Annotated in this window: 96 protein-coding genes (2 of these 96 cut by a window edge); 40 read left to right on the forward strand and 56 right to left on the reverse strand. The window is 71.8% G+C overall.

Translation table 11 applies throughout. The annotated features are described in order from the left end of the window. From JOD46_RS16565 to recQ, 3 genes are all read right to left on the reverse strand, one after another. Positions 1-1,192, reverse strand: partial view of an acyl-CoA dehydrogenase family protein gene (locus tag JOD46_RS16565; RefSeq protein ID WP_204395564.1) — the 5' portion only. Its footprint begins 935 nt before the window's first position; 1,192 of the gene's 2,127 nt are visible here — the first part of the coding sequence; its start codon is at positions 1,190-1,192; the stop codon falls past the left edge of the window. Positions 1,193-1,372: 180 nt separating this feature from the next. Then, on the reverse strand, positions 1,373-1,801 hold the full coding sequence (locus tag JOD46_RS16570) for a hypothetical protein (protein WP_204395565.1): 429 nt from the start codon (positions 1,799-1,801) through the stop codon (positions 1,373-1,375). A 111-nt stretch (positions 1,802-1,912) separates the two neighbouring features. Beyond that, entirely contained in the window at positions 1,913-3,925 is a 2,013-nt protein-coding gene (recQ, locus tag JOD46_RS16575; RefSeq protein ID WP_204395566.1) for a DNA helicase RecQ, read from the reverse strand. A 153-nt stretch (positions 3,926-4,078) separates the two neighbouring features. On the opposite strand from recQ, the gene JOD46_RS16580 reads away from it, so the two are divergent. Then, complete coding sequence (locus JOD46_RS16580) at positions 4,079-4,789, forward strand: SDR family NAD(P)-dependent oxidoreductase (protein ID WP_204395567.1); 711 nt, start codon at positions 4,079-4,081, stop codon at positions 4,787-4,789. 30 nt (positions 4,790-4,819) lie between these two features. On the opposite strand, the gene JOD46_RS16585 is transcribed toward JOD46_RS16580, so the two are convergent. From JOD46_RS16585 to JOD46_RS16600, 4 genes are all read right to left on the reverse strand, one after another. Further along, positions 4,820-5,569: a copper resistance CopC family protein gene (locus JOD46_RS16585; RefSeq protein WP_204395568.1), complete on the reverse strand. Its 750-nt coding sequence runs from the start codon at positions 5,567-5,569 to the stop codon at positions 4,820-4,822. Between the two features lies 1 nt (position 5,570). Beyond that, positions 5,571-6,317 (reverse strand): YcnI family copper-binding membrane protein, encoded by a 747-nt coding sequence (locus JOD46_RS16590; RefSeq protein WP_204395569.1) that lies wholly within the window; start codon positions 6,315-6,317, stop codon positions 5,571-5,573. 108 nt (positions 6,318-6,425) lie between these two features. After that, positions 6,426-7,052 carry a hypothetical protein gene (locus tag JOD46_RS16595; protein ID WP_204395570.1) on the reverse strand — a complete coding sequence of 209 codons (627 nt, stop codon included), beginning with the start codon at positions 7,050-7,052 and terminating at the stop codon, positions 6,426-6,428. Positions 7,053-7,141: 89 nt separating this feature from the next. Next, positions 7,142-10,867 (reverse strand): ExeM/NucH family extracellular endonuclease, encoded by a 3,726-nt coding sequence (locus JOD46_RS16600; RefSeq protein WP_239562845.1) that lies wholly within the window; start codon positions 10,865-10,867, stop codon positions 7,142-7,144. A gap of 239 nt (positions 10,868-11,106) precedes the next feature. On the opposite strand from JOD46_RS16600, the gene JOD46_RS16605 reads away from it, so the two are divergent. Beyond that, positions 11,107-12,105, forward strand: coding sequence for an EamA family transporter (locus JOD46_RS16605; protein ID WP_204395572.1), 999 nt, complete (start codon positions 11,107-11,109; stop codon positions 12,103-12,105). Positions 12,106-12,168: 63 nt separating this feature from the next. On the opposite strand, the gene JOD46_RS16610 is transcribed toward JOD46_RS16605, so the two are convergent. The 3 genes from JOD46_RS16610 to JOD46_RS16620 all read right to left on the reverse strand — a co-directional run bounded on the left by JOD46_RS16610 (position 12,169) and on the right by JOD46_RS16620 (position 16,588). Next, the gene (locus JOD46_RS16610) at positions 12,169-14,799 is read right to left on the reverse strand and encodes a DEAD/DEAH box helicase (protein WP_204395573.1); all 2,631 of its coding nucleotides are present in this window, start codon (positions 14,797-14,799) and stop codon (positions 12,169-12,171) included. After that, positions 14,796-15,461 carry a TetR/AcrR family transcriptional regulator gene (locus JOD46_RS16615; RefSeq protein ID WP_204395574.1) on the reverse strand — a complete coding sequence of 222 codons (666 nt, stop codon included), beginning with the start codon at positions 15,459-15,461 and terminating at the stop codon, positions 14,796-14,798. Before JOD46_RS16615 ends, JOD46_RS16610 begins: the two co-directional genes overlap by 4 nt. A gap of 95 nt (positions 15,462-15,556) precedes the next feature. Beyond that, positions 15,557-16,588 carry a zinc metalloprotease gene (locus tag JOD46_RS16620; protein WP_204395575.1) on the reverse strand — a complete coding sequence of 344 codons (1,032 nt, stop codon included), beginning with the start codon at positions 16,586-16,588 and terminating at the stop codon, positions 15,557-15,559. 193 nt (positions 16,589-16,781) lie between these two features. Here JOD46_RS16620 and JOD46_RS16625 point away from each other — a divergent pair, with 193 nt between their 5' ends. Further along, positions 16,782-17,108 (forward strand): putative antibiotic biosynthesis monooxygenase, encoded by a 327-nt coding sequence (locus tag JOD46_RS16625; RefSeq protein ID WP_239562846.1) that lies wholly within the window; start codon positions 16,782-16,784, stop codon positions 17,106-17,108. Between the two features lie 179 nt (positions 17,109-17,287). Here JOD46_RS16625 and JOD46_RS16630 read toward each other — a convergent pair whose 3' ends face one another. The 8 genes from JOD46_RS16630 to JOD46_RS16665 form a co-directional block, all read right to left on the reverse strand. Then, a complete protein-coding gene (locus tag JOD46_RS16630; RefSeq protein WP_204395576.1) occupies positions 17,288-18,067 on the reverse strand; it encodes a DUF1353 domain-containing protein in 780 nt (259 codons plus the stop codon). 457 nt (positions 18,068-18,524) lie between these two features. Then, positions 18,525-19,445, reverse strand: coding sequence for an AEC family transporter (locus tag JOD46_RS16635; protein WP_204395577.1), 921 nt, complete (start codon positions 19,443-19,445; stop codon positions 18,525-18,527). A 100-nt stretch (positions 19,446-19,545) separates the two neighbouring features. Next, complete coding sequence (locus tag JOD46_RS16640; protein ID WP_204395578.1) at positions 19,546-20,535, reverse strand: aldo/keto reductase; 990 nt, start codon at positions 20,533-20,535, stop codon at positions 19,546-19,548. Between the two features lie 129 nt (positions 20,536-20,664). Then, positions 20,665-21,525 (reverse strand): PhzF family phenazine biosynthesis protein, encoded by an 861-nt coding sequence (locus JOD46_RS16645; RefSeq protein WP_307835077.1) that lies wholly within the window; start codon positions 21,523-21,525, stop codon positions 20,665-20,667. An 80-nt stretch (positions 21,526-21,605) separates the two neighbouring features. Then, on the reverse strand, positions 21,606-22,127 hold the full coding sequence (locus JOD46_RS16650) for a metallophosphoesterase family protein (RefSeq protein WP_204395580.1): 522 nt from the start codon (positions 22,125-22,127) through the stop codon (positions 21,606-21,608). A gap of 126 nt (positions 22,128-22,253) precedes the next feature. Further along, complete coding sequence (locus JOD46_RS16655; RefSeq protein WP_204395581.1) at positions 22,254-22,688, reverse strand: VOC family protein; 435 nt, start codon at positions 22,686-22,688, stop codon at positions 22,254-22,256. A gap of 98 nt (positions 22,689-22,786) precedes the next feature. Continuing rightward, entirely contained in the window at positions 22,787-23,272 is a 486-nt protein-coding gene (locus JOD46_RS16660) for an SRPBCC family protein (RefSeq protein ID WP_204395582.1), read from the reverse strand. After that, positions 23,269-23,670 carry an ArsR/SmtB family transcription factor gene (locus tag JOD46_RS16665; protein ID WP_204395583.1) on the reverse strand — a complete coding sequence of 134 codons (402 nt, stop codon included), beginning with the start codon at positions 23,668-23,670 and terminating at the stop codon, positions 23,269-23,271. The genes JOD46_RS16660 and JOD46_RS16665 overlap by 4 nt, the downstream gene beginning before the upstream one ends. 210 nt (positions 23,671-23,880) lie before the next feature. On the opposite strand from JOD46_RS16665, the gene JOD46_RS16670 reads away from it, so the two are divergent. Then, complete coding sequence (locus JOD46_RS16670) at positions 23,881-24,336, forward strand: VOC family protein (protein WP_204395584.1); 456 nt, start codon at positions 23,881-23,883, stop codon at positions 24,334-24,336. Between the two features lie 133 nt (positions 24,337-24,469). Continuing rightward, the gene (locus JOD46_RS16675) at positions 24,470-24,790 is read left to right on the forward strand and encodes a DUF7882 family protein (protein WP_204395585.1); all 321 of its coding nucleotides are present in this window, start codon (positions 24,470-24,472) and stop codon (positions 24,788-24,790) included. 94 nt (positions 24,791-24,884) lie between these two features. On the opposite strand, the gene JOD46_RS16680 is transcribed toward JOD46_RS16675, so the two are convergent. The 3 genes from JOD46_RS16680 to JOD46_RS16690 form a co-directional block, all read right to left on the reverse strand. Further along, positions 24,885-25,253 (reverse strand): TFIIB-type zinc ribbon-containing protein, encoded by a 369-nt coding sequence (locus JOD46_RS16680; protein WP_204395586.1) that lies wholly within the window; start codon positions 25,251-25,253, stop codon positions 24,885-24,887. A gap of 49 nt (positions 25,254-25,302) precedes the next feature. Then, positions 25,303-25,986 carry a UdgX family uracil-DNA binding protein gene (locus JOD46_RS16685; RefSeq protein WP_204395587.1) on the reverse strand — a complete coding sequence of 228 codons (684 nt, stop codon included), beginning with the start codon at positions 25,984-25,986 and terminating at the stop codon, positions 25,303-25,305. Positions 25,987-26,151: 165 nt separating this feature from the next. Further along, on the reverse strand, positions 26,152-26,355 hold the full coding sequence (locus JOD46_RS16690) for a cold-shock protein (RefSeq protein ID WP_092668238.1): 204 nt from the start codon (positions 26,353-26,355) through the stop codon (positions 26,152-26,154). A 374-nt stretch (positions 26,356-26,729) separates the two neighbouring features. Between JOD46_RS16690 and JOD46_RS16695 the strand changes: the two genes are divergently transcribed. Both JOD46_RS16695 and JOD46_RS16700 read left to right on the forward strand, forming a co-directional pair. Next, entirely contained in the window at positions 26,730-27,554 is an 825-nt protein-coding gene (locus tag JOD46_RS16695) for a sulfite exporter TauE/SafE family protein (RefSeq protein ID WP_307835078.1), read from the forward strand. Further along, complete coding sequence (locus JOD46_RS16700; RefSeq protein ID WP_204395589.1) at positions 27,551-27,943, forward strand: DUF2510 domain-containing protein; 393 nt, start codon at positions 27,551-27,553, stop codon at positions 27,941-27,943. The genes JOD46_RS16695 and JOD46_RS16700 overlap by 4 nt, the downstream gene beginning before the upstream one ends. 43 nt (positions 27,944-27,986) lie before the next feature. On the opposite strand, the gene JOD46_RS16705 is transcribed toward JOD46_RS16700, so the two are convergent. The 7 genes from JOD46_RS16705 to JOD46_RS16735 are packed head-to-tail and all read right to left on the reverse strand — an operon-like array spanning position 27,987 to position 35,815. Continuing rightward, entirely contained in the window at positions 27,987-28,889 is a 903-nt protein-coding gene (locus tag JOD46_RS16705; RefSeq protein WP_204395590.1) for a MurR/RpiR family transcriptional regulator, read from the reverse strand. 8 nt (positions 28,890-28,897) lie between these two features. Further along, the gene (gene murQ, locus JOD46_RS16710; RefSeq protein ID WP_204395591.1) at positions 28,898-29,851 is read right to left on the reverse strand and encodes an N-acetylmuramic acid 6-phosphate etherase; all 954 of its coding nucleotides are present in this window, start codon (positions 29,849-29,851) and stop codon (positions 28,898-28,900) included. After that, positions 29,848-31,074, reverse strand: coding sequence for an anhydro-N-acetylmuramic acid kinase (locus tag JOD46_RS16715; protein ID WP_204395592.1), 1,227 nt, complete (start codon positions 31,072-31,074; stop codon positions 29,848-29,850). Before JOD46_RS16715 ends, murQ begins: the two co-directional genes overlap by 4 nt. An 11-nt stretch (positions 31,075-31,085) precedes the next feature. Continuing rightward, entirely contained in the window at positions 31,086-32,720 is a 1,635-nt protein-coding gene (locus tag JOD46_RS16720; RefSeq protein ID WP_204395593.1) for a glycoside hydrolase family 3 protein, read from the reverse strand. Then, complete coding sequence (locus JOD46_RS16725; protein WP_307835079.1) at positions 32,717-33,544, reverse strand: carbohydrate ABC transporter permease; 828 nt, start codon at positions 33,542-33,544, stop codon at positions 32,717-32,719. The genes JOD46_RS16720 and JOD46_RS16725 overlap by 4 nt, the downstream gene beginning before the upstream one ends. Beyond that, entirely contained in the window at positions 33,541-34,515 is a 975-nt protein-coding gene (locus JOD46_RS16730; protein ID WP_239564235.1) for a carbohydrate ABC transporter permease, read from the reverse strand. The genes JOD46_RS16725 and JOD46_RS16730 overlap by 4 nt, the downstream gene beginning before the upstream one ends. 13 nt (positions 34,516-34,528) lie before the next feature. Beyond that, a complete protein-coding gene (locus JOD46_RS16735; protein ID WP_204395595.1) occupies positions 34,529-35,815 on the reverse strand; it encodes a sugar ABC transporter substrate-binding protein in 1,287 nt (428 codons plus the stop codon). A gap of 142 nt (positions 35,816-35,957) precedes the next feature. Here JOD46_RS16735 and JOD46_RS16740 point away from each other — a divergent pair, with 142 nt between their 5' ends. The 8 genes from JOD46_RS16740 (at position 35,958) to JOD46_RS16775 (ending at position 46,295) form a co-directional block, all read left to right on the forward strand. Further along, complete coding sequence (locus JOD46_RS16740) at positions 35,958-36,923, forward strand: BadF/BadG/BcrA/BcrD ATPase family protein (protein WP_204395596.1); 966 nt, start codon at positions 35,958-35,960, stop codon at positions 36,921-36,923. Between the two features lie 40 nt (positions 36,924-36,963). After that, positions 36,964-37,491, forward strand: a complete 528-nt coding sequence (locus JOD46_RS16745) for a GNAT family N-acetyltransferase (RefSeq protein ID WP_204395597.1) — start codon at positions 36,964-36,966, stop codon at positions 37,489-37,491. A gap of 256 nt (positions 37,492-37,747) precedes the next feature. Continuing rightward, on the forward strand, positions 37,748-38,770 hold the full coding sequence (locus tag JOD46_RS16750) for a TerC family protein (protein ID WP_204395598.1): 1,023 nt from the start codon (positions 37,748-37,750) through the stop codon (positions 38,768-38,770). Between the two features lie 246 nt (positions 38,771-39,016). Then, complete coding sequence (locus tag JOD46_RS16755) at positions 39,017-39,190, forward strand: CsbD family protein (RefSeq protein ID WP_204395599.1); 174 nt, start codon at positions 39,017-39,019, stop codon at positions 39,188-39,190. Between the two features lie 257 nt (positions 39,191-39,447). Next, on the forward strand, positions 39,448-41,181 hold the full coding sequence (locus tag JOD46_RS16760; RefSeq protein ID WP_204395600.1) for an ABC transporter ATP-binding protein: 1,734 nt from the start codon (positions 39,448-39,450) through the stop codon (positions 41,179-41,181). Between the two features lie 41 nt (positions 41,182-41,222). Continuing rightward, a complete protein-coding gene (locus JOD46_RS16765; RefSeq protein ID WP_204396798.1) occupies positions 41,223-43,319 on the forward strand; it encodes an ABC transporter ATP-binding protein in 2,097 nt (698 codons plus the stop codon). Between the two features lie 136 nt (positions 43,320-43,455). After that, entirely contained in the window at positions 43,456-44,808 is a 1,353-nt protein-coding gene (locus JOD46_RS16770) for an MFS transporter (RefSeq protein ID WP_307835080.1), read from the forward strand. A gap of 92 nt (positions 44,809-44,900) precedes the next feature. Further along, positions 44,901-46,295 carry a maltokinase N-terminal cap-like domain-containing protein gene (locus tag JOD46_RS16775; protein WP_204395601.1) on the forward strand — a complete coding sequence of 465 codons (1,395 nt, stop codon included), beginning with the start codon at positions 44,901-44,903 and terminating at the stop codon, positions 46,293-46,295. A 66-nt stretch (positions 46,296-46,361) separates the two neighbouring features. Here JOD46_RS16775 and JOD46_RS16780 read toward each other — a convergent pair whose 3' ends face one another. From JOD46_RS16780 to JOD46_RS16810, 7 genes are all read right to left on the reverse strand, one after another. Further along, complete coding sequence (locus JOD46_RS16780) at positions 46,362-46,829, reverse strand: methyltransferase family protein (RefSeq protein WP_204395602.1); 468 nt, start codon at positions 46,827-46,829, stop codon at positions 46,362-46,364. 21 nt (positions 46,830-46,850) lie between these two features. Beyond that, entirely contained in the window at positions 46,851-48,515 is a 1,665-nt protein-coding gene (locus JOD46_RS16785; RefSeq protein WP_204395603.1) for an acyl-CoA dehydrogenase family protein, read from the reverse strand. A 61-nt stretch (positions 48,516-48,576) separates the two neighbouring features. Next, positions 48,577-49,119: a GNAT family N-acetyltransferase gene (locus tag JOD46_RS16790; RefSeq protein ID WP_204395604.1), complete on the reverse strand. Its 543-nt coding sequence runs from the start codon at positions 49,117-49,119 to the stop codon at positions 48,577-48,579. A gap of 80 nt (positions 49,120-49,199) precedes the next feature. Continuing rightward, positions 49,200-52,301, reverse strand: a complete 3,102-nt coding sequence (locus JOD46_RS16795) for a DEAD/DEAH box helicase (RefSeq protein WP_204395605.1) — start codon at positions 52,299-52,301, stop codon at positions 49,200-49,202. A gap of 132 nt (positions 52,302-52,433) precedes the next feature. Beyond that, positions 52,434-52,907 carry a GyrI-like domain-containing protein gene (locus JOD46_RS16800; RefSeq protein ID WP_204395606.1) on the reverse strand — a complete coding sequence of 158 codons (474 nt, stop codon included), beginning with the start codon at positions 52,905-52,907 and terminating at the stop codon, positions 52,434-52,436. Between the two features lie 34 nt (positions 52,908-52,941). Continuing rightward, a complete protein-coding gene (locus JOD46_RS16805) occupies positions 52,942-53,676 on the reverse strand; it encodes a hemerythrin domain-containing protein (RefSeq protein WP_204395607.1) in 735 nt (244 codons plus the stop codon). 304 nt (positions 53,677-53,980) lie between these two features. Next, positions 53,981-54,688: a nucleoside/nucleotide kinase family protein gene (locus JOD46_RS16810; RefSeq protein WP_204395608.1), complete on the reverse strand. Its 708-nt coding sequence runs from the start codon at positions 54,686-54,688 to the stop codon at positions 53,981-53,983. A gap of 156 nt (positions 54,689-54,844) precedes the next feature. Here JOD46_RS16810 and JOD46_RS16815 point away from each other — a divergent pair, with 156 nt between their 5' ends. Together JOD46_RS16815 and JOD46_RS16820 are read left to right on the forward strand one after the other, a co-directional pair. Continuing rightward, complete coding sequence (locus tag JOD46_RS16815) at positions 54,845-55,279, forward strand: iron chaperone (protein WP_204395609.1); 435 nt, start codon at positions 54,845-54,847, stop codon at positions 55,277-55,279. Positions 55,280-55,324: 45 nt separating this feature from the next. After that, on the forward strand, positions 55,325-55,933 hold the full coding sequence (locus tag JOD46_RS16820) for a DUF4232 domain-containing protein (RefSeq protein WP_204395610.1): 609 nt from the start codon (positions 55,325-55,327) through the stop codon (positions 55,931-55,933). Here the strand turns inward: JOD46_RS16820 and JOD46_RS16825 are convergent. Both JOD46_RS16825 and JOD46_RS16830 read right to left on the reverse strand, forming a co-directional pair. Continuing rightward, entirely contained in the window at positions 55,905-56,405 is a 501-nt protein-coding gene (locus JOD46_RS16825) for a nitroreductase/quinone reductase family protein (RefSeq protein WP_204395611.1), read from the reverse strand. The two genes, JOD46_RS16820 and JOD46_RS16825, sit on opposite strands and share 29 nt — an antisense overlap. Before the next feature lie 45 nt (positions 56,406-56,450). Continuing rightward, on the reverse strand, positions 56,451-56,816 hold the full coding sequence (locus tag JOD46_RS16830; protein WP_204395612.1) for a winged helix-turn-helix transcriptional regulator: 366 nt from the start codon (positions 56,814-56,816) through the stop codon (positions 56,451-56,453). A gap of 95 nt (positions 56,817-56,911) precedes the next feature. On the opposite strand from JOD46_RS16830, the gene JOD46_RS16835 reads away from it, so the two are divergent. The 3 genes from JOD46_RS16835 (at position 56,912) to JOD46_RS16845 (ending at position 61,578) form a co-directional block, all read left to right on the forward strand. Then, a complete protein-coding gene (locus JOD46_RS16835; RefSeq protein ID WP_204395613.1) occupies positions 56,912-57,787 on the forward strand; it encodes an SDR family oxidoreductase in 876 nt (291 codons plus the stop codon). 163 nt (positions 57,788-57,950) lie between these two features. Further along, on the forward strand, positions 57,951-60,257 hold the full coding sequence (locus JOD46_RS16840; RefSeq protein ID WP_307835081.1) for an immune inhibitor A domain-containing protein: 2,307 nt from the start codon (positions 57,951-57,953) through the stop codon (positions 60,255-60,257). Between the two features lie 250 nt (positions 60,258-60,507). After that, a complete protein-coding gene (locus tag JOD46_RS16845; protein ID WP_204395614.1) occupies positions 60,508-61,578 on the forward strand; it encodes a DUF389 domain-containing protein in 1,071 nt (356 codons plus the stop codon). 39 nt (positions 61,579-61,617) lie between these two features. On the opposite strand, the gene JOD46_RS16850 is transcribed toward JOD46_RS16845, so the two are convergent. The 3 genes from JOD46_RS16850 to JOD46_RS16860 all read right to left on the reverse strand — a co-directional run bounded on the left by JOD46_RS16850 (position 61,618) and on the right by JOD46_RS16860 (position 65,485). Beyond that, complete coding sequence (locus JOD46_RS16850; protein ID WP_204395615.1) at positions 61,618-62,808, reverse strand: hypothetical protein; 1,191 nt, start codon at positions 62,806-62,808, stop codon at positions 61,618-61,620. Positions 62,809-63,214: 406 nt separating this feature from the next. Continuing rightward, on the reverse strand, positions 63,215-64,822 hold the full coding sequence (locus JOD46_RS16855) for an MFS transporter (protein ID WP_239562848.1): 1,608 nt from the start codon (positions 64,820-64,822) through the stop codon (positions 63,215-63,217). Positions 64,823-64,906: 84 nt separating this feature from the next. Continuing rightward, positions 64,907-65,485, reverse strand: coding sequence for a TetR/AcrR family transcriptional regulator (locus tag JOD46_RS16860; protein WP_204395616.1), 579 nt, complete (start codon positions 65,483-65,485; stop codon positions 64,907-64,909). Between the two features lie 175 nt (positions 65,486-65,660). Between JOD46_RS16860 and JOD46_RS16865 the strand changes: the two genes are divergently transcribed. Both JOD46_RS16865 and JOD46_RS16870 read left to right on the forward strand, forming a co-directional pair. Next, positions 65,661-66,077: a CBS domain-containing protein gene (locus JOD46_RS16865; protein WP_204395617.1), complete on the forward strand. Its 417-nt coding sequence runs from the start codon at positions 65,661-65,663 to the stop codon at positions 66,075-66,077. 3 nt (positions 66,078-66,080) lie between these two features. Continuing rightward, positions 66,081-66,287: a hypothetical protein gene (locus JOD46_RS16870; RefSeq protein ID WP_204395618.1), complete on the forward strand. Its 207-nt coding sequence runs from the start codon at positions 66,081-66,083 to the stop codon at positions 66,285-66,287. A gap of 93 nt (positions 66,288-66,380) precedes the next feature. Here the strand turns inward: JOD46_RS16870 and JOD46_RS16875 are convergent, their stop codons facing one another. Beyond that, a complete protein-coding gene (locus JOD46_RS16875; RefSeq protein WP_307835082.1) occupies positions 66,381-70,187 on the reverse strand; it encodes a rhamnogalacturonan lyase family protein in 3,807 nt (1,268 codons plus the stop codon). Positions 70,188-70,433: 246 nt separating this feature from the next. On the opposite strand from JOD46_RS16875, the gene qcrB reads away from it, so the two are divergent. After that, complete coding sequence (gene qcrB / locus JOD46_RS16880; RefSeq protein ID WP_204395619.1) at positions 70,434-72,134, forward strand: cytochrome bc1 complex cytochrome b subunit; 1,701 nt, start codon at positions 70,434-70,436, stop codon at positions 72,132-72,134. Next, the gene (locus JOD46_RS16885) at positions 72,131-72,553 is read left to right on the forward strand and encodes a PNPOx family protein (RefSeq protein ID WP_204395620.1); all 423 of its coding nucleotides are present in this window, start codon (positions 72,131-72,133) and stop codon (positions 72,551-72,553) included. The genes qcrB and JOD46_RS16885 overlap by 4 nt, the downstream gene beginning before the upstream one ends. A gap of 279 nt (positions 72,554-72,832) precedes the next feature. Here the strand turns inward: JOD46_RS16885 and JOD46_RS16890 are convergent, their stop codons facing one another. The 9 genes from JOD46_RS16890 to JOD46_RS16930 form a co-directional block, all read right to left on the reverse strand. Further along, entirely contained in the window at positions 72,833-73,039 is a 207-nt protein-coding gene (locus tag JOD46_RS16890) for a hypothetical protein (RefSeq protein ID WP_204395621.1), read from the reverse strand. Positions 73,040-73,295: 256 nt separating this feature from the next. Next, positions 73,296-73,496, reverse strand: coding sequence for a hypothetical protein (locus tag JOD46_RS16895; protein WP_204396875.1), 201 nt, complete (start codon positions 73,494-73,496; stop codon positions 73,296-73,298). A gap of 92 nt (positions 73,497-73,588) precedes the next feature. Further along, a complete protein-coding gene (locus JOD46_RS18975) occupies positions 73,589-76,207 on the reverse strand; it encodes a choice-of-anchor Q domain-containing protein (RefSeq protein WP_204395622.1) in 2,619 nt (872 codons plus the stop codon). Between the two features lie 140 nt (positions 76,208-76,347). Next, positions 76,348-77,385 carry a glycoside hydrolase family protein gene (locus tag JOD46_RS16905; RefSeq protein WP_204395623.1) on the reverse strand — a complete coding sequence of 346 codons (1,038 nt, stop codon included), beginning with the start codon at positions 77,383-77,385 and terminating at the stop codon, positions 76,348-76,350. Next, a complete protein-coding gene (locus tag JOD46_RS16910) occupies positions 77,379-79,622 on the reverse strand; it encodes a GH32 C-terminal domain-containing protein (RefSeq protein WP_204395624.1) in 2,244 nt (747 codons plus the stop codon). Before JOD46_RS16910 ends, JOD46_RS16905 begins: the two co-directional genes overlap by 7 nt. Positions 79,623-79,687: 65 nt before the next feature. After that, positions 79,688-81,316, reverse strand: coding sequence for an ABC transporter substrate-binding protein (locus JOD46_RS16915; protein ID WP_204395625.1), 1,629 nt, complete (start codon positions 81,314-81,316; stop codon positions 79,688-79,690). Positions 81,317-81,557: 241 nt separating this feature from the next. After that, entirely contained in the window at positions 81,558-82,493 is a 936-nt protein-coding gene (locus JOD46_RS16920) for a carbohydrate ABC transporter permease (protein WP_204395626.1), read from the reverse strand. Positions 82,494-82,499: 6 nt separating this feature from the next. Then, complete coding sequence (locus tag JOD46_RS16925; RefSeq protein WP_239562856.1) at positions 82,500-83,552, reverse strand: ABC transporter permease; 1,053 nt, start codon at positions 83,550-83,552, stop codon at positions 82,500-82,502. Next, the gene (locus JOD46_RS16930; protein ID WP_239562858.1) at positions 83,545-84,591 is read right to left on the reverse strand and encodes a LacI family DNA-binding transcriptional regulator; all 1,047 of its coding nucleotides are present in this window, start codon (positions 84,589-84,591) and stop codon (positions 83,545-83,547) included. The genes JOD46_RS16925 and JOD46_RS16930 overlap by 8 nt, the downstream gene beginning before the upstream one ends. 287 nt (positions 84,592-84,878) lie before the next feature. Between JOD46_RS16930 and JOD46_RS16935 the strand changes: the two genes are divergently transcribed. The 4 genes from JOD46_RS16935 to JOD46_RS16950 all read left to right on the forward strand — a co-directional run bounded on the left by JOD46_RS16935 (position 84,879) and on the right by JOD46_RS16950 (position 88,220). Further along, positions 84,879-85,823, forward strand: a complete 945-nt coding sequence (locus JOD46_RS16935; protein WP_204395627.1) for a hypothetical protein — start codon at positions 84,879-84,881, stop codon at positions 85,821-85,823. Between the two features lies 1 nt (position 85,824). After that, a complete protein-coding gene (locus tag JOD46_RS16940; protein ID WP_204395628.1) occupies positions 85,825-86,373 on the forward strand; it encodes a hypothetical protein in 549 nt (182 codons plus the stop codon). Between the two features lie 99 nt (positions 86,374-86,472). After that, positions 86,473-87,990 carry a glycosyltransferase family 39 protein gene (locus tag JOD46_RS16945; RefSeq protein ID WP_204395629.1) on the forward strand — a complete coding sequence of 506 codons (1,518 nt, stop codon included), beginning with the start codon at positions 86,473-86,475 and terminating at the stop codon, positions 87,988-87,990. A gap of 20 nt (positions 87,991-88,010) precedes the next feature. Next, entirely contained in the window at positions 88,011-88,220 is a 210-nt protein-coding gene (locus JOD46_RS16950) for a hypothetical protein (RefSeq protein ID WP_204395630.1), read from the forward strand. A gap of 90 nt (positions 88,221-88,310) precedes the next feature. Here the strand turns inward: JOD46_RS16950 and JOD46_RS16955 are convergent, their stop codons facing one another. Then, on the reverse strand, positions 88,311-89,165 hold the full coding sequence (locus JOD46_RS16955) for a hypothetical protein (RefSeq protein ID WP_204395631.1): 855 nt from the start codon (positions 89,163-89,165) through the stop codon (positions 88,311-88,313). A gap of 138 nt (positions 89,166-89,303) precedes the next feature. Between JOD46_RS16955 and JOD46_RS16960 the strand changes: the two genes are divergently transcribed. Next, positions 89,304-93,524, forward strand: a complete 4,221-nt coding sequence (locus tag JOD46_RS16960; protein ID WP_204395632.1) for an nSTAND1 domain-containing NTPase — start codon at positions 89,304-89,306, stop codon at positions 93,522-93,524. Positions 93,525-93,554: 30 nt separating this feature from the next. Here JOD46_RS16960 and JOD46_RS16965 read toward each other — a convergent pair whose 3' ends face one another. Continuing rightward, positions 93,555-94,496, reverse strand: a complete 942-nt coding sequence (locus JOD46_RS16965; protein ID WP_204395633.1) for a hypothetical protein — start codon at positions 94,494-94,496, stop codon at positions 93,555-93,557. Between the two features lie 259 nt (positions 94,497-94,755). Between JOD46_RS16965 and JOD46_RS16970 the strand changes: the two genes are divergently transcribed. Continuing rightward, complete coding sequence (locus JOD46_RS16970) at positions 94,756-95,214, forward strand: LecA/PA-IL family lectin (RefSeq protein WP_204395634.1); 459 nt, start codon at positions 94,756-94,758, stop codon at positions 95,212-95,214. A gap of 46 nt (positions 95,215-95,260) precedes the next feature. On the opposite strand, the gene JOD46_RS16975 is transcribed toward JOD46_RS16970, so the two are convergent. Next, positions 95,261-95,773, reverse strand: coding sequence for a methylated-DNA--[protein]-cysteine S-methyltransferase (locus JOD46_RS16975; RefSeq protein ID WP_204395635.1), 513 nt, complete (start codon positions 95,771-95,773; stop codon positions 95,261-95,263). A 148-nt stretch (positions 95,774-95,921) separates the two neighbouring features. Here JOD46_RS16975 and JOD46_RS16980 point away from each other — a divergent pair, with 148 nt between their 5' ends. From JOD46_RS16980 to JOD46_RS16990, 3 genes are all read left to right on the forward strand, one after another. Beyond that, positions 95,922-96,419: a nucleotidyltransferase domain-containing protein gene (locus tag JOD46_RS16980; RefSeq protein WP_204395636.1), complete on the forward strand. Its 498-nt coding sequence runs from the start codon at positions 95,922-95,924 to the stop codon at positions 96,417-96,419. After that, positions 96,416-96,751: a HepT-like ribonuclease domain-containing protein gene (locus JOD46_RS16985; protein WP_204395637.1), complete on the forward strand. Its 336-nt coding sequence runs from the start codon at positions 96,416-96,418 to the stop codon at positions 96,749-96,751. The genes JOD46_RS16980 and JOD46_RS16985 overlap by 4 nt, the downstream gene beginning before the upstream one ends. Positions 96,752-97,001: 250 nt before the next feature. After that, a complete protein-coding gene (locus JOD46_RS16990) occupies positions 97,002-97,967 on the forward strand; it encodes an alcohol dehydrogenase catalytic domain-containing protein (RefSeq protein ID WP_204395638.1) in 966 nt (321 codons plus the stop codon). On the opposite strand, the gene JOD46_RS16995 is transcribed toward JOD46_RS16990, so the two are convergent. Both JOD46_RS16995 and JOD46_RS17000 read right to left on the reverse strand, forming a co-directional pair. Next, entirely contained in the window at positions 97,895-99,835 is a 1,941-nt protein-coding gene (locus JOD46_RS16995; protein ID WP_204395639.1) for a cell wall-binding repeat-containing protein, read from the reverse strand. The two genes, JOD46_RS16990 and JOD46_RS16995, sit on opposite strands and share 73 nt — an antisense overlap. Before the next feature lie 123 nt (positions 99,836-99,958). After that, a complete protein-coding gene (locus JOD46_RS17000; protein ID WP_204395640.1) occupies positions 99,959-101,605 on the reverse strand; it encodes a S8 family peptidase in 1,647 nt (548 codons plus the stop codon). Positions 101,606-101,881: 276 nt separating this feature from the next. Here JOD46_RS17000 and JOD46_RS17005 point away from each other — a divergent pair, with 276 nt between their 5' ends. Continuing rightward, entirely contained in the window at positions 101,882-102,241 is a 360-nt protein-coding gene (locus JOD46_RS17005) for a hypothetical protein (RefSeq protein ID WP_204395641.1), read from the forward strand. 160 nt (positions 102,242-102,401) lie between these two features. After that, positions 102,402-102,857, forward strand: coding sequence for a hypothetical protein (locus tag JOD46_RS17010; protein WP_204395642.1), 456 nt, complete (start codon positions 102,402-102,404; stop codon positions 102,855-102,857). Positions 102,858-103,438: 581 nt separating this feature from the next. On the opposite strand, the gene JOD46_RS17015 is transcribed toward JOD46_RS17010, so the two are convergent. Continuing rightward, complete coding sequence (locus tag JOD46_RS17015) at positions 103,439-104,596, reverse strand: DNA cytosine methyltransferase (protein WP_204395643.1); 1,158 nt, start codon at positions 104,594-104,596, stop codon at positions 103,439-103,441. A 283-nt stretch (positions 104,597-104,879) separates the two neighbouring features. Between JOD46_RS17015 and JOD46_RS17020 the strand changes: the two genes are divergently transcribed. From JOD46_RS17020 to JOD46_RS17040, 5 genes are all read left to right on the forward strand, one after another. Beyond that, positions 104,880-106,637 carry a hypothetical protein gene (locus JOD46_RS17020; protein WP_204395644.1) on the forward strand — a complete coding sequence of 586 codons (1,758 nt, stop codon included), beginning with the start codon at positions 104,880-104,882 and terminating at the stop codon, positions 106,635-106,637. A gap of 26 nt (positions 106,638-106,663) precedes the next feature. Further along, positions 106,664-108,007, forward strand: a complete 1,344-nt coding sequence (locus JOD46_RS17025) for a hypothetical protein (protein ID WP_204395645.1) — start codon at positions 106,664-106,666, stop codon at positions 108,005-108,007. After that, entirely contained in the window at positions 108,004-112,986 is a 4,983-nt protein-coding gene (locus tag JOD46_RS17030) for an FtsK/SpoIIIE domain-containing protein (RefSeq protein WP_204395646.1), read from the forward strand. The genes JOD46_RS17025 and JOD46_RS17030 overlap by 4 nt, the downstream gene beginning before the upstream one ends. Positions 112,987-113,076: 90 nt before the next feature. Continuing rightward, a complete protein-coding gene (locus JOD46_RS17035) occupies positions 113,077-113,508 on the forward strand; it encodes a very short patch repair endonuclease (protein WP_204395647.1) in 432 nt (143 codons plus the stop codon). A 771-nt stretch (positions 113,509-114,279) separates the two neighbouring features. After that, on the forward strand, positions 114,280-114,472 hold the beginning of the coding sequence (locus JOD46_RS17040; protein ID WP_204395648.1) for a nucleotidyltransferase family protein. Its footprint extends 308 nt past the window's final position; 193 of the gene's 501 nt are visible here — the first part of the coding sequence; its start codon is at positions 114,280-114,282; its stop codon lies beyond the right edge, outside the window.

Consider the following 114,472-nt stretch of genomic DNA (forward strand, 5'->3'; position numbering starts at 1 on the left):
CTCCCGAGAAGACCGCGTCGAACTTCCGCAGGAACTCGTCGTGCGCGAAGACCTGCGCGTAGGTCGTCGCGAGCCTGGGCAGCAGCCGGCGCTGGTGCCGCTGGTAGTCGAGCAGCACCTCCTCGTCGGTGTCGCTGCCGGCGTTGAACTGGCGGCGCTGCGTGCCGTAGGTGATCGCGATGGCCAGGCCCATGGCGCTCGCGGTCGTCGCGGCGCCGTCGAGCGAGACGCGACCCTGCACGAGGGTGCCGAGCATCGTGAAGAACCGTCGGCCCGGGCTCGGGATCGGGCTGGAGTAGGTGCCGTCGGGCGCGACGTCGCCGTAGCGGTTCAGCAGGTTCTCGCGCGGCACGCGGACGTTCGTGAAGTGCAGCCGGCCGTTGTCGATGCCGTTGAGGCCGCCCTTCAGGCCGTCGTCCTCGCCGCCGATGCCCGGCAGGAAGGCGCCCGTCTGGTCGCGCAGGGGCACGTAGAACGCGTGCACGCCGTGGTTCACGCCCTTGGTCACGAGCTGGGCGAACACGACCGCGGCGATGCCATGCAGCGCCGCGTTGCCGAGGTAGTCCTTCCACGCGCCGCGGAACGGGGTGTGGAGCACGAACTCCTCGGTCTCGGGGTCGTACGTGGCGGTGGTGCCGATGGACGCGACGTCGGATCCGTGACCCGTCTCGGTCATCGCGAACGCACCGGGCACCTCGAGGCTCATGATGCCCGGCAGGTACTTCTCGTGGTGGGGCGTCGTGCCGAGGTGCAGCACCGCGGCCCCGAAGAGGCCCCACTGCACGCCCGACTTGATCTGCAGGCTCGGGTCGGCCAGGACGAGCTCCTCGAACGCGGCGATGTTGCCGCCGTGGTCGTCCTCGCCGCCGAGCTCCTTCGGGAACGCCTTGTGCACCGCACCCGACTCGACCAGCAGCTTGAGCTGGCCGAGCACGCGTTCGCGGTGCTCCGGCATGGCCTGGCCCTCGATGCGCTGGAACGCGGGATCGGCGGCGCGGGCTCGAGCGGCCAGACGCGCCTCGGGCCAGGTGCCGAGCAGCTGGCGGCCGAGGGCCGCGACGTCGACCACCGGGGCGGCGTTCGCGTCGATCGGGGTGTTCGCCGGCGTCGCGGCGGCGGCACCCTGCGGGGTGCCAAGGCGCTCGACCTTCGGCGCGGGAGTGGCGTCGGTTCGGGATGCCGTGTCGACCATCGTCGGTTCGTCCTTCGTACGCGGATGAGGGCTTCGCTCCACGGTATGGCGGTGCTCCCGAGCACCGAAACGGTCCGTCAGCGGCCTACAAATCGCGGTTCGCGGCATCCGACCGACCTTGTGGCATCCCACAAAGGAGGCCACTCAGGCCGTTGGAGGATCGACAAGACCACGCTCGGATCAGTCGACGCTCGTGCCTCCGGAGACGAAGAACCGGCTCGCCTTGGGGGTCCAGAGCAGGATCACGAGCACGACGGAGACCGCGAGGCCGAGCCATTCGCCCACCACCGACGGGTCGCCGATGTAGGCCACGGCCATGAACAGCGAGCCGATGATCGAGAGCACCTGGAGCACCGTCACGATGAGCCTGGCCGGGTTGCTCCCGCGCAGCAGGCCGCCGCCGAGGACCGCCGTGATGAGGCCGACGACGATCGAGGCGATGGCGGCGGCGATGAGTCCGCCCGATCCGCCGAAGTTCGCGACCACCTCCTCGTTCGGCAGCAGCAGGAACAGCAGCACGCCCGAGATCATGTCGATGGCGCCCGCGATGAACGCGAGCGCCCCGATGATGGTGATGGTCACCGGTCGCTTCGCCTGGGTCGTGGACATGTCGGCTCCCCCTTCGCGCCCCGTGGCGGGCTCTGCGGCGAGACTAGTGAGCAACGGGACGGGGGCGAGGACCGAAGGTCCCGCGCCGAGCCCCTCGAGACTGCCGGCCGCTCAGGCCGCGTGGTCGGCGACCACGCGCACGAGCGCCTCGCCGTACGCCTTGAGCTTCTTCGCGCCGATGCCCGAGATGCCGTCGAGCTCGGCGAGGCTCGCCGGACGACGTGCGGCCACGGCCCGCAGCGTCGCGTCGCCGAACACGATGTAGGCGGGCACGCCCTGCTCCCGCGCCTCGCTCGCGCGCCAGGCGCGCAACGCCTCGAACAGCTCGGCATCGGCCGGCTCGAGATCGGCCGCCGCCGGCGCGGCGGGCCGCGCGGTGCGCGAGCCCCGGACCGGGCGCTCGGGCTCGGTGCGGAACGCGACCGTGCGATCGCCCGCGAGCACAGCCGCCGAGGCATCCGTGAGGGTGAGCACGCCGTACTCGCCGACCGACTGCAGCAGGCCCTGCGCGAGCAGCTGGCGCACGACGCCGCGCCACTGCGCCTCGGAGAGGTCGTCGCCGATGCCCCAGGTCGCGAGCCGCTCGTGGCCGTACTGCTCGACGCGCGCGGTGCGCTTGCCGCGCAGGATGTCGACGAGGTGGCCGGCGCCGAAGCGCTGGTTGCGCTCGCGCTGAAGCCGCACGATGGTCGACATGACCTTCTGCGCGGGCACCGTGCCATCCCACGATGCCGACGGTTCGAGGCACGTGTCGCAGTTGCCGCACGGCGCGCTCTGCTCGCCGAAGTAGGCGAGCAGATTCTGCCGGCGGCACTGCACGGTCTCGCAGAGCGCGAGCATCGCATCGAGGTGCGCGGCCAGCCGGCGCCGGTGCGCGAGGTCGCCGGGGCTCTCGTCGATCATGCGGCGCTGCTGCACGACGTCCTGCAGGCCGTAGGCGAGCCAGGCCGTCGCCGGCCGGCCGTCGCGGCCGGCGCGACCGGTCTCCTGGTAGTACCCCTCGACCGACTTCGGCAGGTCGACATGCGCGACGAACCGCACATCGGGCTTGTCGATGCCCATGCCGAACGCGATCGTCGCGACGACCACCACGCCCTCCTCGCGGAGGAACCGCTCCTGGGTGCGACGGCGCGTCTCGGCGTCGAGCCCGGCGTGGTACGGCATCGCGTCGACGCCGTTGCCCGCGAGGAACGATGCGAACTTCTCGGTGCTCGCACGCGAGAGCGCGTAGACGATGCCGGCGACCGGGTGACCGTCGGCGTCGCGTCCCTCGGTGCGCACGAAGTCGAGCAGCTGGCGCCGCACGTCGAGCTTGGGCGCGATGCGGTACTGGATGTTCGGGCGGTCGAAGCTCGAGACGAAGTGGCGGGCCTCGCCGAGCGAGAGCCGGTCGGTGATCTCGCGGTGCGTCGCCTCGGTCGCGGTCGCCGTCAGCGCGATCCGCGGCACGTCGGGCCAGCGCTCGGCGAGCTCGGCCAGCGCGAGGTAGTCGGGGCGGAAGTCGTGGCCCCACTGCGCGACGCAGTGCGCCTCGTCGATCGCGAACAGCGCGATCGTGCCGCGCTCGAGGAAGCGCTTGGTCTGCTCGGAGCCGAGGCGCTCGGGGGCGACGTAGAGCAGGTCGAGCTCACCGGCGAGGTAGGCGCGCTCGACCTGCGCGCGCTCGGCCGGAGTCTGCGACGAGTTGAGGTAGCCGGCGCGCACGCCGTTGCGCACGAGCGCGTCGACCTGGTCGTGCATGAGGGCGATGAGCGGCGACACCACGACGCCCGTGCCCTCGCGCAGCAACGACGGGACCTGGTAGCAGAGGCTCTTGCCGCCGCCCGTGGGCATGAGCACGACGGCGTCGCCGCCGGCCGCGACGTGCTCGATGATCGCGGCCTGCTCGCCGCGGAAGGCGTCGTACCCGTAGACCGTGCGAAGCGCCTCGAGCGGCGAGCCGAAGCGCGCGGGCGCCGCGGCGGGGGCGAGCGCGAGTGGCGCCGCCCCGACGGCCGATGCGGGCGCGGCGTCGAACGGAGGCGGGGGCGCGAACTCGTCGTCGGGCGGCACGAGCTCGTCGGGATCCCACGGCACCTCGTCGGGCCAGGCTCCGGCCGGCTCGGGGTTCTGGCTCCACGTCACCCGACGACCCTACCTGCCGGTGCCGACAGCCGTGGCGGCAGCCGTGCCCCGTCGCGCCAGGCGGCGCCGGTCGCGTCCTGGGGAGGACGAGTCGTGGTGCGAGAACGCTGTGAACCCGGATGCCCCGGCATCCGCTCGACGTAGGCTCGCGCCATGACGCAGATCGAGGGATCGCGCGCCCTCGTGGTCGGCGCGACGGGCGTGCTCGGCACGCAGCTGGCCGAGCGGCTCGCGAGCGGCGGGGCCCGCCTCGCCCTGCACGGGCGCGACGAGGCACGGCTCGCCGAGCGGGCCGCCGGCGGCACCGCGGCTGCGACGATCGCGGTGGACCTCACCGACGAGACCGCACCCGAGGCGATCGTGGAGCGCTCGGTCGCCGCGCTCGGCGGACTCGACGTGATCGTGCTCGCGGCCGGCGCGGTCGGGTTCGACGGCGTCGCCGACACGGCCGCGCAGGACCTCGAGACCCTGTTCACGGTCAACGCGCTCGCACCGATGCGGATCATCTCGGCCGCCCTGCCCGCATTGCGCGAATCCGCGCAGCAGGGCCGCGAGCCGACGGTGCTCGCGCTCACCGGGATCGTCGCCGAGCTGCCGACCGCCGGGCTCGCGAGCTACTCGGCATCCAAGGCGGCGCTCGCGGCGTACCTCGTGGCCGCGGGCCGCGAACTCCGGCGGAGCGGCATCCGCCTGCTCGACGCGCACCCGGGCCACACCGAGACCGGCCTCGCCGAGCGCCCGCTGTTCGGCACGGCCCCGAAGTTCCCACGCGGACACCAGCCGGGGGCCGTGGCCGACCGGCTCGTGCGGGCGATCGTCGACGGCGAGACGACGCTGCCGCCCGGGGCGTTCACCGGGGCCTGAGCCCCGCCGAGCGCCCCGGGCGGCGGAGGCTCACTCCTCGCGGCGCTCCGGTTCGGACGCGTCGTCCGCGTCGCCCGGCTCGCCTGATTCGTGCGGTTCGTCCGGTTCGCCACGGACGGCCGGCTCGGCCGAACCGTGCGTGACCGGAGCCGCGGGCCGACGGCGGGCCAGGAGGAACGCCGCGAGCCCGGCGACCACCACGACCGCGGCGCCGCCGACGACCCAGAGGAGATCTCCGAGGCCACCGGATGCCGCGGCATCCGCCTCGCCCCCCGCGCCGCCGCCGGCGTCCGTCGCCGCGCCGCCCGTCTCCGACCCGGCCGAGGCGCACGCCGGCGCGTCGGCACCGTCGGCGATCGGCTCGCCGTCAGCGGGCGCCCACGTGAAGCCGAACTCGCCCGTGATCGGGTGCCCGTCGGCGGAGACGACGCGCCATTCGACGGTGTACTCGCCCTCGGCGCCGAGCTCGACCGGGACGCTCGCGACCGGACCGTCGACGCTCGGGCACGCCGTCGCGTAGTGCCGGCCGTCGGGGCCGAGCACGTCCATGGCGGTCGCGCCCTCGACGTCGAGCAGGGCGTCGCTCGTCTCGATGGCGACCGACCCCGGCTGCGAGGTGACGGTCGACTCGGCCTTCGGCGACTCGCCGATCACGCGGTTGTGCGCGATCGCCGGCGCGGCGGGCCCGGCGAGGACGCCGGCTCCCACCGCGCCGGCGAGGAGCGCGAGCGCGGCGAGCGCGCGCGGCAGCGCACGCGGCGCGGTCTCGACGGAGCGCACGTCAGGCCTTCGATCCGCGGCGGGCGACGATCGCGACGACGAGTCCGGCCACGCCCACGGCGAGTCCGCCGATGCCGACGACGCGCGCGAGCGTGTCGACCGCCGCATCCGTCGCGTCGCCGCCCTGCGCGGTGGTCTCGGCGTCGGCCGCCTCCGGCGTGTCGGCGTGGTCGTCGCCGTGGCCGTGGGCGTCGCCGGCTGCGGCGGTCACCTCGATGGCCGGCGCCGGGTGCTCGGGCTCGGCTCCGTCGGCGCCGGGCGACTCGTTCCAGGCCGTCTCGCCCTCGACGCAGGTCTGGAGGACGGGGAACTCGAGACGCTCGCCCTCGCCCTCCTCGGGGAGGAGCACCTGGATCTCGAAGGTGCCGCGGTAGCCCTCGGGGATCGGCGTGTCGGCGGTGTAGACGACCTGGCCGACGCGCTCGGAGACGAGGTCGCCGTGCGCGCCCTCGACGGGTTCGTCGAGGGCGACCATGATCTTCTCGACGCTCCATCCCGCCTCGAGCGTGGGCGTGACGGACAGGATCTGCTCGGGGATGTCGACGGTGAACGCAGTCGTGGGCGAGCCGTCGCAGCCGTGGCCCGAGGCGAACTGGAGCACGGCGTACGAACCGGCGGCCGTCGAGTCGGGGGTCACGTTGACGTGCGCCTGCGCCGCGGCGGGAGCGGCGAGCGCAAGGAGGGCCCCGCCGCCGACGGCGGTCGCGGCGAGGGTCAGGGAGCGGGTGCGGGGGGTACGGGGTCGCATCAGGATGGTCTCTTCTCGTTTGGTGCACGGGCGCGCCGGCCGAGGGCTCGGCTCAGGTGGTTCGGCGCGCCGAAGCGTGCGGATGCTCGGTATGGGGATCGTGGCCGCTCAGGCGGCGGACGATGCCCACGGCGGACCGCGATGACGCAGCGAGGAGAGGAGCAGGATGCCGAGGCTCGGCGGGCCGAAGCGGAGCGCCGCGGTCACGCGCGGCGCAGCCGGCGGGGCGACCACCCCGTGGAGCACGGCGGCGACGAGCCGGAATCCGCGGACGACGGTCCCGAACGCCACCGAGACCGCGGAGGCGGCGCGCTCCACGAGCACGAGCGCCACGACCGTCGCGGCGGCCGCGACGAGGTGCGCGAGGGGCATCGTCACGGCGTGGCCGTGGTCGACGACGAGGGCGCCGCCGGCGAGATGCACGACCGGGGCGTCGTGGCCCCCGTGCGCCCCGAGGCCCGAGGAGGACGTCGAGAGGCGCGGACCGGGCGTGCCGACGGCATAGAGCAGGTGCAGCGCGGCCTGCGCGACGAGGGCGGCCGCCGAGGCGCGCACGAGCGGCATCCGCCGACCCGTCAGCACCATCGCGAGGGGCGCCGAGAACGCCAGCGACAGCGTCAGCGCGAGGGGTCCGGGCGGGGTGCCGCCGCCGATCGTGTGCGCGAGCGAGGCGACGAGGGTCGCGAAGGCGGCGATCGCCGCCCCGCGCACCGCGCGTGCACCCCGGGTCGTCACCCCTCCAGCCTAACCGGCCGCCATCGCGGCCCCACGACGCCGAACGGCCCCGGGCGCGAGCCCGGGGCCGTTCGTCCGCTGGGGGCGGGTCAGCCGATGTTCAGCGTGAACGAGCTCGTCGTTCCGGTGCTGGGCACCGAGACGTCGAACCGCTGCACGCCGCTGAGGCCGGCGGGCACCGTGAAGGTCACGGTGCCCTTGCCGATCTCGTCGACCGTGGGGGTGTAGGTGCGATCGACCGTCGCCGTGGCGAGCTGCTGCCCGCCGAAGGAGACGACGACCGTGCCGGCGGCCGGCTCGTTCCGGCTGAAGTCGAGCGACGACAGGTTCACCGTCACCGACTCACCCGGGGCGTACGTGCCGTCGCCCTGGACCACCACGCCGACCGCACGCTGCTTGGTGTCGGGCGTCGCGGTGCCGAACTCGTCGAAGTAGTCGACCATCGACTCGAGGTCGATCTTGCCGCTGTCGGCCTTGTTCGTGCCCTTGCCGAGGGTGAAGAAGTTGTCTCCACCGGAGGCGAGGAACGAGTTCGCGCCCACAGAGTACGTCGCCGCGAGGTCGAGCGGCTCACCATCGAGGAAGATCTCGGTGATGTGCGCGCCGGCTGCCGCGGTGGGGTCGTACGTGTAGGTCAGCCCCGCATTGACGCCGAGCTTGAGGAACGGACGCGACGCCCCCGAGGGCTGCCACTGCTCCTCGAGCACGGCCTTCACCTGGGCACCCGTGAGGTTCATCGTCACGAGCGTGTTGGCGAAGGGCTGGACGTCGGCGGCCTCCTTGTAGGTCACCTCTCCGGCGGCCAGGTCGGCGCGCAGGCCGCCCGGGTTCATGAACGCGATGTCCACGTCGCGCGTGCCGTCCTCGTTCAGCGACCACAGCTGCACGTCGGCCACGAGGTTCCCGAGCGTCGACTCGCCGCCCCGGTTCTCGGGGAACGAGCTCGCACCGGCCGGGTTCGACGCCACGGCGCGACCGAAGTCTGCGCTCGCCTCGCCGAGCACGACGCTGCCGAGCTGGGACGCGACTGCCACGGCCTCGTCCACGATGGGCTTCACCGCGGGGTCGTCGGGGTAGAGCGGCGTGGAGCCGTCCATCAGGTTGAAGATCTCGTTCTTCATCGTGAAGGACTTGGTCGCCCGGTCGTACTGGATGTCCATCCGGGAGAACCGCTCGCCGTACTGGCCGCTCGAGATCACCGGCATCGGGGCGCCCGAGGTCCGCTCCACCACGTGGTTGTACGCCAGGTGGGTGTGACCCGACACGATGGCGTCGACGTTCGCGTTGACGCCGGTGACGATCTTGCCGAAGCGGGTCGCGGGATCGACCGCCGACGCCTTGGAGGTGTCGACCGCGCCCTCGTGCACGAGGAGCACCACGATGTCGGCCTCGCCGTTCTCCTTCTTGCCATCGCTGAGCTGGTCGGCGACGCGGTTCGCGGCATCGGTGGGGTCACCCACCGTGATGTCCGCGATTCCGGCCGGGCTCACCAGCGAAGGCAGCTCATCGGTGACCGCACCGACGAAGCCGATGGTCACGCCGTCGAAGGTCTGCGTCCAGTACTCCGGGAGCGCGGGCTCCGCGGTGCCCTTCTTGTAGACGTTCGCGCCGAGGTACTCCCAGAGCGCCATCGGCATGACCCGGTCGGTCAGGTCGGCGAAGCCCTGGTCGAACTCGTGGTTGCCCACGGAGCTCACGTCGAGACCGGCCGCGTTCAGCGCCTCGATCGTCGGCACGTCCTGCTGGATGAAGGACGTGAACGTCGAGGCACCGATCATGTCGCCCGCGGCGGCGAAGATCGTGTTCGGGTTCTCCGCACGGATCTGCTTGACCGCCGACGACAGCGCAGCGATGCCGCCCGACGGGGTCGACTGCTCGATCCGGCCGTGGAAGTCGTTCACCGTCACGAGGTCGATGTCGACGGTGCCGGGCACCTTCTCGGAGGCCACGCCGACGAGGATCGGGTCGTGGTCGCTCGAGCGGAAGGGCGTGCCCGCCTCGGCGGCGGTGCCCCAGTACTCGCGCTGCGACCACTCGGGCGAGTTGATCGACCACACGGCGGCCTTCGTCACGCGGTCGCTCGCGGCCGGCGACGCCAGCACGTGGTCGAGCGAGCCGAGCTCGCCGTCGAACGTGTACGTGTACTGGCCGCGCGCCTTGGTGAAGAGCAGGTCGTTCCAGCCGGCGTCGGTGAAGACCTTGATCGGGTCCTCCTTGGCGTACGAGTTGAAGTCGCCCACGAGGTAGATCGCGTTCTTGCGACCCTCGGAGAGGGTGTTCGCGAACGCGAGCAGCGACTGGGCCTGCTCGGTGCGCTCGTCATTGAAGGCGTCCTGACCGGCCTGCGGGGTCGGGTCGGTGCCGCCCTTCGACTTGAAGTGGTTCGCGATGACGGTCACGAACTGCTTGCCGTACTTGAAGGTCTGCGCGATCGGCTCGCGCGCGATGTCCCACACGGACTCGTCGATCACGGTCTGCGCCTCGCCCGAGAGCTTCACGACCGCGGGCTTGTAGATGATCGCGTTCGTGATGTAGTCGGTGATCGCGGCGTCGTGCAGCGCGTCGGGCGTGCGGACGTAGTCCCACACCTTCGACCCCGCAGCCTTGTTCAGCGCCTTCACGAGCGTGGCGAGCGCCTCGTCGGGCGCCTCGCCGAGCTTGACCGAGTTCTCGATCTCCTGGAGGGCGACCACGTCGGCGTCGAGCTTGTTGATCGCGGTGACGATCTTCGACTCCTGGATCGCGAATTCCTCGGCGGTCTCGGCGCCGCGCGCGTCGGGGTTGTCCTCGGCGAGGGTGGTGAAGTAGTTCAGCACGTTGAACGACGCGACCGTGATGTCGCCGCCGACGGCCGGAGCGTCGGGCTGGCGGAGGTTCGCCGCGGTGAACGTCGGCTTGAGGTTCGCCGGGCTCGTGTCGTTGATCGGCGTCGGCGGCTGCAGGCGCCAGTTGCCGAAGTCGTAGCTGAGCAGCGATCCGCCGGCGGGGAAGGTCACGTTGTCGCCGTTGCGCACGACGACGCCCTTCGTGAAGTAGGGCTGGTCGCCGGGGTGCGCGTCGTTGTCGACGCGGATGCTGTAGCCGTCGTCGAGGAGGAGCCGGGCGTTGTTGTTCGCGGTGGTGATCGAGGCCGCGGCCGACGTGCCAGGCGCCTGGGTCTCGAACGCCTCGACGGGCATGGCGCTTCCGGCGCTGGTCCAGAGCTCGCCGAAGTTCTGCAGGTTGTGGCTCGAGACGAGCTTGTACGTGCCCGAGGGCCGGACGAGCATGCCCTCGAACTGCTCGCGCGAGCTGCCGAGCACCGTGTTGGCGAGCGGCGTCACCGCGGGGAGGGCGACGCCCGACGACACGACCTCGACCGAGGATCCCGCGCCGGACGCGTTGATCTGGGTGACGGTGTTGAACTCGCCGGCCCGGCCCGTCACGCGGACGAGATCGCCGATGGCGACCGAGACGGAGGAGGCCGAATTGCCGAGGAACACGAAGATGCCGTCGGATGCGCCGGGCGTGGCATCCGTCGTCCCGCCGGAGCCGGCGGTCTGGATGTAGATGCCGCGGTAGCCGCCGGTGCGGTGGTCGCCCGTCACGACACCCTCGACCGTGACGACCTGGTTGATCAGCGGCGTGGTCGCGGTGGTGCCCTGCACCTGCGCGATCGTGTGGGTCACCTCGGCGGCCTGGGCGGGCGCGATGCCGAAGAGCGACAGGCCGACGGCGGACGCCGTGGCGAGGGCGGCGGCCGTCGCGAGGCGCCTCGGCGCCCTGCGACCGGCCGTGGCGCGCCGGGGGGCCGCGCCGGGGGAACGTTGCTGCATTGCGTGATCTCCTCTGCAAGACGGATGCCGGAGCTCGCGGTGGCGCTCCCCGGGCGTCGCGTGCATCGCCCGGCTCGCGGACGACGCTGATCCGCAGCCTATGTTCCGCCTGTGGGCGTGGGAAGACCCGTGGCCGACTCGTCACCTCCGGTTCAACGATTCGGCCGAATTTGCTCATATGAGCAGCTGCCGTCGCTCATCTGAGCGCGTGTCGACGGTCGCCGGTAGGCTCGCCGACGATGCTCACCGCGGCCCTCTCCCTCACCGGCGCACTCGTCTACGGCGCCGCCGACTTCCTCGGCGGACTCGCGTCGAAGCGCATGAGCGCGATCCTCGCGACCGCGATCGCGGCGGTCGCCGGGCTGGTCGTCATGCTCATCGCGCTGCCGCTGCTCGGCGGCGAGTGGACGACGGCCGACCTCGCGTGGGGCGCGGTGTCGGCGGTGGTCGGCGCGCTCGCGATCGTCCTGCTCTACGCGAGCCTCGCGATCGGCCCGATGAGCATCCTGTCGCCGCTCACGGCGCTCATGTCGGCGATCACGCCGATGCTGTGGGGCACGCTCGTGGGCGCGGAGCGGTTCGGACCGCTCGGCGTCTGGGGAATCGGCCTCGCGCTCCTCGCGGTCGTGCTCGTCGGCTTCGTGCCCGAGCGCGGCGCAGTGCGCCCGAGCACCCGCGGCCTGCTGCTGGCCGTCGGGTCCGGGCTCGCCATCGGCGGGTACTACATCGTCATCTCCCACACGTCCGACGAGTCGGGCGTCGTGCCGCTCGTGGCCAATCGGGTGGTCGCCGCCTCGCTCCTGTTCGGCGCCGTCGCCGTGATCGCGATCACCCGGCGCGCGCGCACGCGGGTCGCGATCCCCGCCGGCGTCGCCGCCGGCGCGAGGAAGCGACCGGCGGAGGTCCCGGTCCACGCGACCCGCACTGCGCCGGCTTCGGATGTCGCTGACGCGCGCACGGGCGCGGCGGCGGCTCCCGACGGCGCCGCGCACCGCGCGTTCCTCCCCCGGGCGGTGATCCTCGCGCTCGCGTGCGGCGTGCTCGACGCGGTCGCGAACGTGCTGCTCCTGCTCGGCATCCGGGCCGGCGACCTCGCGGTCGCGGCCGTGCTCGGTGCGATGTACCCGGCGGGTACCGTCATCCTCGCCGCGGTGGTCCTGCGCGAGCGGATCGCGCCCGTGCAGTGGGCGGGGCTCGCGCTCGCGTTCGTCGCGGCGGGCATGCTCGCGCTGGCGTAGTCCACGCGCGTCGCGGAGGCCCGGAAGCTGGCCGCCTGTCGGCCCGGAAGTCGGGCTCGGGGCCTACAGCCGCACGACCTCCGTGATCCGCACGACCGCGGTCCCCTCCTCGGCCGACGCCTCGAGGTCGACGTCGCCGCGGATGCGCCAGTCGTGGTCGCCCGCCGGGTCGTCGATCACCTGTTCGACGCGCCAGCGGCCGCTCGCGGCATCCGTCTCGTCGATCGTGACGAGCCGCGGCGAACGTGCCGGCCCGCCGACGCCGATCGCGTCGTGGTCGGCGTAGTACGCGTCGAGCGCCGCGGGCCAGTCGACGTCGGGGTCGAGTTCGGCGAGCTCCTCGTCGCGCTCGAGCGCCGCGAGCTGCACGCGCCGGAACAGCTCATTGCGCACGAGCACCGTGAACGCGCGACGGTTGGTCACGACCGACGGCGGCGCGGGCGGCACGACGGGCTGCTCGTCCTCTGGCAGGTGCGAGGACGGGTCGACGAGCTCGGACCACTCGTCCACGAGGCTCGAGTCGACCTGGCGCACGAGCTCGCCGAGCCACTCGATGAGGTCGAGCAGCTCCTCGTCCTTCGCCTCGTCGGGCACGGTCTGCCGTATCGCCCGGAAGGCGTCGGAGAGGTAGCGCAGCACGAGCCCCTCGCTGCGCTGCAGCTGGTAGAACGACACGTACTCGCCGAACGACATCGACCGCTCGAACATGTCGCGCACGACCGACTTGGGGCTGAGCTCGAAGTCGCGCACCCACGGCTGGCTCGACGCGAACGTCTCGAACGCGTGGGCGAGCAGCTCGTCGAGCGGCTTGGGCCAAGTGACCTCCTCGAGCAGCGCCATCCGCTCGTCGTACTCGATGCCGTCGCGCTTCATCGCCGCGACCGCCTCGCCGCGCGCGCGGAACTGCTGCTGCGACAGGATCGGCCGCGGGTCGTCGAGCGTCGACTCGATGATCGACACGACGTCGAGCGAGTAGTGGCCCGTGCCCTGCTCGCTCGTCTCGGGGTCGAGCAGCTCGATCGCGGCGAGCGCGAACGGCGACAGCGGCTGGTTGAGCGCGAAGTTCGGCTGCAGGTCGACCGTGAGCCGCAGCTCGACCCCGAGCCCGCCTCCGGCGCCGGCGCCGGCGCCGGCGCCGCGATCCGACCCCCTGGGCTCGTCAGCGGCGGGCGAGGGCGAGCCGGCGGGCACGATCTCGACGACGCCCGCGTCGCGCAGGGTGCGGAGGATCCCGAGCGCACGCCGCGCGAGCTCGTACTGCCGCGCGCGCGGCTCGTGGTTGTCGAAGACGAGCGAGCGGATGGCGCGGGGCACGTCGCCGCCGCGGCCGATCACGTTGATCAGCATCGCGGCCGTGAGCTTGAGCTGCGGCACGAGCGGCTCGGGCTCGGCCGCGACGAGCCGCTCGAACGACCCCTCGCCCCACGTGACGAACCCGGCCGGAGCCTTCTTGCGCACGACCTTCTTGAGCTTCTTCGGGTCGTCGCCGGCCTTGCGGATCGCGGTCTCGTTCTCGATCTCGTGATCGGGCGCGAGCACGACGACGTTGCCCGCGGTGTCGTAGCCGGCCCGGCCCGCGCGCCCCGCGACCTGGTGGAACTCGCGGGCGCTCAGCTGCCGCATCCGCTGGCCGTCGTACTTCGAGAGCGCGGTGATGAGCACCGTGCGGATCGGCACGTTGATGCCGACGCCGAGCGTGTCGGTGCCGCAGATGACGCGGAGCAGCCCGCGCTGCGCGAGCGTCTCGACGAGGCGCCGATAGCGCGGCAGCATGCCCGCATGGTGCACGCCGATGCCCGCGCGCACGAGCCGCGAGAGGGTCTTGCCGAAGCCGGTCGTGAAGCGGAACCCGCCGATCGCCTCGGCGATCTCATCGCGGCCCTCGCGGCTCACGACGCGGATCGACGACAGCGCCTGCGCGCGCTCCATCGCGGCGGCCTGCGAGAAGTGCACGATGTACACGGGCGCCTCGCGGGTCTCGAGGAGCTCCTCGACGGTCTCCTGCACGGGCGTCTTCGCATACGAGAAGTGCAGCGGCACCGGGCGGTCGACGCCCGTGACGCGCGCGGTGTCGCGGCCCGTGCGACGCGTCAGGTCATCGGCGATGGCCGTGACATCCCCGAGCGTCGCCGACATGAGCACGAACTGGGCGTGCGGGAGCGTGATGAGCGGCACCTGCCACGCCCAGCCGCGGTCGGGGTCGCCGTAGTAGTGGAACTCGTCCATCACGACCTGGTCGACGGGCGCGTCGGCGCCCTGTCGAAGCGCGAGGTTCGCGAGGATCTCGGCCGTGCAGCAGATGATCGGCGCGTCGGCGTTGACCGAGCTGTCACCCGTGACCATGCCGACGTTCTGCGCGCCGAAGATGTCGACGAGCTGGAAGAACTTCTCGCTCACGAGCGCCTTGATCGGCGCCGTGTAGTAGGTGCGACCGACGGGACGGCCCGCCTCGCGGTCGGCGGCCGTGCGGGCGACGGATGCCGCGTGCGCCGCGACCGCGACGAGCGACTTGCCCGTGCCGGTCGGGGTCGAGAGGATCACGTTCGCGCCCGAGACGATCTCGATGACCGCCTCATCCTGCGCCGGGTAGAGCGTGAAGCCGCGCGCGGACGCCCACTCGACGAACGCGTCGTACATCGCGTCGGCGTCGTACGGGCGCGGGGCTGCGTCGAGCAGGGTGAGGGTGGCGGTCATCCGTTCGAGTCTGCCGCATGCGCGGCGAGCGCGGCGCCGGCTGCCTCGGCGAGCGCGGCGCCGGCGAGCGCGGTCGCCGCGCGCTCCAGGTAGGCGCGCCGGACCGCGATGCGCGCCGCCGGGTCGGCGGCGACGGCCGCGCCATCCGCGCCATCCGTCGCGCCCGTCACCAGCTGCCGGTCGAGCTGCGCGATCACCGGCCACGCGTTCACGAGCGTGACGATCGCGAGCAGCAGCTCGCCCGCCGCCTCGCGCCCGAGGCCCGGGAGCATCGCCTGGAACCGCGCGACCTTCTCCGCGTGGTACTCGCGACGCGCGTCGGCGACCGCGTCGGCGCCGAGCTCGAGGCCCTCCCAGAACACCAGGCGCGGGATCGTCTCGTCGCGCAGGTGGTGCTCGAACAGCCGCCCCGCGTAGTCCCCCACGGCGTCGGGGCCCGTGCCGAGCATCGGCACCTCCTCGACGAGGTCGCGCAGGCGCGTGCCGAGCACGGTCGCGAACAGCTCGTCCTTCTTGCCGAAGTACTGGTAGATGCGCTCCTTGTTGACGCCGGCGGATGCCGCGATGCGATCGACGCGGGCCCCCGCCAGCCCGTACCGGCTGAACTCCTCGGTCGCGGCGTCGAGCAGCAGGCGCTTGGTCCGCTCGGTGTCCCAGGCCATGCGCCCATCCTACGAACGCCGACTGGGTGGCGGCCGGGCGGCCGGGCGCGCGTCCGCGGTGCGGGCGCGGGCCCGGCGGCGGGCGGCGCCGGCGGTCAGGCGGGCGCGCCGGCCTGCGCCCCGACCAGCTCGACGACGCGCCGGCGGTACGCCGCCGCGAGGCCGTCCTCGCCCGGCGCGCCGGGCAGCTCCTCACCGCCGCCGATCGAGCCGAGCGCCGATCCGGCGCGCGAGCGCAGGTCGGCGAGCTCGTCCGCGGTGTGCGGGTAGAGCACGTTCAGCCCGCGCCTGTCGCCATCCGAGAGGTTCTGGCCGTCGGTCGTCGGCGCGCAGCTGCTCGGGTTCGAGCGGTAGAAGAAGTCGGGGAACCGGTAGAGCATGACGGATGCCGCGTCGAACGGTCCGGCGATGACGTCCGGGTCCTCCTCGGTGCGCAGGTTGTGGTCGACCTTGGCCCGCGACCACCGGTTCGGCGGCCCCGCGAGGAACGTGTAGATCCCGGGGCGCTTGCCCGCGGCATCCGGCACGAAAACGCCCCGCGCGTCGGTCGTCGGCACATACCCGTCGTCGTCCTCCCACCGGAACTCGCTCTCGCACGTGCCCCGCATGTTCTGGTGCGAGTGATGGAAGCCGAGCGCGTGCAGGAACTCGTGGCGCACGGTGCCCTCCCACTTGGCGGGCCGGTCGGTGTCGTACTCCCCGAGGTTCAGGCTGCGCGAGCCGGGGTGGCCGCCCACGGGGTCGCCGGGCCGTCCGATCGTGGGATCGGTGCTGTCGGTGCCGACGAGCGAGAAGTAGCCGTCGGCGTCGAAGCTGACCCGGATCTCGGCGGCGTACTCGGTGTCGGCGGTCGTCCATCGCCGGTACGCGCCGGTGCCGGGGTCGCGGCCGAAGTCGAGCCGCAGGTTGCAGCTGTCGGTGATCTGCTGCGTCGCCGAGACGATGTCGTCGTGCAGCGCGGTGTCGCCGCCGAGGAAGGCGACGCGGACGGTCGACCCCACCGGCCAGCGGCCGAGGTCGGTGACGATGAACTCCAGCCCGGCCGCGCCCGAGGAGGCACGCCGACGCCAGCGGTCGCGGACCTCGATGGCCGCGACGGTCTCATCCGGAAGCGATTCGAGAAGCATGGCGCATCCTTTCGCGGATCCGCGAACGGCCCCCACCGTTCTGGCGACGGGTCCGGTGACGTCACGCACGGTACTCCTCGCGGTGGGCAGCGGCATCAGTGGTCGCACCGATCCGGATGCATCCGGCGGGAATATCGACGGGCCGTCCTGAATTACAACTCTTCAGTTGGAATTTCTCGCGGAAGGCACTCGCATGACCTCGAACCCCATCACCCCGGCCGGCCTCGATGCCGCACCCGCTGCGATCGCGTTGCCGGCCGCCTCCGCCGCACCCGCGCCCGCGGCCCCGGCCGCATCCGCGGCGCCGTCCGTGCACGTGCGCGCCGTCATCACCTGGCTGGCCATCTTCCCGCTGGTCTCGATCGGCATGCTCGCCATGGCCCCCTTCACCGAGTCGTGGCATCCGGTGCTGCGGGCGCTCGTGCTGACGCTCATCGTGGTCCCGCTCGCGGTCTACGTGGTCGTACCACGGCTCCTCGGCGTCCACGCGCGGCTCGGGGCACGCCGGGGCGTGCGCTGAGCGATCCACGCTCGAAAAGGGGGGAGCCGGCCTGCGCGGCCCATTCGGGTGGGTTCTCGCGCGGCCGGCTCTCCGGTCGTCCGCCGCGGTGACAGTTCCCCCTGCATGTCCGCGGCCGTCCGACCGGTACCTACGCTACGGATGCCGCGGCGCGGGCGGATCAGGGGAAACCCTGAACCTCAGCCGCGCGGGTCCTCCTCGCCCGGGCGTGGCACCGCGCCCGGGCGTGGCACCGCGATCGTCGGCCGCACCACCGACGCGGGGTCGCCGCCGCTGACGAGCTCGACGACCGCCTCGACCGCGCGGAACGCGACGAGCGCCGCGAGCTGGAGCAGCAGCAGCGGCCCGAACCCGGCGAGCGAGAAGGTCAGCACGAGCACGAGCGGCGCCAGCCGGCCCCAGGCGAGCGCGGCCGCGAGCGGAACGAGTGCGAGCAGCAGCCACCACGGGCCGGCGACGACGGCGAGCACCACGGCGGCCACCGCGAGCAGCACGCCCGCACCGACCTGGCCGAGCAGCACCCACCCGAGCACGCCGCCGAACTCGCGCTCCCGATCGGCCGACACCCACGCCCACATGAGCCGCGCGCGCAGTCGCGGCACGCCCTGCTCGCGCAGGCCGGTGTGGAACACGCGGTCGTCTTCCCGACGTTGCGCGAGCGCGGCGCGGCGGTCGCCGAGCTCGGCCGCGACCCGCGACCGCTCGTCGTGCAGGATCGCCGGCGCGGACTGGCGCCCGTAGCTCGCGATCAGCCCCCACAGCGGGCTCGGCACCGACGCGAGGTCGGTGACGCCGTGCGGCAGCGGCGCCTCGCCCGCCGCGGGCGCACGGTACCGGCGGCCCGTGAGCGGGTCGACGTAGACGATCGCCTCGCGCAGCTCGAAGCGATCGGCCGCGGCCGGACGCTGCGCGAGCGCGATCGCCTCGAGCGGGGTTCCGTCGTCGCGTTCGAACGGCACGTGCGCCTCCTCGGGTCGGGTCCATCCTGCCGCCTGCGGCTGACGCCCGGGCGGCACGCCTCGCCGAGCCGCCGACCCGCCGGCGCGGTCTGCAGGACGAGACGCGCCATACTCCCGAATGCGGCTCCATGGAGCGGCTCATCCTGCGAACTCCACCAAGCCGTCAGCCGGGTTTGCAGGACGACACGCGCCGCACTCCCGAGTGCGACGCCGTGCCGCGGCTCATCCTGCGAACTCGGGCGGGCCGCCATCCGCAAGCGCATGAGGTTGCGCCGGATGGGCGTCGCCGACGCTCCGTCGAGCGGATTCCCACGCGCTCCCGAACACGCGGAGCCACGGATGCCGCGGCAGCGCACTGCGCGCAGGACGAGCCGAGACGGGAGATGCGGCAGGCGGAACGGTGACGGCACGCGGATGGCGCGCCGCGCCACGCGCCGACGGCGCTTCCCTCCCCCGCTCAGCCGAGCAGCAGCGAGATGCCGAGCAGCACGGGCACCGAGCCCACGGTCGTGAGGAACACCGTGTCGCGCGCGACGATCTCGGCCGTCTCGTAGCGCTGCGCGAAGTTGAACACGTTCTGCGCGGTCGGCAGCGCCGCGAGCACCGTCACGGCGTACAGCGAGCGCCCCTCGAGCCCGAAGGCGAACCCGCCGACCGCCCACGCGATCGCGGGCATCGCGAACAGCTTGAGGATCGCCGCGAAGACGACGTCGCGCAGCCCTGTGCCGGGCTCGAACATGCGCTTCCCGTGCAGTGACAACCCGTAGGCGATGAGCATGAGCGGCACGGCGGCCTGGCCGATGAGCTGCACCGGGTCGAGCACGATCGGCGGCAGCTCGAGCCCCGACACCGAGACGAGCACGCCGAGCAGCGACCCGATGATGATCGGGTTCGTGAACGTCGAGCGCAGGATGCCCCCGGCCGAGGTGCGGCCCTCGACCGTCGCGCCGAGGATCGCGAGCGCGACCGGGGCGAAGAGCAGCAGCTGCAGCAGCACGATCGGCGCCGAGTACGCGGCATCCCCCAGCAGGTAGAGCGCGATCGGGATGCCGATGTTGTTGCCGTTGACATAGCCGGAGGCGAGCGCGCCGATCGTCGTGCGCGCGACCCCGCGGCGCAGCAGCACCAGGGAGACGACCGAGAACACGAGCATGACCGCGACAGCCGCGATCGCCGAGACGGGCAGCAGGGCCGAGAACAACGCGTGCACGTCGGCGGTCGCGAGCACCGAGAACAGCAGGAACGGCGAGAGCACGCTGAAGTTCAGCCGCGCGAGCACCGGGCGCGCGTTCGGGCCGAGCACGCCGGTGCGCGCGGCGAGCCAGCCGACGAACACCGCGAGGCCGATGACCGCGAAGCCGGTGAGGATGTCGATCACGCCTCACCGCCCGAGCGCCGGGCCGACCGCAGCCGGCCGGGGACGGGCGTCGGGGTTCCCGCGGGGATCGCCGTCGATCCGGCGCGGGGCGCCCGGCAGGTCACCAGCGGTGGTGCACCGACGCGCGGATCTCGCGGTCGTAGAGCTCGCGGACGGCGGCGTCGAACGTGTCGGGCAGCTCGAGCGACCCAGCGGCCGCGTTGGCGCGGGCCTGCTCGGGGTTGCGCGCGCCCGGGATCACGGTCGAGACGCCGCGCTGCCGGGCGACCCAGGCGAGCGCGACCTGCGCGGGCGTGGCATCCGGCGCCGCCTGCCTCGCGAGCGCGGAGAACTCGGATGCCGCGCGCACGCCGGCCGCGTAGTCGACGCCCGAGAACGTCTCGCCGACGTCGAACGACTCGCCGTGCCGGTTGTAGGTGCGGTGGTCGTTCTCGGCGAACTGCGTGTCGAGCGTGTACTTGCCCGACAGCAGCCCGCTCGCGAGCGGCACGCGCGCGATGATGCCCACGCCGTACTGCTCGGCGATCGGCAGCACCTCGTCGACCGGCTTGAGCCGGAACGCGTTGAGGATGATCTGCACGGTCGCGACGTTCGGCCGCGCGATGGCGGCGAGCGCCTCCTCGACCTTCTCGACGCTCACGCCGTACGCGGCGATCGCACCCTCGGCGACGAGCGTGTCGAGCGCGTCGTAGACCGCGTCGTCGGAGTACACCGAGGTCGGCGGGCAGTGCAGCTGCACGAGGTCGAGGGTCTCGACGCCGAGGTTGCGGCGCGAGCGGTCGGTCCAGGCGCGGAAGTTTTCGAGCACGTAGTTGCCGTGCTCCTGCGGCATCCGCCGGCCCATCTTCGTCGCGACGGTCACTCCCGAACCGGGGTTCGCCGCGAGCCAGCGCCCGATGAGCGACTCCGAACGGCCGTCGCCGTACACGTCGGCGGTGTCGAAGACCGTGACGCCGGCCTCGTGCGACGCGTCGAGCACGGCGAGCGCGTCGGCCTCGTCGACCTCGCCCCAGTCGGCGCCGAGCTGCCAGGTGCCGAGTCCGATGACCGAGACGGTGCGGCCGGTCCGGCCGAGGGTGCGGGTCTGCATGGGCTCCTCCGTCGTGTCGCGCCGGCGCGGGCGGGCGGATGCCGCGGCGCGCCGCTCGATCGAGCCTAGCCGTCGCGGGTCGCCCGGTCCGATCGGGCCGGCGGGGGTTGCGCCGCCCGCCCGGGTCGGTCAGGCGATCGCGACCGCCGTGCCGCTCACGACGATGCCGCCCTGCTCGGGGATGTCGACCACGAGCTCGCTCGGCCGGCCGACGTGCCGGCCCTGGGCGATGAGCACGCGTGCGGGCGGCTCGACCGCGCCGAGCGCGCGCAGGTACCCGCCGACGGCCGCGGCCGCCGCGCCGGTGGCCGGGTCCTCGGTGATGGCGCCGACCGGGAAGATGTTGCGCGCCTCGAAGCGCAGGCCGTCGTCGGGCGCATCGGTCAGGCGGCGCAGCACGGTGATGGTGGCCTTCCATCCGTGCTCGTCCATGAGCGCGCGGGCCGCCTGCGGGTCGAAGGCGAACCCGTCGAACGCGGCGGCGTCGGCGACGACGAGCACGGGGTGGCGGTTGCCCGCGAACGCGATGCGCGGCGGATGGCGCTCGTCGAGGTCGTCGGCCGACAGCCCCGTGAGCGCGAAGAGGGCCGCGAGCACGTCATGGGGGACCTCCTCGACGTCGGGCTCGACGCTCGTGAACGACGCGCGCAGCGCGCCGTCGACCTGTGCCGTCTCGATGCCGACCTCGCCGACGGGCGTCGCGAAGCGCACGCGCCCCGCGCCCTCGCGCTCGGCGATGGCGATCGCGGTCGCCACGGTCGCGTGCCCGCAGAAGGGCACCTCGGCGACGGGCGAGAAGTAGCGGATGTCGCGGGCTCCCCCGCGTTCACCGGTGAGGAAGGCGGTCTCGGCGTAGCCGACCTCGCCCGCGATGCGGAGCATGTCGGCGTCGTCGAGCCCGGCGGCGTCGAGCACGACGCCGGCGGGATTGCCGCCGTCGGGGTCGGAGGTGAAGGCGGCGTAGCGGAGGACGTGCGGTGCGGGGGTCACCGAGACATCCTCACGCCTCGGTGGGGGCGCTGTCTCGGTCCACTTCGAGGTCGGTGGCCTGCTCGCGGTCCAGGCGAAGCTCATGCCTCCGCCGCGCGCCAGGCCGGGTCGACGGGCACGAGCTGCACGTCTGCGAGCCACCCGTGGCGCGTGGTCGCCGTCATGAACGTGGCGACGGGCTGCCGCCGCCGGTCGGTCGGCGAGCCGGGGTTCAGCAGGCGCAGCCCGCTCGGGGCGGTCGTGTCCCACGGGATGTGGCTGTGCCCGAAGACGAGCACGTCGGCATCGGGGAACGCCGCCTGCATGCGCACCTCGCGACCGGGAGCCGCGCCCGTCTCGTGCACGACCGCGATGCGCACGCCGTCGACCTCGAGGCGGGCGACCTCGGGCAGCCGGGCCCGGAGGGCCGCGCCGTCGTTGTTGCCGTGCACGCCGACGAGCCGGCGCGCGCGTCGCTCGAGCGCGTCGAGGGTCGCGATATCCACCCAGTCGCCCGCATGGATCACGACGTCGGCGGCGTCGACCGCCGCCCACAGCGCGGGTGGCAGGTCGCGCGCCCGCTTCGGCACGTGCGTGTCGGCGAGGAGGACGAGCGAGCTCACCCGTCCATCCTCGCCGAGCCCGAGGCATCCGTCATGGCGCCGACCCAGGCGGGCGGTCCGCAGTCCACCGCGCTCGCCCAGGCGATGGGCGTGGTGGACTGCGGAGTGGATGCGCTGGGCGGTGGATCACAGCTCAGCGCCGAAGCGGCCGCGGGTCTCCAGCGGGATCAGCGGGCGCTCGCCGCGAGCGCGGATCTGCTGCACGGCCCACGTGTTGCCGTCGGGGTCGGCGAACCCGAAGAAGGTGCCGCCGTCGCGAGGGTCGATCACCTGGATGGGGCTCGCGTCGACGCCGCGCCCGACGAGCTCGGCGCGCGCGGCCTCCGCGTCGGCGACCACGAGCTGCAGTCCCTTGAGCGAGCCGGGCGGCATCTCGTTCTGCGCGGGGAGCGTGCCGATCACGATCGAGCAGCCCGAGCCGCGCGGCGTGAACTGCACGAAGCGGTGCTCGCCGGCGTGCGTGTCGTGGTCGAGCTCGAAGCCGACGCGGTCGCGGTAGAACTCGATCGCGCGGTCGATGTCGCTCACGGGCAGGATGACGACCTCGAGGGTCCAGTCCATGGTCTTCTCCGTTTCGGTTCATGCGAGATGACGCGAACAGCTCTTCGTCGACCGACGTCGAGCGGATCGCGTCACCTCGCGGGGTCGTGCGCGGACGGTCAGCGGGCGAGCAGCGCGTCGAGCCGCGCGTAGCCCTCGGTCACGCCGGTCGCCATGCCGTGCTCGACCATGGCGTCGCGCGCCTCGACGCTCGGGTAGACCGAGTGTCCGCGCAGGCGCGTGCGGCCGCCGCCGAGGTCCTCGAACGTCATCGACTCGAGGCTGACGACATCGGGCGCGCCCTCGAACTCGAAGGTCTGCACGGCGAACTCGTTCTCGCGGATCGAGTGGAACGTGCCGTGGAAGCCGTACTCGTTGCCGTCGGGGTCGCGGTGCACGTAGCGGTAGCCGCCCTGCGGCTCGAAGTCCCAGCGCTCGATCGCCATCTCGTACCCGTTCGGGCCGAGCCACTGCTTCACGAGCTCGGGATCGCGGTGGGCGGCGAACACGGCGGCGACGGGTGCGTCGAACTCGCGCTCGATGTCGACGAAGGGCAGGCCCGCGGGCGCGGTGATGGTGACGGGGTTGGCCGTCTCGGTGGTCATGATGACTCCTTCGGGTCGAGGCCGACGCGATGATCGGCGACGGATGCCGCGGCGCTCGCGTCGCGGCCGGCGGCGAGCAGCGAATCCAGCCGTCGGTACTGCTGCTCGTGGATCAGTCGGTAGCGGTCGATCCACTCGGTGAGGGTCTCGAGTGCGGCCGCGTCGAGGTGCACGGGGCGGCGCTGGGCGTCGCGGCTCCGGGTGACGAGCCCTGCGGACTCGAGCACCTGGATGTGCTTCGACACCGCCTGCTTGGTGATGTCGAACGGTTCGGCGAGTTCGTTGACCGTGGCGGATCCGCGGCTGAGCCTGGCGACGATACTGCGACGCACCGGATCGGCCAGCGCCATGAAGGCGCGGTCGAGCCGCTCGTCGGCCTGTGCCTGTGCGTCGCCCATTGTTCAACCTACCGCTTGATCAACTTATTGGTTGTCAACCTACGCCACGCGCGTGACCACGTCAAGGGGCCCGGTCGGGATGGCGCGACATCCGCCCGCCTGAGGCCTTCGGCCTGCATGCCGCACCCCCTCGCGCGAGAGCCGCGGGAAGGAGCAGAATCACCCTGCGGGCACCCGACCCGCGAATCGCGTGCGACCCGAGGAGACGCCATGCCCGTGCAGCTCACCCCGTACCTCAGCTTCCGCGACGAGGCGCGGGAGGCGATGGAGTTCTACCACTCGGTGTTCGGCGGAGAACTCACGCTCAGCACGTTCGGCGACTTCCACGCGAGCGAGAACCCCGTCGAGGCCGACAAGATCATGCACGGCCACCTGGTGTCGGGTGCGCTCAACCTCATGGGCGCCGACACGCCCAACGAGATGCCGTTCGAAGCGGGCACGAACTTCGCGGTGTCGCTGAGCGGCGGCCCCGAGGACGAGGCGACGCTGCGCGGCTACTGGGAGGCGCTCGCGGAAGACGGCGAGGTCGACGCCCCGCTCGAGGCCTCCCCGTGGGGCGACGTGTTCGGCATGCTGACCGACCGCTTCGGGGTGCAGTGGATGGTCGACATCGGGCAGCCGACGCCGGTCGAGAACGCCGCTCCGGCCCGGCCGGACGCGGACTGAGCGCTCGGGATATCCGCTATCGGCACGGGTTCCGGCCGTAATCGCTAGACGCTCTAGTATCGCGATAGGTTGCCATTATCGAACTTCACATCGGCAGCCGCCACGAGCGGCCCGGAACCACGGAGGGGACACGGTGGGACAACTCGCCTACGGCATCGACGGCCACCAGTACGAGATCGACGACACCACGTTGCGCCACCTGCGCGTGGCGGTGATCGCGAAGCTGCGGCGCCAGGAGCCGTTCGCACTCACGCTGCGCAGCCCCGGAACCGGAGCAGCCGCGGAGACGCTGTGGGTGCAGCCGTCGATCCCGCTGCGCTTCGTGTTCGACGACGCCGAGTCGGGCCCGATGGACCGCGAATGGCTCGAGAAGCTCGTCGCCGCCGCGAACTCGGCCGGCGGCATGCAGGTCGAGCTCGAGCGCGTGCAGCCCGCGCTCGCGCTCGTGGGCTGAGGAGAGACGTCCGACCGACGCACGACGACACGAGGGGCGCCGGCCGCATGGCCGGCGCCCCTCCGTCGTGTATCGGGCCGTGGTGTCGTCGCGATCAGTCGAACAGCTCGGACAGCCAGTTGTCCTTCTTCTTCTTGCGGCCGTACCCCTGGTCGTCGCCGCGGTCGTACCTCTGGTCGTAGCGGCGGTCGTCGTATCCGCCGGACGCCTGGCGCAGCACGTCCATGGGGTTGGCCGGGTAGCCCTGCTGCGGCGGCGCCGGCTGGGGCGGCGCGACCTGCGGCGCGGGCGCCGACGGAACAGCGGCCGCACCCGGCGCGGCGAACTCGCGCGACGCGCGCTCGATGATCTTGTCGAGCTCGCCGCGGTCGAGCCACACGCCGCGACACGTGGGGCAGTAGTCGATCTCGATGCCGCTGCGCTCGCTCATCACGAGCACGGCGCCGTCGGTGGGGCACTGCATGCAGACTCCTTCATCCGGGATGTCCGGTCCAACCGGGTGTCCGGCGAGCCTATCGACGCGGGCTGCGTGCCACCTCTGCGGCCGCTGCGAGATCGTCGACGAGGCGATCGAACGAGGCCCGGCGCGCCGGCTCCTCGCGAACCCGGAGCACGGCGGACGGATGCTCGGTCACCAGCGTCGGCGCCCGCAGCGCCGACCCGCCGCGCTCGTCGAGCACGCGACCCCGCACCTCGCCGATCCGCACGTCATGGCCGAGCACCGACCGCGCGGCCGTCGCGCCGAGGCAGACGACGACCTCCGGGCGCACGACCGCGAACTCGGCTTCCAGCCACGGACGGCACGCCACGACGTGCCCGACGGCCGGCTTGGCGTGGATGCGCCGCTTCCCGCGCTGCTCGAAGCGGAAGTGCTTGACCGCGTTCGTGAGGTAGGCCTCCTCGCGGCGGATGCCCGCGGCCTCGAGCGCCCGGTCGAGCAGGAGCCCGGCGGGCCCGACGAACGGCTCGCCCTCCCGGTCCTCGCGGTCGCCGGGCTGCTCGCCCACGAGCATGATGCGGGCACGGACGGAACCGCTCGAGAACACCACCTGCGTCGCCGCGCGGGAGAGCTCGCAGCCGCGGCATCCGGGGGCCGCCGCGCGCAGGTCATCCAGTCCCGCATCGGACGGGACCCATGCGCCGGCGCCGGGTCGCTCGTCGGCGTTCCCGGCGTCGGCCGGCCGATCGGGTGCCACGGCACCGACGGTAGGCCGACCGGGCGGCCGCGCCCAGCCGGTTGCCGGATGCCGCGGCCGGTGCTACGTCGCGTGGCCGGAGGCGAGGTCCCGGAGACGGCGAACGCCGGGCCGGACACGAGGTCCGACCCGGCGTACCGGTGCGGGCACGAGGCCCGCGTGCGCTCAGATCGCGCGGATGTTCTCGGCCTGCAGGCCCTTCTGACCCTGGACGACCTCGAACTCGACGTTCTGGCCCTCCTCGAGCGAGCGGTAGCCGCTGCCCGTGATGGCGCTGAAGTGCGCGAAGACGTCGGGGCTCCCGTCGGAGGGAGCGATGAAGCCGAAGCCCTTTTCGGCGTTGAACCACTTGACGGTTCCGGTTGCCATGCTGATGTTTCCTTCGTTCGTACTGGGCCGAACCATTCGGCCCGTCACGTTCGGCCGGGCGGCCGTCCGCAGTGCCCGGCGGCGGATACCGCTCGGGCGGGTGGTTCCGAGGGTCGTCGCACCTCGTGCGTCGTCGCCCTCGGTCTCGGGTCATGCCATGCGGATCGTGCCGCCTCCGGGCAATCAGTCGTGAAGCGGGCGGTCGCCCGCGAGTGGAGGAAGATCGATCGTATCGCACTTCCGGGCGTGTCGGCGGGAGTTGTCCACAGGTTTCGCGCGCGATCGATCCGCAGGTCCCGTCCGGACCGTACCTCCGGCGACCATGGGGAGCGCTCCCGATGGGCCGTCGGCTCGCCCGCGGATATGGTGATGCGGTGACCACGCCGCCGCCCGACCCCGCACCGCCCGACGCCGGCACGCCGCCCGCACCGGCGTGGCGGTTCCTCGTGGTCGGGGCGGTCGGCGGCCTGCTCTCCGGCATGTTCGGGGTCGGCGGCGGCATCGTGATGGTGCCGCTGCTCATCCTGCTCGCCGGGATGGACCAGCGGCGGGCCTCCGCGACCTCGCTCGCGGCGATCGTGCCGACCGCGGTGGCCGGTTCGGTCGCCTACCTCGTCAACGGGCAGGTCGACCTCGTCGCCGCGCTCCTCGTCGCGGTCGGCGGCATCGCCGGCGGATGGCTCGGCGCGAAGCTGCTCGCCCGGCTCCCGCTCGGCTGGCTGCGGTGGCTCTTCATCGCGCTCATCGTCGTCGTCGCGGTGCGCCTGGTCGTCGCGGCGCCGGAGCGCGTCGCCGACCCGGTGCCGCTCGAGCTCGGCCCGGCGCTGGGGCTCGTGGCGCTCGGACTCGTGGTCGGCATCGCGTCGGGCCTGTTCGGCATCGGCGGGGGCCTCATCATGGTGCCCGCGTTCATGACCCTCTTCGGCCTCGGCGACCTCATCGCGCGCGGCACCTCGCTCGTGGCGATGATCCCGACCGCGGTCAGCGGCACGCTCACGAACGTGCGCAGCGGCATCGTCGACCTGCGCGCCGCGCTCATCGCCGGCCTCGCGGCCACGGTCGCCGCCCTCCCCGGCGTCGCGCTGGCGTTCCTCGTGCCTCCGGCGGTCGGCGCGTGGCTGTTCGCGGCGCTGCTCCTCGTGGCGGCCGTGCAACTGGCGGTGCGGGCCGTCCGGGCGCAGCGGGTCGGGCGCGCATGAGCGGATCCGAGCGCCGCCGTCCCGGCTGGTACGGCGATCCGACCGACGGCGGCCTCCTGCGGTACTGGGATGGATCGGGGTGGACCCCGCACACGACCGCTCGCAGCAACGGCGGCGCGGACTCGCATCCGCCCGCCACTCGGACCCCGACCCTCGCCCCCGGGCTCGACCTCACGGCGCGGCTGCCCGAGCCCGAGCGCGCGGGCCCGCCCGATCACACGACGGTGCCCATCGCTCCGACCGCCGCGTCGGCCACCCCTCCCGGCCGCGACGCGATCGCGCTCGGGGGCTCTGCGCGCGGGTCGATCCTCCCGGTCGCGGGCGCCGTCACCGCCGCGGCCTCGCTCGTCGTGGCGCTCGCGGCGCTCGGCGTCGCGCTCGGCCGCTGAGCTGGGCCGCCCGGACGGCACCGCCCTCGCGAGCGTCTCGCCCCTAGCGCGACTCGGAGCCGAGCCCGGCGGCGCGACGACCCGACGCGCGACGGTGCGAGGCCGTCACCTCCCACGTGCGCCGCAGCGGCGCCGCGACCTCGTCGTGCAGTCGCTGCGCGAGGCGGACGAACAGGAAGTCGACCATCGCGAGCTGGGCGATCCGGCTCGACATGGCGCCCATGCGGTAGGCGCTCTCGCGCGCCTGCGTGGCGAGGACGAACTGCGCCGCGGCGCCGACGGGCGAGTCGGGCGAGTTCGTGATCGCGACCGTCGTGGCGCCGGCTTCGCCGGCCACCTCGAGCGCCTGCAGCGTCTCGCTGGTCAGGCCGGTGTGCGAGATCGCGACCGCGACATCCCCGGGCCGACGCAGCGCCGCCGAGACGAGCGCGACGTGCACGTCGACCGAGCACGCGGCGGAGACGCCGATGCGGGCGAGCTTCTGCTGGAGGTCCTGCGCGGTGAGGCCCGATGCGCCGAAGCCGTAGACGTCGACGTGGCGTGCGGCCGCGATCGCGTCGACCACCCGGTCGAGCACGTCGGTGTCGAGCGCGTGCGCGGTCTGCTCGATCGCGAGCACCTCCTGGAACGCGATCTTCGACACGACGTCGGCCGCGGGGTCGTCCGGGCTGATGTCGGAGTCGGCGAGCCCGAACCGGTCGCGCTCGGCCTGCTCGCGGCTGAGCGCGCTCGCGACCTCCATCCGGAACTCGCGGTAGCCGGAGAAGCCGAGCGTCTGGCAGAAGCGCGCCACGGTCGACAGCGACGTGCCGCACACGTTCGCGAGCTCGGTGATGGTCAGGTCGACCACGAGCGTGGGGTCGTCGATGATCGCCTCGGCGACCTTCGCCTCGGCCGAGCTGAGCCGGGGCAGCGCCTGGCGCACGTCGGTCAGCACGTTGCTCATCGGGCTCCTCACCGGGTCGCGTCCTCGAGGCCGTGCAGCGCGGCCCGCAGCACTCCATCCTCGCGCTCGAGTCGGGCGATCGCGACCTCCGGGTCCACCCCCGTGAGGGTGACGAGGATCGCGGCCTTCACGCTGCCGTGGCACGAGGCCAGGGCGGATGCCGCGGCATCCGCGTCGACGCCCGTCGCGAGCCGCACGATGCGCTCGGCGCGGGCGCGCAGCTTCGCGTTCGTCGCGCGCACGTCGACCATGAGGTTGCCGTGGACCTTGCCGAGCTTGACCATGGCGAGGGTCGACACCGCGTTGAGCACGAGCTTCTGGGCGGTGCCGCCCTTCAGCCGCGTCGACCCGGTCACGACCTCGGGCCCGACGACGGTCTCGATCGCGAGGTCGGCGACCCGCGCGATCTCGGAGTCGGGGTTGCACGCGAAGGCCACGGCGAGCGCGCCGGCCTCGCGGGCGTGCGCGAGCGCGCCGACCACGTACGGCGTGCGGCCCGAGGCCGAGATCCCGACGACGGCGTCGCCTGCGCCGACGCCGATCGCTTCGAGGTCCGCCGCACCGCGGCCGGGGTCGTCCTCGGCGTCCTCGACCGAGTGCCGGAGGGCCCGGTCGCCTCCCGCGATGAGGCCGACCACGAGGGCGGGGTCGGTGCCGAAGGTCGGCGGGATCTCGCTCGCGTCGAGCACGCCCATGCGACCCGCGGTGCCCGCGCCGACGTAGACGAGTCGGCCGCCCTTGCGCAGGCGGGCGACGATGGCGTCGACCGCCGCGGCGATCTGCGGAGCCGCCGCGCGGACCGCGGCGAGGGCCTCGTCGTTGGCGGCGTTCAGCGCCTCGAGCTGGGCTCCGGTGTCGAGCAGGTCGAGCTCGGCGGTCTCGTCGCGCACCGCCTCGGTCGCGAGCCGGTCGAGCAGGTCGCGCAGGTCGGCGGGCGGCGTCGGGCTGGTCAGGGCGGTCATGCGTCGTCTTCCATGGTGCTGGTGCAGCCGGGCTGCACGGTGATCGCGGCGATCCGGTGGCGGGCCGCGTCGGAACGGTGACGGCCTCCGCGCCCGTCGGGTCGGCGGGCGGCGGTCATCGTGCCGAGCACGCGCGGCGCGCCGCGGGCGGCGCGAGCGAGCTCGGCGGCGACGCCGTGGAGCCGCATCCAGCCGAGCAGGCCGAACAGCAGCGTCTCCTTGGCGTCGGGGTCGACGCCGCGCTCGGCGCTCGTGACGACGCGGATGCCGCGGGGCTCGGCCTGCGCGCGGATGCGGCGCACGAGCTCGGCGTTGTGCACGCCGCCTCCGGAGAGCACGAGTTCCGCCACGCCATCCGGGACCGCACCGACCACGGTGACGGCGGTGAGCTCGGCGAGCGTGGCCAGCCGGTCGGCGAGCGGTGCGGATGCGGCATCCGCTCGCTCGATCGCCGCGTCGACCGTGGCGTGGGTGAAGGTCTCGCGGCCCGTGGACTTCGGCGGCTCGGCGGTGAAGTAGGGGTGTGCGAGCAGCTCGGCGAGGAGCCCGGCGTTCACGGTGCCGGCGGCGGCGAGCCCGCCGTCGCGGTCGTACGTGCTGCGCCCCTCGGTCGCCCGCTCCACGACGACGTCGAGCAGCCCGTTGCCCGGGCCGGAGTCGTGCGCGTCGACGCTGCCGTCGGGGTGCACGACCTGCACGTTGGCGATGCCGCCGAGGTTGGCGGTCGCGATCGGGCGGCCCGCGGCGCGGGCGTCGGCACCGAGCCAGGCGCGGTCGAAGACGGCCATGAGCGGGGCCCCCTCGCCACCCGCCGCGATGTCGGCGGTGCGCAGGTCGGCGACGACCGGCGCGTCCAGGCGCTCGGCGATCCACGCGGGGGCACCGAGCTGCAGCGTGCCGCGCGCACGCCCGCCCTCGACCCAGTGGTGCACGGTCTGTCCGTGGGAGACCACGAGGTCGACGCCGTCGGGCGGGGCGGCCGAGGCGGCGGCGTCGGCGAAGGCGGCCCCGAGCTCGGTGTCGAGCCGGCACCACTCCGCCGCAGTGAGCGCGCCGCCGTGAACCACGTCGAGCACGCGGTCGCGCAGCCCGTCGGGCCACCGCTCGGTTCGGCTGTGCCGCGGCGAGACGCGGAGGTGGAGCTCGTCGGGCCCAGCGCCGTCGATCGGCTCGACGTCCATCACGGCCACGTCGATGCCGTCGGCCGAGGTCCCCGACTGCATGGCGAGGATCCTCATGTCCGCGCTCCGGTCGCGATGGCGCGCGAGGACGCCGGCAGGGAGGCGGACGGGGCCGCCCGCGGCGCGGGCCCGGCGGCACCGCACTCGAGCCGCTCGCGGGCCGCGATGGCGGCGAGCCGGCTCGCGCCCCGGGCGTGGAGCACCGGCAGGTCTGGGATGTCGGTGCCCGCGGCGAGGTCGGGCGCGCGGTCGGCGCTGCCCGCGTTGACCACGACCGCATCGGGGCGCACGCGGGCGACGGCGAGGACCAGCGCCGACTGGGCGGGGTCCGCGAGCCGGTCGACGAGCACCACGACCCCTCGGCCGTCGGCGGACGGGTGGTCGGCGGCCTCGACCGCGGCCACGAGTGCGCCTCCCCGGTCGCCCGCCGGGTCGATGCGGTGCACCGGTCCGCCGGCCGCGAGCGCGGAGGCCATGGCGTCGAGCGACGCGTCCACGGCGAAGCCGGCGCGGCGGCGAACGTCGAGCACCGCTGCCGGGCCCTCGACGGCGGGCACCGGACGCGTGACGTCGAGCGACGCGCGCGCCAGCTCGAGCGCGGCGCCCGGGCTGAGCCGCGGCGCACGCCCGACGACGGCGGCGTGATGGGCCGCGCGCGCCGCGGCGTGTGCGGCGTCGGCCAAGGCGCGGACGCGCTCCCTCGCCTCCTCCAGCCGGGCGAGCGGGAGCGTGCCGTCGTCGATGGCCGACCCGATCGCCGCCCGCACCTCGGCGAGCACGACGCGGTCGGCGTCGGGCGCGGGCGGACCGGCCCACGGGTTGGCGGGGTTGCCGAGGCAGAGCAGGTCGGCACCGGCGAGCAGGGCGCGCACGGCGCCCGGGCCCGTGCCGACGGTCTCGCGGATCGCCGCCATGTCGAGCGCGTCGGTGACGATGGCGCCGTCGAAGCCGAGGCCGCGGAGCCGCGCGAGCGCGACCGGGTTCATCGTGGCGGGCTCGGCGCCCCAGGCCGGCACGACGAGGTGCGCCGTCATCACGGCCGGGACGCCCGCGTCGATCGCCGCGCGGAACGGGGCGAGGTGCACCCGCTCGAGCTCGCGTTCGGTCATGCCGAGCACCGGCAGCCCCTGGTGCGAGTCCACGTGGGTGTCGCCGTGGCCCGGCCAGTGCTTCACGCAGGCGGCGGCGCCGCCGGCACGGATGCCGCGGGCGAGCGCCGCGGCGTGCCGTGACACGACCGCGGGGTCGTCGCCGAAGGCGCGCACGCCGATGACCGGGTTGCGCGGGTCGACGTTGACGTCGGCGTCGGGCGCGAGCACGACGTTCGCGCCGACCGATGCGACGCGGCGGGCCAGCTCGGCGCCGACCGACTCGGTCGCCGCCTCGTCGTCGACCCGGCCGAGCTGCGCCGCGCCGGGCAGCGTCGAGCCCGTCGCCGCTTCGAGGCGTGTGACGTTGCCTCCCTCCTCGTCGATGCCGACGAGCAGGTCGTTCCGGGACTCGCGCACGCCGGCCGCGAGCGCCGCGCGCGCGTCGCCGTCGCCGAGGTTGTGCGCGAACAGGACGACGCCCGCGAGTCCGCCGTCGAGGTCGCGTCGGAGCCACGCCGGGAGCGTCGATCCCAGGAAGCCGGGCCACAGCACGCCGTCGACGAGCGCGCGCACGGCGGGGTCGGCGGACCGCGTCATCCCTTCACCGCCCCGGCGACGAGGCCCGACGCGAGCTTGCGCTGCACGAGCACGAAGAACACCATGACCGGGATCGTGATGATCGTCGAGGCCGCCATGATCGAGCCCCAGTCGTTGGAGTGCTCGCCGAAGAACTGCTTCAGGCCGATCGCGACCGTGTAGTTCTCGGTCGCGCCGCCGAGCAGCGTCATCGCGAAGATGAACTCGTTCCAGGCGGTGATGAACGAGAACACGGAGGTCGCGACGAGGCCCGGCATCACCAGGGGCAGCAGCACCGAGCGGAACATCCGCCCCCAGCTCGCGCCGTCGAGGTAGGCGGCCTCCTCGAGCTCCTTCGGGACCGCGGCGACGAAGCCGCGCAGCATCCAGATGCCGAAGGGCAGCGAGAGCGCGACGTACACGATCACGAGGCCGAGCAGGGTGTTGAGCAGCTGCAGGTCGCGCACCTGCACGAACAGCGGGATCACGAGCGCCTCGAGCGGCACCATCTGCACGATGAGGATCATGAGCAGCATCGCCGTGCGGAACCGGAACCGGAAGCGCGCGACGGCGACCGAGGCCAGCAGCGCGAGCACCGCCGAGGCGAGCACGGTCACGAGGGCGACGATCGCCGAGTTGCGGAGGAACACGTCGAAGCCGCCCTCGGTGAGCACGTACTCGAAGTTCGCGAGGGTGAACTCCTGCGGCAGCAGCCCCTGGCCCGCGGCGCCGGCGCGCGCGTCGAACGCGCTCGAGAGCATCCAGAAGGCGGGGAAGAGGGTGAAGGCGAGCAGCGCGGCGACGAGGACCGCCTTGAGCGCGGCGAGGCGGGTGCGACGGGTCACAGCTCCTCCTCCTTCAACAGGGTGCGGACGTAGACGACGGTGATCGCGAGCAGGACGAGCGTGAGCAGCACCGCGATCGCGGAGCCGAAGCCGTACCGGTTCTGGCCGAACGACTCGACGTACGACCAGACCCCGAGGTTCAGCGCCTCGCGGTTGGTGCCGGAGCCGCCTGGCATGAGATAGACCTGCGCGAACACCTTGAAGTCCCAGATGGTCGAGAGGATGATCACGACCGCGAACACCTGCCGGAGGCTCGGGACGATGATCGAGAAGAAGCGTCGCCACGGCCCGGCCCCGTCGACCTCGGCGGCCTCGAGCATCTCCTTCGGCACGCCGAGCAGGCCCGCGAGGATCGTGATGGCCACGAACGGGAAGCCGTGGTGGATGACGTTGAGCAGCACGATCGCGTAGAAGGTCCAGCGGTTGGTGAACCAGTTGACCGGCTCGTCCTGGAGGCCGAGCGCCTGCAGCGTGCTGTTGACGATGCCGCGGTCGGCGTCGAAGATCCAGATCCAGACGTAGGTGCCCGTGACCGCGGGCATCGCCCAGGCGATCATGATGGCGCTGCCCACGACGGTGCGCCAGAACGCACCGAGCGAGGCCATGAGCACGGCGACGCCCGTGCCGAGGGCGACGGTGCCGGCGACGGCGAGCACCGCGAAGCCGACGGTGTTCGGCAGCACCACGGTGTAGAGCGTCGGGTCCGCGAACACCTCGCCGTAGTTGGCGAGGCCGATCCAGTTCGCCTCGCCCGAGACGATCTCGCGCAGGCCGTAGTCCTGCAGCGAGAAGAGCACGACGCGCACGAGCGGCCAGAGCAGCAGCACCGCGAGCACCGCGAGTGCGGGGGCGAGCAGCAGCCACGGGCGTGCGATGACGAGCGGATGGCGCCGACGCCCGCCGGGGCCCGGCGGGCCGCCGGCCGCGCGGGGGGCCGGAGCCCCCTGCGCGGCCGGCGGACGCTGGATCAGGTCGACCACCTGCCTAGTCGCCGTTCATGATCGAGTCCATCTCGGCAGCGGCGTCGGCCGTGGCCTGCTCGACCGTCTTCTGCCCGGAGAGGATCGCCTGGATGGCGGTGTTGGTGGTCTTCTTCGCCTGCACCGCGCCGTACTTCGGGGTCACCGGCACCGACGCGCCGCCCTCGACGAGCTGCGTGGCGAACGGGGCGACGAGCGGGTCGTCGCTCGACATGGTGTCCTCGAGGAGCGAGGCCTGGCCGGGGAAGTAGCCCGACTGCTCGCCCCACTGCTCGGCGAACTCGCCGGTGGTCATGAGCTTGACGAACTCCCACGCGAGGTCGGTGTTCTCGGCGGTGTTGAAGACCGAGAGGTGCGAGCCGCCGAGCACCGACGGGGCGATGCCGCCGTCCTTGCCGGGGATCGGCGTGGCGGCGAACTTGCCCTCCATGTCGGGGTTCTTCTCGATGACCGCGGCGGGTGTCCACGACCCCATGAGCGCCATCGCGACGTCGCCCTGGGCGAAGTTGTCGAGGACCTCGGTCTCCTTCCACGTGGTGGCCCCGGCCGACGAGAAGCCGTGCTCGGTGGCCAGGCCGGTGTAGAAGCCGATGCCCTCCTGCGCCTCGGGGCTGTCGAGGCCGGACACCCACTCGTCGCCGTCCTGCTCCGCGACCTCTCCGCCGGCGCCCCAGACCCACGGGTAGACGGGGAACTCGGCGTCGCCGGGCACGGCGAACGCGATCATCTCGGGCTTGGCGGCCTTGATCGCCTCGCCCGCGGCGACGATGTCGTCCCAGCTCTCGGGCGCGTCGAGGCCGAGCTCCTCGAAGACGTCGGCGCGGTAGACCAGCGAGCGCACGCCGGCGTACCACGGCATGCCGTAGAGCTCGCCGTCGTAGGTGCCCGACTCCACGAGCCCCTCGACGAGGTCGCCGCGGAGGTCCTCGCCGTCGACGTACTCGTCGATCGGCGCGAGCGCGCCGGCGTCGGCGAACTCGGCGGTCCAGGTCGTGCCCGTCTCGGCGACGTCCGGCGTGGTGCCGCCGGCGATCGACGTGACGAACCGGTCGTGCGCGTCGGCCCACTGCACGAACTCGACGTTCAGCTCCGCGCCGGTCTCCTCGGTGAAGGCCTCGGAGACCGCGTCGAAGAACTCCTCCGAGCTCGGGTTGGTACCCTGCATGATCCACACGTCGAGGGTCTGCCCCTCGGCATCGGTGCCGCCGCCGGCCTCGCCGGGGGCGCACGCGCTCAGTGCCAGCGCGGCGGTCAGGCCGAGCGCGGCGATGGGTAGGGCTCGCTGCTTCATGTGATGTCGACTCCTCGTTGAATGCATCGTCGGTGGGCTTCCACCGCGCGGACTGGAAGTAGTATTCAGGAATGGTCGTCGCTCTGCAAGTTTTTTCCACAGTAGCCCGGGCCGGCCCTCGAAACGCCGAGGCGGCCGGCCGGTGACCCGGCTGCTCGGCATCGACCTGGGCGGCACGGGCGCGCGCGTCGCCATCCTCCGCGCCGACGGATCGGCGCCAGCCGAGGTGCTCCAGGCAGACGGCGTCCGCGTCGGCCCCGGCGGGTCGAACGCGGCATCCGTCGCCCTCGATCTCGTGCGGCGCGCGCTCACGGACTCCGCCGACGACGCGACACCGCCCGCCGGCATCGGCATCGGCGCCTCGGGGCTCGCGTCGCTCGTCACCGACCACGACGGGCTCCTCGCCCGGGTCGCGCACGCCACGGGGTGCCCCCGCGTGGCCGTCGCCGCCGACGCCGTGACCGCGCACCTCGGCGCGCTCGGCGGGGCGCCCGGCGCCGTGCTCGCCGTCGGCACCGGCGCGATCGCCCTCGGCACGGACTTCGTCGACCGGTGGGTGCGCGTCGGCGGCTGGGGACACCTCTACGACGACCGCGGATCGGGCGCGTGGATCGGGATCCGCGGCCTCGAGGCCGGTATCCGGGCCTTCGACCGCATCGATCCGGCGGGCGAGGCGCTCCGCGCGGCGGCCGTCGGGCGATTCGGCCCAGAGCCGACCTGGACGGCCCTCCTCACGCGCGAGGACCGCGCGGGCGCGCTCGCCGGCTTCGCCCGCGACGTCGCCGGGCTCGCCGACGCCGGCGACGCCGAGGCGGGCCGGATCGTGCGCGAGGCGGGGCGGCTCGCGGGCGAGACGCTCGCCGCCGCGCTGCAGCCGGGCGTGCCCCGGGTCGCGGCCGCGACCGGCGGGCTGCTCGCCGCACCCGGCGGGTACCGCGCCGCGCTCGAGGACGAGTTCGCGCGGCTCGCCCCGGATGCCGACCTGCGCGCGCCGGCCGGCGCCCCGCTCGACGGCGCGATCCGCCTCGCCGCGCTCGCGGCCGCGGGCGCCGCGCCGACGACGCGCGCGCCCTTCCTGTGGACCACCCCGGCCGCCGCGGGGGCCTGACCGCGGTGCGGATGCCGTCGCCGTGCGCCATCATCGACGCATGACCGAGTCCGTCGCACCGAGCCTCGAACCCGACCCCGCGCACGCGGGCCTGCGGTTCCGGCGTCCCGCGGTCCACGACCACGCTCGGGTGCTCGCGGTGATCCCGGGCTGGTGGAACCTGCCCGGGACGGCCGACCTCGGCCGGCTGCTGCCGCGGCTGTTCTTCCAGCACTTCGCCGACACCTCGACGATCGTCGAGGACGAAGACGGGCTCGCGGGCTTCCTCATCGGGTTCCGCTCGGCGTCGCAGCCCGGCGTGGCCTACATCCACTTCGTCGGCGTGCGACCCGACCTGCGCACGTCGGGCCTCGCGCGCACGCTCTACGAGCGGTTCTTCGACGCGATGCGGGCGAGCGGATGCCGCCGCGTCGACGCGATCACCGGCCCCCGCAACGTCGGCTCGCAGCGGTTCCACCGCGCGATGGGGTTCGAGGCGACCGGCGACACCGAGATCGAGGGCGTGCCGTCGTGGCGCGACTACGACGGGCCCGGTGAGCACCGCGTGGCCTTCACGCGCCGGCTGTAGCGGCACCCCGCGACATCCGCCCGGCCCGCTCCTTCGAGGATCCTGTGAGGATGCACGCGTTCCCGGTCTCGGGATGCAGGAAACCTGCTTCATGTGTTTCCATGGACGTGGAGGGGAGTAGTCCCCGCAGGATGCGTCGTCATTCCGGGTCCGCCATCGGGCCCCGGCGCATCCGGGCCGCACGACCCGGCGTTCGCCGGCCGCGCGACGCTCGGACGAGACCTCCGGTTGCCACACCTGACAACTGGAGGAGACCGTGGACGTCCCCCTGTACGCCTGGTTCGCCGTGCTCGCGGCCATCGTCGCGATGCTCGCGATCGACCTGTTCGCCCACCGTCGCGCCCACGTGATCGGCGTGCGCGAGGCGCTCGGCTGGTCGATCGTCTGGGTGCTCACGGGCATCACGTTCGGCATCGTCGTCTGGAACGCCTGGGGCGCCGAGTTCGGCCAGCAGTACTTCGCCGGCTACCTGATCGAGAAGTCGCTGGCGGTCGACAACGTGTTCGTGTGGGCGATCGTCTTCGCCTCGTTCGCGGTGCCGCGCGAGTACCAGCACCGCGTGCTGTTCCTCGGCGTGCTCGGCGCGCTCGTGCTGCGCGGGATCTTCATCGCCGCGGGCGCCGCGCTCATCGAGAACTTCTCGTGGATCCTGTACGTGTTCGCGGCGTTCCTCATCATCACCGGCATCCGGATGCTGCTGACGCGCGACGAGCACGTACACCCCGAGCGGTCGCGCACGCTGCGGCTCTTCCGCCGCTTCGTGCCGATGACCGACGCGTACCACGGGCAGAAGTTCCTGATCCGCCGCGCGGGCGTCGTGGTCGCGACGCCGCTGCTCGCGGTGCTCGTGCTCGTCGAGGTGACCGACGTCATCTTCGCCGTCGACTCGATCCCCGCGATCTTCGCCGTCACGAGCGAGCCGTTCCTCGTGTTCACGGCGAACGCGTTCGCGATCCTCGGACTGCGGGCGATGTACTTCCTGCTCGCCGACCTCGTGCACCGGTTCCGCTACCTCAAGCTCGGGCTCTCGCTCGTGCTCGTGTGGGTGGGCGTCAAGATGGCGCTGCTCGACGTGTTCTACATCCCGACCCCGGTCTCGCTGGCGGTCGTCGCCGCGATCATCACGGTGTCGATCGTGGCGTCGCTCATCGCGACGCGCGGCCAGGGGCGCCACGAGGTCGAGGCGACGCCCGCCGGCGCGTTCCGCATCGCGACCGACGAGGAGCTCGCCGAGGCGGAACCGCTCTTCCGTCGCTCGCGGCAGCTGACGCGCACCTGAGGCGGCGCCATCCGCTCGCGCTGACGATCGAGACGTCGCGGATGGCGCGTCGCATGCGCCATCCGCGACCGCTCGACCCGACGTCGCGGCGCGGTCACGGAGCGCGCGCGGAGGCGCCCGTGCGCCGCATCTACCAGAGCGGTTCTCGGGTGGCAAGGCCTCGCGCGGCATCCGGCGCCCCGCCTACCGTGGACCTCGACGGCGTATCCACGAGGTGCGACGAATCGGATCGGAAGGGGGCCCCGCATGGGCAACGACGACAAGATCCAGCACAAGGCCGAGGAGCTCGGCGGCAAGGCCAAGGAGGCACTCGGGGACGCGACGGACAACGAGCGTCTCGAGGCCGAGGGCCGCGGCGAGCAGACCGAGGCCAACCTCAAGCAGGCCGGCGACAAGCTGAAGGACGCCTTCAACTCGTAAGCCGGTTCGAAGCGGATGGGGCGCGTACCGCGGGGGTGCGCGCCCCATCGTCATACCGGGGGGAATCAGGCGGAGGGCGGCGGAGGCCGCCCTCCGCTTTCTTTTCCGCTCTGAGCGATATCAGCCGACCGGCGGATGTCGGTGGCCGCTGCTTGGATGCAGACTTGACGGACGCGACCGCCGGGCATCCTGGGCGACCGCGTCGGCGCGGGCCTCCCGCGCTCCATCCACCCAACCCCGTACGCCGTGGAGATCCCATGCTCGGCCGATTGCTCATCCGTTACCTCACGCCCTACCGGTGGCTCATCGCCGGCGTCCTCGCCTTCCAGTTCATCTCGGTGCTGGCGACGCTGTACCTGCCGAGCCTGAACGCCGACATCATCGACGACGGCGTCGCCAAGGGCGACACCGCCTACATCTGGTCCACGGGCACGTTCATGCTCGCGATCTCGCTCGGCCAGATCGTGGCCGCGATCATCGCGACCTACTTCGCGGCGAAGGCCGCGATGCGCGTGGGCCGCGACATCCGCAACGACGTGTTCGACAAGGTCAGCGCGTTCTCGGAGCGCGAGGTCTCGCACTTCGGCCCGGGCTCGCTGATCACCCGCAACACCAACGACGTGCAGCAGGTGCAGATGCTCGCGATGGCCGGCGCGACCATGCTCGTGAGCGCGCCGCTCATGGCGGTCGGCGGCATCATCATGGCGCTGCAGCAGGATGTCGGCCTGAGCTGGCTGATCTGGGCCGCCGTGCTGACGATCCTCGTCGTCGCGGGCATCGTGATCAGCCGCATGGTGCCGCTGTTCCGCAGCTACCAGGCGCGGCTCGACGCCGTGAACCGGGTGCTGCGCGAGCAGCTCACGGGCATCCGCGTGGTGCGCGCGTTCGTGCGCGAGCCCATCGAGGAGCGGCGCTTCGAGAGCGCCAACCACGACATCATGGATGTCGGACGTCGGGTGGGCACGCTCTTCATCACCCTGTTCCCGCTCTTCATGCTGGTGCTCAACGTCACCATCGTCGGCGTCATCTGGTTCGGAGCGATCGAGGTCGATGCGGGCGACGTGCAGGTCGGCACCCTCTTCGCCTTCATCCAGTACGTCGGCATCATCCTCGGCGGCGTGCTCATGGCCGCCTTCACGACGATCATGATCCCCCGCGCGGCGGTGTCGGCCGAGCGCATCGGCGACGTGCTCGACACCGAGACGACGCTCCCGCGCCCCGAGCAGCCGATCACCGCCTTCCCCGCGCCGGGCACGGTCGAGTTCCGGGATGTCGCGTTCGCATACCCCGGGGCCGAGCACGCGGTGCTCGAGGGCGTCTCGTTCCGCGCCGACCCCGGCGAGACCGTCGCGATCGTCGGCTCGACCGGTTCGGGCAAGACGACGCTCGTCTCGCTGCTCCCGCGCCTCTTCGACGTGACCGGCGGCGCTGTGCTCGTCAACGGCGTCGACGTGCGCGAGGCCGACCTCGAGCGGTTGTGGACGACCATCGGGCTGGTGCCGCAGCGTCCCTTCCTCTTCGCCGGCACGGTCGCGTCCAACCTGCGGTTCGGGCGCGAGGAGGCGACCGACGCCGAGCTCTGGCACGCACTCGAGATCGCGCAGGGCCGCGACTTCGTCGCCGAGATGGAGGGCGGCCTCGACGCGCGCATCGCGCAGGGCGGCACCAACGTGTCGGGCGGCCAGCGGCAGCGGCTCGCGATCGCCCGCGCGATCGTGCACCGGCCCGACATCCTCGTCTTCGACGACTCGTTCTCGGCGCTCGACCTGACCACCGACGCGCGGCTCAGGCAGGCGCTGTGGCGCGAACTGCCCGAGGTGACCAAGGTCGTCGTCGCCCAGCGCGTGTCGACCATCACCGACGCCGACCGCATCGTCGTGCTCGACGACGGCCGCGTCGTGGGCATCGGCCGGCACGACGAGCTCGTCGAGACGTGCCAGACCTACCGCGAGATCGTCGAATCCCAGCTCGGAGTGGAGGCCCAGGCATGAGCGCCGAGTCCAAGACCCCTCGCGGCCGTCGCGCCGCACGCATGCCCGAGGCCGCACCCGGCGTGACGCCCGCGGCCGAGCTCACGCTCGAGGAGATCGAGGAGCAGCAGCTCGCCGAACAGGCCCGGGTCACCTCGGGCGACTGGAACGCGGTCGCGCCCGGCAAGGCGCAGGACTTCGGGCGGAGCTTCCGCCGCATGCTCGGGCTCCTCGCCCCGTGGAAGTGGTCGTTCGCGTTCGTCTCGCTGCTCGGCGCGATCGGCGTCGTGCTCACGGTCATCGCGCCGAAGGTGCTCGGCGAGGCGACGAATGTCATCTTCGAGGGCTTCATCTCGCTCCAGCTGCCCGCGGGCGTCACGCAGGAGCAGGTCGTGGAGCAGCTCCGCGCCGCCGGCCAGGACGACCTGGCGAACATCGTGGGTGCCGCCACCCTGACCCCGGGCGAGGGCATCGACTTCGTCCGGCTCAGCCAGCTCGTGATCATCGTGCTGCTGCTGTACGTGGTCGCGTCGGTGCTGTCGTGGATCCAGGGCTACGTGATCAACGTCATCATGGTGCGCGCGATGTACGGCCTGCGCGAGCAGGTCGAGGCGAAGATCCACCGGCTGCCGCTCAGCTACTTCGACCGCACCCAGCGCGGCGAGCTGATCTCGCGGGTCACGAACGACATCGACAACATCACGCAGACGATGCAGCAGTCGCTCTCGAGCGCGCTGACGAGCATCCTCACCGTGATCGGCGTGCTCGTGATGATGTTCTCGATCTCGTGGCAGCTCTCGCTCGTGGCGCTCGTCGCGCTGCCCATCATGGGCGTGATCTTCGGCGTCATCGGCCCGAAGTCGCAGGCCGCGTTCGGCGTGCAGTGGAAGAAGGTCGGCCGGCTCAACGCGCGGGTCGAGGAGTCGTTCTCGGGCCACGCGCTCGTGAAGGTCTTCGGCCGTGAGCAGGACTCGAGCGCGAAGTTCCGCGCCGAGAACGAGGAGCTGTACGAAGCGGCGTTCAAGGCCCAGTTCCTGTCGGGCATGATCATGCCCGGCATGATGTTCGTGGGGAACCTCACCTACGTCGGCATCGCGGTGCTCGGCGGCCTCATGGTGGCCGGCGGCCAGCTCCGGCTCGGCGACGTGCAGGCGTTCATCCAGTACTCGCAGCAGTTCACGCAGCCGCTCTCGCAGCTCGGCGGCATGGCGGCGGTCGTGCAGTCGGGCACCGCGTCGGCCGAGCGGGTCTTCGAGCTGCTCGACTCCGACGAGCAGGAGGCCGACGCGGCCGACGCGCCCGCGTCGGTCGAGGGCCGCGGGGTCATCGAGTTCGACCACGTGTCGTTCTCGTACACGCCCGACCGTCCGCTCATCCGCGACCTGTCCTTCCGCGTCGAACCAGGGCAGACCGTGGCGATCGTCGGACCGACCGGCGCCGGCAAGACGACGCTCGTGAACCTCATCATGCGGTTCTACGAGCTCGACGGCGGACGCATCCTCATCGACGGCCAGGACATCGCCGAGCTCACGCGGCACGACGTGCGCGCGCGCACGGGCATGGTGCTCCAGGACCCGTGGCTGTTCGGCGGCACCATCCGCGAGAACATCCGCTACGGGCGCGAGTCGGCGACCGACGACGAGATCACGGCCGCCGCGAGGGCGACGTACGTCGACCGGTTCGTGCACTCGCTCCCCGAGGGCTACGAGACCGTGCTCGACGAGGACGCGTCGAACGTCTCCGCCGGCGAGAAGCAGCTCATCACGATCGCGCGCGCGTTCGTGGCCCAGCCGAGCGTGCTGATCCTCGACGAGGCGACCTCGTCGGTCGACACGCGCACCGAGCTGCTGCTGCAGCACGCCATGAACGCGCTGCGCCAGGGCCGCACGTCGTTCGTGATCGCGCACCGGCTCTCGACGATCCGCGACGCCGACCTCATCCTCGTCATGGAGCACGGCGACATCGTCGAGCAGGGCACGCACGACGAGCTCATCGCCGCGAAGGGCGCGTACTGGCGCCTGTACAACTCGCAGTTCGAGCAGGCCGCCTACGACTTCGACACCGAGTTCCCCGGCGCCGACGCCGGGGTCGGCGGTCCGGTCACCGGCAGCGTCGCGGCGGCGGCGGCGAGCGAGGCGACGGACCCGCTCGTGAACTGAGCCCGACCTCCGAACGACGACGAGCGGACGCCGCGCGGCATCCGCTCGTCGTCGTTCAGCGGCGTTGCGACCGCGGGTTCGCCCGGGTCGCGGGCGGGTCGGCCGGCCGTCGGCCGCAGGGTAGCCTCGAAGGGACGTGACGACCCCGGCCCCCCTCCCCCTCGCCCCGACCTGGCGGCTGTGGCTGCTGTGGAGCGTGGGGGTCGCGGCGTACGTGCTCTCGGTCACGAACCGGTCGTCGCTGTCGGCGGTGGGGGTCGACGCGGCCGTGCGGTTCGACGCGGATGCGTCGACGCTCTCGATGTTCGCGGTGATCCAGCTCGCGGTGTACGGCGCGATGCAGATCCCCGTGGGCCTGCTCCTCGACCGGTTCGGGGCGCGGCCGATCATCGCCGCGGGCATGGCGCTCATGGCGGTGGGTCAGCTCGCGCTGGCGTTCGCCCCGGATGTCGCGTGGGCGATCGGCGCGCGCATGCTGCTCGGCGCGGGCGACGCCGCCGTGTTCCCGAGCGTGCTGCGCGTGATCGCGGTGTGGTTCCCCGAGCGGCAGGCGCCCTTCATGGTGCAGCTGACGGGACTCGTCGGCCAGTCGGGCCAGATCATCGCGGTGCTGCCGCTCGCGGCGCTGCTGCACGCGACGAGCTGGACGGTCGCGTTCGGATCGCTCGCGGGCCTCGGGGCGCTGTTCACCGTGCTCACGTTCGCCGTGATCCGCAACCGCCCGCCGGGGCGCACAGCCGACGTGTCGGTCGACACGAGGACCGGCGCGATGCACGTCGTACGGTCGTCGGCCGACCTGCGGCAGGGGTTCCGCGAGTCGTGGGCGCACCCGGGCACGCGGCTGGCGTTCTGGTCGCACTTCACGACGCCGTTCTCGGGCACCGCGTTCGTGCTGCTCTGGGGCTTCCCGTTCCTCACCGTCGGCGAGGGGCTCACGCCCGCGATGGCGTCGCTGCTCTTCACGGTGTACGTGGTGTTCGGCCTCCTCGTGGGGCCGGTCATCGGCGCGCTCTCGAGCCGCCATCCGCAGCGCCGTTCGCGGCTGCTCGTGCTGCCGGTCATCGGCATCCAGGCGGCGGCGTGGCTCGCGGTCATCTTGTGGCCGGGCCCGGCACCGCTCTGGCTGCTGTTCGTGCTCGCGTTCGCGATGAGCACCGGCGGGCCGGGCTCGATGATCGGGTTCGACCACGCGCGCACGTTCAACCCGAGCCACCGCCTGAGCACGGCGACGGGCATCACGAACGTCGGCGGGTTCCTCGCGGCGCTCCTCGCGATCCTCCTGATCGGCATCGCGATGGACGCGCAGGGCGCCGGCACGCCCGACACCTACACGCTCGAGGCGTTCCGACTGGCGTTCCTCACGCAGGTGCCGCTGTGGCTGATCGGCAGCCTCTTCATCGTGATCGAGCGCAAGCGCACGCGCGTGCACATCGGCCTCGACGAGCCGCGCACGCGCCGCCGCGACCGCGGGATCGACGGGCTCGCCTGAGCCGGCGCCCCGGCGCGAGCACAAGGGTCGCGGAGCGTCACGAGCCGCGTCGTTCCTCGACTTCGGGGGTCGCCGCCTCTACCGTTTCAACCATGGACCCCGCCGTCGCCGCCATCGCCGAGTGGATGCCGGCGCAGCGGTGGTACGGCGGCAAGGGTCACGCCCCGCTCGTGCGCCGCATCGGCGCGTGGGAACTCCCGTCGAGCGAGTCCGGCGTGCGCGTGCGGTCGCTGCTGGTGATGGATGACGCGACCCGGCCGCCCGTGCTGTACCAGGTGCCCGTGGTCGAGCGGCCGGCGGCCGTGCCGGAGGCATCCGCCCACCTCATCGGCATCCTCGAGGACGGCACGCACCTCTACGACGGGCCGCACGACGCCGCGTTCACCGACGCACTGCTCGACCTCATCGTGCACGAGGGTCGCGCCGTGGCTGCCGGCGCCACGGCGGCCGGCCACTACTCCGGGGCGCCGGATGCCGCGCGGCCGACGCCGCACGCGCCCGCGACGGTGCTGGGCGGCGAGCAGTCGAACACGTCGATCATCTTCCGGCCCGAGGGGGCCGCGCCCGTGATCTGCAAGGTGTTCCGCCAGCTGCATCACGGTGAGAACCCGGATGTGACGCTCGCGACGGCGCTCGCGGCATCCGGTTCGCCGCACGTGCCACCGAGCGTCGGCGACGTGATCGGCGAGTGGGACGACATCGGGCGCGCCGACGGCCGGGCGCGCGGGCACCTCGCGTTCGCGCAGGAGTTCCTGCCCGGCGTCGAGGACGCGTGGCGCGTCGCGCTGCTGGCGGCGGCGGGCGGGCAGGACTTCACCGCCGAGGCGCACGCGCTCGGCGCCGCGGTCGCCGAGGTGCACCGCTCGCTCGGCGCGGCCTTCCCGCGCGAGACGGCGTCCGACGCGCTCATCGCGGCGATCGACGCGGCGTGGCAGCGGCGCCTGACGATCGCGGTCGCCGAGGTGCCGCAGCTCGAGGCGCACCGCGCCGAGATCGAGGCGTACTACGCGCGCGCCCGGGCCGGCGCGTGGCCGCAGCTGCAGCGCATCCACGGCGACCTCCATCTCGGGCAGGTGATCCTCTCGCCCGGGCGCGGCTGGCTGCTGCTCGACTTCGAGGGCGAGCCGATGCGGCCGATGTCCGAGCGCCGACGGCCCGACCTGCCGGTGCGGGATGTCGCGGGCATGCTCCGCTCGTTCGACTACGTCGCGGGCGCGACCGAACTCGTCCACCCCGAACGCGCGACCGAGGCGCGTGCGTGGGCCGCCTCGGCGCGGCAGGCGTTCATCGACGGATATGTCGAGGCCTCGGGCACCGATCTCGGGAAGTACCGCGATCTGCTCGCCGCGTTCGAGCTCGACAAGGCCGTGTACGAGGCGATCTACGAGACCCGCAACCGCCCCGACTGGGCGCCCATCCCGCTGCGCGCCATCGAGCAGCTGCTCGCGGCCGGGCCGCTGCAGGCGTCGGCACCGAGCGGCGGCTGATTCGAGCGGCCGGCGGGCGAAGCGAGGCGCGGCTCGGCGCAGGCAGGGCACCGTGCCCGAGTGCAGCTAGCGGATGCCGCGGCGCCAGAGCAGCAACGGCGTGCGCTCGGCGTACTCGCGGTACTCGTCGCCGTAGCGGGCGACCAGGCGGTGCTCCTCGACCCGGGCCTTCGCGACGAGCACGATCGCGAGCAGCACCCACACGACGATGACGTCGACCCGGGCGTGCCAGACCACCCAGCCGGCCGCCGCGACGAGCAGCCCGACGTAGATCGGGTTCCGCGTGAGGCGGTAGGCGCCGCTCGTGCGCAGCGGCGCGCCCTCGCGCGGCGTGACCTGCACCACGAGGTCGCGCCCGAGCGCGATCGCGCCGGCCCCGGCCAGCACGAACCCGAGGATGATCAGCAGCACCGCGAGCACCGTCGCCTGCTGACCGGCCCACAGCGTGTCCAGCGGCCAGGCGAACGGCAGCACGACGAGGAGCGCGAGCAGCACGAACTGCGCGACGACGAGCCAGTTCCCACGATCCTTCACGCCCCCATTCTCCCGCCCCGCTCAGGCGCGCGCGAGGATGGCGGCGAGGTCGACGCCCACCGGGAGCGCGCCGTACATCGAACCGCCGCCGCCCTCGAGGCGCGTGCGCGCGAAGGCGTCGGCGACCGACGGCGGGGCGTGCTGCACGAGGAGTGAGGCCTGCAGCACGAGCGCGAGGCGCTCGGCGAGCTCGCGGGCGCGCAGGGCCGCGGTCGCAGCATCCGCTCGGGCGAGCTCGACGACGACCGCCTGCGCCTCGGCCAGCTCGAGGTCGAAGGCCGCATCGGCGCCCGACGCCTCACTGACCACGGCGAAGAACGCATCGAACGCGTCGGGCTCTCGGCCGAGCACGCGCAGCACGTCGAGCGCGATGACGTTGCCCGAACCTTCCCAGATCGCGAGCAGCGGCTGCTCGCGGTAGCGCCGCGCGAGCGGGAAGCCCTCGGTGTAGCCGTTGCCGCCGAGGCACTCGAGCGCCTCGGCGGCGTGCCCGGGGCCGCGCTTGCAGACCCAGTACTTCGCGACAGCGGTCGCGAGCCGGCGGAACGCGACCTCGGCATCGGAGGCGTCGTCGTCGTACGCCCGCGCGAGCCGCATCGCCGTGACCGTCGCCGCCTCCGACTCGAGCGCGAGGTCGGCGATGACCGCCGCCATCGCCGGCTGGTCGACGAGCAGCGCACCGAACGCGCGACGGTGCCGCACGTGCCACGCGGCCTCCGCGACCGCCTGCCGCATGCCGGCCGCGGTGCCGAGCACGCAGTCGAGGCGCGTGCGCGTGACCATCTGCACGATCGTCACGACGCCGCGACCCTCCTCCCCCACGAGCCATCCGTCGGTGCCGTCGAACTCGACCTCGCTCGACGCGTTCGAGCGGTTGCCGAGCTTGTCCTTCAGGCGCTGGATGCGGAACACGTTGCGCGAGCCGTCCGGCAGCACGCGCGGCACGAAGAAGCACGACAGCCCGCCGGGCGCCTGCGCGAGCACGAGGAACGCATCGCTCATGGGGGCGCTGCAGAACCACTTGTGGCCGGTCAGCCGGTACCGGCGGCCCCACGCGCCGTCCTCCCCCGTCGGCTCGGCGCGCGTCGTGTTGGCGCGCACGTCGGATCCGCCCTGCTTCTCGGTCATGGCCATGCCGACGAGCGCCGAGGCTTTCGCCGGCCCGCCCACGAGACGCGGGTCGTACTCGGTGCTGAGCAGCCGCGGCATCCAGTCGTCACACAGTCCTGATGCAGCCTGCTCGATCACGGGCACGGCCGCGTGCGTCATCGACACCGGGCACGCATGGCCCGGCTCGACCTGCGCGAACAGCAGGAACGTCGCGGCGCGGTCGACGTTCGCCCCCGGTCGGCGCGACGCCCAGGCCGACGTGTGCGCGCCGCGCGCGACGGCCGAGCGGATGACGCGGTGGTACGCGTCGTCGTACTCGACCTCGTCGATGCGGTGGCCCCACCGGTCGTGCGTGCGCAACTCCGGCGTCCGGATGTTCGCGAGCTCGGCATCCCGCTGGAACGACGCCGACCCCACGAGCCGGCCGACCTCGTGCAGCACGGGCGCCGCGCCATCCGTGCCGTCGCCGACCCCGCTCCCCCACCGGGCGACCGCCTCGACGAGCGACGCGTTCGCGGCGAACTCGTCGACGCCCACTCGCGCCGCTGCCTGGTTCTCGACCTCGTGCGTGATCATCGTCGACCTCCGCCCTCCATTCCACACCCGGCGGGGCGCCGACGGCACCACCAGCCCGGGTTCAGTCGTCGGAGAGCCGCTGGAACAGCACGTGGTCCTGCCAGCGTCCGGCGATGCGAAGGTACCTCGGCGCGAAGCCGATCCGCTCGAAGCCGTTCTTCGCGAGCACCCGCTGCGATGCGGCGTTGTGCGGCAGCGTCGCCGCCTGCACGCGGTGCAGCCCGAGCTCGCCGAACGCGAGCGCGAGCGTCGCACCGACCGCGGAGCTCGCGAACCCGCGACCGTTCACCGTCGATGCGACCCAGTAGCCGAGGTTGCCGGACTGGAACGGGCCGCGCACGATGCCGCTGAGGTTCATCTGGCCGACCACGACGCCCTCGTCGTCGAGCACCACGAGCGGCAGCATGTCGCCCGCATCGTGGAGCCGCCGCCCCGCTTCGATCAGGTCGAGCTGGCCGGCGGTCGTGAAGAAGGCGTCGGGTCGCACCGGATCCCACGGTGCGAGGAACTCACGGTCGCGCACCCGCAGGTCTGCGAGGCGTTCGGCGTCGCCCGGCTCGACGAGCCGGACGCGGGCGCGAGCGGGGGCGGGAAGGGCGGCCACCGTCCGAGGCTACCGATCACGCCCGCGCATCGCGACGGCGATGTCCGCGTCGCGACGCGGCCGCTCTCGCGGCGACCCGCTCACCCCTCGAGCAGCCCGCGCAGGTCGGCGGCGGTGATCGACGCCTCGGCGAGCCCGTCACCGGCGACGAACCCGACGTCGCCGACGGCACGCGCGCCCGGCCCGTCGCCGACGTCGGCGGTGCTCCCGAGCACCGACGCCGCGAGCTCGCCCTTGCGCGCCTTCAGCGCCATGACCTTCTCCTCGATCGTGCCCGTCGCGACGAGCCGGTACACCATGACCTGCTTGTCCTGCCCGATGCGGTGCGCGCGGTCGATCGCCTGCGCCTCGCTCGCGGGGTTCCACCACGGGTCGAGCAGGAACACGTAGTCGGCCTCGGTGAGGTTCAGGCCGAACCCGCCCGCCTTGAGGCTGATGCAGAAGACGGATGCCTCGCCCGCGCGGAAGCGCGCGACCTCCTCGTCGCGGCGGCCCCGGGGCGTCGACCCATCGAGGTACGCGTGCGGCACGCCCGCGGCACCCAGCCGGCTCGCGACGCGGGCGAGGAACGACGTGAACTGGCTGAACACCAGCGCCCGGTGGCCCTCGGCGAGCACGTCGTCGAGCTGCTCGAACAGCGCGTCGAGCTTGGCCGACGGGATGCCGGCGTGGCGCTCGGCGTCGATCAGCGTCGCGTCGAGCGCGAGCATGCGCAACAGCGTCAGCGAGCGGTAGACGATGAACCGCTGCCGGTCGAGGTCGTCGACGAGCCCGAGGAGCTTCTGCCGCTCGCGCTGCAGCACGAGGTCGTACAGGTGCCGGTGCTCGGGCGCGAGCTCGACCTCGAGCACCTGCTCCTGCTTGGGCGGCAGTTCTGGCGCGACCGCCTCCTTCGTGCGCCGCAGCACGAGCGGGCGGATGCGTCGGCGCAGCCGCTCGAGCCGCTCGGCGTTGCGATCCTCCTCGATGGGTCGCCGGTACCGTTCGTCGAACGCGCGCCGCGACGGGAACAGCCCCGGCGCGACGATCCGCAGGATCGCCCACAGCTCGCCGACGTGATTCTCGAGCGGCGTGCCGGTGACCGCGAGGCGGAACGGGGCGCGGATGGCGCGGGCCGCATCGTGCACGCGGGTCGCCGCGTTCTTCACGAACTGCGCCTCGTCGAGGATGAGACCGGCCCACTCGAGCTCGGCGAACGCGTCGGCGTCGAGGCGCAGCACGGCGTAGGTCGTGACGACGACGTCGGCTTCGCCGGCGACGTCGGCGAGACGGCGTCGCTGCGTCGCCTCGGTGCCCGTGACGGCGGCCACGTGCAGTCCGGGCGTGAATCGCGCCGCCTCGCGCACCCAGTTCGACGCGACCGAGGTGGGCGCGACGACGAGGAACGGCGTGCCGCGACCACCCGAGGCGACCGCGTGCGCGATGAGCGCGAGGCACTGCACCGTCTTGCCGAGTCCCATGTCGTCGGCGAGCACGCCGCCGAGCCGATTCGCCCAGAGGTAGGCGAGCCAGCGGAACCCGGCGAGCTGGTACGGCCGCAGGGGCAGCGCGAGCCCGTCGGGCGGGGGCAGCTCGTCGACCTGTCCGTCCTCGAGGGCCGCGACGGTCGCGCGCCAGGCGACGGCGGGCTCAGCGACATCCGCGAGGTCCTCGAAGTCGGACCACAGGCTCGTTCGGCTGCGATGGACCGGCAGCCGCCCGGTCTCCCACTCCGCGAGGTCGCCCGCCTCCTCGATGAGCGCGCGCAGCTCGGCGAACACGGGCTGCGTCAGCGAGAGGTAGGACTTGTCGACGAGCAGCATCCGCTTCTGGCCCTTCGCGAGCGCGCGGAACAGCCGCATGAACGGCACGGTCCTGCCGCCGACGGTGATGACGACGCCGAGGTCGAACCAGTCGGGCCGGTCGGTCTCGACCGTGGTGACGCGCACCTCGGGGCGGGCCGTCGCCTCGCGGTAGTCGGGTCGATCGCCGCGCACCTCGATGCGGAACGACCCGGGCGCGGCGAGCGCCTCGAGCCGCGGCATCCGCTCGGCTGCGAACTCGGCCGCGTCGACGCCGCGCAGCACGATCGCCTCGATGGGCACCCAGCCGAGCTCGTCGGCCACGCGTGCGAGCAGGTCGTCGTCGAGTTCGGGGTCGTCGGCGGCGTCGGCGGTCGAGACCTCGCTCGTGCGCCCGTCGGCGTGCTCCCACCGCCAGGCGAGGCGCAGCACGTCGCCGGGCTCGAAGCGCGCGTCGAGCACGAGCGTCGCGGCCGGCATCGGCGGCGGAGCGAAGCTGCCGTCGCGGCTCGTCACCGCGACCGACCGGCCGAGCGCGTGCACGTGCGACGCGAGGAACTCGGGCACCTCGCGCGGAGGCACGCGCACCGGCTCGGGGGCCGCGAGCAGGGCCAGCTCGGCGGGCGTCAGCCGTCGGCCGGCGACCGGCGCGAGCTCGACGAGTCCGGCGTCGAAGTCGAAGCGGTACACGCCGTGGTCGGCGACCGGGCGCACGTGCGCGAGCGGGTGCACGTCGTCGTCGCCGCGGGCGTCGGCGACGAGCGCGAGCGTCGGCGTGAGCACGAGCCCGCCGTCACCGCCGTAACCGCCGTCGAGCCGGGCGGCGTCGAGCGCGATCGCCGCGCCACCTCGCAGCCGCACGTCTGGCGTCGCATCCGACCCCACGAGCGTGACCCCGAGCCGGCCCGCCTCGTCGAGCAGCGCCCACAGCAGCGGGCTCTCGAAGTCGTCGATCGTGATCCACTCCGACCCGTACAGGTGCACAGACGGCCCGCTGCCCTTGAGCATCGCGAACTGCGCGAACCAGCGCGCCTGCGCCGGGGCGACGCCAGCGGCCGACGCCTGGTAGGCGATGTTCTGCCACGTGAGCCCGCCCTTGATCCACGCGCCGCGCGCACCCTGCGTGACCGGTCGCACCGCGAGCCGGTCGACCGCGACCGCTCGCCGCGCCGGCTCGTCGCGCGGGCCCTGCCACTCGCCGGCGCGACGCGGCACGCGGCGTCGCAGCTCGAACTGCAGCCCGAGCGGGCGCGGGGGTGCGTCGTCGGCGCGCGCCGCGCCATCCGCTCGGCCCTCGAGCGCAGCCCCGGATGTTGCACCCGCCCCGCTCGCGGCTCCCAGCGCGGCGAGCGCACTCCGCCAATCACCCGCGCCTGACGGCGGCAGCGGTTCGGCGGGCATGCCGTCCATGCTCGCACGCACCCCCGACGCCGCCGTCCCATCCGATCTCCCGTCCGGACGGTCGTCGCGGGTGCATCGCCCTCCGCACCCGCAACGACGGTCGTCACCGGGCGGGCGCCGCGGAACGGGTGATCAGGCTGCGGGCTTCAGCGGGCAGAACACGACGGTCTTCGTCTGCTCGTCGGGCGTGCCGGGCGGGCTCCAGTACTCCTCCCACATCGTGGACTCGTCGAGCTCGCGGCCGTGGAGCGCCATCGACGCGGCGATCGCGTCGTAGGCTTCGGAGACCTTCGCGTACGGGCCGACGTGCACGGTCGTCGCGACCTCGCCGCCCGGCAGCGCATCGGGCACGACGTCGCCGGCCGCCTCGATCGCGGTCGGCACGACGAAGCCCGCGGCGACGGTCAACCGCCCGCCGGCCGGGTCCATCTCGGTGTACCAGCCCACCGCAGGGCCGTCGCCGAGCAGCCCCCGCGGCCCGAGCACCTCGGCCACGCGGCCGAACGCCGAGCCCATGAACGCGGGGATCTCCGCGAACGTGGTGCGCGTGCGCACCACCGCGACCTCCCGCCGCGGCACCTGCCTGATCTGCACGTCGTAGTCCATCGCGGACCTCCTCTCCGCCGTGCTCGCCTCGTGCTCACTCCGTGCCGGTCAGCGCCGCACGATTCGCGAGATATCTGCGCCGACCGACGAGCCGCCACACGCCGCGCACGGGCGCGGGCAGATGGAACCGCAGCCACTCGTCGCCGCCGTCGGGCTGCGCCGCGAGGATCGCGCCGAGCTGGTCCCAGGTCTTGCCCTTGGGGGTCGCCCGGCGACCGTGCACGGATGCCGCGTCGGCCTCCTTCTGCGTGATCACGGCCTCGATGACCGGCACGATGTTGGCCTCCTCGTCGGGCAGGTGCACGGCGAGCGCCGCGTTGACGCCGTCGAGTGCGGCGAGCACCGCCGTGGCATCCGTCGCCCGACCGCTCGCCCGCCACGCGGGCAGCGCCGCGTCGAGCGCCCGCAGGTGCACGAGCATCACGGCGTGCTGCTCCTTCATGCGGTCGACGTGACCGGCGCACGCGGGTGCGCGCTCCTCGAGCGTGTCCCACAGGTGCTCGTCCTCGAACTCGTGGTGCGCGTGCAGGCTCACCGCGAGCATCGAGAGGTGGTCGCCCACGAGGTCGGCGTGCGCGGCATCCCCCTCGGCGACGCCGCGCACGAGTGCGGGACCCTCACCGAACGACGCCCGGTACATGCGGTGGATCTCGATCATGCCGCGTGCGTCGCACGTCTTCCCGGCGGCGGCCGCGCCGGCGCCAGGGCTCGCGCCGGCTCCCGGCGCGCCGTGCGGGTCGCCGCTCGGCGGCAGTGCGGTCGCGGCCATCTGGGCTCCGATCCTCGGCGACGGATGCTGCTGCGCGCGACGTTACGACTCCGCTCGCGCCGGGGCAAGGCTCGGAGTCCCCCGCGTCCGGGGGGCGGGCCTCGCGGCACCCGCCCCGATGCCCATTCCTGCGGATATACGATCCGGCGCGCTGTGATTCAGGCGCGCCGACCGGGGTGTCGGATCGTATATCCGCAGAACTGAACGTGGGACGGAGGCGCGGGAGGAGGAGCGAGAGGGCGGGGGCGCGGATGGGCAGCACGGCGGGGCAGGGGGCGGGGCGGGGCGGGGGCGCGGATGGCGCTCAGGCGCCGACCTCGACGCGCCACGTCGCGCCCGAGACGACGAGGTCGGCACGGGCGACGGTCGGCTCGATGATGCGCGCGTTCGCGCCGTCGACCTCGAGCGCCCACGCGAGCGCCGCCTCGGGCGTGCGCCCGAACGCGGCGTGCCGCTCGACGAGCCGGCGCACGCGCTCGTCCTCGCTCGCCTGGACGAACCACGCCTCGTCGAGCAGGTCGCCCACGCGGCTCCACGGCGGGGCGTCGACGAGCAGGTAGTTCCCCTCCACGACCACGATGGCCGCCGCGGGGTCGATCGCGATCTCGGCCGCGACGGGCTCGTCGACCGAGCGCTCGAAGCCCGGCGCGTACACGGCGTGGTCGGTCTCGGCGACGACGCGGTCGAGCAGCGCCGCGAACCCCCATCCGTCGAACGTCTCGATCGCACCCTTGCGGTCGCGCAGGCCGAGCCGGTCGAGCGTCGCGTTGGCGAGGTGGAATCCGTCCATCGGCAGGTGCACGGCGATCGGGCCGGCCTCGGCCGCGCCATCCGCTCGGTTCAGCTCGGCGACCAGCGCCTGGGCGAGCGTGGACTTGCCGGCGCCCGGGCTGCCCGTGATGCCGATCAGCACGCGAGGGGCGGATGCCGCGGCGAGCGCGTCGCGGGCGAGCTCCGCGAGCGCGGCGAGCGCGTCCGTCGGGTGCTCGGGTGGCTGGTCGGGCGAACCCATGGCTCCAGCATGGCGCACGCACGAGCGGATCCGCCGCGCCGTTCGATCAGGAATCGAGAAGCGAGCGTCGGGCGACGCGCGTAGCGTGACGAGCAGCATCGATCGACCGGGCGGACGGCCGCCCGATCGCACGACCCGACCACGAGGAGACCGAAGATGGCCGAGAAGACCGACGGGCTGACCAAGGAAGAGCGCGACGCCGTCAAGCAGCGCGCGAAGGAACTGCGGGAGCAGGCGAAGGCCGGCAAAAACCGGGCCGCGGGCGAGCAGGCGGTGCGCGAGGCGATCGACCCGCTGCCGGCCGACGACAAGGAGTTGGCCGAGGGGTTCGTGCGCGTCGTGTCAGCGGTCGCGCCCGAGCTCATGCCGCGGACCTACTACGGCATGCCGGCGTTCGCGAACGGCGACGGGAAGGTCGTCGTGTTCATGCAGCCCGCCTCGAAGTTCAAGGCCCGCTACGCGACGATCGGGTTCGAGGATCGCGCGAACCTCGACGACGGCGACATGTGGCCGACGGCGTTCGCGGTGCGCTCCTGGACGTCGACGGTCGAGGAGCGACTCACCGAGCTGGTGCAGCGCGCCGTCGGCTGAACCGGACCCTTGCCGCCGCATCGCCGACGGCGTATCGTGCGGCGCATGGGGGGCCGTCACGTCGGTGGCGCGTCGACGACGATCGCACTCGCGCTCGTCCTCACCGGCTGCGCCGGTGGGGGCAACGCCCCTGTCAGCCCGAGCCCGACGCCCTCGCCCACGCAGAGCGCGAGCACCTCGCCCACGCCGACGGCGTCGGGCCAGGTCGACCCCAACGCTCCCGCCGGCCAGTGCGCGGATGACGCCCTGCGGGTCACGTTCGTGGATGCCGACGGCGGTGCGGCGGGGTCGACCTACTCCGACCTCGTCTTCACCAACACCGGCAGCGACGCCTGCGAGCTCCGCGGCGCGCCGGGGGTGTCGGTGGTCGACGATTCGGGCGTGCAGCTCGGCGAGGCCGCCGAGCGGCAGGGCGACGAGGACCCGCCGACGCTCACGCTCCAGCCGGGCGGCGAGGTCGTCGCGCAGTTGAAGGCGGTCAACATCGATCCCGGTGGCGGCCCGCTCGTCGACTGCCCGGTCGTCTACGGCTCCGCCTACCTGGTGTACCCGCCGCACAGCTTCACCGCGGTCGAGGTGACCACGGGCGACCGGGTGCCCGCGTGCGACAGCACGACGCCGTTCCTCACGATCGGGCCGGTGGCGGAGGACTGATTCCCGGGCCCGTCGCCGGGTCGACGCGGAACACCGGGTAGTCGCCCGCGACCCGCTCGAACTCCTGCCGCGGCGAACTCCAGCGCACCGCCATGTGCGGTCGCGCCCCGAACGCCACGAGCAGGTACCGCCGCAGGATGGGCGGCCGTTCGGCGACCGGGACCTCGCTCAGCACGACCTCCTCGCGGTGCCGTCGGATGAGCGCGGCGCGGCCTCCGGCGGCGCGCACGTTGCGCACCCACCCGACGTCCTGGCCCAGCATCGAGACGAGGTACCGGATGCCGCGGCGCCGGACGATCGCGAGCGGCACGCGCCGGGGCCGGCCCGTCGTGCGCCCGCGCGTCTCGAGCACGACCGCGAACGGGGCCAGCCCCCGCTCGATGCGGCGCATGAAGCGGCGCTGGATCTCGCGCGTCTCCGCGTCGGGGCGGCCTCCGGCGTATCGGGCGCGGGCCCGTTCGGTGTAGCCCACGCGGCGATTCTCGCACGCCCCGCCGACGCGGGCGGGTCGGGTCGTTCAGCGCGGGGCGACGATCGCGCCGGCGTGCGCGGCGACCCACTCGACGAGCGGCAGCATGCGGTCCATGAGCTCGCGGCCGAGGTCGGTGAGCGCGTACTCGACGCGCGGCGGGACCTCGGGGTACGAGGTGCGCACGACGAGCCCGTCGGTTTCGAGGGTGCGGAGCGTGGAGGCGAGCATCTTCTCGCTGATGCCCTCGACCTCGCGGCGCAGCTCGCCCCAGCGGAGCGTGCCGTCGGTGAGCGCGAGGAGCACCAGCACCCCCCACTTGCTCATGATGTGGTCGAGCACCACGCGCGTCGGACACCCGTCGAGGAAGACATCGCCGGAGCGTTCCCGGATCTGCGCAAGACTTACCGTCACGTGGGTAACTTACCGAAAAGTGGGTACCCACGAAAGGGAAGGTGAGCGCCATCCCCTCGGTTGGCCTCGGTGAACCGATCGAAGGGACTTCCCCCATGACCATCCTCGTCACCGCCGCCTCGGGCCGACTCGGCCGCCTCGTGATCGACGCCCTGCTCACCCGGGGCGCGAGCCCCGCCGACCTCGTGGCGGGCGCGCGCGACACGACGAAGCTCGCGGATGTCGCGCGCCGAGGCATCCGCGTCGTCGAACTCGACTACACGCGCCCCGAGACCATCGCGCCCGCGGTCGCGGGCGTCGACTCGATGCTGCTCGTCTCGGGCACCGACTTCGGGAACCGCGTGCCGCAGCACCGCGCGGTGATCGAGGCCGCGAAGGCCGCCGGCGTCGCGAAGCTCGCCTACACGAGCGGGCCGAAGGCCGACACGAGCGAGCACGTCCTCATGCCGGAGCACCGCGGCACCGAGCAGGCGATCGCCGAGGTCGGCGTTCCCGCGGTACTCCTGCGCAACAACTGGTACACCGAGAACTACGAGCAGGATGTCGCGATCGCGGCGAGCACGGGCGTTATCGCCGCGGCGACCGGCACGGGCCGCGTCGCGTCCGCGCCGCGGCGCGACTACGCCGAGGCGGCCGCGGTCGTGCTGCTCGAGGACGGCCACGTCGGGAACGTGTACGAGCTCGGCGGCGACGAGCCGTGGACCTTCGCGGAACTCGCCGCCGCGGCATCCGAGGTGCTCGAACGCGACGTGGAGTTCGTGGCGCAGTCGCCGTCGGAGCGAGTCGCGTCGCTCATCGCCGCGGGCCTCGACGAGGGCACGGCCGGATTCGTCGCGGCGATCGACGAGGGCATCGCGCGAGGTGACCTGGCCGGATCGGATGGCACGCTCTCGCGCCTCATCGGCCGGCCGACCACGCCGCTCGTCGACGCGCTGCGGGAGATCGTCGACGCGCAGCGCGCGGCCGCCTGAGCGGGCGCCCGCGGGCGGCGGGCGCCGCCTGACCGCGCCGCCTCGTGCCGCAATCCTGAGGTTAAGTCAAGACCCTTGAAACGCTTCCCCCCGATCGGGGGTGCGTGTTAGCGTCCCTTCACCTTGCCCGGTGATCCCGGGCGATTCCCTTGAAGGAGAGCACGTGAACCGACGCACGCGCGGAGTGCTCGCTGTGGCTGCAGCGAGCGCGACCATGATCGCGGGGGCCGCCTTCGGCCAGACCGCGATCGCGGCACCCGCGAACGACCTGAACACCGGCTCGGCAGGAGCCGCAGCAGCCCGCCCCGACAACCGCCCCGGCCCTCTCACGGAGCGGCAGAACGAGCGCCGCAAGGCGGCGCAGGAGCTCATCCTGTCCGGCCAGGCCGCGCCGAACGAGGACGGCGTGGTCCATCTCGCCGAGGACAAGTACTACGAGGCCGCGGTCACCGGCACCGGGCGCCTGTTCACGATCCTCTCCGAGTTCGGCGACCAGGGCAGCGGCAAGCTCGGCACCGACCCGGGCCCGCTGCACAACCAGATCCCCGAGCCCGGTTCCGACAACAACAGCACGCACTGGCGGCCCAACTTCGACTCGGCCTACTACGACGACCTGTTCTTCGGCCCGGCTCCCTCGTTCGCCGACTTCTACACGAAGCAGTCGTCGGGCAACTACACCGTCGCCGGCGAGGTCAGCGACTGGGTGCAGGTGCCGAACAACGAGTCGACGTACGGCGACAACAGCGTCGAGGACTACGGCGGCGCATGGCAGTTCATCGAGGACTCGGGCAACGCCTGGTACGACGAGCAGAAGGCCAACGGCATGACCGATGCCGACATCAAGGCCGAGCTCGCGCAGTTCGACGTCTGGGACCGCTACGACTACGACGCCGACGGCAACTTCGACGAGCCCGACGGCTACCTCGACCACTTCCAGGCCGTGCACGCCGGCGAAGGCGAGGACGCCGGCGGCGGTGCCCAGGGCGAGGACGCCATCTGGTCGCACCGCTGGTACGTGAACGCGACGGACTACGGCCAGACCGGCCCGACCGTCGGCGGCACGCAGGTGAAGTTCGGCGGCGCCCAGATCGGCGACACCGGCTACTGGATCGGCGACTACACCGTCGAGGCGGAGAACGGCGGCCTAGGCGTGTTCGCGCACGAGTACGCGCACGACCTCGGCCTGCCCGACTTCTACGACACCGCGGGCGGCGAGAACTCGACCGCCTTCTGGACGCTCATGTCCAGCGGCTCGTGGCTCGGCGACGGCACCGTCGACATCGGCACGAAGCCCAACTACATGGGCCCGTGGGAGAAGCTCCAGCTCGGCTGGCTCGACTACGCCGTCGTGAACCCCGGCCAGTCCGGCGACTACACGCTGAGCCCGGCGGCCCGCCAGGTCGACGGCCAGGAGCAGGCGCTCGTCGTCGACGTGCCCGACCAGGGCATCACGTCGGAGTACACGACGCCCGCCTCCGGAACCCATGCGTGGTGGACCGGCAGCGCCGACGACCTCAACTCGACGCTCACCCGCACGGTCGACCTCAGCGGCATCCGCTCGGCGACGGTCACGGCCAAGGCGTGGTACGACATCGAGGCCGGCTACGACTACCTCTACGCCGAGTACCGCCCGGTCGGCACGACCGACTGGAAGCAGATCGGCTCGCCGATCGACGGCTCGACGAACGGCAAGTGGTCGACGGTCCGCTTCAGCATCCCGGGCGGCGCGAACACCGAGTTCCGCTTCCGCTACCAGACCGACGGCGGCGTGCACTACGCCGGCGCGTTCCTCGACGACATCACGATCAAGAACGGCGGCACCACGCTGTTCAGCGACGACGTCGAGCAGGGCGACAACGGCTGGACCGCGGCCGGCGGCTTCAAGGTCAGCACCGGCACCGAGACGAGCGAGGGCGACCGCTACTACCTCGTCGAGAACCGCACCTACGTCGACTACGACGCGACCCTCGAGACGGGTCCGTACCAGTTCGACAAGGCGTACACGGCGCCCGACCACGTCGAGCACTTCAAGTTCCAGGACGGCATGCTGGTCTGGGCGGTCGACGAGGCGTACGGCGACAACAACACCATCGAGCACCAGGGCCACGGCCTCGCGCTCCCGGTGGACGCCGACCCGGTGAAGTTCACCTACGACGACGGCACCGGCCCGAGCAACCGCCGTCAGCCGTTCGACGCGACCTTCGGGCTGCAGACGATCGACCGGACCGTGCTGCACAAGGAGGTCCTGAGCGGCAAGGGCAAGAACCAGACGGTCGTGACCAAGGAGGCCGTCGGCTCCGACGGTTCCGAGACGCAGACCGCGACGTTCTCGGACAAGGTCGAGGACGCGTACTTCAGCTCGACCAACCCGCTCGGCGGCGTCATGGTCGCCGGCCACGGCGTGACGGTCACGGTGAAGACGCAGACGACCGGCGGCACGATGACGGTCAGCGTCGTCAACCCGCAGTAACGGCGATCGGCTCCGGCTGACGCGCTGAGCACGAGGCGGGCCCGTCCCTTCGGGGGGGCGGGCCCGCTCCGTCATTCCGGATCGCGCCGGTCGACGGGAATCGGGCACGGCCCATCTCCGCCGATCACACGGCGGGTTCGCACGACACGATGGCGGCGCGATCGGGCGTGTTGCGGCATCCGCTCGTGGCCGCCGTACGCTCGGCACTGGGACCGGGAGCGTCCGGGCAGACCGGCCCCGGAGGAGAGCCATGTCGCAGTCACCGTCGCCGTCCGAGCCCCCGTCGGAGCCGCTGCCGCCGTCGTATCCGCCGCCCCCGTCCGACGCGCTGAACACCATCGAGCACATGCGCGAGTCGGTGTTCTTCGAGCAGCCGCACCGCCGGCGCAAGCTGCAGCGCTTCTGGATGCTGCTCCCGTTGTCGGCCGTCATCGCGGCCGCCGGCGTAGTGGCCGACTCGACCGCCACGGTGATCGGCGCGATGATCGTGGCGCCGATGATGCTGCCCATCCAGGGCACGATGCTCGCGACCGTGCTCGGCGACCGCCGCAACCTCACCCGCTCGGTGCTCATGATGCTCGCCGGCGCCGGCGCGGCGATCCTCATCGGCTGGCTCGTCGGCGCGATCGTCGCGAGCCCCGTCACCGAGGAGTCGAACACCCAGGTCGCGGCGCGCGCGACCCCGGGGCTGATCGACCTGCTCGCCGCGCTCGCCACCGGCGCCGTCGGCTCGATCGCCCTCGTGCGCAAGGACATCTCCGATACCCTGCCCGGCGTGGCGATCGCGATCTCGCTGGTGCCGCCCCTCGTCGTCGTGGGCATCGCCGCGGAATCGGGCGACTGGGGCAGCTCGCTCGGCTCGCTGCTGCTGTTCGCCGCGAACGTGGCGGCGATCCTCGGGACGGGCGTCGTGATCATGACGATCTACCGGGTGGCGCGCTGGGGCGGCGTGCTCGCGGCCGCCGGGTCGACCCCGGTGCCCGGGGTGAAGACCGTGAACCGGCGGCGGTCGAACATCGCCATCGCCGGCATGCTCGTGCTCGTCGCCATCCCACTCGGACTCTCGACGTTGGTGACCCGGACCCTGAACTCGGAACAGGCGGCGATCACGCGCGCAGCCGACGACTGGGCCGGCGATCGCGACCTCGACGTCGTCTCGGTCGAGTACGTCTCGGCGCTCACCTACCTCGTGCGCGTGACCGGCGGCGATGCGGCCCCGGATGTCGCGCCCCTCGCCGACCGGCTCGAATCCGCCGGGGTCGACCCCTCGAACGTCGAGGTGCAGTGGATCCCGTCGGTGCGCGTGAACGCGGGCGACTGAGCGTCGCGCCGCGATGATCGGCCGTGCGGGACATCGCCGTTAGTTGCCGCCGCCGTCGGCGCCACCGCCGTCGAACCCGCCTCCGTCGAAGCCACCGCCGTCGAAGCCACCGCCGTCGTAGCCGCCCCCGTCGAAGCCGCCCCCGCCGATCCCCCAGCCGGTGTCGCCGCCTGGCCCGAAGAAGTACCCTCCGCCGAAGCCCTTGTTGTCGTCCATGAGCGGCACGCCGAAGCGGTTGTCGTCGCGCGCCAGCGGCGCGCCGCCCACCCGGATCGGCTGGGAGAGTTCGGCCGTGAGGACGGCGAGGCACGAGACGAGACGGTCGGCGTTGAACGGGGCGGCGCTGCGGTACCACGGGGGTCGCGCATCGGAGCGCTCCGCGTCGTCGGCGAACCGTCTCACGAGGTCGGCGTCGTCGAACAGCACGGCCCACGGCAGGACGCGCCCGCGCGCGAGCGCCACCGGTCTCTCGGGCACCGCCTTCGAGAGCGATTCGCGCAGATCACCCGCCCGCTCGCGCAGCCGGAGGCCGGCGGCGTTGAGTGGGATGAAGCGCGGCAGCACCGCCCGCAGTGCGAGCACGAGTGCACCGATGATGACGGCGATCCAGGCGATCGAGTCGTCGCCGCCGAAGACCGCGAGCAGACCGAGTCCGACTGCGACGATCCCGCCGATGGCGGCCGTGCGAAGACGACCGTCGGGCCGTGGCTCGCGGTACCGCTCCGCCGCGTCGTGGAAACGATCGCGTGTGACCGTGAGGAGCTCGCGGTTCCGCTTCACGACGTTGTCGATCTCGACGGTCGCACCACGGGGCACGATCGTCGACTCCCCGGTCAGCCCCGGCGAGAACACGGAGGCCACCACGCCCGTCGCTGCGTCGCCGGCCTCCGCCGCCGACCGGGTGAGCAGCGGGTCGGCATCGAAGACGAGACGGATGTCGCGGTGGCGCCCCTCCGTCCCGTCGGGCGTGACGCGCCGGTCCTCGATGGCCACGAGCCCGTCCTGCGCGAACTCGAGCACGGTGGCGGGCAGCCATCGACCGGCGGCCGTCCCCGAGACGAAGCCGACCGCCAGCAGCCCCGCGGCCGCGGGATCGGTCACCGCTCCGGTGACGTCGGGCGCGGGCGACTGCAGCCACGCGACGACGAGCGACCCGGCCGCCGCCGCCGCGACCACCGCCGCGATGACGGCGATCAACGGCAGCAGCGCAAGACCGAGACTGCTATCCATGTGCGGAGGCTACTCCTGCGCGCCGGCCGCGGCTGTCGCGCGTTCGGGTGCCATCCGCCGCGGGTCGATCGGAACGCAGGATGAGCCGCGTCAGAGCATCCGCTCGGGAGGCATGACGCGGCTCATCCTGCGTTCTCGCACGACTCGTCTCGGTGACTCGACGTTCACCGCCGTCGCCGCGAGCCGCCCCGTGGCCTTCGGCACCGTGCGTGCCGGGTCGTCGGGGAGTCGCACCGCATCGCGGCTCACGCGAACGCCATCGCGGCGCCGGCACGCACTCGAGTCCACGCGTGGACCGGAGTCCCGGCCGGGCGGCGCGGAGCCCATTCGCCGCCGTCCCGGCCGGGCTGGGCGTGGCGGGCGGATGGCTCGTGCCATCCGCCCGCCACGGGTGCAGGAGTGCACACTATGCGCCGGCGACCGCCCCGCTTCTACGACGTCGCACGATCACGACCACCACGGCGGCGGCCACTGCGAGCACGGCCGTGCCGAGGAACGCGACCGACAGGCCGCCGGCGGTCGCGGCATCCGCCGGCAGGCCGGCCTCGGCGAGGGCGTCGGTGCGGAGCGTGGCGAGGGTGCCGAGCGCCGCGAGACCGAGCGCGCCGCCGATCTGCTGCGCCGTGTTGACGAGGCCGCCCGCGACGCCCGCCTCTCCCCCGTCGACGCCGTGCACGGCGAGCTCGGTCGTGGTGACGAAGGCGGCACCGAGACCCACGCCGATGAGCACCGTCGGGCCGAGGATGTCGCGGACGAAGTCGGCCCCCGCCGGCGCGAGGCCCAGCCACACCGTGCCGGCCGCGAGCACCATGAGCGCCGCGACGAGCACCGGTCGGGCGCCGAAGCGGGCGACGAGCGCGGGCACGAGGCCGGCGACGACCACGAGCGTGCCCGCGAGCGGCAGTTGGGTGAGTCCCGCGGCGAGCGCGTCGAGGCCCATCGCCGCCTGGAGGAAGACCGACAGCGCGAAGAAGAGCGCGACCATGGCACCGCCGAGCAGGAGCATGACGACGTTGCCGACGAGGACCGAGCGGTTGCGGAACACCGAGGCGGGCACGAGCGGCTCGGGGGCGCGGCGCTCGATCACGACGAAGAGGGCGCCGAGCGCGACGGCCGCCGCCGCGAGTCCGGCCACGAGCGGGTGCGCGAACCCGAGCTGCTCGACGGCGGTCAGCGCGCCGACGAGGGCGACGAGAGCGCCCGTGGCGGCGGCCGCACCGGGGAGGTCGAGCCGGCCGACGGCGCCGCGTCGGTCGCGCGCCACGAGGAACGGCACGGCGACGAGCACGATCGCACCCACCGGCAGGTTCACGAGGAACACGGCGGGCCAGCCGAAGCTCGCGGTGAGCACGCCACCGAGGAGCACGCCTACCGCGCTGCCGATGCCGGCGACGGCGCCCCAGATGCCGAGCGCCCTGGCACGGTCGGCCGCCGTCGTGAAGATGCGGGCCACGAGCGCGAGCGCCGCCGGGGCGAGCAGCGCGGCGGCGGCGCCCTGTGCCGCGCGGGCTCCGAGAAGCACCGCGCCGTCGGGCGCGAACGCGGCCGCCGCGGAAGCGAGCACGAAGCCCGCGACACCGGCGAGGAAGAGGCGGCGGTGTCCGAACCGATCGGCGAGGCGTCCGCCGATGAGCAGCAGGCTGCCGAAGGGCAGCACGTACGCGGTGATCACCCAGGCCAGGGCACCGGGGCCGAGGGCGAGGTCGGCCCCGATGGCGGGGATGGCGATGTTGACGATCGACGCGTCGAGCACGACCAGGAATTGGGCGAGCGCGAGCACGGCGAGGGCGGCCCAGCGCCGGCGGTCGGATGGGCCGGGGCCGCTGGTCGGGGCGGTGCGGGCCGAGGTGGAGGGGCGCGAAGACGGCCCCGCCGCCGCGATCGGTGCCGGGTTCGGCGCGAGGTTCGGCGCCGCGGCCGGCTGCAGGATCGGTGCCGCGGTCTGCTGCGCAGCGGCGCCCGGGGTCGGCGCCGGCATCGGGCGCGATGCGCCTCGGGTGACGGTCTGGCTCATGTCGATTTCCCTTCGTGATTCTCGGTAGAGAGTGACTGCTCACTCACTTGTTGTGGCACGCAATGCCGGCGTCCGGCGCCGCGCTCAGTGCGCGGCGTCCCCGAACGCCGGGTGCCGCAGGCCCGCGCCGAGGAGCACGGCCCAGGGTTCCGTGGAGTCCTCGATGCCGAGGGTGACCACGAGGTGGCACAGCTGCCCGAATGCGATGAAGCGCTGCACCGCGGCATCCGTCGCCCCGCTTCGGGATGACGCGAACTCGACCACGCGCGCGTACCCCCGGCGGAGGGCTGCGCCGATCTCGGGCACCTCGGCCGCGGACTGGGCATGCACCTGCAGCAGCAGCAGGTCGCGGTCGGCAATGAGCTCGGCGTACGCGCCGCCCATCGCGTCGAGCACGCCGTCGGGCGTGCGGTCGGCAGCCTGCTCGACGCCGGCCGCGAGCGCCTCGAGGATGCGCTCGTAGCAGTCCTCGAGCGCGGCGACGAAGAGCGCCTCCTTACCGGGGAACAGCTTGAACACGTAGGCCGACGAGATCTTCGCCTCGGCGGCGACATCCGCGACGGTCGTGGCCTTGTAGCCGGCGCGCGCGAACGTGCTGGTCGCCGCGCGGATCACGAGCGGGCGTCGTGCCTCGGCGGTGGAGAGCTTGGTCGATCCTGGCATGTGAGTGACTATACACTCACTCTACGCCAGGGCGCAAGGGGCTCTGAACGCATGGGGGGCCGGAGCGCATTCGGGGCGGCTGGAGCGGACACGCCCTCGCACTGCGTCAACCCCCGTGCTGCGCCGCGCGAACCGACCTAGCATGCCGGAACGAGACCCGAGGAAGGACACCCCTATGACCGTGGCACGTGACCTCATGACCCCCGATCCGACCTGCGTGAAGGAATACCAGACGCTCGTCGACGCCGCCCGCATGATGCGCGACCTCGACGTCGGCGCGCTGCCCATCTGCGGCAACGACGACCGGCTCAAGGGCATGCTCACCGACCGCGACATCGTCGTGAAGTGCCTCGCCGAGGGCGGCGACCCGTCGACCGCGACCGCCGGCAGCCTCGCCGAGGGCAAGCCGGTCACGATCGGCGCCGACGACGACATCCGCGAGGCGCTCGAAGTGATGCAGCAGTACCAGGTGCGCCGCCTGCCCGTGATCGACGGGCACGACCTCGTCGGCATCATCAGCCAGGCGGATGTCGCACGCGAGCTCTCTGCCGCCGCGACCGGCGAGACGGTCGCCGAGATCTCGGAGGCCTGAGCCGTGACCGATTCGAGCGCGACGGGCGGCACGCCGTCCCCCGATGAGGCCGCCATATCCACCGAGGCGGACGCCGGCGGCGAGCGCGCCGGCGAGTCCGGGCAGGCGGGGCGAACCGAGCAGACCCCCGGCGCACCCGGGAACGACGAGCCGATGACCGACTCGGTCGCGGGCGGACTCGAGGGCGGCGACCCAGGCGTCGAAGAGTAGCCGCCCTCGGCGCGCCTTTCCCCCAGGGCGCGCACGACGGGGCCGGAGGATTCACTCCTCCGGCCCCGTCGCAGGTGCGCCGGCCGCCCGCTCCTACTTCACGGTCACCTTCAGCGGCTTCGACGCGGTCTCGCCGTTCGCGTTCGCGAACACCGCGACGAGCGTGTGGTCGCCGGGCGCGACATCCGCCAACTGCACCGACGCGGACTGCGCCTCGGGCGTCGCCGCGACCAGTAAGCCCGACCCGACGACCCGGCCGTCGAGTTCGAACCGGTACGACGTCGCGTTGGTGCCCCACCAGAGGTTCGCGGTCGCGGTGAACGAGCTCGCGCCCTTGTGCTGGTCGGTGCTGACGACGGGCGTGCCGGGCGCGGCATCCGTCACCTTCACGGTCGTCGACGTCGTCGCCGTCGTGCCCAGCGCGTTGATGAGCTCGCCGGTGTAGACGTAGGTGCCGTTCGGCTTGCCCTCGAACGTGACGCCGGTCGTCTGTGAGAGCCCTCCGGTGTCGCCGAGCACCTTGGTGGTCACGAGTTCGCCGTTCTCGTACAGGCGGAAGATGCTGCCCGGCGTGCCCCACCACAGGTTCATGACCACGTCGTAGTTCCCGTCGTGCAGGCCGTACTCCCAGCCGCTCGTGTTCGAGAGCACGCCGCGGCCGGGTGCGGAGGTCGCGCCGGTGTCGGGCACGACGAGGATCGTGCTCGACGCCTCCGAGACCAGTCCGGCGTGGTTGGTCGCCGTCGCGACCACCTCGACCTCGCCCGCGAGCCCGAGCCCGGCGAGGTCGACCGCCGCGTCGGGCGCGACCCGCTCGCCGCCGACGGTGACCACGAGCGAGCGGATGCCGCTCTCGGGGTCGTCGGCGGTGACGGCGAGCTGCAGCGGGCTCGAGTCCGCGAACGTGCCCTCGGGCATTCCGCCGATCACCGGCGCCGACTCGTCGGGCGCGGGCGCGCCGACGTACGCGATCGAGGGCACCGGCGGCTCCGCCATCCCGGCCCCGATGAAGTACGACGGGTTCGGCGGCTGGTTGTAGGCCGAGTTCTGCCCGGCGACGCCCACGCGGTACTGCGAGTCGTGCATGAGCGTCGGGATGCGCGCGTCCGTGAGGTCGGTGGTCGTGTAGATGCGGATGCCGCTGCCGTCCTCGAGGCGCACCGCGAGCTCCTCGCGCCAGTCGCCGAACAGGTCGGCCTGCACCACCGGGTTGCCCTTGGTGGTGTTGTTGGTGCGCGTGCCCTCGAGGCGCAGCAGCTCGACCTCCTGCTTCGACGCCGGGTCCCACTTCGAGATCGTCGGCACGCCCGACGAGGTCTCCGTCGAGTAGTCGTGGTCGGTGATCTCGCGGGTGAGGTCGCCGTCCCACCAGGTGACGAAGTTCGCCGCCGGGATGTCGGTCGAGAGCAGGTCGCCGGATGCCGCGTTCAGCGACCCGACGGCCGAGTTCCAGGCGTAGTCGCCGCCGATGTTCCACGCCTCCGCGCCGGGATGGTCGGGGTCGATGTCGGCGGCGGCGCCGCGCCCGGTGTCCTTGTCGCCGGAGTTCGACCAGATCACCTCGCCCGTCTCGGCGTCGCGCATCGACGCGATGACGCCGCCGTTGCCGGCCGGGTGCTCGTGGACGCCGTAGACCTCGAGGCCCGCCCGGTCGAGCACGAAGTCGCCGACGTGCAGCGCGTCGCCGTGCTCGAGGCGCGTGTTGTAGAGCGGCGTGCCGTCGTCGTCGATCGTCATCGCGCCGAACACGATCTCGTCGAGTCCGTCGCGGTCGACGTCGGCGGGGATGAACTGGTGGTTGCCCTGGCCCTCGTAGGTCTCGCCCGCGATATCCGAGTCGAACGTCCAGCGCTCGACGAGCTCGCCGTCGATGAGGTCCCACGCGACGATCACGGTGCGCGTGTAGTAGCCGCGGCTCGTGACGAGCGACGGGTGCTCGCCGTCGAGGTACGCGACGCCCGCGAGGAACCGGTCGACCCGATTGCCGTAGGCATCGCCCCACCCGCCGACGTTGCCGCGGCCCGGCTTGTAGTCGACCGTGTCGATCGCCGCGCCCGTCTCGCCGTCGAAGACGGTGAGGTACTCGGGCCCGCTGAGGATGTAGCCGCTGGAGTTGCGGTAGTCCTTCGACGGGTCGCCGATGACGGTGCCGACGCCGTCGACCGTGCCGTCGGCGGTCTTGAAGGCGACCTCCGAGCGCCCGTCGCCGTCGAAGTCGAACACCTCGAGCTGCGTGTAGTGCGCGCCGGCGCGGATGTTCACGCCGAGGTCGATGCGCCACAGGCTCGTGCCGTCGAACTCCACGGCCTCGGCGTAGACCTTGCCGGTGTAGCCCGACTGCGAGTTGTCCTTCGAGATCGACGGGTTCCAGAGGAACACGAGCTCGTACTCGCCGTCTCCGTCGAGGTCGCCGACCGTGCCGTCGCCGGGCCAGTACGTGACCGTCTTGCCGTCGGGCAGCACGTCGTCGCCGGGCTTGTCGAGCGGGATGTCGAGGAACTGGTCGGCCCACACGCCGAACTCGTCGGTGACCGACACCTCGCGGTCGCCCTGCTGCGCGGTCACGAGGTAGGTGGAGTCGGCGGTGCCGTCGGGGTCGACGAGGTTCGTCGCGCCCGTGATCGGCTCGTCGTTCACGCGCTCGCCGTCGCGGTAGACCGTGTAGGCGAGGTCGCGCGGGTCGAGGCCGAGCTGTCGCCACCCGACGTACACGCCGCCGCCCCGGCCGTCGTCGAGCTGCACGGCGACCGGCGCGCGGTCGAGGTACTCGACCTGGCGCACGAGGGTCGTCGCGACCTCGGTCGCGTGGGTCTCGGATGCCGCGGACTCGCCGCCCGCGTTGAGCGCCACGAGCCGGTAGAGGTACGGGCGCGTGGTGAGCACGTCGGCGTCGGTGAAGGTCGGCTCGGCGGTGGTGCCGACCTGCTCGAACGGGATGTCCTCGCGCGTCGTGCGGAACACCTTCCACAGCACGGCGTCGCCCGGGTCGTCCCACGCGAGCGTGATGCGGTCGCGCTCAATGGCCGCGGTCTCGATACCGGTCGGGGTCGCGGGCTTCGCGACATCCGGGTCGACGACGGATGCCTCGATCCGCTCGCTCGGCTTCGAGACGCGGTCGCCCTTCACGGTCGCGACGGCGTACTCGTACGTCTCGCCGAGCGCCACGGCGGTGTCGGTGAATGCGGTCGTCGCGGCATCCGCGGTGCGGGCGACCACGGCGAGCTCGCCGCCGGGTGCCGACCGGTAGACGGCGTAGCCCGTGGCATCCGCGACCGGCTGCCAGCCGAGCGTGACCGACACGTCGCCGTCGGCGTCGACGGCGGTCGCCGCGAGGCCGGACGGCGCGGCGAGCGGGGTCTGCACGCGGATGCCGTTGATGCGGCCGTCGCCGCCGGTGACGCGCACGTTCAGCTGCCCGTCGGCGACCGCGATCGCCGGGAAGTACTGCTCGTGGATGACGCCCGTCGACGTGCGCGGACCCGCGAGCGCGGTGCCCTCGACGTCGAAGCTGGTCGTGTTGCCGGCGATGAGGTCGCCCGCCCACGTGGTGACCTCGTACGTGCCGTTCGGCACGTCGACGGCGAACGCCTGCGTGGTGCCGATGGTGAAGTCGCGTTTGACGAGGTCGTCGCCGCCGCGGTCGCGGAAGCCGTTGGACGCCGGCGCGGTCGTGAACCCGTAGCCGCGCGCGGCGTCGTAGGCGATGCCGGGGCTGACGCCGAGCCATCCGGCGGCGACGGGCGTCGAGGGCCCGCCGAAGTCGAAGCTCAGGTCGATCTCGCCCTCGGCGGCGGCCGCGGGCGAGAGGGGCGAGGCGAGGACGGCGCCGGCGACGAGTGCGGCGCCGGCGAGCCCCGCGATGAGTGGCCGTGATCGGCCACGTCGAACGGTCGGACCCACTGGATCTCCTTCGATCGGTGTCGGTGGTGTTCGCGTTCGCGGCGTCCGTGCTCGCCACGGTTCACGGGTGGTGTGGTGGTGGGAAAGCGATTTCCCATGAATCGTCTCAATCCTCGCGCGTGCAGGCGGGGGCCGTCAAGCATCGAGGAGCCGCCGGCGCCACCCTGCCCGGTGCGCCGGCTCCCCGGTGTCACACTTCGGCCGCCTCCGGGGTCGTATGTGTGAACGGATCGTGAGGAGCAGCGCATGCGCAGCACCAGCACCAGCACCAGCACCAGCACCCCGGATGGCACGGGCCGACGCCCACGAACGGCGGCCCCGCGCCATCCGTCACTCACCGACCGGCTCGCCGCTCGCCTCGCGGAGGCCACCGTGTTCGGCCGCCGCATCGGCGACCTGCGCGACGAGCTGCGCCGCCGCGCCGTGCCGACGCACTGGACGAACCTGTTCGGCGTCGTCACGCTCGCGTGCCTGGTCGTCGTCGCCGTCACGGGCCTGTGGCTGATGTTCTTCTACACACCCTCGAGCGACCTGACGACCTACCGGGGCGGCTATGCGCCGCTGCACGGCGCCGAGACGTCGGAGGCGTTCGCGTCGACGATGCGCCTCACGTTCGACGTGCCGGGCGGCCTGCTCATGCGGCAGGCGCACCACTGGGCGGCACTGCTGCTGCCCGCGTCGATCATCATGCAGCTCGTCGCGACGTTCTTCACGGGCGGGTTCCGGCGGCCGCGGCGCGGCATGTGGGTGCTCCTGTTCCTGATCTTCGTCGCGGCGCTCGCGGGCGGATGGAGCGGCTACGCGCTGCCCGACGACCTGCTCTCGGGCACGGGCCTGCGCATCACCGAGGGCATCGCGCTCGGCATCCCGGTCGTCGGCACGTGGCTCGCATCGCTGCTCTTCGGCGGCGGGTTCCCCGGGCGGATCATCGAGCACCTGTATCCGCTGCACGTCGCGATCGTGCCGGCGGTGCTCGTGGGGCTCGTGGCGCTGCGGGCCGTGGCGGCCTGGCGGGCGGGGCCCGCGCAGTTCCCGGGGCCGGGGCGCAGCGCGACGCGCGTCGTGGGCGCGCCGCTCGTGCCGACCGCGGCCGCTCGCGCCGGTGGGCTATTCCTGCTCGTGACGGGCGTGCTGCTGGCGATCTCGGCGACGGTCACCGTGAACCCCCTCCAGCTGTACGGCCCCGCGTCGTCGGGCGACGCCGGCGCGGGGAGCCAACCCGACTGGTACACCGGGTTCCTCGACGGGGCGCTGCGGCTCGTGCCATCCGGGTGGGAGGTCGTGCTCTTCGATCGCACGTGGACGCTCGCGATCCTCGTGCCCCTCGCGGTGGTCACCGTGTTCCTGGTGCTCGTCGCGGTCTACCCGTTCGTCGAGGAATGGGCGACCGGCGACCGCCGCGACCACCACCTGCTCGAGCGCCCGCGGCTCGCGCCGACCCGCACGGGCATCGGCGTCGCGGGGATCGTCTTCTACGGCGTGCTGTGGACGGCGGGCAGCGCCGACCTCATCGCGACGCAGTTCCGGGTGTCGTTCGAGGGCGTGATCGGGATGCTGCAGGCTCTGCTCATCGTGGGACCGTGCATCGGGTTCGGGGTCGCGCGTCGCGTGTGCCTCGGCCTGCAGCGCCGCGACCGCGACGTGCTCGAGCACGGATTCGAGACCGGGCGCCTCGTGCGCCTGCCCGGCGGCGAGGTCGTCGAGGTGCACCAGCGGGTCGGCGAGACCGAGCGAGTGCGGATGTCGCGCGCGGAGCCGCGCGTCATGCTCGTGCTGCGCCCCGACGAGCGGGGGCGGCTCCCGCTCGCGCGCCGGGTGCAGGTGCGGCTCGGCCGGTGGTTCCTCGCCGACAGCATCGACGCCGAGAGCGGCGTGCGGGTGCTGCCCGCGCCGGTCGCCGCGAGCTCGTCGACGCCGGCCGAGCGTGAACGTACGCTCGCCTCATGACGATGGGGCGGGTGAAGCGCACGTGGCTGCACGTGCTGCAGCACACGCTCAACCCGCTCACGCTCCGGATGGCGCGCCGCGGCGCCGGTCCGTTCGCACTCGTGCGGCACACCGGCCGGACGTCCGGCCGCACATTCGAGACGCCGCTGATCTTCGCCCGCGTGCCCGGCGGCTTCGTCGCCGAGCTCACGTACGGGCCCGAGGTCAACTGGTACCGCAACCTCGAGGCCGGCGGCGGCGGCGAGGTGGTGTGGAAGGGTCGGCCGTACGCGATCGACGGGATCTCGCCGATGCCGAGCGATGCCGGGCGACGCGCGTTCGGGCCGCCGGCGTCCTGGCTGCTCGCGGCGCTGCGGCGGCACGAATTCCGCCTGTTGCGCGAGGCGACCCCGGGCGCGGCACGGGGAAAAGCAGGATGAGCCGCGCGGTCCGCCCGATATGGGGCGTGTGAGGCGGCTCATCCTGCGAACCCGGGTGGCCGGATACCCGGCCGGGGCCGGGGCCAGGGCCGGGGCCGAGGCCAGGGCCAGGGCCAGGGCCGGGGCCGAGGCCAGGGCCAGGGCCGGGGCCGGGGCCGGGGCCGGGGCCGAAAACAGGATGTGCCGGGTTATCCGCCCGGTGCGGGGCGTGTGAGTCGGCTCATCCTGCCTTCGTGAGGGGCCGGGCACGGCGGACCGCGCCGGTCGGGCGCGGCCGGGTCAGTGCGCCGGGCGAGCGGATGCCGCGCCGCCGCCGGGCTGCGACATCCGCGTGCCGAATCGGCCCAGCAGGCCGGCACGGCGGGCTGCGCCGGGCACTTCGGCGCGGCGCTCGGCGGCGATGCGGCGGTGCTCGTTGAGGCGGAGGGCCGCGGCCTCGTCCTCGAGGTGGAGGGTCTGGGCGATGTATCCGGCTTCGAGGTTCATGGTCGGATCCCTTCAGGTCTGCCGGCCGGTTCTGGCCGTACTCTGAGGTTCCTCGCTGAGGTGCACCGGATGCCTCGGGCGAATGCCCTATCTTGCGAGCGCCGACTGCCTCAGGCGCCGGATGACCACCTCAGACCGTGTCTGAATGCATGAGGATCCGGGCCAGAACGCCCCCTGCAGGCCCCGTGGTGCGGGTGCTCTCGCATCGCAGGACGACGCTCGGGCCGGTCCGCGGTCGCGGCGCCGTCGGCCGGACCTACTCGCGCGGCGTGCGGTGCCCGCCGCCGGTGTCGAGGTCGTCGCCGGCCTCGAGGTCGGGCCCGTCGCTCTCGGTGATGTTCGCGCCCTCGAAGAACGGGTCGACGCCGAGCTCGCGGTCGTGCTCTTCGCGCAGGCGCGCCTGCTCGCTCGCCACGTCGGCGAAGTCGCGGTCGTCGCGGTCGCTGGTGTCGCTCATGCTGGCCTCCTCGGTCGGGGCGTCCAGCCTAGGGCGCACCGCCTCGGGCCGAACGGGGTTGCGGCCGCCCCGGGCGCCGCTTCGACCAACCCCTACCGGAGTCGCACCTGCGTCGAGTCGGTGTTCACGACCTCGCCGTCGGCCGACGTGATCCGCACGCCCACGGTGTGCAGGCCCGCCGAGATCGACTTCGCGGTCTTGATGTCGAACTGGAAGGTGTCGGTCGTGGCGTTGTAGGTCGCGCAGCCCTTGACCTGTCCATCGAGCGTCACGAACACGTGACAGGTCGGCGACAGCAGCGCTCGCGCGCTCGCGTCGCTCAGCAGGCCGCTGCCGTCGGCGAGCTGGAACTTCACCGGGATGGTGGAGCCGCGCTTGTACGAGGTCTGCGGGATGGGCTGCAGGAAGTCGGAGACGTCGTAGCCGACGACGTAGTCGCAGTCGACGGTCGTCGAGTTGCCCGCGACATCCCACCCGGTCAGCGGCATGCTGAACACGCCCGTCTCATCGACGTCGGTCACGCCGAGCGTGGCGCTGACCGGCGAGGCCACCGGCCCGGAGAGCTCATCCGTGACGGTCGCCGAGGGCCCGCCCGTCGGCGTGCTGCCCACCACGAAGGACGGCGGCGCGTCGCACGTGACGGTCGGCGCGGTCTTGTCGACCTTCACGAAGACGCTCGCCGACCCCTCGTTGCCCGCGAGGTCGGTGCAGGTCGCGGTGACCTCGATCGCGTCCCCCTCACCGCTCGACGTCGTCGACGGCGTGCAGTCGGTCGAGTCGACGCCCGACTCGTCGTCGGACCAGTTCCACGTGACCACGACGTCGGCGGTGTTCCAGCCGTCACCGTTGGCCGCGGGCGCGAGGCTCGGCGCGGGTGCGGTCGGCGGCGTGGTGTCGCTCGAGAGTCCGAGCTCGTAGGCACCGATGTCGGGGCCTGCGAACTGCGGCCGGTTGACGCCGCGCTGGTCGTCGAGCGGCGAGGTGTCGGGGTCGGCCGCGTCGATCGCGGGGCTCGTCCACGAGATCGCCATGGTCGGCGTGAGTCCCGGCGGGTTGTCCGCGAGGGCCGACAGCTGCGGGTCATCCGTCTGCGTGATGCCGGCGCACTCGGTGCGCGTGTCGTCGAGCGGATGCGGCGTCACGAGGTTGTTCGCGCCGACCTTCGTGACCCCGCCGAGCACGAAGCACTCGTCGTGCCCGGTGTTGCCCGCGACGATGGTGTTGTACATCGAGAGGGTCGTCGCATCGCCCGTCGTCGGCTTGTACGCCACGACACCTGCTCCGTCGCCCGTGGACTCGTTGCCCGCGATGGTCGAGCTGTTGATGCCCAGCTCGCCCGCGACGAGGAAGATCGCGCCACCGGCATCCGCACCGTTGCGCCCCTCACTTCCGCCGGCAACGCCGCGCACGGCCGCGTTGCCCATGAACGTGCTGTTGACGATCAGGATCTCGGAGGCGTGGCCGAAGATCGCGCCGCCGAGGCCCGCGCCGCCGCCGCCGTGGTGGTTGCCGGCGTTGCCGGCGAAGGTGCCGCCGTCGCCGGGGTCGCCGAAGAAGACGCCGCCCGGGCCGGATCCGCCACCGCCGCCGAAGCCGCCGTCGCCGCCGCTGCCGCCCTCCCACTCGTCGTCGGGCAGGCCGAACGCGGGGCCCGATCCGCCGCCGCCGCCGAAGCCGCCGTGGCCGCCGTCGCCTGTGTCGTAGCCGCCGCCACCGCCGCCGCCGCCGTACGCGCCGTCGCCGCCGTCACCGGAGAACACGACGAGGCCCTGGTACGGGCCGCCGCCGCCACCGCCGCCGCCGGGGCACTGGCCGTCGTCGCCGTCGTCGCTCGTGAGGAGCGGGCCGCCGTCGCCTCCGGCGCCGCCGCAGCGGTAGCCGCCATCCTCGCCATCCTGCACGGTGCCGCCACCGCGGCCCGGCGGGTGTCCGTAGAAGTCGTTGAGCGGGCTCTGGCCGTCGCCGCGCGAGCCGCCGCCACCGCCGCCCATGTGATTGGCGTCGCCGGCGGGATACGGCTGCACGCCGCCGTCGCCGCCGAGGCCGCCACCGCCGCCGCCGGCACCGCCGAACGAGGCGCTGCCGTTGCCGCCGGTCGCGACGTTCGACTGGAACGTGCTCTGCTGCACGATCAGCGTGCTGTCGTGCACGTAGATCGCGCCGCCCGCGCCGAGCCCGCCGCCACCGCCTCCGGCGCCGTTGCCGCCCTTCACCGCGAAGCCCTTCACGTGCACGTTGCGCAGGTCGAGGTATCCGCCGTCGAGCACCGCGAACGCGCGCAGCGACGCGCCGCCGCTGCGCTGGATGACCGCGCCCGCGCCCTCGATGACGATGTGGCTGGTGATGATCGGCGTCGCCGTCGGCCCGACGTGGTTGAACGCGTCGTCGATGGGCGCGCTGAACGCATACGTCGCATCGCCGTCGAGCATGATCGTGTCGGTGCCGTCGCCCGCCGCGCACTCGGTCTCGAAGTTGAGGCCGTTCGCCATGGGCAGCGGCACCCAGCTCGAGTCGTGGTTGGCCGCCAGGATCGCCTCGGGGAGCGTGCACCCGGGCTGCCCGAGCGCCTGCGAGGTGGAGTCGACGACGATCACCCCCGCGGCGTGGGCCGCCTGCGGGGGCGCCGCGAACGCGCCCGTGATTCCGACGGCGAGCGCGGCGATGCCGATCGCGACGGTGATGGGCCTGACTCGGGATTGTGCTGGGAACACGACGGCCTCCTCATTGAGACGTCACCTGCTCCGAAGGATCCTCCTGTTCAGGGACGCTGGGCAAGATGAGGATCACTTGACTTCGCGCGGACGCACCCCCAGTTCGGGGTGCGTCCGGCGCAGTCAGCCGCGCGCCGAGCTCAGCCGAGCGGCAGCGCCGAGAGCGACTCCGGCGAGCGCGCCGCCGCCACCGCGCCCGGCACGTGCGCCCGCCAGTCGCCGTCACGGTCGATCCCGAGCCGCCCGTCGGCGCCGACCACGATCGGGAACGGGTCGCTGAGCCCGCCGACGAACGGTCCGCCGTCGACGTACTGCAGGAAGGCGAGGAACACGTGCCCGCCGTCGCGGGTGCGGTGCACGCGCCCGGCGTAGAGCTCGCCGCGCGGGTCGCCCGAGAAGAACTGGCGAGTCTCCAGCGTGAACGGCCCGGACGCGTCATCCGCCACGAGGTAATGGGTGCCGCACACCGCGAGCCCGTCGGCGACGCGCGCGGCGGAGTGCGCCCACTCGTACGCCGAGAAGAACAGCACCCAGCGACCGCCGATGCGCTCGAGCTGCGGCACCTCGAGGTGGCCGAACTCGCCGGGCGCCGTGATGGGCGGGAGCACCTCCCATTCGTCGAGGTCGCGCGACCGCGCGAGCCCGATCACGCCGCGCGAGTCGAGCGCGCCCGCGTTCGCGCGAGCGGTGACGAGCATGCGGTACTCCCCCGCCGCCTGGTCGAAGTACACCCAGGGGTCGCGCCAGCTGAGGTCGAACCACGCGTCGAGGTCGAGCTGCTCGTACCAGCGCGGGTCGGCCTCGAGCGCGAAGCCGTCGTCCTTCACCCAGTGGTGCAGGTCGGTGCTGCGCGCGCGGCCGATGCGCTGCACGAGTCCCTTCTCGGCGCGGTTCACCCCGGTGTAGTACATCTGCCATTCGTCGCCGACCCGGATGACGCTGCCCGTCCAGGTCGCGAGGTCGTCCCACGCCCCGGATGGTCCGGGGCCGATCGCCTCGCCGAGGAACTCCCAGTCACGCAGGTCGGTCGACACCGCGTGGCCGATGCGTGCGTTGACGTGCCGCAGGTCGGGGTCGCCGAGCGAGACGGGGGCCATGAGGAAGTAGAGGTGGGTGCGGTCATCGTCGTCGTCGACGAGCCAGAAGTCCCAGGTCCAGTGGTCGGGGAGGATCAGCATGCGAGATGGGCCTTTCGGGTTCGGGGTCCGGTTCGGGGTCGGTAGGCGGAGTGGAGTTCGAAGGCGGCGAGGCGGATGATCCGCGCGCCGTCCAGGACGCGCAGGCGCAGCCCGTCGGCATCGGGCGAGACGGGATAGGCGCGCGAGGTGAGCGAGACGCGGTCGTCGACGTAGAGCTCGATCATCGAGCCGTCGATCACGAGTCGGGCGCGCACCACGGGGGCGTCGGGCCGGCGGATGGCGCGGCGGCGCGCCTCGACGTGCGACGGGTCGCGACTGCTGCGCGACCGGTCGATCCACACGTCGGGTCCTGTGACGCCGAGCACGGTGGTCTCGATGCCGTCCGCGCTGCGGAGCACCTCGATCTCGAAGCCGGAGCCCTCGACGTCCAGATCGAGTTCGAGGTGGCGGCCACGCAGGGTGAGCGTGGGCGAGCCCGTCGGCGAGCCGTCGCCCGCGACATCCGGCACCTCGACCACCGGGGCCATCGCACGGTCGCGCACGGCCGCGAGCTCGGCGACGGGTCGCACGAGCAGCGTGCCGTCCTCGTGCAGTCCGAGCTCGAGCGGGAGCCCGGCGTTGTGGGCCCAGCCCGACGCGGCGAACTCCCCGAGGCTGCGGGTGTCCTGCGCGATGGTCCAGAGGATGGCGCGGCCGTCGTCGAACACGGTGCCGCTCGGCCCGGTCAGGTGGCCGCCGCCGTCGAACTCGCGCGGCTCGTCGTGGTCGGGCGTGAAGCGGCGCGCGGCGGCATCCCACACCCCGATCCAGTGCCAGACGTGCTGCAGGTGGTGTTCGCTCGGGCCGGCCCACCAGGGCGCGACGAACAGCGCATGACGATGGATGCCGTCGACGCCGGTGCCGACCGGCAGCAGGACCGGGAGCTCCCACATCACGCCCGTCGCGGGGAAGCGGGCGACGTCGCCCACGAGCAGCGGGGCCTGCTGCTCCCAGTGCTCGCCATCCAGCGAGTGGAACAGGAGCGCGGTGCCGCCGGAGCCCTCGAGCCCCGCGCCGATGGCGAGGAACCAGTCGTCGCCCTCGCGCCAGACGAACGGGTCGCGGAACTGTCCCGCGACGAGCGGTTCGGTGCGCCCTGGTGCCGAGCGCGGCATCTCGAGGACGGCGCGGTCGTCGGTCGCCCAGCCGGAGTCGGTCGGCCGCGCGACGACGACGCGCTGGTCGGGCGCGCGCGAGGCGTCGCCCGCGGTGACGTAGAGCAGGTGCTCGCCGCCGGGCCCGAGCACCGAGCTGCCGCTCCACGCGCCGTCGGGCGCGACGGCGGAGGTGCCGGGCGTCACGGCGAGGCCGGCATCCTGCCAGTGCACGAGGTCGCGGCTCACCGCGTGGCCCCAGGCGATGTGGCCCCAGTACGGGCCGGCCGGATTGTGCTGGAAGAAGACGTGGTGGACGCCATCGGCCTGCACCGCGGCATGCGGCTCGTTCATCCAACCCTGCGGCGCCGAGAGGTGCGCGATCGGATGGTGCGGGTCGGCGGCGTACCGGGCGCGGTCGGGGGCGACGTCGGCGGCGGCACTCGGGTCGACCCCGTCGACGGCGAGCTGGGCCGCGCCCGCCGAGATCCGGATCGGCCCGAGCACGCCGACCGCCGCGCCGACGGGGAACAGCCCCTCGACGCGCTCGCCGTCGCGAGGTTGCCCCAGCACGATGCGGTCGGGCACGACGAGGCCGACCGGCCCCGCGGCCTCGAGCTCGACCCTCGTGACACGCCGGCCGTCGAGGAGCAGCTCGACCTGCCCGTCGACGACGGCGAGCGCGAGCCGGTGCCAGCGCCCGGGTTCGAGCCGCGGCGCATCCGGATCGCCGACGACGAACTCGCCGCCGACCTCGGCTGCGATCCTGCCGGCGCGATCGTGACCGAGGGCGAACCCGGTCGGGGCGCCGAACGACGCTGAGCGACCGCGCGCGTCGACCAGCACCGTCAGTCCGCGTTCGTCGCCGCGGCCGAACGCCCGCGGTGCGAACCACGCCTCGACGACGAACGCCGCGAGCGGCAGGACCGCCTCCGACGCCGACTCCTCGGCACGCGGCCGCACCACGACTCGCGTCGTCCACCCATCGAGGTACAGGCAACTCGACGAGGCCGCGGCGGGCGCCGATCGCGGTGAGAGCAGCACGGCGCGCTGCGCGTCATCCGCCGTGCACTCGATGGACGCCCGGCCGCCGACCAGGTCGATCGCGGCGAGCGGGTCGCCCTCGAAACGCACGTCGACCATCGGCGTCACCGCCCGGCCCCCGAGAGGGCCGGGCGCGGCGACGTCCACCGCGCCCGGTCCCGTGCTCACGAGGCGTCGGAGAACCGGTCGTAGGCGGTCTGCCAGATCTCGAGGAGCCGGTCGAGGCCCATCGTCTCGAGCTGCGACACGTAGGCGTCCCACTCGTCCTCGATGCCGCCCGAGGTGATCCACTGGGCGCGCTTCTGCTCGACGAGGGCCTTGATGTCGGGTTCGAGCGAGCCGATCTCCTGCAGCTCGTCGACCGAGAAGAACACCGACGGGTAGTTCTGCGGCTCGGCGTACGGGAGGTAGTGCTCCTCGAGGTCCTGCAGCCGCTGCAAGGCGCGCGGCTCGGGCAGCACGACCGTCTCGAAGTGCTCTCGCGTGAGCACGTGCGGGGCACCTGCGCCCGGCGCGACCTCCTGGCGGAGTTCGCCGGCGTTCACGCCGTCGGGCAGCTTCGCCTGCTCGAGCACGCCGTCCTCGTTCTCGACGAGGGTCTCGCCGATCGGACCGAACGAGACCTGCGCGGCCATCACGGGCTCGTAGAGCTCGTCGACCCAGCGCATGGTCGCCGCGGGCACCTCATTGGCGCTCGTGATGGCGAACGCGCTCCGTCCGAAGTCGGCGTAGTTGGACCGGCCGACGAGCTGCCCGTCGACGCCGTCGAGCACGGGCAGCAGTGCGTACTGGTCGGCTCGGTCGGCGCCGACGACCTCCTCGGTCTCCCACCAGACGTAGGAGCCGAGCACGGGCGTCTCGGTCTTGCCCTTCGCGAGGTAGGTCTTGTCGTCCTGGGTGAACGACTCGGGGTCGATGAGCCCCTCCTCGTACCAGTCGTGCAGCGTCGCGATCGCGTCGCGGTAGCGCTCGTCGGCACCGGTGTAGATCACCTCGTCGTCGCGCACGATCCGGTGGTCGGCGTTGTCGGCGATCCCGCCGAGCGCCGCGAAGAGGTCGCCGATGTCGGCGCACCACCAGTTGTTGATGAAGCTGAGCGGGATCTCGTCGGCCTTGCCGTTGCCGTTCGGGTCCTGCGTCTTGAAGGCGACGAGCGCGTCGTGGTACTCCTCGACGGTCGTCGGCATGTCGAGGCCGAGCGCGTCGAGCCACTGCGTGTTGATCGACCAGAAGAACGGCACCGCGGCGAGGCCGAGCTCCTCGGCGTTCGGCAGCGCGTAGATGTGACCGTCGGATGCGGTCACCGCCGCCTTGAGCTCGGGACGGGCCTCGAAGATGGCCTGCACGTTCGGCGCGTACTTCTCGATGAGGCCCTCGAGCGGGATGAGCGTGCCGTCGGTGCCGTATCGGACCAGTTCGTCGTCGGTGAACTTCGAGTTGAAGAACGCGTCGGGCAGGTCGTTCGAGGCCAGCAGCAGGTTGCGCTTCTCGGCGTACACGTCGGGCGCGAGCATGTTCCACTCGATCGCGATGTTGGTGTCCTCCTCCCACTGCTGCACGAGCGACATCTCGTTGTAGTCGGGCGCGAGCGAGGCCTTCTCGCCGGCGATCGTCAGGGTGAGGGCCTTGTCGACGATCGGCAGGCCGGTCTCGTTGAAGCCGTACTCGCTCGACCGGTCGTCGACGGTGGCCTCCTGCGGCCCGCTGCACGCGGCGAGCGCGAGCGCGAGGATGACGCCGGCGGCGGCGGCCGGGGCGATGCGGCGGCGCAGGCCGCCGAGGGGTCGGTTCATGGGGAAGTCCTTTCTCGTGTGCCGCAGCGTTGCGGCCGGAGCGGATGGGAATGCGGGATGGAGGTGGTGCGGGTGGGGGTGGTGCGGGTGATGGGTGATGCGGGGAAGAACGGGTGATGCGGGTGATGCGGGTGGGGGTGGTGCGGGTGATGGGTGATGCGGGGAAGAACGGGTGATGCGGGTGATGCGGGTTGTGGTGATACGGGTTGAGGGTGGATGCCGAGGGGCGGGGGTGGTGGCGTCAGCTCTTGACCGCGCCGATGAGCGCTCCCTGGGTGAAGAAGCGCTGGAGGAACGGGACCATCAGCATGAGCGGGATGGTCGCGAAGACGATGGCGGCGTACTTGAGCAGTTCGGCCAGCCGTTGCGCGGCCTCGTAGCTCTGCAGGTCGCCGCTCATGTTGGCGCTGCCCGAGAGGTCGGACTGCACGAGGATGTTGCGCAGCACGAGCTGCAGCGGGTACAGGTCGGGGTTGTTCAGGTAGATGAGGGCGTCGAAGAAGCCGTTCCAGTTCCACACGAGGTGGATCACGATCATCAGGGCGATGAGCGGCTTCGACAGGGGCAGCGCGACGCGGAAGAAGAACCGGAAGTCGCTCGCGCCATCCATCTGCGCCGCCTCGCGGAGCTCGTCGGGCAGGTTGGATTCGAAGAACGTCCGCGCGACGATGACGTTCCAGACCGCGACCGCGCCGGGCAGGATCATCGCCCCGACGGTGTCGAGCAGCCCGAGGTCGCGCACGACCAGGAAGCGCGGGATGATGCCGCCGTCGAAGAAGAGCGTGACGACGAGCAGGAAGGTGAGCGTGCGACGCCCGGGCAGGTCGCGCCGCGAGAGCACGTACCCGGCCGAGACGACGAGCGCGACGCTCACCGCGGTCGCGAGGCCGGTGTAGACGACCGAGTTCGCGAGGCCGCGCCAGACGGTGGGGTCGGCGAGGAGCCGCGCGTACCCGTCGAACGTGACGTCGACGGGCCAGAACCAGACCTGGCCCTCGTAGACCCGGGCCGGTTCGCTGATCGACGCGATCACGATGAAGTAGAGCGGGTAGATCACGGCGACGAGCGCGAGCCCGAGGATCGCCATGGTCGCGGCACTGAACAGCGGGTCGGCGAGGCGACGGCGCAGGTCGCGGCCGCGGCGGGCGGTGATGGGGCGGTCGAGTTGGGTGGTCATGGGCTCCTACCAGACGCTCGAGGTGCGCGCGCGGCGTGCGACCTGGTTGAAGGTGAGCAGCAGCGCGAGGTTGAGCAGGGAGTTGAACAGGCCGATCGCGGCGGCGTAGCTGAACTGCGCCTGCTGCAGGCCGACCTGGTAGGTGTACGTCTGCACCAGCTGGGATGCCGCCACGTTGAGGTCGGTCTGCATGAGCAGCGCCTTCTCGAACCCGATGTTCAGCAGGTTCCCGACGGCGAGGATGAAGAGCACCGAGATGACCGGCGCGATGCCCGGCAGGTCGATGTGACGGATGCGGCGGAGGCGGCTCGCTCCGTCGACCTTCGCCGCGTCGTGCAGCGCGGGGTCGATGCCGGCGAGCGCGGCGAGGTAGACGACCATGTTGAAGCCGGCCTCCTGCCAGACCGAGCTGGCCACGTAGACCGGGCGGAACCACTCGGCCGAGCCCATGAAGAAGATCGGCTCGCCGCCGAACAGCACGATCGCGTTGTTCACGAGCCCGGCGCGCGGGGAGAGCAGGATGAACAGGATGCCGACCACGACGACCGTCGAGATGAAGGTCGGCGCGTAGAGCACGTTCTGCACGAACCGGCGCGTGCGCCCCTGCGCGAGCTGGTTCACGAGCAGCGCCATGATGATCGGGATCGGGAAGAGGAAGGCGAGATTCACGATCGCGAGCAGCAGCGTGTTCGAGACGATCGTGCCGAACTGGTACGACGAGAAGAACCGCTCGAAGTGCTCGAGGCCGACCCACGGGCTCTGGGTGAAGCCGCCGGCGGGCGTGTAGTCGCGGAAGGCGATCTGGACGCCGTACATCGGCCAGTACTTGAAGACGAGGAAGTACAGCAGCGTCGGCGCGAGTAATACGTATAACTGCCAGTGGCGCAGCACGTTGCGGAGACGCGAGCGATGCCGCGGCCGGCTGCCGGAGTCACCGCCTCGCGCGGTGCGAGGCGAGCGCACGGTGCGGGCAGCGGACGCGCCATCCGGTGCACCCTGCGGTGCGGATGTCGCGTCGGCGTCGGTCGCCGATGCGGTGCGGAGCGCGGTGTCAGCCAACGCGACCTCCTCTCGGGGCCGCGACGGACCCTCGCTCGATCAGGGGGCATTCGATCCGCTCGGGGATCTCGTCGGCGGCATGCCCGCCGAGCAGGAGGTCGACGGCGCGGCGGCCCATCTCGACGAAGGGGAGGCCGAGCGTCGTGAGCCCCGGCCGCAGGAAGGGCGCGAGCGTCTCCTGGTTGTCGAAGCCGACGATCGAGACATCCCGCGGCACCTCGAGCCCGAGGGTCTCGAGCGCCTGGTAGGCGCCCCACGCGGTTCGGTCGTTCGCGCAGAAGATGGCGGTGGGCGGTGACGCGGCGCTCATGAGGGCCAGCGTGTGGTCGAACCCGCCCTGCGGATTGCCGTCGCCCTCGCGCACGAGGCGCCGGTCGTACGCGACCCCGGCGTCACCGAGGGCGGACCGGTAGCCGTCGTGCCGGCCGACCGCCGCCGGGAGTCCGGATGCCAGCGTCTCGATGTTGATCATCGCGATGCGGCGGTGCCCGGCCTCGAGCAGCGCGCGCGTGGCGGCGCGGCCGCCCTCGAACTCGTCGGGCACGACGGCGCGGGCGCGGCCCGCCGCATCCTCGGAGTTCAGGACGACCGTCGGCAGGCCTTCCAGGGCCTCGGGCACCGTGAGCCGGCGATGGTACATCGACGCGTAGACGATGCCGGCGACGCGCTGCGCGAGGAGCGCGTCGATCGCGGCGGCCTCGAGTCGCTCGTCGCCGCCCGTGTTGACCGTGAGCAGGAGCATCCCGTCGTCCCACGCGCGAGCCTGCGCTCCCTCGACGATGCGGCCCGCGAACGGGGAGCTCGCAACCACGTCGCCGACGAACCCGATGAGGCCGGCGGCGCCCTTGCGCAGGGTCTTGGCCGCGGCATTCGGGCGGTAGCCGAGTTCCTCGGCGGCCTCGAGCACGCGCTGGCGCGTGGCCTCGGCGACCCGCGAGCCGCCCGCCTTGTTGAGCACGAGCGACACCGTGGCCTGCGAGACCCCTGCCGCGGCGGCGACCTCGTTCATGGTCGCGATGCGGGCGGGTCGGGGCGTCATGGCTCTCCGTCGAGTCGAGGGTGGTGCGTGGGGGCGGGCGGGTCGGGTCGACGTTGGTTATACGTAACACTAACCCGTGCGCATCACTGTAGCGAGGTCGGACCGGGCGCACAAGTGATTCTTCGTCGGGTCTCCGTGCCCGCCCTGATGCGGCCGCCGCGGGATGGTGCCATGCTCGGGCTGCACGGTGATGGGCGGCGTCCACCACCGGGCGCCCGGAGCACATCATGGACGGTCCGACCCCAGTCGACGGCCGCGTCCCCGCACCATCCGAGGACACGCTCCCTGTGGCGCCCCCGGCAGCTCCGGATGTCGGGCCCGCCGCCGCCGCGGCATCCGACCCGCAGCCCGCGGCGAGCGCCGCCGAGCCGCCCCCGCCCACCCCGACGTCGAAGGTCGTCATCGAGTGGATCGGCGTGCTCCTGCCGTTCACGACCGTGCTCACCGCGCTCGCGTTCTGGTTCGGCTGGACGCTGACGAATGCGCGCAGCCGCTACCTCGGTGTCGATGCGAGCGTGTTCGGGTTCACCCCGACCGACTACATCCTGCGCAGCGCCGACGCGGTCATCGTGCCGGTGATCCTGATCTGCCTCGGCGGGCTCGTGTGGGTGAGCCTCATCGCGGGCGTCAATGTACTGCTCGACCGCCCGGCGATGCGCGGGCCGGTGCGCATCGGCGCGACGATCGCGTTGGCGGTCGCGCTCCTCGGCGTGCTGGTGGCGCTGCGCGCGATGTTCGTCGGGTTCGCGCCGGGCACGCACTACCTCGCCGCGCCGCTCGTGCTCGGCGTCAGCGCCCTCCTCGCCGGCACGTCGGCATCAGTGCTGCGCCGCACCGCGGCGAACCCGCAGCTTCGGCTCGCGCGCCTCTGGGGCCGCGGCGGCGTGGTGTTCACGGCGACGATCGTCGTCGCGAGCCTGTTCTGGGCCTCGACCCTGTATGCCGACGCGCTCGGCCGCGGCCGCGGCAGGGACGTCGAGCAGCAGCTCGACCGGCTGCCATCCGTCGTCGTGTACAGCGCGGTCCCGCTCGGCCTCGAACCGCCCGCCGAGCCGCAGCCCGTCGACGACGGCGGCCGGTACGTGATCCGCTACGACGGGCTCCGGCTGCTGCTGAAGTCCGACGGCTCCTACTTCCTGCTGCCCGACGGATGGCGCAGCGGCGAAGGTCCCGTCATCGTGCTCCGCGACGACGGCGACATCCGACTCGAATTCACGGCTGGAGGTGGATGACATGCATGCCATCCCACGCTTCGCGGCCGCGGCCGGCGCCGCGGCCCTGTTCCTCGCGCTCCTCGGCGGGTGCGCGACGGCTGACCCGGCGGGGTCCGACGGGACATCCGCACCGGAGGCGAACTCGAACCCCGACTCGGGTGACGACACCGAGGGCGAGGGCGAGGACGACACCGAGGAACCCGTCGAGACCAACGAGGTGCGCCTCACGTGGGTCGAGACCGGCGGCGCGTCGAGCGCCACGGTCGAGTTCCCCGACGGCCTGCCCTACTTCGCCTCGTTCCAGGTCGACGTCGACGAGGCCGACACGGCCGTCGTCCAGTCGGTCGCGCTCGACACGTCGGGCGAGTTCAGCGTCGACAACGACGGATGCACCGGCGCGACCGTCACGGCCGACGAGCCGTGCGCGATCACGCTCGTCCTCGACGTCGGCAGCACGGGCACGTACCAGGCGACCATCCGCGTGACGACGGAGGGCGGCTCGGAGGCGAGCATCCCGGTCGTCATCGACGTGGTCGACGAGATCGCGGACGACGAGTCCGGCAGCTGACTGCGCGGATGGCGGCGGCACCGATACCCTCGCCGACACCGACACCGACGCCGACGCCGACGCCGACGCCGACTGACACCCCACCACTACGCTGAGCGGATGACGCCGGCCGCCGCCGCACCGACCCCACCGTCCGAGCGCGCGGCACGCGCGCCCGCGTCATCCGCCACCGCCCGGCCCCTCGCCCCGCTCGCCCGCGGCCCCGTGCTCGCCCTCGCCGCTGTGCTCGCCGCGACGAGCAACGCCTACGGCTACCACCGCGACGAGCTCTACTTCCGCATGCTCGAGCCCGCGTGGGGGTACGTCGACCAGCCGCCGCTCACCCCGCTCATCGCTCGCACGATGGCGTCGATCGTCGACGAGCCGTGGTTCCTGCACGTGCCCGCCGTCCTCGCGGCGGTCGCGGCGGTCTTCGTGGCCGCGCTCATCGCGCGCGAGGCCGGCGGGGAGCGCCGCGCGCAGTCGCTCGCGGCGTGGGCGGCCGCGGCATCCGCGTTCCCGATGGTCTTCGGGCACGTGCTGCTCACGTCGTCGCTCGACCTCGTGGTGTGGCCGCTCGTGTGCCTGTTCGCGATGCGGGCGCTGCTACGCAGCGACGGCCGCTGGTGGCTCGCGGTCGGACTCGTCGCCGGGCTCGCGACGTACAACAAGCTGCTCGTCGCCGTGCTGCTCGTGGGCCTCGCGGCCGGACTCCTCGCGTTCGGGCCGTGGCGGGCGCTGCGGTCGCCGTGGCTGTGGGCCGGTGTCGGCCTCGCCGTCGTGCTCGCGCTGCCGAACGTCGCGTACCAGGTCGCGCACGACTGGCCGCAGTCGGCGATGGGCGCGGCACTCGCCGAGAACGACGGCGGCGAGACGCGCTGGCTCATGTGGCCGATGCTCCTGCTCGTCGCGGGGCCGTTGCTCGTGCCGGTCTGGGTGGCGGGGCTCGTGGGGCTTCTCCGGCGGCCGGCGTGGCGCGACATCCGCCTGCTGATCGGGGCGTTCGTGGTGGTGCTCGTGTTCACGTTCGTGGGCAGCGCGCAGTTCCACTACCCGCTCGGGATGGTGCAGGTGCTGCTCGCGCTCGGCTGCGTGCCGACCGCCGAGTGGATGCGCACGCGCGCCCGCCGCGCGCTCGTCTGGTCGGCGGTCGCCCTGAACGGCGCGATCGCGGCGGTGCTCGCCCTGCCGCTCGTGCCCGCCGAGGTGGTCGGCGCGACGCCCGTCCCCGCGATCAACCAGGTCGCGCGCGACACCGTCGGCTGGCCCGCGTACGTGCGGCAGGTCGCGAAGGTCGCGGCCGACCTGCCCGACGCGCCGATCATCACGGCGAACTACGGCGAGGCCGGCGCGCTCGCCCGATTCGGGCCCGAGCTCGGCGTCTCGGCCGACCGGGTGTTCAGCGGGCAGAACGAGCTGTGGTTCCAAGCGCGGCCGTCGGATGGCTCAGGCGCCGCGGTCTTCGTCGGGTACTCGCCGCAGTTCGTGGGCTCGCTGTTCGAGTCATGCGAGGTGGTCGATCGCCTCGACAACGGGGTCGGCGTCGACAACGAGGAGCAGGGCGCGCCGGTCTCGGTCTGCACCGGCATGGTCGTGCCGTGGAGCGAGGCGTGGGAGCGCTTCGCGCACCTCGACTGAGCCCAGGCGGCCATCTCGAGATGGCACTTGCTGCGGGTGCGCCGACCTCAGCACCCGCAGCAACCGTCGACTCGCGCGCCCGGCGGGGTCGCGACTTGCTCGCGCAGCAGCTCACCGTGCTGATCGACGGCGGACTCGCCTCCGGCGTCCTCGACGCCGACCCGGCCACCCCGCCCACCGTCAAGGCGCCGGCGCGAACGCTGGTCGACGCGGCCTGCCCCGTAGCCTGATCATTCGTTGTTCCGTGGAGCCTCGCCGGCCGGACAGGCAGGCGGGTCGCTCACCTCGACTGAGGCGAGCGACCCGCACGCCGAGCCGGCTCAGCATCGAGCTCCCACGTTCGTCGCAACCGCCAGGCCCGGGCTCCCGCGGAACTGGCAGCTCACCACGCTCGGAGTCGCGAACGCCAGCGAGTCGACGATCGGCTGCACCAGCCCGCGGAACTCCTCGGCGCTGCGCTGCTCGCGGACGTTGGTGATCTCGAGGGTCACGTTGGAATTGCGATGCCGCAGGAACACCAGCCGCACGTCCATGTCGTCGAGGACGACGTGGTGCACCTCCGAGACCCCGTCGCCGGTGATCAGCGGAATCCCCGTGTAGCCGCCGAAGTTGCAGGTGTCGTTCCCCTCCTCGAGGCTGACGTCGATCTGCAGGCCACGGAGGCCGCCGACCGAGACCTTCACCGGCTCGGAGACGATGAGTCCGGGCACCGACTGGTACCAGGCGACGAGTTGCGCCGGGTTCGTTCCGACTCCCTCCTGCCACGTCTCGCTGCAGTCGATCGCGGCCGCATGGATGCCGGTGAAGATGCCGAGGTAGCTGCCGCCGCGCGGCGTCGCCTGGAACTCCTCGTCCTCCTGCAGGAACAGCCAGAAGTTGCCCGGCAGGTCCTCGTAGTTCATCCAGCCCTCGGGCACGCGGTAGGTGATCTGCGGCTCGAAGGTGGAGGTCTGGTACTCGCCCGCCTCGAGCGCACCGAGGCAGGTGCCCCCGTACGGATTGGGACAGTCCGACGTGGTCGACGTCGGCGACTCCGCCCCGACGACCGCGGCCGCCGGTTCGGCGTTGCTTCCGGCGGTCGGGGGCGCGCAGCCGACGAGCAGGATGGCGACGGCGGTGGCCGTGATCGCGGCGGACCCGATCGGCCCGACTCCGGTGATGAGGTGAGGCGACATGGTTCGATGTCCTTTCCCGGTCCGAATGCGTGCTTCGGCATCCGACGCTCCTCACCCGGGTTTCCCTCGGCCTTCCTCCGGTTTCCGTCCGGTATCCGCGCGATTGACGGGTGGATGCCTCGGGCGGATGATCATCGCGTGAGCATCCGCGTGCTCGGTCCGATCGAGGTCGACGGTGGTCAGGAGCTTCGGCCGCGCGACCGGAACGTGCTGGCCGCGCTGGTCGTGCGGCACGGGCGGCCGGTCGCTCCCGCCGAGATCGCCGAGGCCGTGTGGGGCGATGCGCCGCCGGCGTCGTGGCCCAAGCAGGTGCAGATCTGCATGGTCCGCCTCCGCAAGGTGCTCTCGCACGACGCGATCGAGACCGTCGGCGACGACGGATACCGCCTGGTGCCGGAGCGGGTGGAGGTCGACGCCGCCCGGATGGAGGAGCTCGTCGCGCGCGGACGCCAGTTCCTCGCGACCGGCGAGCCCGATCGGGCGGCGACGGCGCTCGGCCGGGCGCTCGCGCTCGTGCGAGGCGAGCCCTACCGGGCGGTCGAGCACTGGGCGCCCGCGGCCGCCGAGGCGGCGCGCCTGACCGAGGTGGTGCGCTCGGCCGAGGACGACCTGCTCGAAGCGCGGCTTTCGCTCGGCCGCCATCGCGAGGTGGTCGGCGATGCGCGCGCGCTCGTGACACAGGATCCGCTGCGCGAGCGCCGCTGGGCCGCCCTCGCGCTCGCGCAGTACCGCTGCGGTCGCCAGGCCGACGCGCTCGACTCGATCCAGCGAGCTCGCGCCCTCCTGCGCGAGCAGCTCGGCATCGATCCGGGCGTGGCACTGCTCGGCCTCGAGCGACGCATCCTCCATCAGGACCCGTCCCTCGACCAGGTCGCGGAACCGCGACCGGTCTCCACCGCGTGCCCGTACAAGGGCCTCGCGCCGCTCGGCCCCGGGGATGCGCTCTTCGGGCGGGACCGCGAGATCGCCGAGCTGCTCGAGCGCAGCCCGGCGACCGGCCTGCTCGTCATCACCGGCGCGTCGGGCTCGGGCAAGTCCTCCCTGCTTCGCGCCGGACTCGTCCCGGCGCTCGAACGGCGAGGCCGCACGTGCCGGGTGGTCGTGCCCGATCCGACCGGATCCATCGAGATCCCGGATGCCACGGGGCCCGCGCCGGTGCTCGCCGTCGACCAGTTCGAGCAGCTGCTGCTCGGCAGCCGCCCGCCCGATGCGCTCGCGGCCCAGCTGTCCGCGCTCGCGGAGGCCGCGACGTCCGCTGGGCTGGTCATCATCGTCGTGCGCGCCGACCAGCTCGCGCTGCTTGGCGTGAACCCCATGCTCGGCCGGCTCGCCGAGGAGAACCTGCACTTCGTGACGGCGCCGACCGGCGCGGCGCTGCGGGAGGCGATCGAGCGGCCCGCGCTCGACGCGGGCCTGCGCGTGGAGCCGGGTCTCGTCGACCTCGTCGTGCGCGACACCGAGGGCGAGCCGGGGGCGCTGCCGATGATGTCGCACGCGCTCGCCGAGACCTGGCATCGGCGCGACGGCAACGTGCTCACGGTCGAGGCGTATCGGGCGTCGGGCGGGATCCAGGGCGCCGTGGCACGGACGGCCGACCGGGTCTACGAGAGCGTTCCCGACGCGCAGCGGCGCGCCATCCGCTCGGTGCTCCTGCGGCTCGTCGTGCCGTCGCCCGAGGGTCCGCCGCTGCGGTCCCGCGTCGCGAACAGCGCGCTGCGGGGCAATCCGGAGTGGGAGGACGTGGTCTCGCGGCTCATCGCAGCGCGGCTCGTGACGGCCGAGGACGGTGCGCTCGAGATCTCGCACGACGCGCTCGTGCGGGCCTGGCCGCGGCTGCAGTCCTGGCTCGAGGAGGATGCCGCGGGGCTCCGGATCCTCCGGCACCTGGCCGCCGCCGCGCAGGGGTGGGAGGGCCTGGGTCGGCCCGAGACGGAGCTCTACCGGGGCGCTCGGCTCGAGGCGGCGCAGGAGTACCTCGAACTCGCGTCGCCCGACCTCACCCCGCTCGAGCGCGAGTTCCTCGACGAGGCGGTCCGGCGATCGGCCTCGGAGCGCGACGCGATCCGGGCGCGCGCCGCCCGGGACGCGCGTCAGAACCGTCGGCTGCGGGTCGCGCTCGCCGCGGCGGCCGCGCTGCTCGTGGCGACCGTCGGCGCCGTCGCGGTCGCCGCCCGGCAGGGTGCCGATGCGCGAGCGCAGGGCGAGCAGGCGACGATCGAGGCGATCGTGAACCGGTCGCTCGCACTGCGCGGCACCGACCGCGACATCGCCGCCCTGCTCGCGGTCGAGGCGCACCGCCGCTGGCCGGGCGACGCTCGGGTCACCTCGGCGCTCCTCGGCACGTTCACGAGCGGGATGGGCTTCCTCGAGACGCGCTACGTCGACGAGGCGCGCAGTCTGCGCGGTGCCGTCATCCCGGCGACGACCCGGGCGCTCGTGCTGCGCGACACGACCAGGCCCGCGATCATCGACCTCGACACGGGCCGTGAGCTGGCCTCGATCGACCTGCCGGGCGGGTCCGAGCCGGTGGGCGGCGCCGACGTCGCCGTGAGCGAGGACGGCACGCGAGCGGCGGTGCTCCTGGACCTGCCCGCCGACGACTGCGCCGAGGGCACCATCACGCCCGCCGGGACGTGCGGTGCCTATGTGGTCGTCGACCTCGCGAACGGCACCGCCTCGGCCGCTCCCGTCGTGACGCCCGACGGCCCGGGTGGCATCGCGATCTCGCCTGACGGGCAGCGGGTGGCCGTGATCGGGCGCGGCAGCGGCGTCGTGTCGACCCACGACCTCGCCGCGCCGGGCACGCTCGCCGTCGTTCCCGGCCTGCCGTCCGCGACTGCCGCCGAGGGGTGGTGGGGCATCACGGCGGTGACGTTCGGACCGGACGGGTTGGTCTATGCGGGATCCCCCGCGGGCCCGGTACGCGCCATCCGCCCGGAGACGGGTGAGGTGACGGCCACGTTCGATGCGCCGGCCGGCTCCTCCGAGCGGCACGTGGCGGCCGGCTCCGACGGCACGCTCATCGCGGTCGGCACGACGGGGCTCGTCGCGTTCGACACCGCCACCGGGGCGATGCGCTGGACCGCCGCCATGCACGGCAGCGGTCCCGATCCCTGCCCGTGGTTCGCCGCATCCGTCGCGACCGAGCGCCTCTACTGCGGCAGCGCCTACGGCGAGATCGAGGAACGCGACCGCCGCACCGGCCTGCCGACGGGCCGCATCCTCGACACGCAACTCGGCGCCGTGGGCGATCTCTCCCTCAGCGCCGACGGCTCCGAGCTCGTGGCGTTCGGCCGGGAGCGGCCGGCGATCATGCGGTGGCGGCTCGACGGCAGTGGGCCCGTGAGCACGAGGATCGCCGACGGCTACGCGGCGCTGGACCGGTTCGGCTACGACGACGACACGCTGCTCGTGGCGCGACGGGCGCCCGGGGCGACGCAGTCGGCCGACTTCACCGACTTCGCGCTCTGGGACGTGGCGGCGGATCGGCTGGCCGACGATATCCGGCCCGACCTCGACGAGGGCATCGAGGGTCTCGGATGGGCCGGGCGAAACCTGCTCGTCGGCATGGATGTCTCGCAGCTGCAGTTCAGCTGGTACGACACCAGCGGGCGGTCGCTGGTCGACGGCCCGTCGATCGGCGTCGAGTGCGACCACCTGTGGCCGTCGGCGGGCGGGACGCGCGCGTACTGCGGCGGCCTGGACGGCGAAGTCTGGACGATCGACACGGCCGCGCGCACCAAGGTCGAGCCGATGCTCCAGGTCGACGGGCCGATCACGTCGGTGTCGGCGACGCGGGGCGGCGAACGCGTGGTCGTCACGTCGCGCGGCGACTCCGGGATGGAGACGGTCGTCCTCGATCCGAGCGGGCGCGTGCTCGCCGGGCCGCTCACCGACGGCACCGAGCTCACCAGCGTCAGCCTCGACGGCACGCTCGTCGGCACGAACGCCGGCGCCATCACGCGCTACGACCTCGACACGCTCGAGCCGCTCGGCGAACTCCCCGGCGCGCGCGGCGAGGTCAACAGCCTGCAGTTCAGCGACGACGGGCGCCTGCTGCTCGCCACCTCGAACGACCAGACCGCCTCGCTCTACGACGTTGCGACCGGCACCCGCCTGGGCGACCCGATCACGACGAGCGCGCCGCTCATCTACCCCGCCTTCCTGCGACCGGATGGCGCGGCGCTCGCCGTCACGGATGCCGCGGGCGTGGTGCTGTGGGACCTCGACCCCGACCATCTCGCCGCCGCGGCCTGTCGGGTCGCCGGGCGGGACCTCACGCAGAGCGAGTGGGCGACGTTCCTGGCGGGAGTCGGCGAGTATCGGAGCACGTGCGGGGCCGACACGGGCGAGGGGTGAGCGGGCGGCGACGGCGTCGGGGCCCGGCGTTCAGGATGCCGGCTCGACGACATCCACCGGCGCCGGCGCCACTCGACGGCGCTCGCTCGCGAACACCACGAGACCGGATGCCGCGCCCGATGCGGCGCCCAGCGCCACCGCCTCGGCACCGCCGTCGAGCCCGCCCATGAGCACGACGGCGGGGGCTGCGATCGCCAGTACGGTCAGGATCCCGGCCCCGATCGCGCGGAGCACTCGTGGCGAGCTCCATTCGTCGACGAGCAGGACGAGGAGTACTGCCCACGCCGTCGTGAGCGCGACGGGCAGTGCCTCGACGACGGCGACCAGGGCGATGCCGATGCCCGATCGCTCGATGGAGACGCTGTCGAAGAGGTCGAACTGGCGGACGACCGAGCCCATTGCGGCGGGGATGCCCGCGGCGAAGGCCGCGATCGCGACGATGGCGGCGAGCGGCAGACGCGGGCCCCAGCGCACTGCGGCAGCGCCATCCGTGCCCGTGCCCGCGCCCCCATCCGTGCCCGCTCGCCGATCCGCGCCCGCGCCCGAGCCGATCACCCGCAGCGAGCGCCGACGCAACGACACCGCCACGACGAGGGCCGCGAACACGGCGCCGGCCGCGACGAGCGCGCCCGTCCCCGTCATGGAGGCGCTGACGAGTCCGATGCCGATCGACGGTGCGACGAACTCGACCAGGCGGACCACGCCCCAGATGATCGCCGCGGTGATCGCCGCGAGGACCGGGTGCGGCAGGCGCCCCCGCGCCATCCGGTACACCGCGAACGCGATGAGCCCGGCGACGAGGAGCACGGCCGGACCGATGATCGCGAAGGTCAAGAATACGTACTCGGCACCCGTGCGCCCGCTCATCATGAGGAACGAGGGCACGGCGAGCCCGCCGACGGTCGCGCCGCCGACGACGACCGCCGCCAGGACGGGCTCACGTCGGTCGCGGGCGCTCGGAGCCGGTCGCATGTGCGGTCCTTTCCTCCGCCATCATCGCTGGGGCGGTACGTCGAGCGCGATCCGCGGTGACCGCGCCATCCCGACCGTACGCGCACTCAGGCGGGCCGTGGGGGGCGCTGGCGTGATCTGTGGAATCCGCGTGGTTCGGCATCGCATCGCGCGCCGGAAGGACGGCGCCCAACGCGGCGGGCATGGGTCCAACGCCTCTGTGCCCGCCGTCCGCTCGCTGATGTCCTCATTGGAGAACCACTCCGAGGGAGGAGATTCCATGAGGCCGAGACTCGTGAGGACCGCGGCGGTCACCGCGGCGCTGGCGTTCGGGGGCGCGTTCGCGGTCGGGAACACGGAGGCGGCGTTGGCGGCACCCCCGCCGACGTCGGTGTTCGTGGATGCGCGGATCGATGGGGTGGGCACCCGCATCACCCTCAACGCGCAGCGGCAGGTCGTGATCACCGCCACGGGAACGGCCGCGTCCAACCCGTTCGAGCCCTACTACGGCCCCGACGGGTCGAGCGACGAACCGCAGTTCGACTTCCTCGCGCCGTATGAGACGCCCTACTCCCTCGTCGCCCGCGTCGGAGACGGCTCGTGGGTGGCCGTCGGCTCCGGCCCCACCACCGTGACGGGCAAGGGCAAGCTCCAGCTCGCCTTCAACGATGTCGTCGGCGACTACGCCGACAACGTCGGCGGCTTCACGGCGACGATCGAGATCACGTCGGCGCGCTGAGTCCGCCGGCGGCGCCAGGTGGTCGACCGCCCCGTGTGCTGGTCGGTCAGAACAGTCGCCGCTGCGCCACCACCTCGGCGCCCTCGAGCTCGAGCAGCCGCCGCTTGCGGTCGAGCCCGCCCGCATACCCGGTGAGCGACCCGTCGGCGCCGACCACCCGGTGGCACGGCACCACGATGCTCAGCGGGTTGCGCCCGACCGCGCCGCCGACGCGCCGCGCGAGGTTCCGGTCGCCGAGCCGCAGGGCGAGCTCCCCGTAGGTTGTGGTCTCGCCGTACGGGATGTCGCGCAGCATCCGCCACACCGCCTGCTGGAAGTCGTCGCCGGTCGGTGCAAGGGGCAGGTCGAAGCGGATGCGACGCTCCGCGAGGTACTCGTCGAGCTCGACGCCGAGCCGGCTGATGACCGGGTCGGCGTTCGCGTCGACGGCGGCGCCGAGCGAGTCGGGGGCGGGCGGATGCCAGTGACCCGGGAAGTAGACGCCCGCGAGCCCGCCGTCGTCGGCGGCGACGAGGAGGTCGCCGAGACCGGTCGGCAGCGTGGCGTGGCGGCGGGTCATGCGTCGATTCTCGCGCGGCATCCGCTCGCGGGGCGCGCGGGAATCGGACGTCGCCGGGACCCGAATTGGGGGTGCGGTCCGGATGCCACCGCCCTCGCTGCCTTCAGACCCATGTACACAAATATGTACAGATCGCTATCATGAGGACATGGAAGACGCAGCTCGCCGCCTCACCGCGCCGGCCGTGGTGCCGGTCGCGGAGGCGCGCGCCGGGCTCTCGAGCATCCTCCGCGACTTCCGGGCCCGCGGGAAGGACGCGGGCACCGTCGTGATCGGATCGCATCGCCGCCCCGAGGCCGTCCTGCTCCCCTACGAGGCCTTCACCTCGCTCTCATCCGCAGATGCCGGCGCACACGCGTCGACGCTCGAGCTCCTCCGCCGACGCAAGCCGCTCATCGAGCGCCTGGCGCGGGCCAACCGCATCCGCTCGGTCTTCGTGTTCGGTTCCGTAGGGCGCGGCGAGGAGACCGCTGAGAGCGATGTCGACCTGCTGGTCGACCCCGAACCTGACGCGTCCCTGTTCGACCTCGCACAGTTCGAGCTCGACCTCGAGGCGCTGCTCGACCGCCCCGTCGATGTGGTCTCACGTCGTTCGCTCGACCCCGAGCGCGATCGCGCCGTGCTGCACGAGGCCGTCGAGCTGTGAGGCCGTCAGACCGGGTCGACCGCTGGCTCGACGACCTGGCTTCCAGCTTGGACACGGCGGCCGCACTCGTCGCGCGTGGGCGCGCCGCGTTCGACGGCGACCCGGCGATCCCGCTCGCGTTCGAGGCGCTGTCGAACCGCGTCGGCGACCTGGCGAAGCGGCTCGTCGCCGCCGATCCCTCACGCTTCCGCGACCCGATCTGGTCGCAGGCCGCGCGCAACCGCGATTGCGTGGTGCACCATTACGACCGCGTCGACAGCGACGCCCTCTGGCAGACGGTCGCGCGCAGCTTCCCCGAGCTCCGCGCGGTGCTCGACCGCGTTCGCGGCTGATCAGGCCTACCCCACGAACGTCTTGGACGCCTTCGCCGCGATCCGATCCGGCTCCTTCGCCGTCAGCCACCCGTCGAACGCGCGCGGCTGACCCCTCGCGTCGGGAGCATCCGGTTCGGCGTGCCGTCGTCGAGCCCGCGTTCCCCGAGGGACCAAGTCCCCGGCCGCCTGGCCCGCCGCACCGCAGACTGGCTGCCGTGCGCCCCGCCGGCAATCGGCCGCGCACCGCGAGAGCCTGAGGAGGAACATCATGCGTGCAGCCGTCGTGACGGCGTTCGACCAGCCGGTCGCCCTCGAGGACCGAGCGGTCCCTGAGCCGGGGCCCGGCCAGGTGCTCGTCCGCCTCGAGGCGTGCGGGCTCTGCCACACCGACATCCACGCCATGCGCGGCGACTGGCCGGTCAAGCCCGGCCTGCCGTTCGTGCCCGGGCACGAGGGCGTCGGCATCGTCGAGAAGCTCGGCGACGGCGTGACGTCCCGGTCGGTCGGCGAGCGCGTCGCGATGCCGTGGCTCGGGCACGCGTGCGGCGAGTGCCGGTTCTGCGTCTCGGGCCGCGAGAACCTGTGCGAGCAGCAGCAGAACACGGGGTACTCGATCGACGGCGGCTACGCCGAGTACCTGGTCGCCGATGCGAAGTTCGCCTCGCCGGTGCCCGAGGGCATCTCGGCGCTGGATGCCGCACCGCTCACGTGCGCCGGCGTGACGACGTATGCGGCCGTGAAGAACGCGCACGTGGTGCCCGGCGAGCGGGTCGCCGTGTGGGGCGTCGGCGGGCTCGGCCACCTCGCGGTGCAGTACGCCCGACTGGTCGGTGCCGAGGTGATCGGGGTCGACATCACGCAGGAGAAGCTCGACCTCGCGCGCGAGCTCGGGGCCGACCACGTGGTCGACGCCTCGGCTGGCGACCCGGTCGCGGCGATCGCCGAACTCGGCGGGGCGGATGTCGCGATCGTGCTCGCCGTCGCACCCCAGGTCTTCGACCAGGCGTTCACGTCGCTGAACCGCGGCGGCCGGATGGTGCTCGTCTCGCTGCCCGCCGAGGGCACCCTCACCGTGCCCGTGTTCGACACCGTGCTGAAGGGCACCACGCAGAAGGGGCGGATGTCGCGACATCCGCACCTCCTGCATGCTCACGACGACGGCTACGGCGCCCCCGGGAGGGACTCGCACGCGATCATGTCGTTGTCCATGTCGAGCTGGGCGACGTCGCCGTAGTACGGGTAGTAGTAGTTGAACCAGCTCTGCGCCTGCGACCAGGTCGCAAAGTCGCTGCAGTTTTTCGTGTTGCCCGGGTTGGATGGAGTCGGAGTCGGAGTGGGCGCTGGCGCCGACGCACACTCGGTCAGGCTGGCGACCGCCGACGAAAGGGAACCGGTGCCACCGAGGAGCACGACGGTGTCAGGGGCGAACGCGAGGATCTGGTCGCGCACGACCTTGGGCACGCAGCCCTGCTGCACGATGAACATCGGAGCCCCGAGCGAGCCGGCAAGCGCACCGCCGGCGAGTGCGTCGGGGAAGTTCGTCCCATTGGCGAGGAACACTGTGGACGCGCTGGAGAAGCCTGCGCCGTTCACGAGCACGCTCGTCGCATAGCGGTCGCTGCCGCCGTGCCGCGTCACCTCGGCGAACGCCGATTGCAGCGAGTTCTCGATCCCGGAGCTCACGGCACCGGTGCCGCCCGCGATCCGCACGGTCGACGCGCCGATGTTCGTGAGTGTCGTGCGCGTTGCGAGGTCGAGGCTCGATGCGCCGCCCGGGACGAGAACGACGCCGCCGCCGTACGCGCCCGAGACGGCGGCCGCGGAGAGCGCATCGGGGAAATTGCGACCGTCGGCAACGAAGGCGACGTCGCTGGTCAACCCGGCATCCTCGGCGATCAGCCGGCCGGTCGCATAGCGGTCTGGGCCGGCGAGGCGCTCGACGGGGGCGACGGAGGCGAGCTTCGACTCGACCGCGGCGGACACCACGCCGGTCCCACCCGCGATGACGATCGCGTCTGGGGCCAGGCGGAGAATCTCCTGCCACACGACATCAGGCACCGCAGTCGGCTGGACGAGCAGAAGTGGGACGCCGCGCGCTCCTGCGGCCGCGGACGCCGAGAGCGCGTCGGGATAGTTGGTCCCGGTTGCGATGTACAGCGCGTCCACGCCCGGGTTGAACCGCGCGGAGATCTGCACCGCGGTGGCATAGCGGTCCAGCCCAGCGAGCCGGTGCGTCCCAGCAGGCAGGGCGTTCACTCCGCCACCCGCGTCGGGCGTCGAGGCCGTGTCGGTCCGAACCGGCGGGACGACGACCTCGAACGCGCCGCAGTTCTGCTGGATGAGGGAGGCAAGAGCCGCCTGCTCGGCGACGTCGATCGTCAGGTTCCAGCGGTACTTGACCGTGATCCAGTCCGACGCGTACCGGCAGAGCGAAGGGGTGAACGAGGGCACCCACTGCGCCGGGTCGTACGCGCTCTTCGCACTGTTCTGCGCGGCCGTGACCATAGTCAGCGTCGCATCGATCTCGAGATCGTTGGCGTAGTCGGCGCGCTGCTGGTCGGTCCACGCATATGCACCGGAGATCCACGCCTCCTTGAGTGCGACGAGGTGGTCCATCTCGAGGGTCGCGGGATCGGTCTGCGTGACGCCGTCGTACCACGAGAACCACTCCCCTGCGGTGATGTCGCATCCCGCCGCAATCGTCACGGGAATGAGTGACTCGAGTTGCAGCACTTCGCGGCGCGTGTTGCAGCCGTCGCCGTCGACGTCGATGCCCTCGGCGAACCGATCACGGTCGTAGGGCACGCTCGAATCGACGGCCACCGTGAGCTCGTCGAGCAGCACGGCCGGAGCGACCGATGTTCCCGGCTGAGGGGCGGCGGTGGCGGTGGATACGGGCAGCAGGACCGCGGCCGCGGTGATTGTGACGGCAGACGCGATGGCCGTGAAGGTGCGGGTCACGAGCGAAGTACTCCTTGTTCGGGTCGCACTCAAGGTAACCGCTTGCTCGGCCCGGGGCCCAGCGACTCGGGGCTGGCTCCCCCGAACTGGGGGAAGCATGAGCAAGACGAGAAACGTGGGCAAGAAGGTGGTACGCGCCAAGTCGACGCCGTTGTATCCGATCGCGTCCGGACCGTACCCCGTTGCCGGTCGCCGAGGTGCGCGCGGAGCTCTCGCGCATCCTCCGCTCCTTCCGAGCGCGCGGAGCCGACGCGCGCACCGCGCTCACCCGGCGAACTTCTTGAACGCCTTCTCCCCGATCCGATCCAGCTCCTTCGCCGTCAGCCGCCCGTCGAACGCGCGCGCCTCCTTCGCGATCGCGGCGACGAGGTCGCGCCGCCCGCGCGTCGCGATCTCGCGCCACTGCGGGTCGACCGGCACGGGCCCCTTGCCGGGCACCCAGATGACGCCGGGCGCGTCGTTGATGATGCCGAACAGGATCAGCACCCAGTACACGAACTTGTCGTCGATGCGGAACCGCTCGTTCCTCTCGATGCGGTCGAAGATCGCGCGCAGGTTCGGCATGACCCCGATGCGGTCGGTCGCCGGGTCGGCGCTGGCCGTGTTGAGGCCCGACGAGAGCCACACCCGCACGGTCGCAGGGTCGAACGGATGCCCCTTCCGCGCCTTCCGCCAGCTCTGCAGCAGCACGGCCGCGCCGGTCACGATCGGGCTCGCACCCGACGTGCCGCCGAATCCGCCGGTGTACGCCGTGGTCGAGGTGCCGGTCCATCCGTCGCCCGTGGTGTCGACGCTCTGGCCCCACGCGTAGCAGTCGACGCGGCTGCCGTGGTTCGAGAAGTCGAGCCGCGAGTGCGGAGCGGCGGATGTCGCGGCGCCCACCATGATCGCCCCGGAGTCGCGGTAGTCGGGGTCGCCGACCTTCAGCAGGTGCCGGCCGTTGGCGTCGGTCCAATCGTCGAGGTCGTTGCCGCCGTTGCCGGCCGCCTCGACCACGACGATGCCGGAGTCGACGGCATTGCGGATGGCGTCGAACACCGCCTGCTCGACCTCGACAGGTAGGTACGACGTCGACGAGCCGGCCGCGGTGGTCTGCGCCTCGAGCAGCAGCACGTCGCCGGGCGACATCGCGTCGGCCGCCGAGATGATGGCCGCCGCGGTGCTGTACGTCGTCGACGTGCGGTACTGCGAGACGACCCGAGCGGATGCCGCGGGCGCGATGCCCACGCCGCCCTTCGTGTTGTCGACCGCGACGACCTCGCCGAGCACGGCCGTGCCGTGCCCGTGGTACGCCTGGCTCACGCCCGAGATGATCGTGATGCCGGCCGCCGCGAGATCCTCGTGGTTCAGCGTCCACCCCTGCTCGAGGTCGACGAACCCGATGCCCGTGCCATCCGTCATGCCCCACGCCCACCGCGCGTCGATGCCATCGGGCGCGGCCTCCAGGTACCCCTGGTTCCCGCTGCGCGGGTCGTTGCTCGCATCGACGGGCGGCGGCCCCGGCGGCGGCGTCGGCCCGCCCTCGACGTAGGCGGTCTCGACGTCGTCGCGCGCGTTCAGCTCCTTCGCAAGCCGGGCAGCGGATGCCTCGTCGGGCACCGTGATCGCCGCATACCCGTCGAACGCGGCGCGCCGGCCCGACCCGGTCCGCTCGCGCGCGTCGCGCCCGACCAGCGGCTCGAGGTACGCCTCGCCGGCCACCCGATCCTGGTACTCAGCGATCACATCGCCGAGGTAGGCGACGGCGTCGACGAGATCGCGGCCGACGTCGTCCTCCTGCTCCCCCGCCCGCCGCTCACCCGGACGCTCCTTCAGCGCCCGCTCGCGCCGCGCCGCGTCGGTGACCTTGACGACCACCCGCCGCTGCACCTCCGGCGCCTCGACCGGCTTCGGCTCTTTGCCGTCGATCATGCCCATGACCCGCTCCCCTCAGTTCGGATGGCGGTCGTGCGCGCACGTGCGCTGGGCGCCGCGCGCGGGCGGCCGTCCACTGTCGATGGTTCTGGGGGGAGCATGCGCCGCGGTGGGCGCGGATGCATCGGGGCTGGCCCGGAGCCGGCGCGAGCTGGCGAATGTCGCAGCTGACTCGCGCGACGACGATGGCCGCTCGGATGGGCATAAGTCAGAACGGACTTCCTCGCTATAAGTCATATTGGCAAAGAGCGTTTCTACTTATGGAGGATGCGGATGCGAGCCATCACCCCGAGTGACGCATTCGACTTGATCACCTCGACCGGACTTTCCGTCGAAGTGATGAGCTCAGACAGCATGTCCGTCGCGGGGCGGCATGCCCGGCTGTACGTGCGGCAGACTCCGCCCTCCCCCGCGTCCGTCCGTGCCGATGATCGCCATGAGGGGCTCCGCCTCTACGTGGTTCCGCAACTCACCGACAGCCTGCGGAGGCTGCCCGCGGAGGACGAGCGAATCGCGATCGCGGCGGTCCGCGACGGACTCCTCGTGCTGGGAGGGAAGGAGTACCACGCTCCGAGCGAGGCCTCCGACGTCTCGTCGAGCGCGCCCCTCCGCCGCGTCCCCTGGGGGCGCTAGGCGATCCTGCGCGCGCGCTGGGACGCACGCACCTCGCACCCAGAGCCAGCTCGCGACCGAATCGGGCGTGACGCAGGCGGCCGTCTCGCAATCACTCCGGCATCTCGGCGCCCCCGTCATCCGGAGTTCGGCGGGCTGGCGCGCACGTGATGTGCGCGCCGTGAGCGAGGCCTTCCTCGCGCAGTACCCCGGGCCGCGCGGCATCACGACGAATTGGTACTCGCTGGACCCGGTGATCACCCAGGCGAATGAGATCGCACGAGGTGTCGACGACGCGAGGGTGCTCGTCTCCGGCGACGCCGGCGCCGGCGCCGGCGCCGACCTCATTGCGCCATGGCGTAAGCCCACCCGCGCCATCGTCTACGGCCGAACCGGCCTCGATCTCACGGCGAACGGCTTCGCCGAATCCGACCCCGAGCGCGCGACGCTCGAGTACACCGTCCCCGCCGACCCCACTATCTGGGCAACCGCCACGGCGTTCGCGTTAAGCGCCAGCCCGCGAACCGTCGATCCGCTCATCTGCGCGCACGACGTGAGGCGGATTGGCGGCCCCGACGCGGACGACGCGGTCGAGCACCTCCTCGAATCGATCGAGCGGGACTGGGCCGCCGCGTGATCCGTCGCACCATCGAGACCGTCGCGACCACCCGCGCAGACGACCTTGCGTTCCGTGCGCCGGCAGACGTCTCCGCGGCGACCGCAGGGAAGGAAGTCTGGGTCGTCGGCGGTCAAATGGCCGGTCTAGGGATGGCGCGGACGCCGCCGACTTCGTCGGGTACCGCCCCGAGTCCGTCGCGACGCTGTTCGAGGCATGCGAGGTGCACAGCCGGCTCAACAACGGGGCTGGCGTGGAGAACGAGACCAGGGCCTGCCCATCACGGTATGCGCGCGGTCGTGTCGTGGTATGACGCGTTGGGGCGCTTCGCGCACCTCGACTGAGGAACCGCCGCGGGCCGAGTCGCGGCGTCCGCCGCATACTCACGTGTGATCCGACAAACGGGTAACCTGGCGGGCACTCTGAGCGGGCCGCGGCGCCTCGGGCAAGTTTGCGGGCTCCTCCGGGAGCGCCGAAGTCGGACACCGCGCAGGTTTTGGTGCTCGCTCACAACGGCGCCTGGGCGGGCGATTGCGGGCATACGTCCGTCGCTTGGGGCGCACGCGCCGACCGATTGAGCTAAGGTCGCGCGGCTGGCACTGTTAGGCCGACGCTTTGAGGTTGACCACGTCCGCGTGGCCGAGGACCCCCGAGTCGATCAGCCGTGTGGTTAGGACGCGCGTAAGTGCCGGCGGAACCGCATTCCCGATGATCACCGACAGCTCGGTGCGCGTGACGGCGGCCTCGAACTGGAAGTAGTCCGGAAAGCCCTGAATTCTTGCCGCTTCGTGGGGAGTGATCGTTCGAGGCTGAGAGGGGTGCCCGTACCGCCCCTGACCCATGCTCCCGAAGCCGCTCGTGATGGTTTGGGCGGGCAGCTTCCATGACAGGCGGCCATACATCGACACGTAGGAGTGATCGCCGCGGTGGCACTTGGGGCGAAGGTGGTTGGGTAGGTTCAGCTCATCATTGTCGATGAGCCATTGGATCCGCCGCTGGTTCTCAGGACTCATCCTCGACGGTTGGTCAACCCACCGATCAGAGCTGACCTGTTCAAGATCGCCGATAGCCCAACGGAGGTCGCGCATCGGCTGAGGAAGGAACTCGATGAGCTCTGCCGCTGAGACACCGGCGGAAAGCGCATCCGCTCGCACCGCGAGTAGGATGTGACGACGACGCGTCTGGGGGATTCCGAGCTGTACTAGTTCGATCCGGCTCGTGGCGACCTGGTACCCGATCTGCTCAAGATGAGCCCTCGTTCTGGCGACGACATGCTGCGAATCGTGCACGACCGCGGGCACATTCTCAATCACCATGACGCGCGGACGCAGCACCTCGGCCGCGCGAGCCATCCGTAGGTACAGTCGGTTCTTCGGGTCGTCGCGCCGGGTGTGGTTGTTGAGGTCGGAGTGACCCTGGCAGGGCGGGCCACCGATCAGCAGATCGATGTCGCCGACCTGATCGACGACTCCGATCTCCGTGATCGTTCGTTCTTCACCAAGAGCCCCATCGAAGTACGCCTCAACCGTTGCAGCCTGAACGTTCGCCTCGGGGAAGTTCGCTCTGAAGACCTGGACTGGTGCCAGTTCGAAGTCAATCGCAAGTGGGATGTCGAGAGCGAGACCTCGTTCTTGCGCCGCTTGAGCCACACCGAGTGTCAGTCCGCCGCAGCCAGCAAAAAGATCGACGACAGTGAGCCGGCGGGACCCAAGCTCGAAGCTCGGGCGGCGTCGCTCGCGAAGGGGGTTCGCTCTTGTCATCTGGGCCCTTCAGTAAGGGAACCTTGCTGGTCCGATCCAGGTGCCAGCCTAATCAAGACGCGACAGCGTTCCGCGGATCGCATCATAGAGACGGGCGCCATCCCCGACTGCGCATCATCCTGCCGGCGCCCACTGACATCGGGCGAGGCCCTGACCGGAACGACTCGCCTGCGGCGGCGTGTCGATGTACGCCACTAGATACGGCGATACGATCGCGACTACCTAGTTCGACGGTAAGGAAGATCAAAGAATGGCGCTTGAGGTAAACGGGCACATTGGGCGCATGCACCGTTACCAACCCTTCGACGCCGATAGCGCGGACCTAGTGTTCGAGCGCCAAACCGACCACAACCAGCCGACATTCCGCGTGAGCACGCGCGACTTCCTGCTCGCCGTGGTCGAACTGCCGGAGACCCGCACGATCGTGCTGACCGGAGACGCCGGGCACGGAAAGACGAGCCTTTGCGCAAGCCTCTTGGAGGATCTTGGCGCGAGCAAGACCGCCGCCGCCGCTGCGGTCGAGCGGGCTGGTAAGGATGCCCAGGAAGCTGTCGGTTCGACGAAGGCCGGGCGACCGATATACATGCTGAAGGACCTCAGCGACTTCGACGCCCGCGTCGGCGCCCAGTATTTGATCGACCTATTGAGCCCTCCCCAGGGCGGGGTCGCGGTCATTTGTGCGAACGAGGGCCAGCTGCGCAGATGTGTATCCGAGGACAGATCCGGACGAGCTCAGGTCATGGTGGAGACACTCGCCGCGGGAATCGAGTTCGGATCGGTCGCCAGCGCCGACGGCGCGGTCGTGGTCGTCAACCTCAACTACCAATCTGTCGCGCCGGATCGTGAGGGCGAGGGACTGGTCGACTGGGCGACCCGAAACTGGGCTGTCGATAAGCGGTCGTGGCAGATCTGCAAGCGTTGCGATGCGCGATCTGTCTGCCCCATCCTTGCCAACCACGAAGCGCTTTCTGACAGCGCCCGCGGGCCATCTCGCCGGCGCGCGATCCGCGAGGTGTTTAGTGCTGCGGAGCGCACAGGTTCCGTGATCACAGCGCGGCAGGCACTTTCTACCCTCGCGTACGCGATCACGGGCGGGCTTACGTGCGAGGATGTCCACGACAACTACCAGACATCGCCCCTGGACAGATCGTGGCAATACCCATACCAATATCACCAGGCGCTGTTCGGGGATCGACTTTCGGCTCAGCAACGCCAGCAGGTGCCCGCGATATCGGCGCTGCGGAGGCTTGACCCAGGTCGGGTATCTCGCCGGCAGGTCGATGACGCACTGGAGCCCGAGGCTGCAAGTGTCGATTTCCTCCCACCGACGCCCGCCACCGACGGCCATCGCATCCGGACCGCACAGGATGCTCAACGAGAAGCGGCCGCTTTGCGCGGTCTCTATGGCTTCCTACGACGCGCTGACTTCTTCAACAATTCGGGATCGGATCGCTTCTCTCGGCTGGGGTTGAGCGCTGGCGACGCCTTCGTCAAGGTCGTGCCCAACACGCCTGACCTCGGCAAGACGGAAGTCCGTGACGTCGTACTCAAGGGACTCGAGGCTGTCCAGGGGATACATCGAGTTGGCAGCAATCCCGACTTCCTGGTGTTGGACCCAGCGTTCTTCTCGCACCGCACGAGAGCGGCTGTTGTCTCGCGAAGCGTGACTAGCCGAAATGTACAGGTGGTCGACCAGGTGAGTCACTGGATGAGCGAGGCAAGACCTGGGGCGCCCGCTCCGGCGCTCCACGAGGCAGTTGAGTGGCTGAATCGGGCGATCTTCGTCCGTATTCCGGGTGCCCCCGGTCGGGATCCGGTGGCGGTCGAAGTCGATCTTCTGCGCTTCGAGTTGTTGACCCGGTGGGCGGCCGGCCTGCGAAGCGGAACGCAGCACGAGGCGGAAATCCGAGGGCTGACGAGCACGCTCGCCGCGCTGGCGGACGCAGCCAGCGATCTGGAGGTAATCCAGGTCCTTGTCGGCGCAGTTCCACGCAAGCTCATGATTGACGTGGGCGACCAGATCAGGTCGGTGCATGCCTAATGGCTGACCGGTCAAAAGCCGAAGTTGTGCTCGACCTCTTCGGTGTGAACCTTGAACAACAAGGGCGCGGGTTCTATGTATCGCTCGAGATGCTTGCGATCGCTCGCGGTGTGTACGAAGTGGCGCCAACGGCACTCCTCGATGCGGATGCCGGTGTGGTGACGTACCTCCGGTCGTCACACGACTTCGCGCGACGGATCGCGGTCAACGCCGGGATCGACGCAGAAACGCTGACAGCAGCGATCGACGACGAAGAGACCTTCGCGACCCTACAAGCTCTGGCTTCATCGCTCCTCGTGCAGATCCCTGGCCGGCGGACATCTCCCAACTGGTACAACACGCATCTATACCCGTTCGTCGGTGAACTCATCCACTACGACGCGGCCGAGCGGTGGAAGGCAGGTCTACCCCGTGGCACGAAGATGCCGCACATCGAGCGCTACGTCTTCCGCGACGGCGGGGCCTGGGCGTATCGGGTCCTGCGAACAGACGCAGATATCGCTAGGCGAGCCCAAACCAGTGAGGGTCTGCTGGAACTGGTGCGGGACAGCGATTCGCCACTCGGTGAGATCTTTCACTCACTCCGGAACCACGACTACGCGAAGGACGAGGTGCCCTACGAGGACAAGTCCGAGTCGGAGATCAAGACCTTCGAGGACCTCAGCCCATGGCCGGAGCATCTGAGACGAGGAGCGCACTTCATCGTCTCGCGCACGGCTGTGCCTCGTTCCAAGCGCATCGAGAGCCTCATGCACTGGACTCCCTATTGCCTAGCGCGTCACCAGTTGCATCTTGCTCGGGTCTCGCTTGGAAGGCCGCTTGAGACGGTTTTCGCTGATTTCGTAAAGGACCCGACGCCGCTTCGACGGCTGTCTCAGAGTGCGCTCGACGCATTCCGAAAGGACATCGTGAACGCGATTATCGCGCGTGCGACGGCTCTGCACGACGCCGCACTTAACGAAGAGAATGAAGCCCTGGCAATGCGGTACATACGACACATGTCGCCAAGCGCCACCGGAACGGGCTCGCCTCGCTCCTTCTTCTCGGAGACCCTCGCAGCGGTCGGCGCGCTCAACGCGACGACGGGGAGACGACACTTCACAATGAAGCCCCCGATGCTGGAAGCGCTGGTCGCCGCGAGTCTGGCTCCGGGCACCGAGGAAGAGTTCTACAGCTTCTGTTCGCGAATCTACAACCAATACCAGGTGATCATTGATGATCGAACCGCCGGCGAACACGACCTCACCGTAGACGTCGACGCATCGATATACGCCCGAAACTCAGATACATTTCGTTCTCGGCTGGCAGCAACAGGACTGCTGACTCACTACTCGGACGCCACCAGCATCGTGCACGGGGAGCCTCGATGACCGACGCAGCAGACAATACTCTCGGCCGCGTAGTAGCGCTTGTAGCGCTCGACTCGGTCACGAAGGGGTCAGATGGCACGCGTGCTGCGCTTCGTGTCGCGGGGTTCGAGAAGGACATCGTCCGGTCGGCCGTGCTGGAGGTCGCGGAGAGGCTGAGCTCGGACGGGGCACCGCAGGTGATCGTGAAGGTGGGTACCACAACGCCCATCGAAGGCATTCCATCCGACTACCTCCTTGAGGAGGGAATGCAGCTCACTGCCTGGCGGAACGTTACCGGGGAGGGGGACTCCGTTCTTCTCTTCGATTGGGGGGTGCCCCCGGATGCTCAAGGCCTCACAGCAGTGAATCGCCTCGACGGCTCGATTTTGTTGAACGGTCCCGATCACGAAGCGCGGTTCGCGACTCTTGCCCAGGAAGCATGGGCGGAGGTCGGTGGCGAGGGTAGGGTGCCAGCGGTCCTCGCGGCATACCAGGAACGCGTCTGGGGCACGGTCTCTGAATCTGAAGAGGAGGGCCGGTCGCTTCGCCGTTTGGCTCGCTATCTGGTGGAGTCGGCTGCAGCCGTCGTACGCTCCGGGGTGCACTCAAGTGATGTGATCCATGCGGCCGTGTCAAGCGCGCTCCCCAGCATTGGCTTGTTCCCGGACGGCGACCTATTTGTCTCAGAGAGTGCGGTTGAAGCTCGGATCAGAAAGAATGTCCGCGTCAGCGGACTGAGGCAGCCCAGCGGAGCCCCCCTAACTGAGGAAGATCTTCTTGGTCGCATCGATGCCGCTGAGCTCACCGTCGCCGCGCTGGAGCGCGTGCATCTCTCGGCGGACGGCGCGAAGGCGCACATGCGAGACCTGGTGATGGCCCTGGGGTCAACTGAGGATGCTCTACGGGCACTTGATCTCCCGTTATGGCTTGAGATATTCGAGAAACGGTCGGCGAAGATTGGTCTTGGGCGCCTCATTCGCGAAGCGATCGAACGCGTCGCCGACGATCGTCTGGACGAGTTCGATGCTCTGCTCGTTCAGGAAGGTTTGGACCGCAGCGATCAGGAGGCGGCCGAACGGTTTCTGTTCGCTGAGCCGCCTGTCAACGCCGACGCACTTGCTGACTTACTCCCCAAGCCGCTACGGCGTCGAGTCGAGAAGATTGCCTTTCCCGACTCGCTCGTTGTGCCTGACCCGCTGCGCGCGCTGCTGCGGGAGCTCACGTACTTTGACGAGGACGAGGAGGGAACGGTCACCGTCCGGATGGAGGGAAGCCTAGAATCCGGCGCTTGGACACGCTGGCTGTTTGCCTTCCTATACGGCAGGAGTCTCGCGCTCGTTCAGGCATCGGTCGGACTTCGACTCGGACTGGAAGTCGATGCTTGTCTCCTCGAACGTGCTATGCCGGAGTTGCCTCCAGAGGCAGAGCCGTTCGATATGGCCGAGGCATGGGCGCCGATCCGGATCGTTGTCGAGATGCAGGGCGGAGTGCAGCGGCGGTTCCGTTGGGACCCGTTCAGCACGCCTGGGCAAATTGCCGTTGCCGCGCTGCTCAACGGATTCGAGACCTCACCCGGCGAGGTATACGAGGGCAGCTTTGACGGATTCCTGGATCAGTTCAGCGACCCGCGGTATTGGCGGCGGCGCACGGTTGATGCTCCGGCCACCCCATTTGCTGCTGAGTTGTTCAATCTGCGCCGACGACACTTCGCTCTGCTCGGCGACGGTATTGACGCCGACCTCATCAACTCGTACCTGGACGAGTGGGAGGAGACGATGAGTCGTGCTCGAGCACAGCTCGTTCCTGCGAACGCTCCAGATGCTGACCTATCAGATGTCGTGCTCAGCGATGTGATCCGCCTCGCGGATCACCGGTTGGCAATGCTCGCGACCCATCCCCTTCGACTGCGCTGGATCGCTCGACACTATGTCCAGCTAACGGGCCTGATCTCGAAGGCGCTGACGGAGCGACTCAAGCTGAACTCTGAGAACAGCGACCTGTTTTTCGATGCGCTTGAGCGCGTCTCACCCCACGGCACGCCCGCACTGGTCGTCGGACCGAAGACCGTCGCGATTCCGATGCGTGAATCGGCGGGGCACGAGGAGTACGCGCCCGTGCGCAAAGCAGGAAGCCAGTCGCAGGATTGGTTGTCTGCTGTTGATGAGGCGGCCATTGAGGAAATGGTTCGCGTGATTGCGGACTACCTGGCGACGTATCCACACAAGCTGGATGGGTTGTCGGTCCTGTTGCTCGACCGCAACGGCGACCCGGTACTTCCGGTGCGCGTCGCCAAGCGCGTGCGTGCTAAGAGCCCCCAGCTCCGTCTCGACCTGGTCGTCCTCGCGCCGCGCGAGAGCCACCACGGCATAATCCAGGCGTTCGACACAGAGTTTGCTGACTCTGACGTCGCGGAGGAGCGGTTCCTTCCAGACGTTCAGCTTGTCCTAAAGTCATGGAGTTCCGAACGGGACGCGGACCTCGGCGGCCTTGAGGACTCAATCGATGTCGCGCTCGCGCCAGCACTATTCGGAACGCAGACAACCCTGAACGCGAGTACGCGGGATCCGGCAGCAACCATCGCCGGCCGGTACGACCCTTGGATCCATCCATCGGCTCACAATCTCACCGAATCGAGCGAGAATGTTGTCCGCGAACTTCTACCTAGCTCACAGGATACGGTCTTGGAGACATGGTCGACTCTCTGTGTTCGCTACGACCGGAGCTCTGCCGTTGCGCGCGAGAAGGCGAGCAACACCGACTACTTTGAGATGCAGGTTCAGTTCGATCAACACCAGAAGCTGTTCCTTTCACTGCACGGCGTAGCACACTGGGTCGTGACGCTTGATTCGTTCGTAGGCCGCGATCAGATCGACAACCTGAGGGACCGTCCGGACGTCATCCTTGTGAAACCGGGCGTAGGCAAGAACGAGGCCTATACGCTCATCGTAAGCTCGCAGACGGGCAAGGAGCTCGTTGTACAGCGCCTTCGGCGACGATTGGTCGACATTAATGTCGTTGCGAGCAACGCGGCTGAGGAGACGGCCTCCAGGATCTACTCCGTTGGCCGAAACGTCGTGCCGGGAGCCGTGCTGCGCTCGCTCGGCATCGGTACGACCATCAACGAGGTCGTCGGTCTCGTCGCGACCAGATTCGTCGTCGCGCAACACTTTCCGGTACGTGAGGAGGAGAGCAGCCTCGTCGTTTGGCTCAGCTTCGATGAGCAGCAGAGGTGGTTCGGCCGAGGCGCGAAGACGCGTGCAGACCTCGGCAGGTTTGTGCTCCGCCTCAATGAGGGCGGAGGAGTGTCGCTTGACGTGCTCGTCGCCGAATCGAAGTTCCGTCAAGAGTACGACCACGGCTCCGCCGAAGAACAACTGAACCGCACAACTGACCTCTGCCGATCGGCATTCGCGTCTGGTGGAGAGGCTACCGACGACCACAAATTCTGGCTGGAGGAGCTCGCCTCCTCTATCGAGCAAACCAGCAGCCGGGAGTTAAGTGGTTCAGAACTCCCGTCGCGGAGTCGGGTCGGTCCAGCGCGCCTCGACCTTGAGGCGCGAGTGATCGAGGCACTGCGTGCCAGCAACGTCGCCCTCAAGCGGGTACATGGTGTGGCCGTCGCGATCGCTGCGGCCCAGAAGGAGCCGGCACCGGCGCCTCGAGGGCTCGGTAGGCACACACTAATCCGGCTGAACCGGCCGGAACTCCAGCGAGTGATTGGGCTGCTTCGGGCGCATAGTGACCCGGGAGCAGAACCCGGGGGCCCGATCAATAGCCTGGACGAGGCGCCCGCGAGAAGTATTGTGCCGCCGGAGGAGGAACCGGCTGAAGCTGAATCGGCAAAGACTAGTGACGCCGCTGGCCCAACAGATGCTCATCGCCGCATCAGCGGCAAGGCAACATTCGACGCCCGCGCGGCGCGAGTACACAATGTCGCCCAGGCCGGCGGCTTAGGGGAGAGCGAGCTTCGACGCCGGTACAACAAGGTGCTTGGCGTCTTTGGGCTGCACAATGTCCAAGTAGGGCCGCCAGAAACCGGGAGTCCGTGGCAGGAAGGCCCTGGGTTCTATGTGTTGCGCTTCGTACCAAAGCCGGGCGTCGCGGTTGACAAGGTTGTGAACCGCCGCGATGAAATTTTCCTAGCGCTTGGGTTGCCGGCCGGCTATAGCGTTCGGACCAAGAACGATCGCGGCGCCGTCGTATTCGAGATTCCGAAGTTCGAGGGCGAGAAGTACGGAATTCCCGCTGCGGCGCTTTGGGAAGCCAGTCCAATCGAGCATGATGAGCTGAAGGCACCTATCGGCGCTGATATCTCGGGGAACCCGGTGGAGATCAGCTTCTCCTCGCCAGACTCACCACACCTGTTGGTCGCGGGCACGACGGGATCAGGCAAGTCGGTTGCGCTCGACACCATTCTCAAGGGTTTGATCCGATACGACGTCGACTCAGTTCGTCTCCAGCTCGTGGATCCCAAGGGCACCGAGCTCGTCGACTTCGAGGACGACCCGCACGTTGACGGTCCTATCGGGATTGACGCCGACGACGCGAAACAGATCCTCGAAGCGGCGGTTCAGGAGATGGAGAACCGCTATCGTGCAATGAAGACGGTTCGCGCTCGCAAGCTCGTTGAGCTCAACGCGCGCGTGGACGCCTCACACCGTAAGCCGTGGATCATCATCGTCCTCGATGAATACGCGGACCTCACAAGCGATCCGGACGATAAGCGCGCTATCGAGGATCTGCTGCGACGGTTGACTCAGAAGGCCCGCGCCGCTGGTATTCACGTGATTGCTGCGACGCAGCGTCCGAGCGCTGACGTCATCTCGACGACGATCAGGTCGAACTTCCCAGCACAGCTCGCGCTGCGGGTCAAGACCGCAACAGACAGCCGCATTGTCCTCGATGAGACGGGTGCGGAGTCGCTCGCAGGGCAGGGCGACGCGCTTCTGCACACGGCGCAGGGAACGGTGCGCATCCAGGTTGCGTACGACAGTTCGTGAAGGAAGGGGCGACGTATGCCCGTAGCCTCCAGTGGGAGCCCCTGACTCGTGATCGAAGAGGCAGGTGATCGACGGGCGTCCCCCTCAAGCATGTCATGGGCATCGAGCGACGGTGTGCGCAAATCGATGGTGGCGAATCGACGGAGGGACAGCGGCCCGGAACTCCTCGTGAGGAAACGGCTCTTCGCGGCAGGACTTCGCTACCGTGTCGATTACGCACCTCTCGGCGGTCGGCGTCGCGCTGACATTGTCTTCACCCGGCGACGCGTTGCGGTCTTCATTGATGGCTGCTTTTGGCACGGGTGCCCGGTGCACGCGACAATACCGAAGCGGAACACCGACTACTGGGCGCCGAAGCTCTTGCGCAACATCGAGCGCGACCGTGAGACTGATCGGGCGTTGCATTCTGCAGGATGGACCGTCCTGCGGTACTGGGAGCACGAGGACGTCGACGCGGTGGCCGCATCGGTCATCGAGGCGGTCCGCGGAGCCGCAGCATCGGGCCATAACGGTGCTCACTGAAGCCACCCCATCCGCCGAGCAACTCTGCGATTCATCCCGAGCCCCCTTGCCCGACGTGATGGGTACGCCCGCGGCGGTGATCGAACGTTGGACGAGACCATCGAGGCGCATCAGGGTGACTCGTAGACGGGAGAGCAGATCTTGACCGGCTACCCCAGTTCATCGACGCACCGGCTCTCGCGAGTTCCGGAGGCGTGAGAAAGTAGACATCTCCTGGCGTTCAAGAAGGTCTGAGGGATTGTGGCGAAGATTCGTGCGTTCGTAGCGGGGAATCGGAATGTCAAGCCGCCGAAGTCGGAGGTCGATGGATACGTGCAGACGGCGATCGGAGTTGACGGGACGGTTTATTTATATCTTTACAACTACGCTGAGGGCGGACCGAAGCCGGGCTCAACGCCGACTCAAAGCATCCATTTGGACTTCGCGGCAGCGAAAGCGCTCAAAGCGATCCTTGAGGATACATTCGGCCCGCTCTAACTTAGCTCGCGCCCTATTCTTGCTCTTGCTCCCGTCCGAGCGGGGTGACGTGGGGTGGGGCAAGACCTGGTCGATCGACTTACAGGCCTGCGGGGATTTCGTCGATGAACGCGTCGGTCTCGCGGAACTCGGTGTGAGCGACGAGTTCAGCGACATCCGGTCACCGAGCCCCTCGACCCGACGAGGCCGTGCCAAACCGACCCGGGGATCAGCCCGAGCCGACGCGCGTCGACCTTATCGCGCCTCCTGCCGCCCGTTGGGTGCCGAATGGTACTCTGGTACCGAGGAGCTGACATGTCGACATTCACCCCGATCAAGATCGATCCGGCCATCGACCAGCTCGTCGGCGACGCCGCGCACCTTCTCGGGCGAACGAAGAAGGACATCGTCGCGGCTGCCATTCGCGAGTTCATCGAGACCCACCGGGCGGAACTCAGCGCCGGTGTCAACGCGACCGCCGATCGCTTGGCGAGACCCCACGCAGAAC

The sequence above is a fragment of the Agromyces aurantiacus genome, assembly GCF_016907355.1.
GTDB lineage: Bacteria > Actinomycetota > Actinomycetes > Actinomycetales > Microbacteriaceae > Agromyces > Agromyces aurantiacus.

What these genes read in the sequence shown, in the direction of transcription:
- JOD46_RS16570 (WP_204395565.1), bottom strand. Translation starts at nt 1,801, where the DNA reads ATGTCCACGACCCAGGCGAAGCGACCGGTGACCATCACCATCATCGGG.
- JOD46_RS16580 (WP_204395567.1), top strand. Translation starts at nt 4,079, where the DNA reads ATGACGCAGATCGAGGGATCGCGCGCCCTCGTGGTCGGCGCGACGGGC.
- JOD46_RS16590 (WP_204395569.1), bottom strand. Translation starts at nt 6,317, where the DNA reads ATGCGACCCCGTACCCCCCGCACCCGCTCCCTGACCCTCGCCGCGACC.
- JOD46_RS16600 (WP_239562845.1), bottom strand. Translation starts at nt 10,867, where the DNA reads ATGCAGCAACGTTCCCCCGGCGCGGCCCCCCGGCGCGCCACGGCCGGT.
- JOD46_RS16605 (WP_204395572.1), top strand. Translation starts at nt 11,107, where the DNA reads ATGCTCACCGCGGCCCTCTCCCTCACCGGCGCACTCGTCTACGGCGCC.
- JOD46_RS16610 (WP_204395573.1), bottom strand. Translation starts at nt 14,799, where the DNA reads ATGACCGCCACCCTCACCCTGCTCGACGCAGCCCCGCGCCCGTACGAC.
- JOD46_RS16615 (WP_204395574.1), bottom strand. Translation starts at nt 15,461, where the DNA reads ATGGCCTGGGACACCGAGCGGACCAAGCGCCTGCTGCTCGACGCCGCG.
- JOD46_RS16620 (WP_204395575.1), bottom strand. Translation starts at nt 16,588, where the DNA reads ATGCTTCTCGAATCGCTTCCGGATGAGACCGTCGCGGCCATCGAGGTC.
- JOD46_RS16625 (WP_239562846.1), top strand. Translation starts at nt 16,782, where the DNA reads ATGACCTCGAACCCCATCACCCCGGCCGGCCTCGATGCCGCACCCGCT.
- JOD46_RS16640 (WP_204395578.1), bottom strand. Translation starts at nt 20,535, where the DNA reads ATGCAGACCCGCACCCTCGGCCGGACCGGCCGCACCGTCTCGGTCATC.
- JOD46_RS16655 (WP_204395581.1), bottom strand. Translation starts at nt 22,688, where the DNA reads ATGGACTGGACCCTCGAGGTCGTCATCCTGCCCGTGAGCGACATCGAC.
- JOD46_RS16660 (WP_204395582.1), bottom strand. Translation starts at nt 23,272, where the DNA reads ATGACCACCGAGACGGCCAACCCCGTCACCATCACCGCGCCCGCGGGC.
- JOD46_RS16665 (WP_204395583.1), bottom strand. Translation starts at nt 23,670, where the DNA reads ATGGGCGACGCACAGGCACAGGCCGACGAGCGGCTCGACCGCGCCTTC.
- JOD46_RS16670 (WP_204395584.1), top strand. Translation starts at nt 23,881, where the DNA reads ATGCCCGTGCAGCTCACCCCGTACCTCAGCTTCCGCGACGAGGCGCGG.
- JOD46_RS16680 (WP_204395586.1), bottom strand. Translation starts at nt 25,253, where the DNA reads ATGCAGTGCCCCACCGACGGCGCCGTGCTCGTGATGAGCGAGCGCAGC.
- JOD46_RS16690 (WP_092668238.1), bottom strand. Translation starts at nt 26,355, where the DNA reads ATGGCAACCGGAACCGTCAAGTGGTTCAACGCCGAAAAGGGCTTCGGC.
- JOD46_RS16700 (WP_204395589.1), top strand. Translation starts at nt 27,551, where the DNA reads ATGAGCGGATCCGAGCGCCGCCGTCCCGGCTGGTACGGCGATCCGACC.
- JOD46_RS16705 (WP_204395590.1), bottom strand. Translation starts at nt 28,889, where the DNA reads ATGAGCAACGTGCTGACCGACGTGCGCCAGGCGCTGCCCCGGCTCAGC.
- murQ (WP_204395591.1), bottom strand. Translation starts at nt 29,851, where the DNA reads ATGACCGCCCTGACCAGCCCGACGCCGCCCGCCGACCTGCGCGACCTG.
- JOD46_RS16715 (WP_204395592.1), bottom strand. Translation starts at nt 31,074, where the DNA reads ATGCAGTCGGGGACCTCGGCCGACGGCATCGACGTGGCCGTGATGGAC.
- JOD46_RS16720 (WP_204395593.1), bottom strand. Translation starts at nt 32,720, where the DNA reads ATGACGCGGTCCGCCGACCCCGCCGTGCGCGCGCTCGTCGACGGCGTG.
- JOD46_RS16735 (WP_204395595.1), bottom strand. Translation starts at nt 35,815, where the DNA reads ATGAAGCAGCGAGCCCTACCCATCGCCGCGCTCGGCCTGACCGCCGCG.
- JOD46_RS16745 (WP_204395597.1), top strand. Translation starts at nt 36,964, where the DNA reads ATGACCGAGTCCGTCGCACCGAGCCTCGAACCCGACCCCGCGCACGCG.
- JOD46_RS16755 (WP_204395599.1), top strand. Translation starts at nt 39,017, where the DNA reads ATGGGCAACGACGACAAGATCCAGCACAAGGCCGAGGAGCTCGGCGGC.
- JOD46_RS16760 (WP_204395600.1), top strand. Translation starts at nt 39,448, where the DNA reads ATGCTCGGCCGATTGCTCATCCGTTACCTCACGCCCTACCGGTGGCTC.
- JOD46_RS16765 (WP_204396798.1), top strand. Translation starts at nt 41,223, where the DNA reads ATGCCCGAGGCCGCACCCGGCGTGACGCCCGCGGCCGAGCTCACGCTC.
- JOD46_RS16775 (WP_204395601.1), top strand. Translation starts at nt 44,901, where the DNA reads ATGGACCCCGCCGTCGCCGCCATCGCCGAGTGGATGCCGGCGCAGCGG.
- JOD46_RS16785 (WP_204395603.1), bottom strand. Translation starts at nt 48,515, where the DNA reads ATGATCACGCACGAGGTCGAGAACCAGGCAGCGGCGCGAGTGGGCGTC.
- JOD46_RS16795 (WP_204395605.1), bottom strand. Translation starts at nt 52,301, where the DNA reads ATGCCCGCCGAACCGCTGCCGCCGTCAGGCGCGGGTGATTGGCGGAGT.
- JOD46_RS16800 (WP_204395606.1), bottom strand. Translation starts at nt 52,907, where the DNA reads ATGGACTACGACGTGCAGATCAGGCAGGTGCCGCGGCGGGAGGTCGCG.
- JOD46_RS16805 (WP_204395607.1), bottom strand. Translation starts at nt 53,676, where the DNA reads ATGGCCGCGACCGCACTGCCGCCGAGCGGCGACCCGCACGGCGCGCCG.
- JOD46_RS16810 (WP_204395608.1), bottom strand. Translation starts at nt 54,688, where the DNA reads ATGGGTTCGCCCGACCAGCCACCCGAGCACCCGACGGACGCGCTCGCC.
- JOD46_RS16815 (WP_204395609.1), top strand. Translation starts at nt 54,845, where the DNA reads ATGGCCGAGAAGACCGACGGGCTGACCAAGGAAGAGCGCGACGCCGTC.
- JOD46_RS16820 (WP_204395610.1), top strand. Translation starts at nt 55,325, where the DNA reads ATGGGGGGCCGTCACGTCGGTGGCGCGTCGACGACGATCGCACTCGCG.
- JOD46_RS16835 (WP_204395613.1), top strand. Translation starts at nt 56,912, where the DNA reads ATGACCATCCTCGTCACCGCCGCCTCGGGCCGACTCGGCCGCCTCGTG.
- JOD46_RS16845 (WP_204395614.1), top strand. Translation starts at nt 60,508, where the DNA reads ATGTCGCAGTCACCGTCGCCGTCCGAGCCCCCGTCGGAGCCGCTGCCG.
- JOD46_RS16850 (WP_204395615.1), bottom strand. Translation starts at nt 62,808, where the DNA reads ATGGATAGCAGTCTCGGTCTTGCGCTGCTGCCGTTGATCGCCGTCATC.
- JOD46_RS16855 (WP_239562848.1), bottom strand. Translation starts at nt 64,822, where the DNA reads ATGAGCCAGACCGTCACCCGAGGCGCATCGCGCCCGATGCCGGCGCCG.
- JOD46_RS16860 (WP_204395616.1), bottom strand. Translation starts at nt 65,485, where the DNA reads ATGCCAGGATCGACCAAGCTCTCCACCGCCGAGGCACGACGCCCGCTC.
- JOD46_RS16865 (WP_204395617.1), top strand. Translation starts at nt 65,661, where the DNA reads ATGACCGTGGCACGTGACCTCATGACCCCCGATCCGACCTGCGTGAAG.
- qcrB (WP_204395619.1), top strand. Translation starts at nt 70,434, where the DNA reads ATGCGCAGCACCAGCACCAGCACCAGCACCAGCACCCCGGATGGCACG.
- JOD46_RS16885 (WP_204395620.1), top strand. Translation starts at nt 72,131, where the DNA reads ATGACGATGGGGCGGGTGAAGCGCACGTGGCTGCACGTGCTGCAGCAC.
- JOD46_RS16890 (WP_204395621.1), bottom strand. Translation starts at nt 73,039, where the DNA reads ATGAACCTCGAAGCCGGATACATCGCCCAGACCCTCCACCTCGAGGAC.
- JOD46_RS16895 (WP_204396875.1), bottom strand. Translation starts at nt 73,496, where the DNA reads ATGAGCGACACCAGCGACCGCGACGACCGCGACTTCGCCGACGTGGCG.
- JOD46_RS16905 (WP_204395623.1), bottom strand. Translation starts at nt 77,385, where the DNA reads ATGCTGATCCTCCCCGACCACTGGACCTGGGACTTCTGGCTCGTCGAC.
- JOD46_RS16910 (WP_204395624.1), bottom strand. Translation starts at nt 79,622, where the DNA reads ATGGTCGACGTGCGTTTCGAGGGCGACCCGCTCGCCGCGATCGACCTG.
- JOD46_RS16915 (WP_204395625.1), bottom strand. Translation starts at nt 81,316, where the DNA reads ATGAACCGACCCCTCGGCGGCCTGCGCCGCCGCATCGCCCCGGCCGCC.
- JOD46_RS16920 (WP_204395626.1), bottom strand. Translation starts at nt 82,493, where the DNA reads ATGACCACCCAACTCGACCGCCCCATCACCGCCCGCCGCGGCCGCGAC.
- JOD46_RS16930 (WP_239562858.1), bottom strand. Translation starts at nt 84,591, where the DNA reads ATGACGCCCCGACCCGCCCGCATCGCGACCATGAACGAGGTCGCCGCC.
- JOD46_RS16940 (WP_204395628.1), top strand. Translation starts at nt 85,825, where the DNA reads ATGCATGCCATCCCACGCTTCGCGGCCGCGGCCGGCGCCGCGGCCCTG.
- JOD46_RS16945 (WP_204395629.1), top strand. Translation starts at nt 86,473, where the DNA reads ATGACGCCGGCCGCCGCCGCACCGACCCCACCGTCCGAGCGCGCGGCA.
- JOD46_RS16950 (WP_204395630.1), top strand. Translation starts at nt 88,011, where the DNA reads ATGGCACTTGCTGCGGGTGCGCCGACCTCAGCACCCGCAGCAACCGTC.
- JOD46_RS16955 (WP_204395631.1), bottom strand. Translation starts at nt 89,165, where the DNA reads ATGTCGCCTCACCTCATCACCGGAGTCGGGCCGATCGGGTCCGCCGCG.
- JOD46_RS16965 (WP_204395633.1), bottom strand. Translation starts at nt 94,496, where the DNA reads ATGCGACCGGCTCCGAGCGCCCGCGACCGACGTGAGCCCGTCCTGGCG.
- JOD46_RS16970 (WP_204395634.1), top strand. Translation starts at nt 94,756, where the DNA reads ATGAGGCCGAGACTCGTGAGGACCGCGGCGGTCACCGCGGCGCTGGCG.
- JOD46_RS16975 (WP_204395635.1), bottom strand. Translation starts at nt 95,773, where the DNA reads ATGACCCGCCGCCACGCCACGCTGCCGACCGGTCTCGGCGACCTCCTC.
- JOD46_RS16980 (WP_204395636.1), top strand. Translation starts at nt 95,922, where the DNA reads ATGGAAGACGCAGCTCGCCGCCTCACCGCGCCGGCCGTGGTGCCGGTC.
- JOD46_RS16990 (WP_204395638.1), top strand. Translation starts at nt 97,002, where the DNA reads ATGCGTGCAGCCGTCGTGACGGCGTTCGACCAGCCGGTCGCCCTCGAG.
- JOD46_RS17000 (WP_204395640.1), bottom strand. Translation starts at nt 101,605, where the DNA reads ATGATCGACGGCAAAGAGCCGAAGCCGGTCGAGGCGCCGGAGGTGCAG.
- JOD46_RS17005 (WP_204395641.1), top strand. Translation starts at nt 101,882, where the DNA reads ATGCGAGCCATCACCCCGAGTGACGCATTCGACTTGATCACCTCGACC.
- JOD46_RS17015 (WP_204395643.1), bottom strand. Translation starts at nt 104,596, where the DNA reads ATGACAAGAGCGAACCCCCTTCGCGAGCGACGCCGCCCGAGCTTCGAG.
- JOD46_RS17020 (WP_204395644.1), top strand. Translation starts at nt 104,880, where the DNA reads ATGCACCGTTACCAACCCTTCGACGCCGATAGCGCGGACCTAGTGTTC.
- JOD46_RS17030 (WP_204395646.1), top strand. Translation starts at nt 108,004, where the DNA reads ATGACCGACGCAGCAGACAATACTCTCGGCCGCGTAGTAGCGCTTGTA.
- JOD46_RS17035 (WP_204395647.1), top strand. Translation starts at nt 113,077, where the DNA reads ATGTCATGGGCATCGAGCGACGGTGTGCGCAAATCGATGGTGGCGAAT.